The organism is Methylobacterium sp. Leaf104 (assembly GCF_001422885.1).
Lineage (GTDB): Bacteria > Pseudomonadota > Alphaproteobacteria > Rhizobiales > Beijerinckiaceae > Methylobacterium.
Genome location: NZ_LMMZ01000039.1, coordinates 109,329 through 197,389, shown reverse-complemented (window position 1 = coordinate 197,389; position 88,061 = coordinate 109,329). Strand labels below are relative to the sequence as shown.

General features: G+C 68.7%; 75 protein-coding genes, 3 tRNA genes and 2 pseudogenes (1 of these 80 only partly in view). 36 read left to right on the top strand and 44 right to left on the bottom strand.

Annotated features, from left to right (window positions below):
* The 7 genes and pseudogenes from ASF49_RS23340 to ASF49_RS20570 form a co-directional block, all read right to left on the bottom strand.
* Window positions 1–877: pseudogene (locus ASF49_RS23340) on the bottom strand (helix-turn-helix domain-containing protein); the annotation flags it as partial.
* Between the two features lie 158 nt (window positions 878–1,035).
* A complete protein-coding gene (locus ASF49_RS20600) occupies window positions 1,036–2,619 on the bottom strand; it encodes a PepSY-associated TM helix domain-containing protein (RefSeq protein WP_056477516.1) in 1,584 nt (527 codons plus the stop codon).
* 96 nt (window positions 2,620–2,715) lie between these two features.
* Window positions 2,716–5,265, bottom strand: a complete 2,550-nt coding sequence (locus ASF49_RS20595; protein WP_056477514.1) for a TonB-dependent receptor — start codon at window positions 5,263–5,265, stop codon at window positions 2,716–2,718.
* A 166-nt stretch (window positions 5,266–5,431) separates the two neighbouring features.
* Entirely contained in the window at window positions 5,432–6,385 is a 954-nt protein-coding gene (locus ASF49_RS20590) for a FecR family protein (RefSeq protein WP_056477512.1), read from the bottom strand.
* Between the two features lie 119 nt (window positions 6,386–6,504).
* On the bottom strand, window positions 6,505–7,026 hold the full coding sequence (locus tag ASF49_RS20585) for an RNA polymerase sigma factor (RefSeq protein WP_056477511.1): 522 nt from the start codon (window positions 7,024–7,026) through the stop codon (window positions 6,505–6,507).
* A 348-nt stretch (window positions 7,027–7,374) separates the two neighbouring features.
* Window positions 7,375–7,955 (bottom strand): annotated as a pseudogene (locus ASF49_RS23950) (transposase); the annotation flags it as partial.
* Between the two features lie 322 nt (window positions 7,956–8,277).
* Window positions 8,278–8,352, bottom strand: a tRNA-Gly gene (locus ASF49_RS20570).
* Window positions 8,353–8,608: 256 nt separating this feature from the next.
* Here ASF49_RS20570 and ASF49_RS20565 point away from each other — a divergent pair.
* The 4 genes from ASF49_RS20565 to ASF49_RS20550 all read left to right on the top strand — a co-directional run bounded on the left by ASF49_RS20565 (window position 8,609) and on the right by ASF49_RS20550 (window position 11,683).
* On the top strand, window positions 8,609–9,259 hold the full coding sequence (locus ASF49_RS20565) for a Maf-like protein (protein WP_200930093.1): 651 nt from the start codon (window positions 8,609–8,611) through the stop codon (window positions 9,257–9,259).
* Complete coding sequence (yacG, locus tag ASF49_RS20560; protein WP_056477504.1) at window positions 9,256–9,480, top strand: DNA gyrase inhibitor YacG; 225 nt, start codon at window positions 9,256–9,258, stop codon at window positions 9,478–9,480. Before ASF49_RS20565 ends, yacG begins: the two co-directional genes overlap by 4 nt.
* A 119-nt stretch (window positions 9,481–9,599) precedes the next feature.
* A tRNA-Phe gene (locus tag ASF49_RS20555) sits at window positions 9,600–9,675 on the top strand.
* Window positions 9,676–10,282: 607 nt separating this feature from the next.
* The gene (locus tag ASF49_RS20550) at window positions 10,283–11,683 is read left to right on the top strand and encodes an O-antigen ligase family protein (RefSeq protein ID WP_156653119.1); all 1,401 of its coding nucleotides are present in this window, start codon (window positions 10,283–10,285) and stop codon (window positions 11,681–11,683) included.
* Between the two features lie 164 nt (window positions 11,684–11,847).
* Here ASF49_RS20550 and ASF49_RS20545 read toward each other — a convergent pair whose 3' ends face one another.
* Window positions 11,848–12,396 carry a hypothetical protein gene (locus tag ASF49_RS20545; RefSeq protein ID WP_056477500.1) on the bottom strand — a complete coding sequence of 183 codons (549 nt, stop codon included), beginning with the start codon at window positions 12,394–12,396 and terminating at the stop codon, window positions 11,848–11,850.
* 307 nt (window positions 12,397–12,703) lie between these two features.
* Between ASF49_RS20545 and ASF49_RS20540 the strand changes: the two genes are divergently transcribed.
* Entirely contained in the window at window positions 12,704–12,946 is a 243-nt protein-coding gene (locus ASF49_RS20540) for a hypothetical protein (protein WP_056477498.1), read from the top strand.
* A gap of 429 nt (window positions 12,947–13,375) precedes the next feature.
* On the opposite strand, the gene ASF49_RS20535 is transcribed toward ASF49_RS20540, so the two are convergent.
* A complete protein-coding gene (locus ASF49_RS20535) occupies window positions 13,376–13,744 on the bottom strand; it encodes a hypothetical protein (RefSeq protein ID WP_156653118.1) in 369 nt (122 codons plus the stop codon).
* Between the two features lie 260 nt (window positions 13,745–14,004).
* Here ASF49_RS20535 and ASF49_RS20530 point away from each other — a divergent pair, with 260 nt between their 5' ends.
* Window positions 14,005–14,814, top strand: coding sequence for a hypothetical protein (locus ASF49_RS20530; RefSeq protein WP_156653117.1), 810 nt, complete (start codon window positions 14,005–14,007; stop codon window positions 14,812–14,814).
* A gap of 66 nt (window positions 14,815–14,880) precedes the next feature.
* Here the strand turns inward: ASF49_RS20530 and ASF49_RS20525 are convergent, their stop codons facing one another.
* The 4 genes from ASF49_RS20525 to ASF49_RS20510 form a co-directional block, all read right to left on the bottom strand.
* Window positions 14,881–15,525: a transglutaminase-like cysteine peptidase gene (locus ASF49_RS20525; protein ID WP_056477492.1), complete on the bottom strand. Its 645-nt coding sequence runs from the start codon at window positions 15,523–15,525 to the stop codon at window positions 14,881–14,883.
* A 237-nt stretch (window positions 15,526–15,762) separates the two neighbouring features.
* Entirely contained in the window at window positions 15,763–16,467 is a 705-nt protein-coding gene (locus tag ASF49_RS20520; protein ID WP_056477490.1) for an alpha/beta hydrolase, read from the bottom strand.
* A gap of 43 nt (window positions 16,468–16,510) precedes the next feature.
* A complete protein-coding gene (locus ASF49_RS20515; protein ID WP_056477489.1) occupies window positions 16,511–16,906 on the bottom strand; it encodes a YybH family protein in 396 nt (131 codons plus the stop codon).
* A gap of 31 nt (window positions 16,907–16,937) precedes the next feature.
* The gene (locus ASF49_RS20510) at window positions 16,938–17,381 is read right to left on the bottom strand and encodes an OsmC family protein (protein WP_056477487.1); all 444 of its coding nucleotides are present in this window, start codon (window positions 17,379–17,381) and stop codon (window positions 16,938–16,940) included.
* Window positions 17,382–17,714: 333 nt separating this feature from the next.
* On the opposite strand from ASF49_RS20510, the gene ASF49_RS20505 reads away from it, so the two are divergent.
* Both ASF49_RS20505 and frc (ASF49_RS20500) read left to right on the top strand, forming a co-directional pair.
* Window positions 17,715–18,143: a PAS domain-containing protein gene (locus ASF49_RS20505; protein WP_056477485.1), complete on the top strand. Its 429-nt coding sequence runs from the start codon at window positions 17,715–17,717 to the stop codon at window positions 18,141–18,143.
* A gap of 122 nt (window positions 18,144–18,265) precedes the next feature.
* The gene (frc, locus tag ASF49_RS20500) at window positions 18,266–19,516 is read left to right on the top strand and encodes a formyl-CoA transferase (protein ID WP_055957103.1); all 1,251 of its coding nucleotides are present in this window, start codon (window positions 18,266–18,268) and stop codon (window positions 19,514–19,516) included.
* Between the two features lie 253 nt (window positions 19,517–19,769).
* Here the strand turns inward: frc (ASF49_RS20500) and ASF49_RS24910 are convergent, their stop codons facing one another.
* Both ASF49_RS24910 and oxlT read right to left on the bottom strand, forming a co-directional pair.
* A complete protein-coding gene (locus ASF49_RS24910; protein ID WP_431739908.1) occupies window positions 19,770–19,988 on the bottom strand; it encodes a DUF2867 domain-containing protein in 219 nt (72 codons plus the stop codon).
* A gap of 837 nt (window positions 19,989–20,825) precedes the next feature.
* Window positions 20,826–22,142 carry an oxalate/formate MFS antiporter gene (oxlT, locus tag ASF49_RS20490; protein WP_056477483.1) on the bottom strand — a complete coding sequence of 439 codons (1,317 nt, stop codon included), beginning with the start codon at window positions 22,140–22,142 and terminating at the stop codon, window positions 20,826–20,828.
* A gap of 738 nt (window positions 22,143–22,880) precedes the next feature.
* Here oxlT and ASF49_RS20485 point away from each other — a divergent pair.
* The 4 genes from ASF49_RS20485 (at window position 22,881) to ASF49_RS23945 (ending at window position 26,025) form a co-directional block, all read left to right on the top strand.
* Complete coding sequence (locus ASF49_RS20485; RefSeq protein WP_056477481.1) at window positions 22,881–23,291, top strand: CBS domain-containing protein; 411 nt, start codon at window positions 22,881–22,883, stop codon at window positions 23,289–23,291.
* Between the two features lie 282 nt (window positions 23,292–23,573).
* The gene (locus tag ASF49_RS20480) at window positions 23,574–23,855 is read left to right on the top strand and encodes a hypothetical protein (protein ID WP_055957098.1); all 282 of its coding nucleotides are present in this window, start codon (window positions 23,574–23,576) and stop codon (window positions 23,853–23,855) included.
* Between the two features lie 74 nt (window positions 23,856–23,929).
* Window positions 23,930–25,756: a hypothetical protein gene (locus tag ASF49_RS20475; protein ID WP_056477479.1), complete on the top strand. Its 1,827-nt coding sequence runs from the start codon at window positions 23,930–23,932 to the stop codon at window positions 25,754–25,756.
* A 107-nt stretch (window positions 25,757–25,863) separates the two neighbouring features.
* The gene (locus ASF49_RS23945; RefSeq protein WP_156653116.1) at window positions 25,864–26,025 is read left to right on the top strand and encodes a hypothetical protein; all 162 of its coding nucleotides are present in this window, start codon (window positions 25,864–25,866) and stop codon (window positions 26,023–26,025) included.
* A gap of 102 nt (window positions 26,026–26,127) precedes the next feature.
* On the opposite strand, the gene frc (ASF49_RS20470) is transcribed toward ASF49_RS23945, so the two are convergent.
* Both frc (ASF49_RS20470) and oxc read right to left on the bottom strand, forming a co-directional pair.
* Window positions 26,128–27,402: a formyl-CoA transferase gene (gene frc, locus ASF49_RS20470; RefSeq protein ID WP_056477477.1), complete on the bottom strand. Its 1,275-nt coding sequence runs from the start codon at window positions 27,400–27,402 to the stop codon at window positions 26,128–26,130.
* 185 nt (window positions 27,403–27,587) lie between these two features.
* Window positions 27,588–29,369: an oxalyl-CoA decarboxylase gene (oxc, locus tag ASF49_RS20465; protein WP_056477475.1), complete on the bottom strand. Its 1,782-nt coding sequence runs from the start codon at window positions 29,367–29,369 to the stop codon at window positions 27,588–27,590.
* 634 nt (window positions 29,370–30,003) lie between these two features.
* Here oxc and ASF49_RS20460 point away from each other — a divergent pair.
* Complete coding sequence (locus ASF49_RS20460) at window positions 30,004–30,696, top strand: GntR family transcriptional regulator (protein WP_056477473.1); 693 nt, start codon at window positions 30,004–30,006, stop codon at window positions 30,694–30,696.
* Window positions 30,697–30,717: 21 nt separating this feature from the next.
* On the opposite strand, the gene ASF49_RS20455 is transcribed toward ASF49_RS20460, so the two are convergent.
* Both ASF49_RS20455 and ASF49_RS20450 read right to left on the bottom strand, forming a co-directional pair.
* Window positions 30,718–31,758 carry a sensor histidine kinase gene (locus tag ASF49_RS20455; protein WP_056477472.1) on the bottom strand — a complete coding sequence of 347 codons (1,041 nt, stop codon included), beginning with the start codon at window positions 31,756–31,758 and terminating at the stop codon, window positions 30,718–30,720.
* Window positions 31,745–33,292 carry an ATPase domain-containing protein gene (locus tag ASF49_RS20450; protein WP_056477470.1) on the bottom strand — a complete coding sequence of 516 codons (1,548 nt, stop codon included), beginning with the start codon at window positions 33,290–33,292 and terminating at the stop codon, window positions 31,745–31,747. Before ASF49_RS20450 ends, ASF49_RS20455 begins: the two co-directional genes overlap by 14 nt.
* A gap of 288 nt (window positions 33,293–33,580) precedes the next feature.
* Here ASF49_RS20450 and ASF49_RS20445 point away from each other — a divergent pair, with 288 nt between their 5' ends.
* The 5 genes from ASF49_RS20445 (at window position 33,581) to ASF49_RS20425 (ending at window position 38,691) form a co-directional block, all read left to right on the top strand.
* Window positions 33,581–34,675: an OpgC family protein gene (locus ASF49_RS20445; RefSeq protein ID WP_056477468.1), complete on the top strand. Its 1,095-nt coding sequence runs from the start codon at window positions 33,581–33,583 to the stop codon at window positions 34,673–34,675.
* Window positions 34,639–35,598: an SGNH/GDSL hydrolase family protein gene (locus ASF49_RS20440; RefSeq protein ID WP_056477466.1), complete on the top strand. Its 960-nt coding sequence runs from the start codon at window positions 34,639–34,641 to the stop codon at window positions 35,596–35,598. The genes ASF49_RS20445 and ASF49_RS20440 overlap by 37 nt, the downstream gene beginning before the upstream one ends.
* A gap of 133 nt (window positions 35,599–35,731) precedes the next feature.
* The gene (locus ASF49_RS20435) at window positions 35,732–37,039 is read left to right on the top strand and encodes a lipopolysaccharide biosynthesis protein (RefSeq protein WP_056477464.1); all 1,308 of its coding nucleotides are present in this window, start codon (window positions 35,732–35,734) and stop codon (window positions 37,037–37,039) included.
* Window positions 37,036–38,190, top strand: a complete 1,155-nt coding sequence (locus ASF49_RS20430) for a GNAT family N-acetyltransferase (RefSeq protein WP_056477462.1) — start codon at window positions 37,036–37,038, stop codon at window positions 38,188–38,190. The genes ASF49_RS20435 and ASF49_RS20430 overlap by 4 nt, the downstream gene beginning before the upstream one ends.
* A gap of 81 nt (window positions 38,191–38,271) precedes the next feature.
* Window positions 38,272–38,691 carry an FKBP-type peptidyl-prolyl cis-trans isomerase gene (locus ASF49_RS20425; protein WP_056477460.1) on the top strand — a complete coding sequence of 140 codons (420 nt, stop codon included), beginning with the start codon at window positions 38,272–38,274 and terminating at the stop codon, window positions 38,689–38,691.
* Window positions 38,692–38,743: 52 nt separating this feature from the next.
* Here the strand turns inward: ASF49_RS20425 and ASF49_RS20420 are convergent, their stop codons facing one another.
* Window positions 38,744–39,844, bottom strand: a complete 1,101-nt coding sequence (locus tag ASF49_RS20420; RefSeq protein ID WP_056477458.1) for a PAS domain-containing protein — start codon at window positions 39,842–39,844, stop codon at window positions 38,744–38,746.
* Between the two features lie 1,046 nt (window positions 39,845–40,890).
* Here ASF49_RS20420 and ASF49_RS20415 point away from each other — a divergent pair.
* Window positions 40,891–45,756 carry an NAD-glutamate dehydrogenase gene (locus ASF49_RS20415; RefSeq protein WP_056477543.1) on the top strand — a complete coding sequence of 1,622 codons (4,866 nt, stop codon included), beginning with the start codon at window positions 40,891–40,893 and terminating at the stop codon, window positions 45,754–45,756.
* Between the two features lie 19 nt (window positions 45,757–45,775).
* Here the strand turns inward: ASF49_RS20415 and ASF49_RS20410 are convergent, their stop codons facing one another.
* Window positions 45,776–47,257: a methyl-accepting chemotaxis protein gene (locus ASF49_RS20410; protein WP_056477456.1), complete on the bottom strand. Its 1,482-nt coding sequence runs from the start codon at window positions 47,255–47,257 to the stop codon at window positions 45,776–45,778.
* A gap of 532 nt (window positions 47,258–47,789) precedes the next feature.
* Here ASF49_RS20410 and rpsU point away from each other — a divergent pair.
* Window positions 47,790–48,104: a 30S ribosomal protein S21 gene (gene rpsU / locus ASF49_RS20405; RefSeq protein WP_055957071.1), complete on the top strand. Its 315-nt coding sequence runs from the start codon at window positions 47,790–47,792 to the stop codon at window positions 48,102–48,104.
* Window positions 48,105–48,236: 132 nt separating this feature from the next.
* Here the strand turns inward: rpsU and ASF49_RS20400 are convergent, their stop codons facing one another.
* Window positions 48,237–48,629, bottom strand: coding sequence for a response regulator (locus ASF49_RS20400; RefSeq protein ID WP_056477454.1), 393 nt, complete (start codon window positions 48,627–48,629; stop codon window positions 48,237–48,239).
* Window positions 48,630–49,099: 470 nt separating this feature from the next.
* On the opposite strand from ASF49_RS20400, the gene ASF49_RS20395 reads away from it, so the two are divergent.
* Both ASF49_RS20395 and ASF49_RS20390 read left to right on the top strand, forming a co-directional pair.
* Window positions 49,100–49,891: a class II glutamine amidotransferase gene (locus tag ASF49_RS20395; RefSeq protein WP_056477452.1), complete on the top strand. Its 792-nt coding sequence runs from the start codon at window positions 49,100–49,102 to the stop codon at window positions 49,889–49,891.
* 87 nt (window positions 49,892–49,978) lie between these two features.
* Window positions 49,979–51,421: an NAD-dependent succinate-semialdehyde dehydrogenase gene (locus ASF49_RS20390; RefSeq protein ID WP_056477541.1), complete on the top strand. Its 1,443-nt coding sequence runs from the start codon at window positions 49,979–49,981 to the stop codon at window positions 51,419–51,421.
* Window positions 51,422–51,575: 154 nt separating this feature from the next.
* On the opposite strand, the gene ASF49_RS20385 is transcribed toward ASF49_RS20390, so the two are convergent.
* From ASF49_RS20385 to ASF49_RS20370, 4 genes are read right to left on the bottom strand one after another with little or no spacing between them, the layout of a single operon-like run.
* On the bottom strand, window positions 51,576–51,785 hold the full coding sequence (locus tag ASF49_RS20385) for a SlyX family protein (RefSeq protein ID WP_056477449.1): 210 nt from the start codon (window positions 51,783–51,785) through the stop codon (window positions 51,576–51,578).
* Window positions 51,782–52,561 carry an oxygen-dependent tRNA uridine(34) hydroxylase TrhO gene (gene trhO, locus ASF49_RS20380; protein WP_056477447.1) on the bottom strand — a complete coding sequence of 260 codons (780 nt, stop codon included), beginning with the start codon at window positions 52,559–52,561 and terminating at the stop codon, window positions 51,782–51,784. Before trhO ends, ASF49_RS20385 begins: the two co-directional genes overlap by 4 nt.
* A 45-nt stretch (window positions 52,562–52,606) precedes the next feature.
* A complete protein-coding gene (locus ASF49_RS20375; protein WP_056477445.1) occupies window positions 52,607–53,518 on the bottom strand; it encodes an AprI/Inh family metalloprotease inhibitor in 912 nt (303 codons plus the stop codon).
* The gene (locus tag ASF49_RS20370; protein ID WP_056477443.1) at window positions 53,515–54,480 is read right to left on the bottom strand and encodes a 2-hydroxyacid dehydrogenase; all 966 of its coding nucleotides are present in this window, start codon (window positions 54,478–54,480) and stop codon (window positions 53,515–53,517) included. Before ASF49_RS20370 ends, ASF49_RS20375 begins: the two co-directional genes overlap by 4 nt.
* Window positions 54,481–54,721: 241 nt before the next feature.
* Here ASF49_RS20370 and leuC point away from each other — a divergent pair, with 241 nt between their 5' ends.
* The 3 genes from leuC (at window position 54,722) to ASF49_RS23940 (ending at window position 57,122) form a co-directional block, all read left to right on the top strand.
* A complete protein-coding gene (leuC, locus tag ASF49_RS20365) occupies window positions 54,722–56,137 on the top strand; it encodes a 3-isopropylmalate dehydratase large subunit (protein ID WP_056477440.1) in 1,416 nt (471 codons plus the stop codon).
* 106 nt (window positions 56,138–56,243) lie between these two features.
* Window positions 56,244–56,328 (top strand) — tRNA-Leu (locus tag ASF49_RS20360).
* 359 nt (window positions 56,329–56,687) lie between these two features.
* On the top strand, window positions 56,688–57,122 hold the full coding sequence (locus tag ASF49_RS23940) for a hypothetical protein (protein WP_156653115.1): 435 nt from the start codon (window positions 56,688–56,690) through the stop codon (window positions 57,120–57,122).
* Window positions 57,123–57,417: 295 nt separating this feature from the next.
* Here ASF49_RS23940 and ASF49_RS23935 read toward each other — a convergent pair whose 3' ends face one another.
* The 7 genes from ASF49_RS23935 to ASF49_RS20325 form a co-directional block, all read right to left on the bottom strand.
* Window positions 57,418–58,161 (bottom strand): hypothetical protein, encoded by a 744-nt coding sequence (locus ASF49_RS23935; protein WP_156653114.1) that lies wholly within the window; start codon window positions 58,159–58,161, stop codon window positions 57,418–57,420.
* A gap of 64 nt (window positions 58,162–58,225) precedes the next feature.
* Window positions 58,226–58,792, bottom strand: a complete 567-nt coding sequence (locus ASF49_RS23930) for a hypothetical protein (protein WP_156653113.1) — start codon at window positions 58,790–58,792, stop codon at window positions 58,226–58,228.
* 1,195 nt (window positions 58,793–59,987) lie between these two features.
* Entirely contained in the window at window positions 59,988–60,239 is a 252-nt protein-coding gene (locus ASF49_RS20345; protein ID WP_156653112.1) for a hypothetical protein, read from the bottom strand.
* A gap of 163 nt (window positions 60,240–60,402) precedes the next feature.
* The gene (locus ASF49_RS20340; protein WP_056477432.1) at window positions 60,403–61,221 is read right to left on the bottom strand and encodes an FkbM family methyltransferase; all 819 of its coding nucleotides are present in this window, start codon (window positions 61,219–61,221) and stop codon (window positions 60,403–60,405) included.
* Window positions 61,222–61,272: 51 nt separating this feature from the next.
* Window positions 61,273–61,539 (bottom strand): DUF6894 family protein, encoded by a 267-nt coding sequence (locus ASF49_RS20335; protein WP_056477430.1) that lies wholly within the window; start codon window positions 61,537–61,539, stop codon window positions 61,273–61,275.
* 80 nt (window positions 61,540–61,619) lie between these two features.
* Window positions 61,620–61,802 (bottom strand): DUF3606 domain-containing protein, encoded by a 183-nt coding sequence (locus ASF49_RS20330; RefSeq protein ID WP_003600567.1) that lies wholly within the window; start codon window positions 61,800–61,802, stop codon window positions 61,620–61,622.
* A 132-nt stretch (window positions 61,803–61,934) separates the two neighbouring features.
* Window positions 61,935–62,210 (bottom strand): hypothetical protein, encoded by a 276-nt coding sequence (locus ASF49_RS20325; protein ID WP_056477428.1) that lies wholly within the window; start codon window positions 62,208–62,210, stop codon window positions 61,935–61,937.
* 220 nt (window positions 62,211–62,430) lie between these two features.
* Between ASF49_RS20325 and ASF49_RS20320 the strand changes: the two genes are divergently transcribed.
* From ASF49_RS20320 to ASF49_RS20305, 4 genes are all read left to right on the top strand, one after another.
* Entirely contained in the window at window positions 62,431–63,219 is a 789-nt protein-coding gene (locus ASF49_RS20320) for a transporter substrate-binding domain-containing protein (RefSeq protein ID WP_431739909.1), read from the top strand.
* A gap of 70 nt (window positions 63,220–63,289) precedes the next feature.
* Complete coding sequence (locus ASF49_RS20315) at window positions 63,290–63,952, top strand: amino acid ABC transporter permease (protein WP_056477424.1); 663 nt, start codon at window positions 63,290–63,292, stop codon at window positions 63,950–63,952.
* 8 nt (window positions 63,953–63,960) lie between these two features.
* Window positions 63,961–64,617 carry an amino acid ABC transporter permease gene (locus ASF49_RS20310; RefSeq protein WP_056477422.1) on the top strand — a complete coding sequence of 219 codons (657 nt, stop codon included), beginning with the start codon at window positions 63,961–63,963 and terminating at the stop codon, window positions 64,615–64,617.
* On the top strand, window positions 64,614–65,408 hold the full coding sequence (locus tag ASF49_RS20305) for an amino acid ABC transporter ATP-binding protein (protein ID WP_056477420.1): 795 nt from the start codon (window positions 64,614–64,616) through the stop codon (window positions 65,406–65,408). Before ASF49_RS20310 ends, ASF49_RS20305 begins: the two co-directional genes overlap by 4 nt.
* A 12-nt stretch (window positions 65,409–65,420) precedes the next feature.
* Here the strand turns inward: ASF49_RS20305 and ASF49_RS20300 are convergent, their stop codons facing one another.
* Window positions 65,421–65,633 carry a hypothetical protein gene (locus tag ASF49_RS20300; protein WP_056477419.1) on the bottom strand — a complete coding sequence of 71 codons (213 nt, stop codon included), beginning with the start codon at window positions 65,631–65,633 and terminating at the stop codon, window positions 65,421–65,423.
* A 107-nt stretch (window positions 65,634–65,740) separates the two neighbouring features.
* On the bottom strand, window positions 65,741–68,593 hold the full coding sequence (locus tag ASF49_RS20295) for an ATP-binding protein (RefSeq protein WP_082511443.1): 2,853 nt from the start codon (window positions 68,591–68,593) through the stop codon (window positions 65,741–65,743).
* 503 nt (window positions 68,594–69,096) lie between these two features.
* Here ASF49_RS20295 and ASF49_RS20290 point away from each other — a divergent pair.
* Together ASF49_RS20290 and ASF49_RS20285 are read left to right on the top strand one after the other, a co-directional pair.
* On the top strand, window positions 69,097–69,591 hold the full coding sequence (locus ASF49_RS20290) for a TadE family protein (RefSeq protein WP_162240990.1): 495 nt from the start codon (window positions 69,097–69,099) through the stop codon (window positions 69,589–69,591).
* Window positions 69,592–69,594: 3 nt separating this feature from the next.
* Window positions 69,595–70,239, top strand: a complete 645-nt coding sequence (locus ASF49_RS20285; RefSeq protein WP_056477414.1) for a TadE/TadG family type IV pilus assembly protein — start codon at window positions 69,595–69,597, stop codon at window positions 70,237–70,239.
* A 55-nt stretch (window positions 70,240–70,294) separates the two neighbouring features.
* On the opposite strand, the gene ASF49_RS20280 is transcribed toward ASF49_RS20285, so the two are convergent.
* The 6 genes from ASF49_RS20280 to ASF49_RS20255 form a co-directional block, all read right to left on the bottom strand.
* The gene (locus ASF49_RS20280) at window positions 70,295–71,680 is read right to left on the bottom strand and encodes a Tad domain-containing protein (RefSeq protein ID WP_056477413.1); all 1,386 of its coding nucleotides are present in this window, start codon (window positions 71,678–71,680) and stop codon (window positions 70,295–70,297) included.
* A gap of 89 nt (window positions 71,681–71,769) precedes the next feature.
* Entirely contained in the window at window positions 71,770–72,843 is a 1,074-nt protein-coding gene (locus tag ASF49_RS20275; protein WP_056477411.1) for an HD domain-containing phosphohydrolase, read from the bottom strand.
* A 240-nt stretch (window positions 72,844–73,083) separates the two neighbouring features.
* Entirely contained in the window at window positions 73,084–76,050 is a 2,967-nt protein-coding gene (fdhF, locus tag ASF49_RS20270) for a formate dehydrogenase subunit alpha (protein WP_056477409.1), read from the bottom strand.
* A 104-nt stretch (window positions 76,051–76,154) separates the two neighbouring features.
* Window positions 76,155–77,873, bottom strand: coding sequence for an NAD(P)H-dependent oxidoreductase subunit E (locus ASF49_RS20265; RefSeq protein WP_056477407.1), 1,719 nt, complete (start codon window positions 77,871–77,873; stop codon window positions 76,155–76,157).
* A 110-nt stretch (window positions 77,874–77,983) separates the two neighbouring features.
* Window positions 77,984–78,307 carry a hypothetical protein gene (locus ASF49_RS20260; protein WP_056477405.1) on the bottom strand — a complete coding sequence of 108 codons (324 nt, stop codon included), beginning with the start codon at window positions 78,305–78,307 and terminating at the stop codon, window positions 77,984–77,986.
* Between the two features lie 63 nt (window positions 78,308–78,370).
* Window positions 78,371–79,309 (bottom strand): 2-hydroxyacid dehydrogenase, encoded by a 939-nt coding sequence (locus ASF49_RS20255; RefSeq protein ID WP_056477403.1) that lies wholly within the window; start codon window positions 79,307–79,309, stop codon window positions 78,371–78,373.
* A 135-nt stretch (window positions 79,310–79,444) separates the two neighbouring features.
* Here ASF49_RS20255 and ASF49_RS20250 point away from each other — a divergent pair, with 135 nt between their 5' ends.
* Window positions 79,445–81,034, top strand: a complete 1,590-nt coding sequence (locus ASF49_RS20250) for an amidase family protein (protein ID WP_082511442.1) — start codon at window positions 79,445–79,447, stop codon at window positions 81,032–81,034.
* On the opposite strand, the gene ASF49_RS20245 is transcribed toward ASF49_RS20250, so the two are convergent.
* The 3 genes from ASF49_RS20245 to ASF49_RS20235 all read right to left on the bottom strand — a co-directional run bounded on the left by ASF49_RS20245 (window position 81,035) and on the right by ASF49_RS20235 (window position 82,727).
* The gene (locus tag ASF49_RS20245; protein ID WP_056477401.1) at window positions 81,035–81,661 is read right to left on the bottom strand and encodes a DNA-3-methyladenine glycosylase family protein; all 627 of its coding nucleotides are present in this window, start codon (window positions 81,659–81,661) and stop codon (window positions 81,035–81,037) included.
* Between the two features lie 62 nt (window positions 81,662–81,723).
* Window positions 81,724–81,996, bottom strand: a complete 273-nt coding sequence (locus tag ASF49_RS20240) for a hypothetical protein (RefSeq protein WP_056477399.1) — start codon at window positions 81,994–81,996, stop codon at window positions 81,724–81,726.
* A 353-nt stretch (window positions 81,997–82,349) separates the two neighbouring features.
* The gene (locus tag ASF49_RS20235; RefSeq protein ID WP_056477397.1) at window positions 82,350–82,727 is read right to left on the bottom strand and encodes a winged helix-turn-helix transcriptional regulator; all 378 of its coding nucleotides are present in this window, start codon (window positions 82,725–82,727) and stop codon (window positions 82,350–82,352) included.
* A gap of 97 nt (window positions 82,728–82,824) precedes the next feature.
* Here ASF49_RS20235 and ASF49_RS20230 point away from each other — a divergent pair, with 97 nt between their 5' ends.
* The 4 genes from ASF49_RS20230 to ASF49_RS20215 all read left to right on the top strand — a co-directional run.
* Window positions 82,825–83,889 carry an SDR family oxidoreductase gene (locus tag ASF49_RS20230; RefSeq protein ID WP_056477395.1) on the top strand — a complete coding sequence of 355 codons (1,065 nt, stop codon included), beginning with the start codon at window positions 82,825–82,827 and terminating at the stop codon, window positions 83,887–83,889.
* Window positions 83,890–84,067: 178 nt separating this feature from the next.
* Entirely contained in the window at window positions 84,068–85,687 is a 1,620-nt protein-coding gene (locus ASF49_RS20225; protein ID WP_056477393.1) for a gamma-glutamyltransferase family protein, read from the top strand.
* A gap of 136 nt (window positions 85,688–85,823) precedes the next feature.
* Window positions 85,824–87,329 carry an ABC transporter substrate-binding protein gene (locus ASF49_RS20220; RefSeq protein ID WP_056477390.1) on the top strand — a complete coding sequence of 502 codons (1,506 nt, stop codon included), beginning with the start codon at window positions 85,824–85,826 and terminating at the stop codon, window positions 87,327–87,329.
* 16 nt (window positions 87,330–87,345) lie between these two features.
* On the top strand, window positions 87,346–88,061 hold the 5' portion of the coding sequence (locus tag ASF49_RS20215; protein ID WP_055957014.1) for an ABC transporter permease. Its footprint extends 229 nt past the window's final position; 716 of the gene's 945 nt are visible here — the first part of the coding sequence; its start codon is at window positions 87,346–87,348; the stop codon falls past the right edge of the window.

Here is an 88,061-nt window from a genome sequence, read left to right as displayed (position 1 = left end):
ACGATGTAGCGTGAGAAGTCGTCCAGGACCGTCGACAGGTAGTACCAGCCCCAGCCAACGACCTTCAGGTAGGTGAAGTCCGTCTGCCAAAGCTGGTTGGGCGCAGTGGTCTTATCGCGGAACTCGTCGGCGGCCCTGATGACGATATAGGCCGGGCTGGTGATCAGGTCCTGAGCCTTGAGCAACCGGTAGACGGTCGCTTCCGAGACGAAGTAACGGCGCTCGTCGGTGAAGCGCACCGCCAGCTCACGCGGGCTGAGTTCAGGCTSCTCCARGGCCAGGGCAACGATCTGCTCGCGGATCTCCGCGGGTAGACGGTTCCAGACCCGGCTCGGCTGCGAAGGATGGTCGCTCAACGCCTCGGGGCCGCCGCGCTGGTAGGCGTCGTACCAGCGRTAAAACGTCGAGCGCGTGATGCCGAGCTTGTCCAGGGTGGCACGCACCGGCAGGTGGGATTGCTCGACGAGCCGGATGATCTCCAGCTTCTCAGAGGCCGGGTACCTCATGCCTCGTCGCCCCCAACCCCGCTCATGCTTTTTTTGAGCAGACGGTTCTCCAGGACGAGATCCGCTATGACCTCCTTCAGCGCCCCCGCCTCGCGCCGCAGATCCCGCACCTCGTCCGTGGTGGCCGCACGMGMCGTGTCGCCGGACAGGCGCTTCTTGCCCGCCTCCAGGAACTCCTTGGACCAGCCGTAGTACATCRAGGCGGCGATCCCCTCGCGTCGGCACAACTCGGCGATGCTGTCCTCGCCACGCAAGCCTTCCAGCACCACGCGGATCTTCTCCTCGGAGGAGAACTGCCGACGTGTGGCCCGACGGATGTCCTTGATCACCGCCTCTGCCGGTTTCTTGGCCGGYCCGGATGTCTGCTTCATCTTCGCTCCTCAGGGGCTACGATGAACCAGCCATCCTCCGTTCGTGAAGACTCTCAATCTGTCCCACAGGTGCTGACGTCGGACAGTTACGGTGCGTAGGCGTTGTTCTCTTTTCGCTGACGGACCACGTTGCCCCGATCCGGAGCCGCCCCCACCGCTCACAGGCCATGGGGGCGTGCGGCGACCGGAAAAGCGGTTGGCGACCCGCCGGTTTTCCTCCGGCGCGGCGCGGAAACTTTGTAGCGAACCACCTTGCGGGCAGCGACGGCGAACAGAACCGCGAGCGCCAGCATCGCGACGTCGAACCACAGGTACAGGGGATCGCCCCCGAGGCGGCGCAGGGGGTGCTGCGGCAAGGTGAGGATGTCGGCCGTTGCGACGGCGCAGGAGAGGAGTGCGACGGCGGCGAACCCTTCGCTCCAGGCGCGGCGGTGCGGGCGAACGAAGGAGAGCAGGAGCACAGCTATCCAGGTGCCGAAGAATGCGCGGATCTCCCACTCGGCCCGGCCGTCGAGATCGACGGGCAGGAGCCGGTTGGCGATGAAGTAGACCGCCACCGCCGCCGGCAGGCCAGCGACGGCCCCGACATTGAGCGCCTGGACGAGGCGAAGGCCCGGGAAGGGTCGTTCGCCCGCGCGCGGCAGGCGCGCGAGGGACCACAGGATGATCCCCGTGGCGATGGTGACGCTGCCCATCACGCCGCAGAGGAAGAACAGCAGGCGCAAGGCCGGCGCTGCGAACTGCGCTTCGTGCAGGCCCGTCAAGACCGCGAAGGTCCGGGCCGCGGGCTTGAGGTCCAGCCCCCGTGCCTCCAGAACAGCGCCGCTCACGCCGTCGAAGGCGAGCTGCGGCTGACGGCGGGCGATGCCGCGCGGCTCCTCGAACACCGCGACGACAGTGGCGTTCGCGTCGCCCGGATTGACGACAGTCAGGCGCTGCAGGGGTTCGGCGACCAGCGCGACCGCGCGCTCGACCACGGGGGCGACCGGCGTCCCGATGGCGGGGCGGTTCGCCGGGCGGCGCGGGGTCGTGATCCAGGCCGCGTCGGCGAAGAAGGCGGGGGCGTTTCCGCGATACGCAGCCGTCACGCCCCAGGGCATGTAGAAGGTCGCCAGGGCGACCACCCCCGTATAGGTGATCATGAGGTGGAACGGCAGCGCGAGGACGCCGCCGACGTTGTGCGCGTCGAGGACGCTGCGCCGAAGCGCCTTGTCCCGCCGGAATGTGAAGAGGTCGGCGAAGAAGCGCCGGTGGGTGACGATGCCTGAGATCAGCGCCACCAGCATGACGATGGCGCAGATGCCCACGATCCAGCGTCCCCACAGGGGCGCCATGTGAAGTTCGAAGTGGAACCGGTAGAGGAAGTCGCCCCCCTCGGTATCGCGGACCCGAGCCTCGCGTCCCGTCGCGGGGTCGAGGTGCATATGGCCCGGGGGCTCCCCCGGCCCGGTGCGCCAGAACAGGTCCAGGACCGGCTTGTCGGGCCCCGGCATGCCGATGAACCAACTGCGCGCCTTCGGAGCATGGATGGTGAGGTACGCCGTGGCGCGTTCGGCCGCTGCCCCGAGTTCCACGCCGGTCAGCGGCTTGATCTGGCTGAGTTCGGGCCGCATCCAACGCGAGATGTCCGCGCGGTAATAGCTCGCGGTCCCGGTGACGAAGATCGCGAGCAGCACCCAACCGACGACGAGACCGGACCAGGTGTGCAGCCATGCCATGGACTGGCGGAAGCTTCCCATCATGGCACGCTCTCCAAGCCGATGGCGGGAGGTAGGCCGCGACGGCTAGGGGCGCGTCTTCCGCCCCTGTTCCCTCGCGCTTCGGCCTGCCTCGACACCTCAGAAGTCAACGGTGGCTGAGAGGATCACCGTCCGGGGAGCGCCGACGGCGAGGTAGCCGCGGGCGGCCGAGGCCCAGTAGGAGTCGTCGAGTATGTTCTGCACCGTGGCGCGCATCACCACGGGCTTTCCGTTCACACCCTCGAACGTGTAGCGCAAGCCCGCGTCGAACCGCGTCCAGTCCGGCACCGACTGGGTGTTTGCCTGGTTGTAGAACATGCTGCTCGTGTAGATCGCCCGCCCCGTGAGGGTGAGGCCGGGCGCCAGCCACGGAGGCAGATCGACTTCGCCGTAGAGGTTGAACGCCGTGTCGGGCACGCCGGGCGCGGCACGTCCGTCGTTTGTCCCGCCGACCGTGCTCACGAGCTTGGCGTCGATGAGGGTGACGCCGCCAAGCAACCGCACACCCGGAACGAACTCGCCGAACACGTTGACCTCGACGCCACGGTTGCGCTGCAGGCCACTCACCGAGAAGATGCGTGTTCCCGGATCGGTAAAGGCGTTGGGTTGCTCGATCTCGAACAGCGAAGTCGTCAGCGAGACCGTCCCGAAATCGTATTTCGCGCCGACTTCCTTCTGCCGGCTCACCACAGGGGCGAAGATCTGACTGTTGTTGATCGCCGTGACTGGCGCCGACGGCCCGGCATCAAGGGACTCGATGTAGTTGCCGTAGAATGACAGGTTCTCGAAAGGCCGCACCACGAGGGCGATGGCCGGGCTGAACCGGCTCTCGACGTAGCTCGATGCCACGGTGCCCCGGGTCGCGCCGGGCCGGGTGTTGAAGCTCTGGAGGTCGATCTCCTGGAATCGGCCGCCGAGGGTGAGCAGGAAGCGGTCGTCTCCGAGCGAGAGCGTGTCGGCGATGGCCACGCTGCGGGCGTACAGTTCCGTGAACAGGGGCTGCTGGTTCGAGCGGGGAAGGCTGGCGGTGGCCACCGACCCGAACGGCAGGTCGACCGGGTTGTAGATGTTGGTCAGGTAGCTCGGCAGGGCGAAGGGCGTGAAGCCGCGCGAGCGATTCTTGTTGATGGCCTCCACGGCCGCGACGGTGAATTGATGCCCGATGAAGCCGGTTTGGAAGCCAGACCGGAATCCGACCTCGCCCGTGAATCCCTCGAGTTCCAGGGGCTGGATCGCCAGGGAGTTCAGGGCCTGGCCGTTGGGGTTTCGCACGAGGTAGTTCGAGGTCAGGAAGTCCTCGTTGTAGCGGCTGAGGCCACCGGCGGCGTAGATCGTGGTGTCGGGTTGGATGTCGTATTCAACCCGCCCGGCGGCCATGTTGTATCGGCTGTCATTGAATTCGAAGGCGTTCGCCGTGTTGCGCCGGGCGTTCGGAGCCCGAGGAACCGGGATGCCCGGCGCCACTGCGTTAAACAGAGAGGTCGGCGCCGTGACGTTCTGGGTGGAGTGATTGAGATCCACCGAGGCACGGAAGCCGTCGCCGCGATAATCGAGACCGAGCGCGGCCACACCGACCTCGATGGCGTTCTTGTCGAGCGGGGTGTCGCCGTTGCGATAGGCGCCGTTGAAGCGGACGCCCCACTCCTTCTGGGTGCCGAAACGGCGGCCGAAATCGAGGTGCGTCCCGAACTGGCTGTCGCTGAAATAGCTCGTGGTCACCCGCGTCAGCGGCTCGTCGAAGGCGCGCTTCGGCACGAGGTTGATCGTACCGCCGACGCGGCCGGTGCCGCCGCTGAGGAGCGCCGTCGGCCCCAGCAGGACCTCGACGCGCTCGAGCCCCTCGGTGAAGCTGCGGCGTGGGTTGGCGATGTAGAACAGGCCGTCGAAGGCGGTGTCGAGGTTGGTCACCGAGAAGCCGCGAATGAAGTACGAATCACGCTCGCTGAAGGGGGGGGCGTCGCTGCGAACGGAGGGATTGTTCAGCACGACGTCCCCGACGGAGCGCGCCTGCTGATCCTCGATGAGCTTCTCAGTATAGCCCGTGACGTTGAAGGGCGTCTTCAGGACGGAGCGGTTGCCCAGGAGGCCGACCCGCGTGCCGGTGCCGACTTGGCCGCCAGCATAGGGGACGGGCGGCTGGCCCACGGTGCCGGAGCGGGGCGGCAGGCCCGCGACGATCCCGGGGGCCTGCGCTTGCCCGGCCACGTGCAACTCCTCCAGAGCCACCGTGCCATCGGTCGCCGCGCCGAGCTGGACGTAGCGTGGATTGACCAGGGTGATGGTGGAGGTCCCCGCTGTGCGGAACCCCAGACCAGTTCCGGCGAGAATCCGTTCGAGGCCGTCGCGGGGCTCGAACGCCCCCGCGACGCCGGCCGTGGTCAGCCGTGCCGTGAGGTCGGTGGCATAGACGAGCTTGACGCCGGCCTGTTCGGTGAAGGCGACGAGAGCCGCTTCGAGGGATCCCGCGGGGATCGCCAGGGCGACGCGCTCCCCCGCCCCCGTGGCCGACGCGTCGAGGGCGAGGATGTTCGCCGTCCGCTCCACGACCGTCCGGCTGCCGCGCACCGGCTGACCCTGCGATTCGCGAGCCTGCGCGGCGACCGGGACCATGGCCAGCATCGACACGCCGGCCAGGGCCGATCCGGCCAACCGTTCACATCCAAATCCCTGCCCACGCGCCGTCATACCGAGTCCTGTCCATCTCGCGCGCAAGGAAGACCCTTTCGCGGGAGGACGGCCTGCATCGCGCCGGCTCGTCCTCAGCGATTGAGATCAACGGGCCCGTGATCTCCTGACGTCCCCGGCCGAACTTTCTTCAGGAATTTCGGCGCGGCGACCCGACGAGGATGAGGAGGGGCGACAGGCGGGTGATGCTTACGCCCATACTGGAGGCGATGGCGTCGAGGGCCTCGTCCGTGTCCGTTGCATCGAACGACCCGGTGACGCGCCGTTCGCCAGCCGCAGCATCCAGGAGCACGATGGCCCCACGGCGATAACGGTCGAGTTCGGCCAGGACCGTGGACAGGCGCTCGCCGGTGAAGACGAGGCGTCCCGCCCGCCACGCCGTCGCCCGGTCCACGTCGGCCCGCACGACGGATAGGGGGGCACCGTTCGCATGGATGAGCGCCTCGCCCGCCGACACCCGCACCGGCCGTCCCGAAGCCGTCACGTCGACGCTCCCCTCGACGACGCCTGCAGGTTTATCCGTTCCTCCGGCCCTGACGAAGAAGCGTGTTCCCACGGCACGGACGCTCAATTCATCACCGTGAACGACGAACGGACGGCGCGGATCGGGGACGACGTCGAAGAACGCCTCTCCGCGCAGGAGCTCGATCCCGCGTTCGGTTTCGCTGAAATGAAGGGCGATGGCCGTATCGGTGTTGAGGTCGATGCGGCTGCCGTCGGCCAGGGTCGCATGGGTGATGTCGCCGACGCCGCTCCACAGATCGCACCGCAGGCGATCGACGAGACCGAGTTGAACGGCCAGGGCGGCGCAAAGGACCATTGCGACGGCAACGCCCGCCAGCCCTTTGGGCAGCGAGCGCCGGTGCCGGCGATCGGGAACGTGGCCGAGCGTTTGCCACAGGGCTTCCATCTCGGCATAGGCCTCGGCATGGGCTGGATCGGCGGCGTGCCACGCCTCGAAGGCGCCCCGATCCGCTTCCGTCGCATCGGGCGAGGAGAGGCGCGCGACCCAGCCCGCGGCCGCTTCGTAGACCGGGTCTTCGCGCTCAACCTCGCGCGCATCGATGCCGTCGCCGCTGGCCACGCCTTCTGCTCCATCCGGGCTCACCAAGCCCTAATGGCCCAGTTTCATGCTCCTACACCTTTAGATCCGTCACCCGGGAAAATCCTGACGTCCGGACCTCGAGGGAATCGCGCAATCCCTCACGCGTCCCTGAGGTTGGTGGCCTGAGGTTGGCGGCGACAGTGCAGCAGCGCCCGGATGAGGTGTTTCTCGACCATGTTGCGGCTGATGCCCAAACGGGCGGCGGCCTCGCCGTTCGACAGGTTCTCGAAGCGAACGAGCAGGAAGACCTCGCGGCACCGGGGCGGCAACGCATCGATGGCGACTGCGAGTCGCCTGAGTTCCTGGCGCGCGATCACCTGCCGTTCCGGCATGGCGTATCCATCCGCGATCCGCGCGAGGTCGAGATCGGTCACGGGCTGGAACAGCGTGCCTTCGAGGCTCCGCCTGTTTCGCATCCGCAACGCCACGTTGTTGGCGATCTGGAACAGGAATGCGGAGGGATGTTCGACGGTCGTGCGGGACAGGGCGCCGAGCATCCGCAGATAGGTTTCCTGATGGGCGTCGGCAGCCGCATCGGCGCTTCCAAGGAGACGCAGAAGGAACCGCCGAAGCTTGACGCCCTCGTTCCGATGCAGCGTTTCGATCAATGTCGGCTGCATGGCCTCCTCCCATAACCCCGGATGCTCGCATCATTGCTCGATCTCGATGAGCCCAGGAAGCAGCTAGAGGAGAATTATGCAAGCCAATCAATAGTTTATACGAACTCTAAACAAGGCCGATCCAGGCGTTGCAAGACTTTGTATCTCCGGCGAAACATACGCATCAGCAGCTCGGGGCTCCCCGGAGATCGGGCTTTAAAGCCATATGAATAAAGCCGACTGTGGCGCTCTGGGCACGTTGCGCAGCGTCGTGGCGAGATCGACCTGACTTCCTTGCCGGATTGGCTGCCGACGTAGGCCGACTACGGCCGGGTCCTCCGTCTTCTGCGATGAGGTGGACAAGCCAAGGTACCGCCAGGACCGTCTGCGTTTGGGCAGCTTGGACCGGATCGTCAGCCCTTCGTCGCGGTAGATCCGGTAGGTGCGCTTGTGATTCACCTCCCAGCCCTCACGCCGCAACAGGATGTGCAACCGCCGATAACCGTAGCGCACACGCGCGGCGGCCAGCTCCTTCAGCCGCATGCGCAGCGCGACCTGAGGATCCGAGCGCTTCCTGTAGCGCTGCGACGAACGGCCAAAGCCGGTGGCCTGACAGGCCCGACGCTCGCTGACGTCGTAGGCCACCTGCAGGTGACCAGCGACCTCGCGGCGAACGGCGGGCCTTACCACTTTCGCTTCAGAACATCCTGCAGCATTGAGCGGTCCAGCGTCAGGTCGGCCACCAGCCGCTGGAGCTTGCCGTTCTCGTCCTCCAGTTGCTTGAGCCGTCGGATCTCCGGCACGCCCATGCCGACGAACTGCTTCTTCCGGCTGTAGAATGTCGGCTCAGAGACGCCCATCCTCCGACAGACCTCGTCAACCGTCACACCGTTCTCCGCCTGCCGCAGGGCAAAGGCGATCTGTTCATTCGTGAAGCGTTTGCGAGGCATGGCATCCACCCTCCTTCAGGGTTCAGGATGCCCGAAAAACTTGCGCTCAGTGCGGACCAGTTTGCTGGGTCAAGGTCATTTACGGAGGCGAGTTCCATCCCTTCGACAAGCAGCAGCGAGATGAAGGAATGATTCGCAAATGGACGAATCCCTACCTTCGACCATCGCTTCGGTCCGCGCGCTCGTGGCACGGATTATCGCAGCATCTGGGCAGGTCAGCCCGCTCGCCCTGTTGTACCAAGGTTGTACAGAGCGAAATGGCATTAAGGCCTAGGCGACCGCGACACAAAGCCTAACTGTTTGATACTGATGGATGATTTGTTGGAGCGGGCGATCGGGATCGAACCGACGACATTCAGCTTGGGAAGCTGACGTTCTACCACTGAACTACGCCCGCGCCGCGCGGACCGGTAGGCCGCTGCGGTGACCCTGTCGGCCACGAACGCGACCATATCAGACCCGCACCCGTTGTCCACGGGGCCGGGCCGAAACCGGACCTTGCCGCGGAGGCGCGTTCACAAGGTTCGGGGTTTCCGCTAGGTTCCGGTCGCCTCGTCGGCGTGGATGGCGCGCTTTTCCGATGCGCGGCCTCAGCCGGCTGTGTCCACCCGCCCCCCTCACAGGATGCCAACCTCGCGCATGACGGCCCGCACGTGACGACGATCGACGACACCTTGGTTTCGGGCCGAAGCGCCCGTCTCATCCTGGCCTCCGCCTCACCCCGGCGCCTCGCGCTCCTGCAGCAGGTCGGCATCGAGCCCGACGCGCTGCTTGCGGCGGATATCGACGAGACCCCGCGCAAGTCTGAGACACCGCGCGAACTCGCCCGGCGCCTCGCGCGCGAGAAGCTTGCGGCCGCCGGGGCCGCGGCGCGGCGGCGGGACGACTTGCGCGACGCCTATCTCATCGCGGCGGACACGGTCGTGGCCGTGGGCCGCCGGGTGCTCCCCAAGGCCGAGTTGCCCGACGAGGCGGCCGATTGCCTGCGTCTCCTCTCAGGGCGCCAGCACCGGGTCTACACGGCCGTCTGCCTGCTCTCGCCGCAGGACGTGCGCCGCGAGCGGGTGGTCGAGACCCGCGTCCGGTTCAAGCGCCTGTCCTCCCGGGAGATCGATGCCTACCTCGCTTCCGACGAATGGCGCGGCAAGGCCGGTGGCTATGCCATCCAGGGACTGGCGAGTGCCTTCGTGGTGAAACTCGTGGGCTCGCACAGTGCCGTGATTGGGTTGCCGCTCTACGAGACCGTCAGCCTGCTGGAGGGAGAGGGCTTTCCGGTTCGCGCCACCTGGGGGGAACCCGCATGAGGGATGTCGAACCAGGCCGCCGTCGCGCGGGGCCGTCCAAGCCCGACCCGTGCCCGATCTGCGGGAAGCCGCCGGAGGCCGCCTTCGTGCCGTTCTGCTCCGCCCGCTGCGCCGACATCGACCTCGGGCGCTGGCTCACCGACCGCTACGTCATCCCGACCGCGGAGGACGAGGACGAGGATGCCGACGGCGTCGGTTCCCGATCGGACCGAAACGGCTGAGGGCGTCGATCCGTCGGCGAAATCGACCGAAAAAATCTCTTCGGATCGAGGCTGGACAGCCTGCAATCCACCCCCTATACCCCCGCTCCAGCCGGTGCCGCTTGCGCGAACCGGCCGAGGCCCAGGTAGCTCAGTTGGTAGAGCATGCGACTGAAAATCGCAGTGTCGGCGGTTCGATTCCGTCCCTGGGCACCATCGATTTTCCGAACTGATTTTCCAATCCAGCGCGTCGGTTAGGGTCTGCCCTCGCCGTTGTCTCACGCGGGTTCGAACATCGGCGCGACCTTGACGGGTTCCACTGCGGCGAGGGCCGCAGGCGGATGATTTTCCGTGGGCCGATCGTCTACAAAGAGCCTCCCTAAGACTGGGAGCCGTCACCTTCACCCGCCCGGAGCAACCTGGGCGGGATTTTTTCGTCTGTTGCCGTTTTGTTGCTGCGAATCGATCACAGATGGTGTGGGGTTCACGGGTTGAGGTCGACGCCCGATCAACCGTTAGGTCTCACAACCACGCCCGCCCGGCTTCGGCCGCGGCGGGCTTCTTCGATTTCGCGGGCTTGGCCGAGAGCACGGGCGCTCAGTTGGGTACGCCAGAGGGCGCTCACCCCTTGGTCCGCGAAGGATCGCCGCAATCCGGTCCTCCTTCTCGATCTCGGGCATCGGGACCGGCTTCCCGTCGGGTTGACAGAATTCGATCCGATCGCGCCAGTGCAGGGCACCCGCACGGATCCGGTGCCGGACGCCGAGGTCACGTGATGGGACTTCGCCTCGCTGCACCGGGTGCCGCAACCAGGACCTGACAGGTGTTGAAGGCGCTCGACCGAGGATCTCAGGGCCTTCTGTTCGTCGTCGTCGGAACTGCGCCTCTCCCGTTCGGCTCGATCGAGCCGTTCTGGACCCATCTGTTCCTCGTTCTGATCGCGGTGAGTTGCCTGACTGCGCCATGGGGCCGGATGCCGGATTCCCTCCATCGATCGGCGGGCCGGATCGTCCTGGCGATCCTGGTCGTCGGCGTGGTCACTCTGCTGCAGTTCCTGCCCGACCCGTGGTGGACGGTGCCGGATCCGATCTGGCGTACCGTCGCGCCGCAGATCGACCGAATTCTACGTCCGCGAGCCTCGAGCATCGCTTCCCCGCCGTGGGAAACCCTTGGCCCCTCGTTCCTGTTCGCCCTCACCGCGCTGCGGGCGCTGCCGATCGGAGCCGACCGCGAAGCCGCCAAACGGCTGCTCCACGTCGTCGCCTGGTCCGGCCTTTTCTACGCAGGCTTCGGCATTCTCCTACTCGAGATCGAGCCGGATCGGGTGCTGTGGGTGAAGAAGGTCGCGTATGTGGGGAACCTGACGGGTCCCTTCGTCAACAGGAATACGGCCGCGACCTATTTCGGCAGTGTCGCGGTCATCTGGCTCATCCTGGCGCTCCGCGCCTGGTTCGGCTCGATGCGGCACCGTCGGCGCCTCTGGCGCGCAGCCACCCTGGCCGGATGCCTCACCTGCTTCGCGGCGGTGACACTCACCGGCTCGCGCGCCGGCCTCCTGCTCACCGTCGCCGCCCTACTGTTTACCCTCTTTCGTCTCCTTCCGAGCTACGTCACCCTCCGGCGCTATCGAAAGCGTGCCGCGCTCGTCGGCATGGCCGCCTGTCTCGCCCTGGTCGAGATCTGGGGCGGCCAGGTCGGTCTTCGCATCCAAGCCCATGGCTTCGCCGATCCGGGCCGGCTGGAGATGTATCGGATCGCTCTCGAGATGGTGCGGGAACGGCCCTGGCTCGGCCATGGAGCCGGGTCGTTCGAGGCGGCGTTTCCCGCCTATCGCAGCGATGTCCTCGGTATGTTCGGCGTCTGGGACATCGCCCACAGCACGCCCCTGGAGATTGCCGTCGAGTGGGGTGTGCCGGTCCTGGCCGTCCTCTGCGCGCTCTGGATCTGGGCCGCCCTCACGATCTGGCGCGCCGGCCGCATCAGGGGGCGCGATCGGTCCGTCGTCGTTGCGGCGCTCGCCGTCGGAGGCCTCGGCACCCTGCATTCGATGGTCGATTTCTCCCTCCAGATCCCGGGCTACGCGGTGGTTTTCGCCGCCCTCGTCGGTTGCGGGTTGGGACGTTCCAGGCTGCTGACGGCATCGCGACCGGATGGGGATGCACGAAGGGCCCTCACGCCGGACGGGTTCGAAGCCGCTGCGACTCCCGTGGCAGGCACTCGGTGATGCGAGGCAGTCGCGCACACAGGGAGATCGCGATCGGGACGATGGCCTCGACGGCATGACGCGCGACGGGGGCCGAACCGATCGGGCGGGCGACCGTTCCGTGAGAGACTTTGGTAAGGACGAGCACGCGTCTCAAGGCAGCGGGTCCGGCCTGCCGTCCGGGATCAGACCGGGCGGTCTCGGTCCTTGGTTCGGCCCCAATCCCGGAGCGGCGCCGAGGTCCCGAGCCGTTCGGATCGCCGCGGTTCGCTGGTGGATCCGAGGCGCGGTGCGTTGGCGTTGCCGCGCACGACGTCCCCTTGGACGATCGCGTGCCCGGACGCCACGGCCAGGATCAGCTGGGTCGCGTAGGCGCGTGGACCGCTTCCCTTCAGCGACATCCCGGGTCCGCCCGGACGAAGCTTGCTGCCGAGGAGGCCCCAGGGTGGAGGGACCACGAGCCTCCGGATCCCGAGGCCACGGTCGATCAGGGCCGCCGCTTCCTCGACCTGTCCATCGAGGAGGAGGAGACCGGGCCGCGTGATGCGGAACGCGTAATTGCCGTCGTCGTCCACCTCCACGAGGGATACGAGCTTCAAGGACAGGGCTTGGCAGGCGGTCTCGACATTCTCACGGGTAAACTCGGCCTCGAGGGCCAGGGCTCCGAGAGGCGCCCCGGACGCCCGGCAGGAAACCCGTTCCAGGAACAGGCGGCGTTTCGACGTCTGAACCATGTCCCTCGCTGCCCGATCGCTCGCCCCGGGCCGATCTTCGGCCGGGCAGCTTGGCGCCGCGGAGGTTTCAGACTCGTTGCGACGCGGCCGGACTCTCCTCGGCGGGCGCAGCTCAAGACCGGGCAGCCGCCGCGCCGTGGCCGAAGGACCAGCACGCCCGTCGCTCGGTTGACGGCCTGTATGGTCGACCCCGACCTGGGCAGGCTATCGAGCCAGCCGAGACCGACTTCACGGCTGCGGATCCGCTCCCTTGCTCTTTGCCGGGATTGCCCTCTGTGAGGAGGCAGGATCGCTCCGGGAGACCACGATGACGAAGCTGTTCATTGCCAAGATCAGGTCCGCCGCAGGGACCAAGCCGCTGGTGACCGTGCGGGCCGCGGCAGAGGGCGAGGCGCGGCTCTTCCTCGAGGCCGCCTATCCGGAGGACGAGATCGTCGAGGTCGCGGAGCCGAGCGACTGGGCGAGCGACGCCGACACCGGCAGCCTGCCGGGCGACATCCGCGAGCATGCCGGTGTCGAGTGGCAGGCTCCGTCGAGCCACGCGGAATAGTGGCCGGGAACGTCGCGCGATTCATCCACCCGATGGTCGCAACCCCTGGCCTGATCCGACGCAAGCGCGCGCGGACCCCATGCGCCGTCTCCCGTCGGTCCGATCCGCAGGTTGGCCGCAATCCCGGTACCGGGCACTGGGGGAACCGCGGCGACTCGTAGGCGCGACGGCCCCGGCACGCTCGGATTTGATGATATGGGGGACGGAGCGCACGACGCGGGTGGCTCCGGCGACGGCGCTCATACTCTCGGATGAGATCGGTTGCCGTCCGCTGGCACCACCAAAGGGTGCCCGATCGCTCGAAACCTTGCGCCAGGCGTCGACGACCTCGGCTCGAGAGGCGGGGCTGGTCGCCGGATGCGGGCTTCCACGGGCGATCGATTTACCGCTCCACAGCCATCCATCCCGGGGTTCGAGCGGTGTCCTGCCTCAAGTCGACGGGCTTGGCATGCCTCTCAGCACGGCTTCGTGCAGGATCCTGAGCCAGTGAATGGCCTCTTTGGCCTTGGCCTCCGCGATCTCCGCTCGCCGCTCGGCGTCTGCCACGAGGGCCTTGCTGGCGTTACTGGCATCGACGATCGCCTCGATGTTGGCCAGCGTGATCGACCAATCGAACTCATCGGTTTCCGCCTTGGCAGCGGGCTCCGCGCGTCGAGCCAGGGTATCGGTGAAGTTCTCCGGGATCAGACGGTTCAGATCTTCGCTCGAATGCGGAAACGAGGTGCTGAAAATGCTTCGGATCCGATCCGCCTCCTTGTCGAGCGAGTCCATCGGAACAGGCTTTTCGGCGGCTTCCATCACGCATGCACCCCACGCAGGACCGGGTTAGACTGCCTTCATAGAAACGATGTGCCGTAAAGATCTGATTAAAGGGCAGGACATCAGCCGCCTGCGGAGATCGTTGCAGCATGCCTCGCTGGACTCTCGAGGTCGAGGCGAGTTCATGACGATCCGGCCTCACGCCGCCCCTCGGATGCGGCCGAGCGAACGGGACATTGCCTGTTCGTCGCCCGAAACCGTGAAGATCTCCCCCGATCGTGTGTCGAGGTGCGATCAGCTTGATGCCCTTCGCCCGGTCGACTACCGATTGCATGATGGACCGGGCGCACCGTCGAATCATGATCTCCGGTGCCACGCTCGCTGCACTCATTCGCTGCCTCAGCCTCATCGCGGTCGCGGTGGCCCTGTTTCAGCTTCGAGCCATCTCGATCGCCCCGGACAACGCCGCCTCGGCGGCGATGTCGATCGTGCGCGGGCATCATTTCGACGTCGAAGCGCTCAGGGCGCAGGCGAACCGGCGTGACAAGGCCTCGCCCTCCTGCGCGCGGCGGCGGATGCGGCATTGGCTGATCGTCCGCTCCCAACTGGCGAGTGCGCTCATGCAGCGGGCGGACCTCGACGCGATGGATGCGGCGATGGACGAACTCGACCTGCGCAGTCGGAATCTGTTGGCCTGCTATCCGCGCGATGGGCTCGGCTGGCTGACTCTGGCCTGGGTCGAGCTCAATCGCACCGGCGTCAGCGAGGACACGTACCGGAAGCTGCGCAATTCCTATGCGTTTGCACCTCGGGAAGGATGGCTCGCTGCACAGCGCAACCGTCTCATCCTGCAACGTTTCAGCCTGATGCCCCCCGATCTTCGCGACCGCGCCCTCGTCGAATTCGCCGATCTCATGGAGGGGCGCTTCATCGACGAAACCGTGGCCACGTTCATGTCGGTGAAGCCGGCGCTGCAGGCCGAGCTCATCGGCCGGACGAAGGGCGTATCGGTTCTGTGGCAGACGAAGTTTCAGCAGGCGTTGAAGCGGTTCGGCATCGAGGTCCGCATGCCGGGCATCGCCGAGAAGCCCGATCGACCCTGGCTCTGAAGGCGCATTGAGGGACGGCCGGGAACCCGGAGATGCATCCGCACGCGGCCGACCCGGGAGTCGCCGTCACTCGGCACGCGCATCGGCGACCCGTCCGCGCGCCGGCCCGAGAGCCATCCGCCGGGCCGATGCCGGGATGTCGAGCCAGAGATCCGGGTTTCCAGCCGCCTGGATCTTGCTCCAATGATAGTTCGTCTGCGTCCAGGCGCGGATGTCCGGGTGCAGGTTGTCGAGGACGAGGTCTGCGGATGCCTGCCGGACGACGAGGACGAGGTGTCCGACGCCCTCCGGCGTCACGACCACGGCCAGGGACAAGGCCCCGATCGGCCAGCCGCGCGCGAGGAGTTCGTGCCTCTTCTGCAGGGCGTAGGTGTTGCAGTTCCCTTGTCGGGCGGTCAGGGACCACGCGCCGGCCTCCGGCAAGCCCGCTCTGGGAGCGATGCGCCGATTCACAGTCTCGTTGACGAGGGCAAGTTCCTTCAGCCGCGTCGGCGTGAGTTCGAGCGGTTCGTCCCGTCCATCCGGGGCGCAGTCCAGCGGCGCCCTTTGGCAGAAGCGGAGGTAGGCGAACGGAGCGAAGGCCGGCCCGCCGGCGAGGATCGGCCCCGATGGGTTGCGACGGTCGCTGGAACTGTCCGGACGTTTCGAATTGGCGGAGGCTTTACCGGCGTCGATCACCGCGAAGCTCGCAAGGACCAGTGCGGCCGACATCCGCCTCGCAACGATCCGCCGAGTCGAGCTGCCACACCGTACCAAGCTCGAACCTCCACCGATCGCGCAACGACGCGGGGCGTGAAGGTCGATCCACACGCCCCGTAAGAGGGATCAGCGTAGGTCGGGACCGTTAAGAATCTTCGGTGTCGATGCCCGTGTCCGGGGCCTCGGACCGCCGTGGACCGTCCCGGAGAGGTAGTTTCGGGGCGCCTTCCGCCTTCGGTGGTTCGTTGCTCAGTCGGCCGAGTCGGGTGGGTCGGTCTCGGCCAGGACGAAGTCCACACCCCGTGCCACGACCGCCGGATCGTAGGCGTGCGGGCCGTCGTACTCGACTGCGGTGACCGCGTAGCCGGCCTCCCGCAACTGGGCGACGTGGACCCGCGCACTTCGGTCGATCGGAATCTGTTCGTCGCGGGTGCCGTGAGAGAGGAAGATGCGCGGCGCGCCCGATTGCAGATGAACGGACAGGAATCCGGCCGAGGAGACAAGGAGATGGGTGACCACGTGTCCGTTGGCGAGGCCGAGAGAGAGCGTGTAGCTGCCGCCATCGGAATGGCCCGCGAAGACCAGTCGCGTCGGATCGAGGAGATAGCGGGTGCTGACCTCGGCCAGCGCTTCGTCGACACGCTCCCGGTCGGGCCCGTGCCCGCCGATCACGAGGTCCCAGGTCGGAAACAACGATTGGGGTGCGAGCAGCAGGAAGCCCCGCGCCCGGGCATGCGCCTCCAGCATCGGGAGGATCTTCTCCGCGCTGCCGCCTCCGCCGTGGAACAGAACCACGAGGGGTGTCGGCCGGCGCGGTTCGATCCCCTCCGGCACCACGAGGATCGCGTCGCGCTGAGCGAACAGGCCGAGGGCGTGTCGGCCTGAGGACAGGGGTTCCCGCGTGGGGAGCCGGTGCGCGAAGGCGAGCCGGCCGGCGAGTCGCGGATCTATCATGCGGAATTCTGCTTATTAGGAGTTTTCAAAGGGTGGCCGGCCGTCAGTCGACCTTGTCCGCCTGAAGCGGCTTGATCTTCAATTGGTCGATCAGCCAGCGCCATCCGCCGTCGGCCTGGCGCCGTGCGGTCTCCGCCGAGATCGTCCCGTTCGGCAATCGTGCGAAGGTCATGGCGAGATCACCGCTCCGGATCGCCGGAAGGGTCTCGGCGGCCGGAAAATCGGATTTGCGCGCCAGGAGATCCGCATAGAATTGCCGGATCTCGGCGTGCCCCGTGGCCACGACCTTGCCGGCGGCCAGCACCGCGTCACGTTCGTAGAGGGCAACCAACCCCTCCACATCCCCTGCGTTGGCGCGTTCGTTGAAGAGGCGGGCAAGGTCTTCCGGCTCGTGCGCGAGGGGTGCGTGGTGGCCGGACGCTTCGGGCGTTGTCGTCATGGCAGATCCTTCCTTGAACGAGATGGGAGGCTCAGGTCAGAAGCGTGCCGGCGCCGTCGCGGACCGAGACCGCGATGGGAATGCCGGCCTGCACACTCTCGGAGACGGTACAGAAGCGCTGGAACTGCTCCAGCACCCGGTCAATGCGTGGCACGGCGTCGGCGGTCGCCCCGAGGCTGATGGAGATTGCGATGCCCGTAATGCGCAGCCGGTTCTCGGCGTTGCGCGTGACCTCGCAATGCGCCTCGGCCCGGATGCCGCCGGCTTCCTGCTTGTACTTGCCGAGGGCGAAGACGAGACTGGCGCACAGGCAGTTCGTCACCGCCGAGACGAGAAGCTGTTCGGGAAACGGGCCTTCGCCTTTGCCGATCGGAACGGCTTCGTCGACGACCAGATGAGGGAGGATCCCGCCAAAATCGATCGCGAACTTATAGCCTTCGATCTGCGTGATCGTGATGCTCGGGCCTGGACCCATTGTGCCTCCCGCTGCCGGTTCTCGTTTATCCGCGACGTGCCGGTCTGATTCGAGAACGCCGTCACCCGGGCTCAAGCTCCCTTCGCCGGTTGATGATGGCACCGCGAGTTGACACCTCACAGTCGTTGGCATACCAAATACCAACGACTGTGACACCGAAAAAACCAAGTCCTCGCGACGCCACCGACAGGCTCCGGCCTGACCGACAAGGAGAGGAATGTTCCATGCCGGTGGATGAGCATCATCCGACTCCAGCTTCGAGCCCACCCGGTCGATGAAGCGGGCAGCGGAGACGACATCCGCGGCACGGGCAGGGAGATTAAGGGTCAGCGCATGACGAGCCCGATCGATTTTGGCGCCCTCGTGGCGGCGGCCGGCGATGCCGTCGTGGTGTCGGACCCCAACGGTGCGATCACCGTGTGGAATCCCGCCGCGACGCGGATCTTCGGCTACACGGCGGCGGAGGCGATCGGGCAGTCTCTCGACCTCATCACGCCGGAGCGGCAGCGCCGGCGCCACTGGGATGGTTATGCCAAGACCATGCAGACGGGAGTGACCAAGTATGGCGCCGACGTCCTGAGGGTGCCGGCCATTCACAAGGACGGCCACACGCTCTCCATCGCTTTCACGGTCGGGCTGATCCACGGCCCTGACGACGCCGTCACGGGCATCGCCGCGATCATCCGCGACGAAACCCAGCGCTGGAACGACGAGCGCGACATGCGCCGCCGTCTGGCGGACCTCGAATCCCGCGTCGCCTGAGGGCGACGCGCGACACGCCGCCGGAATCTCGCTCGACGGGACCTCGGCCAACCCAGAACCCGGACCGACCGGGCAAGCCTCGAACTTCGACAATCGTCTAAGCCAACAGGGAGAACGCCACGATGAGCAAGCCGCTCGAGGGTATCAAGATCATCGATTTCACCCACGTCCAGGCAGGCCCGGCCTGCACGCAGCTCCTGGCCTGGTTCGGCGCTGACGTGATCAAGGTGGAGCGCCCTGGGGCCGGCGACGTGACGCGTACGCAGCTTCGCCACGTCGAGGACGCCGACGCGCTCTACTTCACCATGCTCAATTCCAATAAGCGCTCCCTGACGCTCGACACCAAGACCCCCGAGGGCAAGGAAGTCCTCGAGAACCTGATCAAGCAGTCTGACGTCATGGTCGAGAATTTCGGCCCCGGCGCCCTCGACCGTATGGGCTTCTCCTGGTCGCGCATCCAGGAACTCAATCCGGGCATGATCCTCGCCTCGGTGAAGGGCTTCTCGGACGGCCACCACTACGAGGATCTGAAGGTCTACGAGAACGTCGCGCAGTGCGCGGGCGGTGCGGCCTCGACCACCGGCTTCTGGGACGGCCCGCCCACCGTCAGTGCCGCCGCGCTCGGCGACTCGAACACCGGCATGCATCTCGCCATCGGCATCCTCACGGCGCTTCACCAGAAGAACAAGACCGGCAAGGGCCAGAAAGTCGCCGTCTCGATGCAGGATTCGGTGCTCAACCTCTGTCGCGTCAAGCTTCGGGATCAGCAGCGCCTTGATGCTCTCGGCTACCTCGAGGAATACCCCCAGTACCCGCACGGCGAGTTCTCGGACGTGGTGCCGCGCGGCGGCAACGCGGGCGGCGGCGGCCAGCCGGGCTGGGTGCTGAAGTGCAAGGGCTGGGAGACCGACCCGAACGCCTACATCTACTTCACGATCCAGGGCCATGCCTGGGCCCCGATCTGCAAGGCGATCGGCAAGCCAGAATGGGAGAACGACCCGGCCTACAGCACCGCCCGTGCGCGCCAGGACAAGATTATGGACATCTTCGGCACGATCGAGGCTTGGCTCGCCGACAAGACCAAGTTCGAGGCCGTGGACATCCTGCGCAAGTTCGACATCCCGTGCTCGCCGGTGCTGTCGATGAAGGAGATCGCCAACGACCCGTCGCTGCGCGCCAGCGGCACCGTCGTCGAGGTTCCGCACCCGAAGCTCGGCTCGTACCTGACTGTCGGCAGCCCGATCAAGTTCTCCGACATGCAGGTCGAGGTGAAGGCCTCGCCGCTGCTCGGTGAGCACACCGACGAGGTCCTTCTCGATCTCGGCTACACCCAGCAGCAGATCGAGCAACTGCATCAGGCTCGCGCCGTCTGAGGTGCCAAGTGAGGCGGTCCGTCCTCGGACGGGCCGAGACGAAAACCATGACGGCGCGCCGCGAGGCGCGCCGTTTCTCGTTGGATCAGGCCTGCATCTTCGGTCGGATCACGATTCACGCCCGAACGCGGGGGTGGCCGTACGCTGACCTGGGACGACGGGGTGGCGGCGTAGGAGCCTCGATCGGCGAACCGCCCTATGCCATCACGCTCGCTCGGCGGCAGGGGCTTTTCAAACTGTGCCCGGTGAAGGGCTACCCGCTGGAACGAACTCCGCGAGGCTCGAGAGACATCCCCAAACGCCGCAATCCTGTATCGATGATCAGGCGATGGATCAGCCCGACCGGCGCCAGATAGGCTCGACCGAAAGCATTGTGGACGACGACCGACGAGGTGACCGTGAGGCGGTGACCGGAGGTCGCCGGACAGATCATGACGTCGAGGCGGCGATCCCGCTCAGTCAGGACCAGCATGTCCAGAGCGCTGTGTTCCACGAGGAAGAATCCAGCCGGTCTCCGTCCTGAATATAGACCCGCTATTTTCTGGAAAAGCCACCGATGGCCTTCAAGCCAAAGCGCGTCGCAATCGCATTCCTGATGTGAAAAGCGAAGTTCAGGAGCGGTCTCCGCTCCACGGTGATGAAATTCCAGGCCTGAATTGGGTAATCGCCGATGCAAGTACGATCGACCGCGTATCGCAATGATCGAGCTACTCGCGCGGGCGCAGAATGCGAACGGATAGGATAGCGGCCAAGCTCTCGGTCCCCTCTAGACCGACGGCTCCGCACGAGCATGATTCTGCTGTGATGCCTCGGGTTCGCTCCCGCGTCGAGCGATGAACGGCTCAGCCCTCGCTACGTTGATGGCGGAAAATCATCTGATTTGGTCGTTTCATCCCTCGAGGGGGCGGCCCGGAATCGCGGCCCTGCAGCGCGAAAAGATTCGGGAAGGCCGCAAAGCGAATCGTCCATCGGCGCCGTGCCTATCTCCTTCACCACGAGCATTTCGTAGGGCAACCAACCGCTGAAGGGCTCCAGGGCGTCCGGCTCGGCCGGACGGTACCAGCGCCAGACTTGGCGCGCCGCGCTCGGGGCGTACCAGCGTCCGGGTCGGCCCTCCGCCAGGATCGGTCCGAGGGTCACGTGGTTGAGCCAGATTCGGGCGACGGATCGCGGGGCCGTGTGCATCGGGCGCCAGGTCGGTGGCATCGGAGGTCTCCTGCGAGGCGATCGGGCGAGGCTGAAACGGGCGCGGGGGCCAGGACTTGGCGTCCGGCCCCCGCGGGTCTTCTTCGATCGCTTCGTTAGGCCGTCAGGCCGCGACGATGCGGGGGGCCGGCTTAGTCTCGTCGGAGACGGCAAGCGCCTGCGCCACGACGCGCTTGCGCCAGGGCTTCAGCACCGCGATGGCGAGGAGCGAGGCGAGGATGTTTGCGCCGGCGGCCACCAGGAAGACGCCATCCCAGCTGTTGGTCGCCTGCTGCAGGTAGTTCGCGACTGGGACCAGAAGCGCGGCGGTGCCCTTGGCAGTGTAGAGCAGGCCCGCATTGGTCGCGGCGAACTTGGTGCCGAAGGTATCCGTGCAGGTCGAGGGGAAGAGAGAGTAGATCTCGCCCCATGCAAAGAACACGAAGCCCGAGAGCAGCACGAACCACAGCGGATCATGACCCCAGAGGTAGAGCATGTAGATGCCGAAGCCTTCCATCGCGAAGGCGACGAACATGGTGTTCTCACGACCGATCTTGTCCGAGACCCAGCCGAAGAACGGGCGGGTCAGACCGTTGAGCACGCGATCGATGGTGGCCGCGAAGGTGATGGCGACCATGGTGATGCCCATGATCGTGACGGGCACCTTGTCGACACCAATATCGGCAGCGATGGGCTTCAGGTTGGCGGTGATCATCAGGCCGCCGGCGCCCACGATGACGAACATGAAGTACATCAGCCAGAAGATCGGCTGCCGGGCAACCTCACCGGGAGTGTAGTTGCGCCGGGTCTGGATGATGTTCGTGTTGGCGGCAGCCTCCGGAACCTGCCCCTTCTTCGGCGAGGTGAAGAAGAACGCCAGTGCGCAGACAACGAGACCCTGACCGATGCCGAAGTTGAAGAACGCGGCCTGGAAGCCGTGATCGGCGATCATCCACTGGATCGGTGCGACGGTGAGGGCCGAGCCGGCGCCGAAGCCGGCCGCGATGATGCCGGCCGCCAGCCCGCGCTTGTCGGGAAACCATTTCAGGGCGCTGCCGACGCAAGTGCCGTAGACCGCACCCGCACCGATACCGGCGATGACTTGGCCAAGATAGAACATGTTCAACGAGGTGGCGTAAGAGTTGACCACCCAGCCGATGCCGCACAGCAGGCCGCCGAACAGCACCACCACCCGCGGGCCGTACTTGTCGACGAACCAGCCCTCGACGGGAACGAGCCAGGTCTCGAACAGAACGAACAGGGTGAAGGCCCATTGGATCGCCGCGCGATCGAAGCCGAATTTCTTTTGGATGTCAGGGACGAAGAACGTCCATCCGTATTGCAGATTGGCGATCATCACCATGCAGATGACGCCGATGACGAGCTGTCCCCATCGATAACTGTCGGATACGCGCTCGGTTGTGGTTTCCGCCCTCGACATGGCTTTTCCTCCGTTAGGCTCTTGCTGAAATGAGTGCGCGATCGGCTCTGCGTCCGATGCTGCGCACAGGGGCCGTTGGCCGCCGGACTTGTCGCCGGCTTGGTATGTGGAATACCAGCCTCTCTTGCGTCGAACCGATCGTCAAGAGTTGGTTCCCAATAAATCGATCCCGCAATGCAGCGTAGCCACCAGATTTCGACGCAGTCTCCAGCCCTGGCCGGCCGTTCTTCAGCTATTCTGCAAGTCATACGGCTCGATTGCAGCGCCACCTCCCGATGAGGTGCGAAGGATTCGCCGAGCCGGTGACCGATCTGCGCCGGGCGGTGATCTGGTCCTTTCGTCTATTGGCCTGGGAGAAGGCCGCGCGTGAATTCCCGCTTGTCCGCCATGAATTTGACCGTCCCTGCCCGTCGGGGAGGTGCGCGATAATGCCGATCGGCAAAGATGGTGTGGCGCACGAGCTTGATGCGTCGCAAAGGTGGGCGAACGGTAGGGCTATGGGTCCAGGAGCGTCGATTATAGAATTTCTTGCTGTGACGCAGCATGCCCGCCGATGAAATATGTGGTCGGCCCGCCTCGGTCGTCGTCGCTGAGCCGCTTTGAGGTGGGAGGCGTGAACGACAAATCAGCGGATCTGTCGCGTGTTTCTGCACGATATTTCAATGAGCGCGTTGACAGCTGAAATTCTGTATACCAGGCTTTCTTCGCAAGACGTCACGAGTTCGGAGGATCGGCGCTATGAGCGCGAGCCAGAAGCCTGGCAGTCAAGCCTCGCGCGTGCGCCACATCCGTATGGACCGGTCCGTGCGCGAAGCGATGCGCCTCCTCTCGGCACCGGACGTCGATGCTTTGATCGTCGTGGACGGAGCCTGCGACGAGACTGCCTCCTTCATCGGAATACTCACGGAGCGGGAAATCTTCCGCTCCATGTCCGACAAGGGGCTGGAGACTCTCGACAGTTTGGTCTGGATGCTGACCACGCCGGAATTCGTCACTGCCGACGTGCGAACCCCGCCGGCGGACCGGCTGCAACTTTTCTGCGCGCACAAGACCAACCACATCGCCATCATGGACGGCCTCTGCCTGCACTCGATCCAGAGTATCTGGGATTGTGTTGCCGAAGCTCCACACGCATCGACCGCCCCATGACAGACCTTGGTTGAGATCGGAACCGTCATCGATCGGCGAAGTTCGTGTAGAAACGTTCGACGCTCGGATTCTGCACTGCGAAGGAGTCCTGTGGTTTTGAGCCGGAATCTTTTGCGGTGCCCAAATCTTGACGCGGAATGCGTTTGAACTCAGATTTTTTAGCCTCGCTCGACGGTGGGTGGGGCAGAGCAAAGCTGGCTCAAGAGAGCTGGCACCAATGATCGTTCGCGGCTTCGGCAAGGTGCCGTCATCCGCGATGAGGGAGTTGAAGGAGTGATCCCCATGCGTTTCCTGGCAATCCTCGACTGCCCGGTGATCTTCAGCGGCGAGAATAGCTATGGGATGACCAGCATCGACATGTGCCCGTCGACCGGGATCACGAGCGGGCTGATCAGTCGGCACGTGAAAGTGGTCGACGGTCGCCTGATCGCGGTCTGCATCTGGACCAGCGAGTTCTGCTGCCGCAAGTACTTCGATGCGGCTTGGTACGGCAAGGCAGCCGACCTCTGGGGCGACCAGTATCAACTTCGTCTCGAGGCGATCGAGGAACCCCAGGCCGCCTGAGTATACGCGCCTCAGAGACATCCGGGCGAGGATTTCAGGCGGTCCGGCCCACGCGGACAGCGGAGTGCTTCGGCATGACCAGCCATGCCCTGGCCAACCCGCCGCAGGTCGTCGATGCCGACGTCCACGGCCCCTGGAATCCCGGCATCGAATCGAGCTTGCCACGTTCGATCCTTCCATTGGCCACCGTCTTCCGCGCCGAGAACGTCGAGACTCATCTCGCCGACGCCTATGAGATGAGCGATGTCAGCGGGCTACCGCTGACTCAGGTCGTCCGTTTCCGCCCCGAGCGACTGGTGGTCCACGAGGTCCTGATCCGGGTAATGGCGGATCTCTCCGTTCCGATGGGACAGACCTACGGCGATCTCGGCGTGAATTTCCGCGCGATCGTCTCGACCATCCTGCGCGAGGGCATCTCGGATCATGCCCGGGAGATCGCCGCCCGCCATGCGGAGATTTGCTCCACCGCCGCCGCGCTCTTGGACAGCGAGATTGCCGCGATGCTGGACGAGCGTCATCTCTGTGCCAAGGTCACGGAGCCGGCGTCTTGGCTTCGCTTCTGGCGCCTGCGCGATCGGAGGACGAACCCTCACGTGCAGGAGAGATGGGACCCGGCGAGCCGGGCCGAGCACCATCTCGAGGCTTGGCAGGCTCGGGCGATCGCAACCGGCGATTCCCTCTCAGCAGCGGCCTGTGCAGCGCTTCGCTGCGTGGTCGCAAGTCTCATCGGCCGCCGTGGCTTCCTGATTCGCGACCGGGTGCTCCTCGGCAGGCTGGCCGGCACCCTCGTGTCGAACGGCTATGGTAGCCGCGCCCTGGGCGAGATGATCGAGCCCTGGATCCAGGAGATCGTGGCGCGCCATGGCTACGTCCGCCTGGAGGCACAGCCGACCCCGGTGATCCTCAACGTCAAGGGCTCCTCCGCATCTGGCAAGAGCACGATCCGGCCCTACCAGCGGGCACTGGTCGAGGCCCTGGGGCTCGACTGGCTGGACTTCGCGCTGATCACCCCCGACGTCTGGCGCAAGTTCCTGCTCGACTACGACAGTCTGGGTCCGGCGCGACGCTACGCCGGACCGCTCACCGGCCACGAGGTCGAGATCGTCGACCGCAAGCTCGACGGCTACATGGCGCGCAAGGCGGATGCCGGGCGCATCTCCCACCTCCTGATCGACCGCTTCCGCTTCGACAGCTTCGCGGTCAATCCCGGCACCGAGATGGGGAGCCAACTCCTCACCCGCTTCGGACATCAGGTTTACATGCAATTCATGATCACGCCGCCGGACGCCACGGTGGAGCGAGCCTGGAAGCGCGGCGAGCAGTTCGGCCGCTACAAGGCGGTGGAGGACCTGCTGGCGCACAATGTTGAGGCCTATACGGGCATGCCGCGGCTCTTCTTCACCTGGGTGCTGCGGCCCGACAAGGAGGTCCATTTCGAGTTCCTCGACAACAGTGTGCCAGAGGGCCAGCGGCCCCGCACTGTCGCGTTCGGGACGAACGGGATCATGAACATTCTCGACGTTCAGGTCCTGCTGGACATCGACCGTTATCAAGCGATCAACATCCAGGCTCGGGATCCGGAGGCGGTCTATGTCGGCGTTCCTCCCCCTGAAACGCTCGGGGCGATGCGCTTCCTGCGGGATTGCCTGCGCCGGATGACCATCATCCGCTTCGCCGATCACGCGACCGGGCGGGTGCTCGCGCATCTCGAGAACGGGCGCCTCGCCAGTCTCGCGCCGATGCTCGCCGAGGCGGACCCGATCGTGCATCGGGTGCTGACCGCCCTGGATGTGCTCTCGTCGGCGGGGGCGACCGTGGACACCGGCGAGGCCCTCCGGATCAACGGGGCATGCACCCTGGGTGCCTGGGGCGAGGACGCAGCGCCTGAACCACCGACCTGACCGCGTTCACAAAGGCGCGGCGTCAAGGAAAATTACTGGCGGCCACCTGTTCATTTGCAGTGCAGCATGAGAAAACTGCACCGCAATATGCCGTCAGGAGGCCGCCCGTGCTCGCATCCATCCTCGTAACGACCTTCGCCCTCATCGCCCTGCAGGTCGTGCTGGTGATCAAGCTCGCCGATTGGCAGTCGCAGGACAGCGGGTCCGTCGAGGGCCACAACGAGATCGTTGCGGGTGCCGGCCACGGCCGCTTCGCCGGCATCGCCTGAGTCGTTCGACCGTTCCGAGGAGCAGTCCTCCCAAAAGGAAGCGCGGCGTCGAGGGATCGAGGCCGCGCGAGTTGGGAGGAGAAACCGGGTTGAAGGACGGGACTACTCGGCGGCGATCTTCCGGACTGAGCCGATGGCACCGGACTCGGCGATCTTGAGGCGCTCGGCTTCCGAGTAGCCGAGGACCTCGGAAAGGATTTCCTCGGTGTGCTCGCCGAGCAGGGGCGACCGGGTGATTTCGGTCTCGCTCGCCGAGAGGCGGATGGGATTGCCCACCGTCAGGTACTTGCCGCGGGTGGGGTGATCGACTTCCACCACGGTGCCGGACTTGCGTAGGGATTCGTCCTCCGCGATCTCCTTCATGGAGAGGATCGGGCCGCACGGCACGTGCAGAGCGTTGAGGATCTCCATCGCCTCGAACTTGGTCTTCGACATCGTCCAGGATTCGATGCGGGTGAAGATCTCGTTCAGGTGCGGCAGGCGAGCCTTCGGTGTGGCGTAGTCGGGATGGGTCGCCCAAGCGGGTTCGCCAATGACGTCGCAGATCTGCGGCCACACAGCTCCCTGCGTGATGAAGTAGATGTAGGCGTTCGGGTCGGTCTCCCAGCCCTTGCACTTGAGGATACGGCCCGGCTGGCCACCCCCGGAATCATTGCCGGCGCGCGGCACCGAATCGCCGAACGGGATACCCTCGCCGAACTGGCTGTATTCCGGCAAGGGACCGCGCTCGAGGCGCTGCTGGTCGCGCAGCTTGACGCGGCACAGGTTGAGCACCCCGTCCTGCATGGCGCAGTCGACGCGCTGGCCGAGGCCGGTCTGAGTCCGGTGGTACAGGGCTGTGACGATGCCCAGCGCCAGATGGAGGCCGGTGCCGGAGTCGCCGATCTGGGCCCCCGTCACCATCGGGATATCGGTGCGGAACCCCGTGGTGGAGGCAGCACCGCCGACGCATTGCGCCACGTTCTCGTAGACCTTGCAGTTCTCGTAGGCGCCCGGGCCGAATCCCTTCACCGACGCGAGGATCATGCGCGGGTTGGCGACGTGGATCGCCTCCCAGGTCAGGCCCATCCGAGCGAGGGCACCGGGGGCGAAGTTCTCGACGAGGACGTCGCACTCGCCGATCAGGCGCCACAGTACCTCAATGCCCTTCGGATTCTTGGTGTCGAGGGTGATCGAGCGCTTGTTGTGGTTCAGCATCGTGAAATACAGGCTGTCCACATCGGGGATGTCCTGCAACTGCTGACGCGTGGCATCGCCCACACCCGGCCGCTCGACCTTGATCACGTCCGCGCCGAACCAGGCCAGCAGCTGCGTGCAGGTCGGGCCCGACTGGACGTGCGTGAAGTCGAGGATCTTGACGCCTTCGAGGGCTTTCATGGCACAGGCTCACCTATCCGGGAGACTTCAGCGCGGGCATTCGGCGAAACGACGATAGCGGGAGGAGGCCCTCCCGCGCGGCGTTGACGGCGCCCCCCTGGCCGGAGCGTGCGGAGCCCCCAGGGTAGGCCGCGCCGTGCCTCCGGAGACGAAGCCGATCTCCGGAGGTGCCGCTTTCCGTCAGATCAGGGGGTCTTCTTGCGAACCACTGTGCTCGTCGGGTTCAGGCTGCCGATGTTGCCACTCTCGGTGCCGGCGGCGGGGTCGATCACGGCGTTAATCAGGGTGGGCTTGCCCGAATCCATCGCCGCGTTGACCGCCTGGGAGAGCTCGTCCGGCGTCGTGACGTGGACGCCGACGCCGCCGAAGGCCTCCATCATCTTGTCGTAGCGCGAGTCCTTCACGAACACCGTGGTGCCGGGATCGCGGCCGGTGGGATCGGTGTCGGTGCCGCGATAGATGCCGTTGTTGTTGAAGACCACGATGCAGACCGGCAGATCGTACCGGCAGATCGTCTCGACCTCCATACCGGAGAAGCCGAAGGCCGAGTCGCCTTCCACTGCGAGGACCGCCTTACCGGTCTCGACGGCAGCCGCCACCGCGAAGCCCATGCCGATGCCCATGATGCCCCAGGTGCCGACATCCAGGCGCTTGCGCGGCTGGTACATGTCGATGATGCCGCGGGCGAGGTCGAGGGTATTGGCGCCCTCGTTGACGAGGATTGCGTCGGGCCGCTCCTTGATGATGGTCCGGAGTGCGCCCAGCGCTCCGTGGAAGTCCATCGGAGCCGAGTTCTTCTTCAGCTTCGAGGCCATTTTGGCGAGGTTCTCCTCCTTCTTGGTCCGGATCGCATCGGTCCAGGCCGCGGGGGGCGCCTGCCAGTTCTGGCCCATGCCGTCGAGGAGAGCGGTGACGCAGGAGCCGATGTCGCCGACCACCGGAGCGACAATCTCGACGTTCGAGTCCATTTCCTTCGGCTCAATGTCGATCTGGATGAACTTCTTCGAGCCGGGGGCGCCCCAAGTCTTGCCCTTGCCATGCGAGAGCAGCCAGTTCAGGCGCGCACCGACCAGAAGGACGACGTCCGCCTCCTTCAGGACGAGGGAGCGGGCCGCGCCGGCCGATTGCGGATGGGTGTCGGGGAGGAGGCCCTTGGCCATGCTCATCGGCACGTAGGGGATACCGCTGCGTTCGACGAGGTTGCGGACCTCCTCGTCGGCCTGGGCGTAGGCTGCACCCTTACCGAGGACGATGAGCGGACGCTTGGCGCCCTTGAGCACGTCGAGCGCACGGGTGATGGCACTCGGGGCCGGCAGCTGCGCGGGAGCAGCGTCGATCACCTTGACCAAGGACTTGGCGCCGGCCTCGGCGTCCATGACCTGGGAGAACAGCTTGGCGGGCAGGTCGAGATAGACGCCGCCTGGGCGACCTGAGACGGCGGCGCGGATGGCGCGGGCAACGGCGATGCCGATGTCAGCGGCGTGCAGCACGCGGAAGGCGGCCTTGCACAGCGGCTTGGCGATGGCGAGTTGGTCCATCTCCTCGTAGTCGCCCTGCTGGAGATCGACGATCTCGCGCTCGGAGGAGCCCGAGATCAGGATCATCGGGAAGCAGTTGGTGGTGGCGTTGGCCAGCGCCGTCAAACCGTTGAGGAAGCCGGGCGCGGAGACGGTCAGGCAGATGCCGGGCTTCTTGGTGAGGAAGCCCGCGATCGCGGCGGCGTTGCCGGCGTGCTGCTCGTGGCGGAAGGAGATGACGCGCATGCCGGCGGCCTGCGCGAGGCGGCCGAGATCGGTGATCGGAATGCCGGGCACGCCGTAGATGTTGTCGATGCCGTTGAGCTTCAGCGCGTCGATGACGAGGTGGAAGCCGTCGATCTGCTCACCCGCATGATCGGACGTGACACCGACGCCGGTCGCGACGTCGTGGACGGCCTGCGTGGATTCGGAGCCAGCGGTTCTATCCATGGTGTTTCCTCCAGTTTCGGCGCTTCTCGTTGGATGGAGCGCCATTCTTGGTCGTGTTCGAGCGTGACGGGCAGGGTTGGACGCGGGCGCGTTCCGGAACGTCCCGAGAGTGGAGCAGGGGCGTCGACCTGTGTTTTAGAAATCCTGACACTCAGTTCTGGTGGGCTCAGGTTTCCAGCCGGCCTCGGCCGAGAGATGCCGTACGATAACAGTCTTCGCCGGATCGATCACTCGGCGCTCCATGTGCGTTGCGAGATGAACCGGTCCGAGGATTGTGTTGGATGCAGTGCTGCCAGTCCCGACCGCCCGGTTGCCAGTTCAAGAATGGTGGCATACCAAATACCAAGTGTCAAACCGGATCTGGTCGAAGCGCGTAAGCCCGCGCCAGGCTTCGCCTTCGGGCGGGTCGTTGGCTGGAAGCGAGCGAAAGCGGCTGGTGCCGCGTGAGAGGAGCGGTCGGCTCGACGTCACAGCTTAGTGAGTCGACGCAGCTATGTTGTTGTTGCAGGGGGGATACTCAAATCTTGTCCCGGCTCAATCGCTCAGCTTTCCTTGTGTTCCGGGAGCGGGTTCGGCATGTTCCAGGCCAAATTGGCGGTGCGTCAGCGTCCTAGCGATCGTTCCAGGTGTAAGCATGGTTGAGTCCACGACCTTTCAGATCAAGCCGCTCGCCGCGACGTCGAGCTTGCGTGCGCTCGCCTATGATGCGCTGAAAGAAGCCATCACCAACATGAACATCTACAGCCAGCGCGACGAGGTCAGACTCGACGAGCGGAAGCTGTCGCAGGATCTGGGCGTTAGCCGTACGCCCGTCCGTGAAGCCCTTACGGTGCTTGAGCAGGAGGGCTTCGTCCGGTTCGAGGCCCGCCGCGGCGTCTTCGTCATCAAGAAGTCGAAGAAGGAAATCGTCGCCATGATCCAGGCCTGGTCGGCGCTGGAGAGCATGGCCGCGCGGCTCGCCTGCGAGCATGCCACCGACGAACAACTCGGCTGTCTGCGGGTGCACTTCCCCGAATTCTACGAGGGGCGTCCCACCGATCATATGGACGAGTACTCCGACGCCAACATCCGCTTCCACCAGAAGATCATCTCCCTGGGCGGCTGTGACGTGATCAAGGACATCACCAGCAACCTGCTCATGCATGTCCGCGGCATCCGCAACACCGCCCTGCGTCAGGGCGATCGGGCTGCGAACTCGATCAAGGAGCATGTCGAGATCATCCAGGCCCTTGAAGCGCGGGATGCGGAGCGCGCCGAGCGCCTGGTGCGCGAGCACGGCCTGGGCCTTGCCCGTCACGTCGAGAAGTACGGCGACTATCTCGACTGAGGGCGTCCGGACGGCGATCCCTCAGTAGGTCGGGACGAGCCGCTCCTCGGGCAAGGGCGCCTCCATGTGGAAGTGCAGGCCGCTCTGCGCATAGTCGATCGCCACGGTGGCATTGCACTGCTGGGCCAGAACGCGCTGCAGCAGGGTGGAGCCGAAACCCTTGCGCTTCGGAGGGGACACTGCAGGCCCACCGGATTCCGTCCAGTCGAGGGTCAGACGCCGCCCGGTCTCGCCGGGCACGACGTTCCAGACGATGGCAATCCGGCCGCCTGGCGCGGAGAGAGCCCCGTGCTTCGCCGCATTGGTGGTCAGTTCATGGAAGGCCATCCCGGTCGGGACGGCCAAGTCGGCCGCCAGCTCGATGACCGGTCCGTCGAGGTGGATGCGCTGACCCTGAGCGTCGTTGTAAGGGCTGAGCTCGTTCTCCAGCAGTTCGTGCAGCGGCGCGGTCTGCCAGTAATCCTCGGTCAGCAGCGTGTGCGTCTTACCCAGGGAGACGATCCGGTTCGAGAAGGACTGGTAGAAGGTCTCGACGTCGTGGGTCGAGCGCGCGGTGGCGCCGAGAAGCCCCTGCACCGTCGCCAGCGTGTTCTTCACCCGGTGATGCAATTCGCGAATCAGCAGGGCCTGGCGCTCGTGAGTCTTCTGGCGCTCGTCGAGATGGGCCGCCACCTCCCATTGACGCCGTCGGGCTCGCAGGGCCGAGCGGACGGCATTGGCGAGCACCGCCGGGTGGAACGGCCGCTCCAGCAGAGTGACGTTGCCGAGAAGTCCGCTCAAGCGCTCGTCGGGCGAGGCGCCGCGATGATTGAGCAGGATGAAGGGGAAGTCGGACCAGGGGGGCTGGCGCTCGGACCATTCGGCGATCGCCCGGCGGTCGGAATGCAGGAGCGCCTCCTCGGTGATCACCGCGCAGGCGGCCGCGTCGAGGTCCGCCACGAGGTCGGCCAAGCTGATTTTGATCCGCGAAGCGATGCCGACCTCTGCCAGGATCGCCGCGGCAACCCGCGCATCGCGACCGCCAGGGGCCAGGATCAGGGCGAAAGGCTCAGGCTGCGCCATGGGATCCCGACGGGCTGCCGGTGATCTGCGTGGCTGCCGGCGGCCGATCGTCGAGGAGTTCGGCGCGGCTGCCCTCGAATGTCGGCACGCCGGTGAGCACGCCGCGGAAATCCTTCAGGACCGCTCCGACCCGCAGTCCCCGGGAGTCGATCCGGAACTCACGGATCGTGTCCTCGTGGGGGCCGGTACGCTTCTTCAGAACCGAGAGGGCACGGCGCACATGGCCGCCTGCCTCGAAGAAGCGCAGCATCACCACGGTGTCACTGACGTAAGTGAGGTCGACCGGTGCCTCCATCCGCCCCACCATGCCGTGTTGGGCGAGCACAAGAATCGTCACCACGCCCTGCTGGTTCAGGTAGGTGGTCATCTCGTGCATCTGCAGCACGAGGTGCGGCTGCCCTGTCATGGCGCTCATGTAGCCGGTGAGACTGTCGATGATCACGACGCGCGCCTGGTCGGTCTCGACCGCGTCACGGATGCGCCCGGCGAAGTCGCCCGCCGAGATGTCGGCCGGGTCCATCTGCTCGATCCTCAGGCGGCCGGACGCGATATGAGGGCCGATCGCGAAGCCGATCCCAGTGGCGCGCCGTTGCAGGATGCCGACGGTCTCGTCGAAGCTGATGATGAGCCCGTGCTCGCCGCGGTCGAGCGCAGCCATGAGGTAGCCGAGTGCCAGGGTGGATTTGCCGGCGCCCGAAGGGCCGATGATGAGGCTCGTAGTACCTCGATCGAGGCCGCCCCCGAGGACCGCGTCGAGCTCCGGCACACCGCAGGCGACCGTCTCGGCCTCGAACGTGGCATGGTGGTCCGCCGCGACGAGTCGGGGGAAGATGCGCACGCCGCCGCGCTTGAGCACGAAGTCGTGGTAGCCGCTCTCGTAGGGCGTACCCCGCATCTTGATGACGTGGAGCCGGCGGCGCCCGGCCCCGTAGGTCGGCGTCACTTGCTCCAGCCGCAGCACCGCGTGGCTGATCGAGTGCAGGTTGAGGTCGTCGTCTTCGGAGCTGAGGTCGTCGAGCATCAGTACGGTGGCGTCGTTGAGCAGGAAATAGCTCTTCAGCGCCAGCACCTGTCGCCGGTAGCGCAGGGAACCCTGCGACAGAAGGCGAATCTCCGACAGGCTGTCGAACACCACTCGGACCGGATTCACGCGCTCGATCTCGGCCAGGGCCATCCGGACCGTCTCGCCGAGTTCGAGGTCGGAGGAATGGATGAGGCTCTGCTGCTGCTCGGAATCCAGGCTGAGTTCGGGCGGCACCAACTCGTATATCTCGATGCCGTCCAGGGACCAGCCATGGCGCTCGGCGACGGACAGGAGCTCGCGCCGGCTCTCCGAGAGCGTGATGTACAGGCCACGCTCGCCCCGCTTCAGGCCGTCGAGGAGGAACTGCAGTCCGAGTGTGGTCTTGCCGCTGCCTGGCCGCCCCTCGATGAGGTGGGCGCGTTGGGCCGCGTAGCCGCCGTGAAGGATCTCGTCGAGGCCCGGCACTCCGGTCGGGATCGGCGCGGCGTCGCCGGCGACGGGGGTCTGCATGGATGATTCCGCAACGTATCGAACGAGGCCCACCATAGGTCCGAGGCCCCGCGACGTCGCCGGTATTTATGCCACACCGCCCGTGCGATGCGACCCGGCCGCCCGGCGTGGCGCGCGACGCGCCGCGACCTGGCCGACGGCATCGTCGGACCTCAGGCTCGATCTCGGCGAAGGTTGCCCTTTGCAGAACCGCGAGGGCGCCGTATCAGGACCGGCCCTTGCAGCGCGGCCGCGACGTCCAGCGCGCCCAACGCCTGTCCTTTCGAGCTGCCGGAGTGCGGAGACCCGATGCGCGAACCGAACGCGGTGGATTTCTGGCGGGGTCTCGCCCTCGTCACGATCTTCGTGAACCACATCCCCGGCAACACCTTCGAGCGCTACACCTATTCACAGTACGGCATCTCGGATGCGGCCGAGCTGTTCGTGTTCCTGGCCGGCTGGTCGATCGGGATCGCCACGCGCAACCGCGACGGCAGCCCGGAGCCGCGCCTGAAGACCGTGCTGCGACTGATGTCGCGCACCATCGAGGTGTACCGTGCTCAGATCACCACGATGGCTCTCGCCCTCGGCATGATCGCCGGCACCGCCCTGGTGCTCGACAACCCCCTGCTCCTCGAGTGGCACAATGCCGGTGGATTCTTCGCCGATCCGATCCAGACCATGGTCGGCTTCGTCCTGCTGACGCACCAGCTCGGCTTCTTCAATATCCTGCCGCTCTACGTGGTGCTCCTCGGCATCGCGCCGGTCTTCGTGCTGATCGGGCGGGTCAGCCGCCTCGCCGCGCTGCTCCTGTCCTTCTCGCTCTATGCAGCGAGCCTCGTCTTCGAGTGGAACCTGCCATCCTGGCCGGGGGAGGGGGATTGGTTCTTCGATCCCTTCTGCTGGCAGCTCCTCCTCGTCCTCGGCTTCACCATGCAGGACTTCAGCCGGACCTCGTCCTGGCTGAAGCGCTGGTCGCGCCGCTTCGTCCCCCTGGGCGTGGTGATCGTGCTTACCGGCATCGTCCTGTCGGTCCTCGAGTTGCGGCCCGATCCACTTCTCGTGCCGGATCCGCGCCTCGTCTTCACCTTCGACAAGACCTACCTGTCGCCGGCGCGCGTCATCCATTTCCTCGGCGTGCTCCTCGCCTTCCAGACCCTCTATGCCTTCCTCGCACCGCGCCTGGGCTGGATCACGGCCTTCCTGGCCAGCCTCGGACGCAATTCGCTGGCGGTCTTCTCCATCGGCTCACTGCTTAGCCTGGCCGCGCAGCTTGTGCGCTTCTGGACCGGCGGCGGTGTCGTTGTGGACGTTTTCGTCGTAGGGTTCGGCCTGTTCGCACTGGGTTTCACCGCATGGTTCGTCGAATGGCGCTCCCGCAAGCCGCGGCTCTCCTCACCCTGAGCCTCGCTCTCCTCTGCCACCTGGGCGGGGGAGGAGTCTGTGCGCAGGAGCCGGCGGCACACCAGGATCCCGCCAAGGTCGGGTCTCCTCCGCCGACGGTCGTCTCCCCGCCCAGCGTCGCGGTGGCCGGCCAGGGCGCGGATGCGGAGGCCGTCGACGTGACCCTGTCGCCCGAATGCCGGGTGCCCGGCTCGAAGCTCTACACTCTGGCCCGTCTCGGCGCGGTCAAGGCCGCTCTCAAGGAGAAGCGCCCGGTCCGCGTCCTGGCCATCGGCGCCTCGACGATGGGGCTCGGCTCCTCCGCCACGTACCCGGTGAAGCTGGAGACGGCTCTGGAGCGGTCCCTGCCGGACGTCGACGTGGTTGTGGAGAGTCGGGGTCTGCAGGGCGAGATCGCATCCGGCGCTGGCGAGAGGCTGCGCAGCATGGTGGCCGAACTGGAGCCCGACCTCGTCATCTGGCAGGTCGGCTCCCACGACGCCCTCGCACGGGTCGATCTCGACGCCTTCGGCACGGCCCTCGACGAGACCGTGCAGTGGATCAAGGGACACGAGATCGACGTCGTGCTCGTGAGCCCGGTCTACACCGCAAGTCTCGCTGCGGACGATTATTATACGAGCCTCGTGCGCAAGGTGCAGGAGGTCGCCCTGCGGGAGGGCGTGCCGCTGGTCCAGCGCTACGAGGCCATGCGCTATCTCGCCCGCCGCAACGACAAGGGCGAGGGGCATCTGCTCGGCAGCCAGTTTCGCCTGAACGATCTTGGGCTGCGCTGCATGGCAGAGCATGTCACCCGAGCCATCACGCTGTCGCTTCTCCAGCCCGACCCGGCCTCGACGGGCAGTGCCGGTCGCCCCGCACTAACCCTGGCACCGCCGAAGGATTCGGCCGGGGCCAAGGCCGCGCCGGCACCCGCCGGGCCGTGAGCGCAAAGTCTTAACCGATCGGCTTAACTGCTCCGCAACGGCGCGGAGCCTATACCTGCCCGGATCGGGCGGGGGCCATTCGGTGAACACAGCGACGGACAGGATCGGAGCCGCCGGGCTGTGGAGCGGCCTGATGCGCCTGCGTACCGGTGCAGCCGGAGCGGCGATCCACGTCTTCGCGATCCGTATCGGTGCGGCCGGCTTCGCCTATGTCGGGCAGGTCCTGATGGCGCGCCTCATGGGCGGCACCGAGTACGGGATCTTCGCCGCCATCTGGGTCTGGATCGCGATCCTCGGGCATTCGGCCACCCTCGGCCTCTCGCAGGGCGCCTGCCGCTTCATGCCGGCCGATCAGGCTCGTGGCGACCTCGCCGCCGTCCGTGCCTATCTCGTCGGCGGGGGGATCGTGACCCTGGCGAGTGCCATCGTCATCGCGCTCGGCGGCCTCGCCTTGATCTGGGTCGAAGGGTCCCTGCTGGAGGGACCCTTTGCGGCCCCGCTCCTGGTCGCGGCGCTCGTCCTGCCGCTCTTCGCCCTTCAGGATTACTGCGAGGGCGTCGCCCGCGGCCAGAACTGGGCCGTACTCGCCATCGCGCCGCCCTACCTCCTGCGCCAGGGCCTGATCATGATCGCGATGCTCGCGGCGGTAGGGTTTGGGGCTCCGGCGGAAGCCCGCATCGCGGTTCTCTGCACCCTCGTGGCAACGGGCGTCGCCGTCGCGGTCCAGGCGACCCTGCTGCTCCGGAGCCTGCGAGCTGTCCTACCTGCAGGACCGCGCCGCTACGCTTGGCGACGCTGGTTTCGCGCCTGCCTTCCGATCGCCGCCAGCGATCTCGCCAGTGCTGCTTCCAGCTTCATCGACGTCGTCGTGCTGAGCCTGCTCGTCTCACCGGCGACGGTCGGGCTCTACTTCGCGGCGACCCGGATCCAGCAATTCGTGGTCTTCGTGCATTTCGCCGCCACCGCCGCCACCGCACAGCGCTTCGCTGCGGCCCATGCCGCCGGCGACCGGGTGCGCCTGGCCGATCTCGTCACCCTGCAGGCGCGCCTGACGCTGGTCGCCACCGCCCTCATCGGGATCGCAGTGATGGCGGCCGCGCCCCTCCTGCTCGGCCTGTTCGGGCCGGAATTCCGGGACAGCCTGCCCATCCTCGCCGTCCTCGTCGCCGGCAGCATCGCCGCCAGCGCCTTCGGTCCCGGCGAGGATCTGCTCAACATGCTCGGCGGCGAGCGCTTGGCCGCCGGTATCGCCCTGGGAATGCTCGTCCTCGCCGGTGGGCTCTGCTTCGCGCTGGTCCCGGCGCTCGGCGTGATCGGGGCGGCGCTGGCGATGGCGATGGCCACCGTCGTGCGCGCCGTCGCCATGGCCTGGGCGGCCCATGCCGTCCACGGCCTGGTCACTCCGGTCCGGATCCACCTGTTCGGAAAGCCGGGCCGATGAGCGCCGGCCACGCCCGGCGGATTGCGGCGCCGGCCTACACGCACGCGATCACCACGCTGGCATCCCTCGGATGCGAAGCGGCGGCCTGGGACGACCTCTCGGCCCGCTCCGGTGACGGGCATCCGTTCTTCGGCCGGCACGCGATGCAGGCCCATCTGGCGAGTGGTCTTTCAGCGCCGGACCTGCGGGTGGTCGTCGTGCACGGGCCGGATCGTCTGGAAGCGGTGCTGCCGTTTCGCAGGTCCTACGATATCTGCGGCGTCGGTCGGCCGGTGGCGCTGCCGTTCGTATCCCCCTTCATCACCGCGACCGCGCCCCTGGTCGCCGCAGGTCCCGACCGGCCCGCGATCCTGGCCGCACTCGTCGAGGGCCTCGCCGCTGCGTCGGGCGGACGCGCTTGGCGCTGGCCGCTCCTCTCGGTCGCGGCGCCGCTGGGCCGCGACCTGGTTTCGGCGATGAAGGCGGCCGGCTGGGATCTCGGCGAGGTCGCGCGGTTCGAGCGCCCGGTCCTGGAGCGGCGCGCCGACCACGGCGCTTTCCTCGCCGGGCACCCGCATCCCTCACGGCTCAAGGATCTGCGCCGCCGGCAGCGCCGCCTCGCCGAGAGCGGCGCCGTGAGGCTGGAGACCGCGACGCGGGGCCCTGCCCTGGCGCGGGCGGTGGAGGATTTCCTCGGGGTCGAGGCTGCGGGCTGGAAGGGCGCGGCGGGCAGCGCCATGGCCTGCCGGCCGGCGCATGCGGCCTTCGCCCGGGCGCTGTTCCGGGCGGAGGGCGGTCCCGTCGGCATCCGGACCGACACGCTGATGCGGGACGGGACGGCCTTGGCCGTCAGTCTGGCCCTGGTGGCGAACGGGACCGCCTATCTCCTGAAGACCGCCTACGACGAGACCGCTCGCGCCTTCGCGCCGGGTCTCGTTCTGGAGGCCGAGATCGTGCGGGCGCTGCACGCGGAGGGCTTCGCCGACCGGCTCGATTCCGCCACCCTGGCGGGGTCCGCCCTGGAGAGCCTGTATCGGGAACGCGACACCGTCGCGGAGATCATCGCGGTGCCCGAGGGCGCGCGCGGTCTGATCGGCCTGGAGCGGCGCCTCCGGCTCGCCCGCTTCGAGGAGACGGCGCGGGACGAGGTCCGGCGCCTCCTGCGGCGCTGAGGGCGTTCCCGGCATGGGGCCTGTGACGTGCTCCCCAGTCCGTGCTACTGCGCCGCCTCGGCATGCCAGACAGGACTTTCCATGCGCCGTCCCCTCTATGCCCTCACCGGAGCCTTGATCCTCGCCATGACTGCATCCGCATCCGCCGAGACCATCACCACCCCCTCGGGCCTCCAGTATCGTGACGAGGTCGTGGGCACCGGCCCCGAGCCGAAGGCCGGGCAGAAGGTCAGCGTCCACTACACCGGCTGGCTCGACGAGGGCGGCAAGCCCGGCAAGAAGTTCGATTCCTCGCGGGATCGCGGCACCCCGTTCACCTTCACCCTGGGCGCCGGCCAGGTGATCGCCGGTTGGGACACGGGCGTGGCCACCATGAAGGTCGGCGGCAAGCGCACCCTGATCATCCCGCCCGACCAGGGCTACGGCCCGCGCGGCGCCGGCGGCGTGATCCCGCCCAACGCCACCCTGATCTTCGACGTCGAGCTTCTCGGCGCGCGCTAGTATACCACGCCGGTCGCGTCGAGGTCGCGCGACCGGCGACCCTCCAGACGCGTCACACCCCGGCGGGTGGCGCGGATCGGGTGGCGGACGGCCGGTGGACCAGGCCGACCTCGCCGGACAGGCGGGCGACGAAGGTGATCCCGGCGGCCTCCAGGGCCTGCCGGATGGCGGCGCGGGTCCGTGGCCGCAGGGCGGCGCCCCCGCTCTCCTCGAAGCGCTTGATGCTCGAGCCGGAGACCTCGGCGGCGGCCGCGAGGTCCGGGATCGACCAGTTCAGCATCGCTCGGGCGCTCCGGATCAGCGCACCGGAGACGTCGGTCAGGGCGACATCGTCGGGCTGGGTCATCACGCTGGCGGTGCTCGTCATGTCGATGACGAGGCCGATCCATTCCCGCACCGACCGGTCGGGGTTGCGGACCGGGACCGCCCGGCTGCTGACCCAGCGGTAGTTTCCGTCGGCCCGGCGCAGGCGGTAGTTGGCCTCGTAGGGTTCGCTGCGGCCGAAGGCCGTCGCCCAGGCCTGGGCGGCGCGCTGGCGGTCGTCGGGATGGATCGCCGAGACCCAGCCGCCGGCATGCCACTCCTCCGGGGTCTGGCCCGTCAGCGCGCACCAACTCGGCGACGGCCGGCGCACCCCGTCCGGCGTCATCAGCCAGACGACCGCGGCGATCGCCTGGACCAGGCCCTCGTAGCGGGCCTGGTTGCGCAGGACCGCCTGCGTGGTCTCGTGGCGTCCGGTGACGTCGAGGAGGATGCCGTCGGCCCGCACCGGGCAGGCATCGGGTCCCAGGACCACGTTCCCCTTGAACTCGACCCAGCGGACCGTGCGGTCGAGGCGAACGATGCGGAAGCCGCGATCGACGGGAATCCCGGTCCGCAGGGCGGCCGCGACCTCCTCGAAGACCTCGCCGTCCTCGGGATGGACGAGATCGCGCAGCGCATCCATGCGGGTGGTCTGCGGGGACAGGCCCGTCAGGCGCGCGATGCCGTCCGAGATGGTGAAGGCGCCCGATCGGACGTCGAAGGACCAGAGCCCGATCTGCGCGAGTTCCTCCAGCAGCCGGAGGACCTGGGCGTGCGAGGCCTGAACGGGCTGGCGCGAATCCTCCCTCGACAGCGACAGTCCGGACCGGATGACGCGCGCGGAAAGCAAGGGATCATCTCTCATGACAGGCTGTGGGCACGCATGACCTATTCGTACTTTAGTCCAATGGGATCGGATGTCGATGCTTGTCCAGGTGCAGGCAAGATGTACGGATAAACGTCATCGAAAATGTCGCTTTATGTTTATCGTCCTAGGTCAGACCGAGCGGGCATCGGTATCGACACGGCACGAGAAACATCGACGAGATCCTATGGTCTCGGACGACTGGCCTTCATGGTTGGCTTCAACCTCAGGTATTCGGGCCTTCTGAGCCTCGGGATGGAAGTCCCGAAGGGGTCTGGATCCGGTCGGATCGGCGCGCAGGACAAGCGCCCGCCGAGGATGTATTGAACGGGGTTCTCCGATCGCGATCCGAACGGCGAGTCGGGCCCACGAAGACCTCACGGCAACTTGGCGTCCCGTGTTCGGGTGTTTCGCGGCGGCGATTCAACGAGGAAGAAGGACTACGGTCCTGGTCCGAGGGTGGGGCGGCGACGATCGAAGCCGCGGCGGATGAAGTCTTACAGCGGGTATTTGCCGTCGGGGTGCAAGCATCAGGCGCCAAAAATTCTCGTGAAACGTCCGTATGGCCTTCAATCTTCCGTGATAAATGCTTGCGAATGCAGTGCAGGCGCCGCTTTCTATGCGACCTGTCGGTGATTCATGAATGCGAATACAACGCATCGTGTGCGGCCTCGGCGACCGTGCCGGGCCGCGCCATCCGGGTCGCGACGCGGCCCGATCCGTCCGCCCTCCGGTCCCGCGCCGAACCGAAGGCTGACATCGGGCGCCGGTCGTAGCCGCCCGCGTCCGATTCGGTCTTCCGGCCCTGGAAAGACGCGGGCGCCGGTGCTCAAGTGCCCGCGAGGTGGCGTGCACCGCGAGCGAGTCGCGGGCAGGCAGGGGATCGGCCACGGGGATCGGCGACCGAGCGATGCGATCCAGCCACCGACACGCCGCCGCCATCCGCCCGCAGGGTCGTCCCGTCCCGGTCGCCGTGGCCCGCCCGGCCCCGGCCCGGTCGCGCTGACGCCCGTCGCAAGGACACGATGACCATGGCTCTGGAACGGAATGCCGCGCTCTCCAGCCCCGAGGCCCGGGGCGCCCGCACGGACCTCCTCGGCGCCGCGGCCGACCGGGTCGCCGGGCAGGGCGGTCCCGCCGGCTTCGTCGCCGACCTGTTCGGGCGCGTCCCCCCCGAGGACCTGGCGCCCTACACCGCCCAGGATCTCGCCGACCTCGCGCTGGCGGCCCGGGCGCATCTCGCCGAGCCCCGGCGCCCCGGTGCCCCGGCCAACCTGTCGGTGAGCGACCGCGCCGTGATGCGCGACGGCCGCACGCGCGACCTGACCATCGTCGAGATCGTCAACGACAACCGCCCGTTCCTCCTCGATTCCGCCCTGGCCGAGCTGACGGAGCAGGGGCTGGCGCCGCACCTCGTCGCCCACCCGATCCTCGGCGTCGAGCGCGACGGGGCCGGCGCCCTGGTCCGGGTGGTCGGCGAGACCACGGCCGACACGCATGCCGAGTTCGCTCGCGAGAGCTTCATCCACATCCACCTGGACCGGCTCGATGCCGGCGAGGCCCGCACACGCCTGGTCGAGGGCCTGGCCCGCGTCTTCCGCGACGTCGCCCTGGCCACCGACGACCACGACGCCATGACGGCCCGCCTCGCCGGCCTGGCCGAGGGCTACGCCCATGCGCCGCCGCCCCTGCCGGAGGCCGAGGTGGCCGAGGCCCGGGCCTTCCTCGCCTGGCTCGCCGATGGGCACTTCACCCTGCTCGGCCTGCGCGAGCACAGCCTGTCCGGGGGAGAGCACGCCCTGGTGGAGGGCTCGGGGCTCGGGCTCCTGCGCGATCCCGCCGTGGCGGTGCTCAGGCGCGGCGGCGCCCTCGTCGACATGACGCCCGAGATCCGCGCCTTCCTCGAAGGCCCGCAGGCGCTCATCATCACCAAGGCCAGCGTGAAGTCCCGGGTCCACCGGGCCGCCCATCTCGACTACATCGCCTGCAAGCTGTTCGGCGCCGACGGCAGCCTCACCGGGGAGGTCGGCATCGTCGGCCTGTTGAACCCGAGCGCCTATACGCTGCCGACCCGCGAGATCCCCTACCTGCGCGAGAAGGTGGCGCAGGTGGCGCTGCGCGCCGGTCTCGATCCGACCAGCCATGCGGGGCGCGGCCTCCTCGACGTGCTCGAGACCTATCCGCGCGACGACCTGTTCCAGATCGACGCCGACCGGCTCTACCGGTTCAGCCTCGCCATCGCCCATCTCGCCGACCGGCCGCGCCTGCGGGTGCTGTCCCGGCCCGACCGTTTCGGTCGCTTCGTCTCGCTCCTCGTCTACGTGCCGAAGGACCGCTACGATTCCACCGTCCGGGCGCGGATCGGCGCCTACCTCGCCAGCGAGTATGGCGGCCGGCTCTCCGCCGCCTACCCGTACTTCCCCGACGGGCCGCTCGCCCGCACCCACTTCATCATCGGCCTGCCCGAATCCGGCGCGCCCGAGCGCGATCCGGCCGCCCTGGAGGCGGGCATCGCCGCCCTGGTCCGCACCTGGGGCGACGAATTGCGGGCGGCCCTGGCCGAGACCCTCGACGGTCCGGAGGCCCGCGCCCTGGCGACCCGCTACGGCGAGGCCTTCTCGGCGGCCTACCGCGAGAGCTTCGCCCCGCGGGTCGCCATCGCCGACATCATGACCCTGGAGCGCCTGAGCCCGGAGCGGCCGCGAGCGGCCGATATCGGCCGGCGCGTCACCGACCCGGACTCCCAGATCCGCCTCAAGGTCTTCTCGCGCGGCGCGTCGCTCTCCCTGTCCGAGCGGGTGCCGGTGCTGGAGAATCTCGGGTTTCGCGTCGTCAACGAGCGGACCTACCGCATCCTGCCCCCCGGCACCGACGAGGCCGCCCGGGTCTGGCTGCACGACATGCTGCTCGAGCGCGCCACCGGCGCGGCCATCGACCTGGGCCGGCTCGAGACCCTGCTGGAGGACGCCCTGCTGGCGCTGGGTACGGGGCTGGCCGAATCCGACGGCTACAACCGTCTCGTGCTGGAGGCCGAGTTGCCCTGGCGCGAGGTCGCCCTCCTGCGCGGCCTCGGCCGCTACCTGCGCCAGCTCCGCATCCGCTACGGCCAGGACTACCTCGCCGCCACCCTGAGCGCCCATCCGGGCGTCGCCCGCGCCCTGGTCGCCCTGTTCCAGGCCCGGTTCGACCCGGCCGCCGGCGGCGACCGCGAGGCGGCCCAGGCGGAGATCCGCGCCGGGATCGAGGCAGACCTCGCGGCCGTCACCAGCCTCGACGAGGACCGCATCCTGCGCCGCTTCGTCAACCTGATCGAGGCCGCTTTGCGGACCAACTTCTTCCAGGTCGCGCCGGGGGGCGGGCGCCGGGAGGCCATCGCCTTCAAGTTCGCCTGCGCCAAGGTCAGCGGCATGCCGCTGCCGCGCCCGTTCTTCGAGATCTTCGTCTACGCGCCGCGCGTCGAGGGCGTGCACCTGCGCTTCGGCTACGTCGCCCGCGGCGGCCTGCGCTGGTCCGACCGGCCGGAGGATTTCCGCACCGAGGTGCTCGGCCTCGTCAAGGCGCAGCAGGTGAAGAACGCCGTCATCGTGCCGGTGGGCGCCAAGGGCGGCTTCTTCCCCAAGCGCCTGCCGCCGGCCTCCGACCGCCAGGCCTGGATGGCCGAGGGGACCGAGAGCTACCGGATCTTCATCCGCACGCTGCTCGAACTCACCGACAACATCGTCGGCGACGCCATCGAACCGCCCGCCGACACGGTGCGGCACGACCCCGACGACGCCTACCTCGTGGTGGCGGCCGACAAGGGCACCGCCACCTTCTCGGACATCGCCAACGCCCTCTCGGCGGAGCGCGGCCACTGGCTCGGCGACGCCTTCGCCTCGGGCGGCAGCCAGGGCTACGACCACAAGGGCATGGGCATCACCGCCCGGGGCGCCTGGGAGGCGGTGAAGCGCCACTTCCTGGAGATGGACATCGACACCCAGAGCGACCCGATCACGGTGGCGGGCGTGGGCGACATGTCCGGCGACGTCTTCGGCAACGGCATGCTGCTGTCGCGCTCGCTGCGCCTCGTGGCCGCCTTCGACCACCGCGACATCTTCCTCGACCCGAACCCCGACGCGGCCACGAGCTTTTCCGAGCGCAAGCGCCTGTTCGACCTGGGGCGCTCCTCCTGGCGCGACTACGAGACCGGCCTGATCTCGCCCGGCGGCGGCGTCTATGCCCGCAGCCTCAAGACCATCCCGCTCTCCCCCGAGATCCAGGCCGTGCTCGGCATCGCGCAGGATGCGGCGACCCCGGCGGAGCTGATGCAGGCGATCCTCACGGCGCCGGTGGACCTGCTCTGGTTCGGCGGCATCGGCACCTATATCCGCGCCACCTCCGAATCCGACGAGGAGGCCGGCGACCGGGCCAACGACGCGGTGCGCATCACCGGGGCGATGCTGCGGGCCAAGGTCATCGGCGAGGGCGCCAATCTCGGCGCCACCCAGCGCGGGCGCATCGAGGCGGCCCGCAACGGGGTCCGCCTCAACACCGACGCCATCGACAATTCGGCCGGGGTGAACACCTCCGACGTCGAGGTGAACATCAAGATCGCGCTGATGACCCCGGAGCGCGACGGCCGCCTCGACGGGCAAGCCCGCAACGCCCTCCTGGTGGCGATGACCGACGAGGTCGCCGCCCTGGTGCTGCGCAACAACCAGCTGCAGACCCTGGCGCTCTCGCTGGCCCAGCACCGGGGCCTGCCCGAGACGGGCTTCGCCATGCGGACGATGCAGGCCCTGGAGGCGGAGGGGCGCCTCGACCGCGGCGTGGAGCTGCTGCCGGACGATGCCGCCATCGCCGAGCGCATGCGCAAGGGGGAGGGGCTGACGCGGCCGGAATACGCGGTGCTCCTCGCCTACGCCAAGCTCGCGCTCTACGACGCGCTGCTGGCGAGCGCCGCTCCCAACGACCCTTATTTCGACCGGGAGCTGCAGCGCTACTTCCCCGCCGCCCTGCGCCAGCAATTCCCCGACGCGGTGAACGGGCACCGGCTGCGCCGGGAGATCATCAGCACCGCGCTCTCGAACATCATCGTCAACCGGGGCGGACCCTCCCTCGTCACCCGCCTCGTCGAGGAGACCGGCGCCGATGCGAGCGCCATCGCCAAGGCCTACGCGATCACCCGCGACGCCTACGGCCTGATGGAGCTGAACCTGGCCATCGACGGCCTGGCCGGCGCGATCGGCGGGCAGGCGCAGATCGCCCTCTACGCCGAGGTGCAGGACCTCCTCGTCGGCCGGATCGTCTGGTTCCTGCGCAACCTCGACCTCTCGGGCAGCGTCGCGCCCATCGTGGCCCGCTACCGGGAGGGCATCAGCGCCCTGCAGGCGGCCCTGCCGGAGGTGATGGGGGAGGCGGTGAACCGGCAGCTCGCCGCGCGCGAGGCCGAGCTCGTCGGCCTCGGCATGGCCCCGGCGCCCGCCCGGCGGCTCTCGGCCCTGACCGCCCTGACCTCGGCGCCCGACATCGTCCGGATCGCCGAGACCGGCGGGGGCGCGATGCCCGACATCGCCGCGACCCACTTCGCCCTGGACCGGGCGCTCCAGCTCTCCGAACTCGCCGCGGCCGCGCGGGAGGTCGCCACCGGCGACACCTACGACCGCATCGCCCTGGAGCGGGCCGTCTCCAACATCGCCACGGCGCACCGCCAGCTCACCGCCGAGATCGTCGGCACGGTGGGGCCCGGCCCCGACGCGGTGGCGGCCTGGAGCCGCAGCCGCGGTGCGGCCCTCGACCATGCCCGCGCCACCCTGGAGGCGGTGACCGCCTCCGGGCTCACGGTCTCGAAGGCCACGGTGGCGGCGAGCCTCCTGGCGGACCTCGCGCGGCCGAAGGGGGCGCCGGCCCAGGGCTGAGCGCCGGCCGGGCGGGCGCCTACCGGGCGAGGACCCGGGCGGCGTCCTTCGTGGTCTCGACCGCGCGCGAGACCTGGCCGATGGAGTGGCCGATCGCCTGGATGTTCTGCGAGATCGCCGCGACGGCGGTCGCGGCATGCTGCATGTTGCCCGACATGTCCTGGGTGACGACGCTCTGCTCCTCGACCGCCGCCGCCGTGCTGATGGCGTAGTCGCGCATCTGCTCCACCGAGGTCTGGATGGTCTGGAGCGACTCGCCGACCTGCTTCGAGACCGCCTGCACGTTGTCGATCTCGCCGGTGATCTGCTCGGTGGCCCGCGCCGCCTGGTTGGCGAGGTTCTTCACCTCCTGCGCCACCACCGCGAAGCCGCGGCCCGCCTCGCCGGCCCGGGCCGATTCGATGGTCGCGTTGAGCGCCAGCAGGTTGATCTGGCCGGCGATGCTCTGGATCAGGCCGACGATGCCGCTCATCGCGCTGGCGGCCTGGGTCAGCTTGTGGGTCGCCTCGGCGGCGGCGACCACCTGGCCCTGCGCCGCCTCGGTGGCGACCCGCGAATGCGCCATGCTCTGCGAGATCTCGGCCACGGAGGCGGCGAGTTCCTCGGAGGCGGCCGCCATGGTCTGGACGTTGTTCGAGGTGGTGCTCGCGGCGGCGTCGGCCTCGCGCGTCTGGGTGTTGGAGAGCAGCACCGCGCCGTCGATCTCGCCGAAGTTCTGGGCGATCAGCCGGCGCAGGTCGTCGAGGAGCGTCACCTGCGCGGTGATGTCGGTGGCGAACTTGACGACCTTGTAGGGGCGCCCACCGGCATCGAGGATCGGGTTGTAGGAGGCCTCGATCCAGACTTCGCGCCCGCCCTTGGCGAGGCGCTTGTACTGGGCGGCCTGGTAGGTGCCCTGGCGCAGCCGGGCCCAGAACTCGGCATAGGCGGCGCTGTCGCGCTCCTCCCGCTCCACGAACATCCGGTGATGCTGGCCGACGATCTCGGGCAGGGTGTAGCCGACGGCGGCCAGGAAGTTCGCGTTGGCGTCCAGCACGGTGCCGTCGAGGGCGAAGGAGATCACCGCCTGGGCCTTGTGCAGGGCGGCGAGCTGGCCCTGGACGTCGGCGTCCTGCATCTTCTGCTGCGTGATGTCGGTGGCGAACTTGACCACCTTGTAGGGCTTGCCGGCCGAATCGAGGATCGGGTTGTAGGAGGCCTCGATCCAGATCTCGCGCCCGCCCTTGGCGAGGCGCTTGTACTGGGCGGCCTCGTACTCGCCCCGGCGCAGCTTGGCCCAGAACGCGGCGTAGGCGGCGCTGTCCCGCTGGGTGGGGTCGACGAAGAGGCTGTGGTGCTGGCCGCGGATCTCCGCGAGCCCGTAGCCGATCACGGCGAGGAAGTTCGCGTTGGCGGTGATCACCGTTCCGTCGAGGTTGAACTCGATGATGCCCTGCGACTTGTCGAGGGCCGCAAGCTTCGCGGCCGTTTCGGCCGACGCCCTGTTCCTCAGACCCAACATCGATCGCCCCAGAGTCGGAACCCGGACGGGTTCAGGTCGCAACCACCGATCATCGCCCCGGATGATCGCTCGTGCTGCGCAGTGAATCTCGGATACAAAAATTAATTATCCGAAAATTTGCAGGGTTCGCGCGGCGCTTGGGTGACCATTCAGCCTGCCTGGAGCCCAGATTTTCTCGGCGAAAGCTCTGGATCAGGCGGCACATCTTCGATTTTGCCTGCCGCTTCCGAATAGGTCGTCGTCGACCACTTCGAAATCATTGAGGCGTCCGGCCGATGACGGGGCGCGCGGTTTGTTCCCCGGCACCGGGATAATGCGCACCGGCCGCGGCGAGGCGTGTTGGAACTCGCGGGCGGTTGGTGTATGAGCCTGCCCCAAGTGCAGTTTCTGCGCCGATTCGAGGCCGTCTGACCGACGTCCCGCCCGGGAGAGATCTCGGGTCCGGGACGTTTTGCAGTTCGCGTCGCGGGGCTCCGGGCGGGTCTCAGGGTCGGTGCCGTCCAACAAACATCGTTTCAGAGGATTGAAACCGTTGCAGGTACTCGTTCGCGACAACAACGTCGACCAAGCCCTCCGCGTCCTGAAGAAGAAGATGCAGCGCGAGGGCATCTTCCGCGAGATGAAGCAGCGCAAGGCCTACGAGAAGCCTTCCGTCCGCAAGGCTCGTGAGAAGGCCGAGGCCGTGCGCCGCGCCCGCAAGCAGGCCCGCAAGACCGCGATCCGCGAGGGTCTGATCGCCGCCCCGAAGCCGAAGCCCCGTTTCGGCGCCGGTGCGCCGCGTCGTCCGGGCGGTTCGCCGTTCGCGCCGACCGCGCCGACCGTGCTGCCGCCCGCCGGCAACGCCTGAGGCCAGGCAGGGCCTCTGCCACGAGGCCCGCGACGGCCGCGGGACGAGCCGCGCCGGCCGTCGCGGCGACGTCGAAATTCGGAACAGCCCGGTCGCTCGGCGGCCGGGCTTTTTCGCGTCCGAGCCGAGGCGTCAGGCGGCCCGGGCCGCCACGGTCGCGCGCTCGGCCTGGACCAGCACGTCGAGGGCGCGCCACGGCTTCTGCATGTAGACCGCCTGGGCCGGCATGGCCTCGACGGCGCGGGCATCGCCCCCGGAGGTGAGGACGACGCGGACGTCCGGCCAGCGCCGCTCGACGGCGCTCGCCAAGGCGATGCCGTCCATGCCGGCGCCCAGGCGCACGTCGGCGAAGAGCAGGGCCACGTTGCCGCCGGAGCGCTCCAGCACCGAGATCGCGGCCTCGGCCGAGTCGCAGGCGATGACGTCGAGGTCGCTCTCTTCCAGGACGGCGGTGGCGAGGTTGCGGACATCGGCATCGTCCTCGACCACGAGGGCGATCGGGCAGGGGGCGTGTGAGCGATCCATGAAGTCTCCTCGTCGGGCGTCTGGCGTGGCGAACGCGCGGAATGAAAGGCGGGACGCGATACGCGGGGCACGGGGCGACCGCACGCGGCCCGGCCTGATCCAATGGGATTACTGATTCTCGCCCGGTGATGCTGCGCCGCCACGGTGCGGTGGGCAAGAGTCCGAATCGATGATCCGGCTATGCGGTTCCCGCATCGATGATCGCTTCGTCCGCCGCATTCCCGCCGGGCTCGCATGATGAGTGCCCCGCGGGTCGCCGTTCACCGGGAACAGCCGGGTCCGGTCCGGTGCGCCTCTTGCATCGTCGGCTCGGCAAGAGGTCGGGCTCGTGGCGCGCGTTAACCACTCGTTCACCGCGATAGCCCGAACTTCACCGTCGTGCGGGTCGCAGAGGTTGCAGGAGACGGACGTCGCCCCAGGGCGGCGACCGGTCGGGTCGCGTCGTTGAGATCAGGGGGTGTTTGTCCGTCATGTGCCGCTTTCTCGCCTATTCCGGTGAGCCGGTCTTCCTGACCGACCTCGTCTGCGCACCGACGCACTCGCTGGTCCACCAGTCGCTCCACGCGGCCGAGGCGAAGACGGAAACCAACGGCGACGGCTTCGGCATCGGCTGGTACGGCGAGCGGGTCGAGCCGGGTCTGTACCGCGACGTCTGCCCGGCCTGGTCGGACGAGAACCTCGTCAACCTCTGCCAGCAGGTCCGGGCGCGGATGTTCTTCGCCCATGTGCGGGCCTCCACGGGCACCGCCACCACCCGGGCGAACTGCCACCCCTTCGCCCATGGCCGGCACCTGTTCATGCATAACGGCCAGATCGGCGGCTATCACCGCATCAAGCGCCGCCTCGAGGCGCTGATCCCCGACGCCCTCTACGACGACCGGCGCGGCACCACGGATTCCGAGGCGATCTTCCTCCTGGCGCTCGCCAACGGCCTCGCCGAGGACCCGGTCGGCGCCATGCACAAGACGCTTGCGACGGTGCGCGAGCTGATGCGGGCGGCCGAGGCCAGCGAGCCCCTGCGCTTCACCGCCGTCGTGACCGACGGCGAGACCCTCACGGCCTTCCGCTGGGCCTGCGACAGCAGCCCGCCCAGCCTCTATTACCGGCAGACCGAGACCGGCCTCGTCGTCGTCTCCGAGCCGATCGATGGCTGCCGGGACGGCTGGAAGGTCGTGCCCAAGGGCGGCACGCTCCAGGCTCGCCGCGGCGGGTCGGTGATCGTCACCGGTCCCGACGCCGCGGCCGCGCGCATCGCCGCCTGAGCGCGCGACCCTGGCATCCCGGATAAGGGTTGCGGCCCGCGCCTGAAGGGCGGACAACCCGGGGCCATGGCCATGCGGGAGCCGCCGATGACGTATCCGAACGTGACGCTGCACATCGCCGGAGCCTGGACCGACGGGTCCGGCTCGGAGACCCTGCCGGTGCTCAACCCGGCCACCGGCGAGACCCTGGGCACCCTGGCGGTGGCGACGCGGGCCGATCTCGACCGGGCGCTGGCGGCGGCCGAGCGGGGCTTCGCCGCCTGGCGCAAGGTCTCGGCCTACGAGCGCTCGAAGGTGCTGCGCCGGGCCGCCGAACTCCTGCGCGAGCGGGTGGAGGACATCGCCCGCCTCATGACCCTGGAGCAGGGCAAGCCGCTGGCCGAGGCGCGGGTGGAGATCCTGGCCGGCGCCGACGTCACCGATTGGTTCGCCGAGGAGGGCCGCCGTGCCTATGGCCGGATCATCCCGGCCCGCGCCGACGGGGTCGTCCAGATGGTGCTGCGCGAGCCGGTCGGCCCCGTGGCGGCGTTCACGCCCTGGAACTTCCCGATCAACCAGGCGGTGCGCAAGGTGGCGGCCGCCCTCTGCGCGGGCTGTTCGGTCATCCTGAAGGGGCCGGAGGACACCCCGGCGAGCTGCGCGGCGATGATCCGGGCCTTCCTCAATGCCGGTGTGCCGGGGGACGTGCTCTCCCTGGTGTTCGGCGACCCGGCCGCGATCTCGGGCTACCTCATCCCGCACCCGGTCATCGCCAAGATGTCGTTCACGGGCTCTACCCCGGTGGGCAAGGAGCTCGCGGCGCTCGCGGGCCGGCACATGAAGCGGGCGACGATGGAGCTCGGCGGCCACGCGCCCGCGATCGTGTTCGAGGATGCCGACGTCGACACCGCCGTGGCGGTGCTCGGCGCCAACAAGTTCCGCAATGCCGGCCAGGTCTGCGTCGCCCCGACCCGGATGCTGGTGCACGAGGCGGTCTACGACCGGTTCCGCGACGGCTTCGTCGCCTTCGCGGAGGGACGCCGGGTCGGCGACGGGCTCGACCCCGAGACCACCATGGGGCCGCTCATCCACGCCCGGCGCCTGGAGGCGATGGAGACGCTCTGCGCCGACGCGGTGGCGCAGGGCGCCGAACTGCGCACCGGCGGCAAGCGCATCGGCAATCGCGGCAACTTCTTCGAGCCGACCGTGCTCTGCGACGTGCCGGTGAACGCCCGCATCATGAACGAGGAGCCCTTCGGCCCGGTCGCCCTGATCCAGCGTTTCTCCGACGACGCGGCGGCCTATGCCGAGGCCAACCGGCTGCCCTACGGTCTGGCTGCCTACGCCTATACCCGCTCGGCCTCCCGCGCCGTCGAGGTCGCGGCCCGGGTCCAGAGCGGCATGGTCGGCATCAACCACCACGGCCTGGCCTTTCCCGAGACGCCCTTCGGCGGCGTCAAGGATTCCGGCTACGGCAGCGAGGGCGGCTCGGAGGCCCTGGAGGCCTACCTGACCACCAAGTTCGTCAGCCAGGCGAGCGTCGGCGGGTAGGGGCTTCCTCTCCTCCCTGTGGGGAGAGGTCGGGAGTGGGGGGCTGGGTGACCCTCAGCCGGCCGAGGCCGGCGGAGCCACCCCCACCTCCAACTCCTCCCCGCAAGGGGGAGGAGGGCCCATGAGGGGGGAGCAGGGCTCTGCGCCCACCCCGTCAATAATGCGGCGGCGGCGGTTCCGGGGCGCCGGAGGCCGGGCTGCTGGCGGCGGCCTCCACCTCCTCGACGAGCTTGGCCATCTGCCGGGTGAGGGCGTCGATCTGGCGCCACTGGGCCGTGATCGTCGCGTTGAGGTCGTCGATCACCACGTCCTGCTCGGTGAGGCGCATCTCCAGGGCATCGATGCGGGCGGAGAGGTCGGTCATCGCGGGGCCTCGAACGTCGGGGGTTCGGACATCAGGGTCTCCGGCGCATGGTCGGACCGCTCCACCAGGGCGGGGCCGAGCGCGATGCGGCCGTCGAAGACGAAGCAGTCGCCGGTCCAGCGGGTCTCGGCCTCCGGCACCGTCTCCAGGTAGCGCAGGATGCCGCCTTCGAGGTGGCGCACGTCGGCGAAGCCCTTCGCGCGCATGTAGGCGCCCGCCTTCTCGCAGCGGATGCCGCCGGTGCAGAACATCGCCACGGTGGCGTGGGCTGCCGGGTCGAGGCCGTCGACCCAGGCGCGGAACGCGCTGAACCGGGTGATGCCCGGATCGACCGCGCCGGGGAAGCTGCCGAGCGCCACCTCGAAGGCGTTGCGGGTGTCGATCAGGAGGAGGTCCGGCGTGTCGAGGAGGGCGTTCCAGGCCTCGGGCGCCACGGGGGTGCCGGCCGCGGTCGCATCGGTGGCGCCGTCGTCGAAGGTGACGATCTCGCGCTTCACCCGGACCTTGAGCTGCCGGAACGGCGGCGCCTCGGCCTGCGAGAGCTTGCAGTCGAGCCCGGCGAGCCGGCCGCCGAAGAGCGGGCCGGTCCGCAGCGCCGTCAGGAAGGCGTCGATGGCCGCGGCCGGTCCCGCCACCGTGCCGTTGAGCCCCTCGGGTGCCAGCAGCAGCGTACCCGTGAGTCCGAGCTCCGTGCACAGGGCCTGCAGCGGGGTCTGCAGGGCGGCGACGTCCGGCAGGGCGACGAACTGGTACAGGGCGGCGACGGTGAACGGCATCGGGGGCAATCGGCAGGGCGGGGCGGGGCGCGGCGGGGACGGGGTTCAGGGGGCGGCGGGATCGACCCGGCGCAGCACGAACGTGGTGCCCACCTCCGGGTCGCGGCGCCAGCGCCCGTCGCCGGTGGCGACGAGATTCACCGTGTGGCCGCGGCGGGCATTGAGGGTGAGGCGTCCGTCGGCGAAGCGCCAGGTGACCGGATCGAACACCGTCAGGCCGCCGTCGCGGCAATTGTCGAGGATGCGCACGGGGGCCGGGGCGGTGCCGGGCGCCAGCTCGATGCGGCAGACGTCCTGTTCTCGGTAGCGGTCGAGGGCGTAGGTGCCCGGCGCCGGGCCTTCGCCCGGGGGCGCGGCCTCGGGTGCCGGGGCGCTGCGCGCATCCGGGGCGGCACTGCCCGCACCGGGGCTGGTGGGGACCGCGTCGGTGGGCGGCACCATGGCGACGATCTGGAGCGGCACCAGGCTGAAATGCTCGTCGCCCGCCGCGGCCACGAGGCTGCGGGCATCGACCCGGGCGGTGAATTGCAGCACCGGCCGGACGTCCTTGTCGACGAGGCGCAGGTTGCCGTCGGCGAAGAGCCAGCCGGCGATGTGGTTGAGGATCGGCAGGGCCCGGCGGCATCCGGCCGGGAAGGACAGGCGCCGGCCCGCCGGCCCGCTCGCGCCCGAGAGGGTCAGGACGCAGCGCCGGGTGCTGCCGTCCCGCGACAGGTCCCAGGTGCCCGGCACCCCGGCGATGTCGCGGGGCAGGCTCTCGACGAAGGGCTGCTCGGGCGTGCCCGCGGCCGGTGCGGGCGCGGCTTCCTGGCCCGGCGCGGGCGCCGCCTGCGGGGCCGGGGCGGTCTCCTGCGCCAGGACAGGCCCTGGCAGCGCGAGTCCTGCCAGCACGAAACCTGCCAGCGCGATTCCTGCCGGGCCGGAGGCGCGGGCGGCGATGAGGCGGGTGCGGATCATGCCTTGGCCGTCCAGGGCGTCTCCGCCACCGGCGTCAGCGGCCCGCGTCCGTCGAACCAGGCGACGAGGTTGTCCACCACCAGCCGGCCCATGGCCGCGCGGGTCTCCACCGAGGCCGAGCCCACATGCGGCAGCAGCACGACGTGGTCCATGGCCACGAGCTCGGGCGGCACGTGCGGCTCGCGGGCGAAGACGTCGAGGCCGGCGCCCAGGATCGTGCCGGCCTGGAGCGCCCGGATCAGCGCCGTTTCGTCGACGAGGCTGCCGCGGGCGACGTTGACGAGGAGGCCCTGCGGCCCCAGCGCCTCCAGCACCGCCGCATCGACGATCCCGTTGGTCTCCGGCCCGCCCGGCGCCACCACCAGCAGCACGTCGGAGGCCTCCGCGAGGCCGATCAGGGTCGGGTGGTAGGCGTAGGGCACGTCGTCCTGCGGCCGGCGGCCGTGATAGGCGATCGCGACGCCGAAGCCTTCGAGGCGCCGGGCGATGGCCCGTCCGATCCGCCCCAGCCCGAGGATGCCCACGTTGCGCCCGCGCAGCGTGGGGGTCAGCGGATAGGTCCGGCGCGGCCAGTGCCCGGCGCGCAGGTGGCGGTCGGCCTGGGGGATCTGGCGCACGGTGGCCAGCAGGAGGCCGAGGGCGAGGTCGGCGACCTCGTCGGTGAGCACGTCCGGGGTGTTGGTGACGACGACGCCCTGCGCGGCCGCTGCCGCCGTGTCGATGGTGTCGTAGCCGACGCCGAAGCTCGCGACGATCTCGAGGGCCGGCAGGCGCGCCAGCAGGACCCGGTCCACCGGCGCCTGCGCCCCCGTCGCCAGGCCGCGGATGCGCGGGCCGGTCTCGGCCAGGAACGCCTCCGGGTCGGGGGCGGTGTCGAGCCGGTGCAGGGTGAAGCGGCGCGCGACGGCGTCCATGACCTCGGGATGCATCGCCTTGAGCATCAGGATGTCGATGGGCTGCATGGGGATCTCGGCGGATATCGGGGTCGGCGCGGGGCCCGGCGGGGCCTGGATGGCGACAGCTTTAGGCTGCGGGTCCGGACCGGTCCAGTGACCCCGGAGCGGCATCCGACGCCCCATGCGGGCGCCTCCGGTCTGCCATCCGCCCGGCGCAGTCAGGCCCCCACTTCCGCCGGGCGCCTTGGAACACTACTAAAGGGTGACCCGAACCCGTTTCCCGACGAACAACCAGAACAGCCACGCCATGACCGCGCCGCGCACCCTCTACGACAAGATCTGGGACGACCACGTCGTCGATGTCGAGCCCGACGGCTCCACGCTCCTCTACATCGACCGCCACCTCGTCCACGAGGTCACGAGCCCCCAGGCCTTCGAGGGCCTGCGCGTGGCCGGGCGCAAGGTGCGCCATCCCGAGAAGACCCTCGCGGTGGTCGATCACAACGTGCAGACCTCGGACCGCCGCTTCGGCATCGAGGACCCGGAGAGCCGCATCCAGCTGGAGGCGCTGGCCGAGAACGTGCGCGACTTCGGCATCGAGTTCTACGACGCGCTGGACCAGCGCCAGGGCATCGTCCACGTGATCGGGCCGGAGCAGGGCTTCACCCTGCCGGGCCAGACCATCGTCTGCGGCGACAGCCACACCTCGACCCACGGCGCCTTCGGGGCGCTGGCCCACGGCATCGGCACCTCGGAGGTGGAGCACGTGCTCGCCACCCAGACGCTGCTGCAGAAGAAAGCCAAGAACATGCGCGTCAGCGTCGACGGCACCCTGCCGCCGGGCGTGACGGCCAAGGACATCATCCTGGCGATCATCGGCGAGATCGGCACGGCCGGCGGCACCGGCTACGTCATCGAGTACGCGGGCTCGGCGATCCGCGCCCTCTCGATGGAGGGCCGGATGACCATCTGCAACATGTCGATCGAGGGCGGCGCCCGCGCCGGCCTGGTGGCGCCGGACGCCACCACCTACGCCTATGTCGAGGGCCGGCCGAAGGCCCCCCGGGGCGAGGCCTTCGCCCGCGCCAAGGCCTATTGGGAAAGCCTCGTGACCGACGCGGGCGCCCATTTCGACCGCGAGGTGCGCCTCGACGCCGCCAACCTGCCGCCGATCGTCAGCTGGGGCACCAGCCCCGAGGACGTGGTCTCGATCTCCGGCGCCGTGCCCGATCCGTCGCGGATCGCGGACGAGAACAAGCGCCAGTCGAAGGAGAAGGCCCTGGACTACATGGGCCTGACGCCGGGCACCAAGATCACCGACATCACCCTCGACCGGGTGTTCATCGGCTCCTGCACCAACGGCCGCATCGAGGACCTGCGGGCGGTCGCCCGGATGGTCGAGGGCCGCAAGGTCCACGCCAACGTCTCCGCCATGGTGGTGCCGGGCTCCGGCCTCGTGAAGCAGCAGGCCGAGGCCGAGGGGCTCGACCGGATCCTCAAGGCGGCCGGGTTCGACTGGCGCGAGCCGGGCTGCTCGATGTGCCTCGGCATGAACGCCGACCGCCTGAGCCCGAACGAGCGCTGCGCCTCGACCTCGAACCGCAACTTCGAGGGCCGCCAGGGCCATCGCGGCCGCACCCACCTCGTCTCCCCCGCCATGGCGGCGGCGGCGGCGGTGGCCGGCCGCTTCGTCGACATCCGCGAGTGGCGCAGCGAGGCCTGAGCCTTGATCCCCGGGCCGGCCGAAAAATCCGCGCCGAGGCGGATTGACGACCGGCCCGGCCCCGCCTAAACGAAACCCCGTCGGCGCCGCAGAGCGGCCCCGGCGAGCCCAGGTGGCGGAATTGGTAGACGCGCTGGTTTCAGGTACCAGTCTTGCAAGAGGTGAAGGTTCGAGTCCTTTCCTGGGCACCAATGTTCTGAGAAGCGTCTACCCCTCAGAAACTTAAGCCGGATCAGGTAGTTGAGACAGGCAGACCGTGCCACAACGGTGTGCCACATGCTCCTCAGGCGCCCGTCCGATGAAGCGGTCAGACTCTTCCGTCCCGCAGTTCAAGCAGCGCATTCCTGCTGACGTTCGGCCCCTCGCCGTAGGCTGTACCTCTTCGGTGCCGCTGGGTTCCGAGACCACGGACATCATCATCACGCCGGGCATGGCTATCGTGCGCTTCTCACTGAATCCGAGGGGCGGCTAGGAGCGGGCATTGCGTGCTTGCTTCCGACCGCGCGGCGGCCTCAGGTAGGCGCCGTGCCTATCGAGAACTGGAGATAGAGTGGAAGACGAGAGCAAGTCTCAGCGCAGCCTCGCGGTCTTCATAGCCGACAAGGCGACGCCCATTGAGCGGAATGCCTTGAGCACCTGGGCGGAGCGACTTCTCAGCATTCGAGCCGGCGATGGTTCGAGCACCCTCAAAGCCCGAAAAGCATTGGCCCTCACCTTCGCCAGCAAGGCCGTCTGGCCTGTGGTCAAGATCATCGGCCGACAGACGAAGCGCGTGACCTGGGATGACCGGAGCACCACCGCACGGTTCGGCCTTGGTGGCGCGATCGCGGGCGCCGTCCTGTTCGGAGGACAGAGCGCCGGCATCGCGGCTCTTGGGACGGCGGTGGGTGTGCCGCTCTGGGTGGTGCTCGGTGCCGGCGCGTCATTCGCGAACGTGCTTCGGGAAGAACTGTCGCGAAAGGGTAAAGGCACTCCGGGCGACTGAGGCGAGCGGAGGCGCGGGAGCGGCTCCCAAGCGCGAGCACCGCAACGGGCGAAGCCCGCACATCGCTCGCAGGCATAACGGCGCCGCCTAATGGCGGACCCGATGGCGCATGAGGCGGTCTACCGGCAGGGCTTGAAGGCGCGGGCCGCGGTGGTCGCGAAGGACGGCGCCGCGGCTGGGAGGCAGGCTGGAACGCTGGGCCAGATCGGTGAGGCGTTCGGAGTGGACCTCGGAAACTTGCAATGAATAAAGAACGCAACCCAGGAGCTCCCCCCATGCGGCGTGCTCTTGGACCCTACTCAGGCCGCGGCTCAATCTTCGCTAAGGTTGCAAGCTCCGAAATGATCCGCCTAAACGCGAGCTTGATGTCGTCCACATCCCGTTGCGAAGTGATGTGGGTCCGACTGTGCGCAGCCGCATCCCCGAACAGCTTAATCTGCTCAAGCACGTCGGGCATTCCACGAGACAACTTAATGTGCTGGCCGGAACGAGCAACGCCGATTATGTCGTTCAGCCCAAGGTATTCCTTTCCCGCGCGTATCACAGAGCCGTGACCCTGAGCCTCAAACGCTTCGATCAGTAAGGTTTCCATCAAGCGACGGCATAACACAGCACAGCCATCGAAGAAACCATACTGGTATGTTCCATTCACTTGTCTAGCGAGTTCCTCCAGATACCTCCTGGTCCTGGTGAAGACTTCCTGCGGAACTATCAGCGGATCGACTTGCGCAATTGGAGCAGAGAGGTGGCGGCTATATGCGTCAACTAATTCAGCACGGTGGGTGAGCTTGATCTTACAAGTCCCGCTCTGTCGTCCTTTCACCACCCCTTTATGGGACGCGAGGTTGCGAGCTAGACGGGAGACATTCACTTCTCCACGCAAAGAAAGTTCCTGCATCAAAGTCGCAAGCCGTCTAGGTGTGACTTCGAGCTCATCCGTGATGCATGTGCAAAACCAAAGAATTGCGACTGCCGTATCAATTTCAGTCAGTGAGAGCGCGGCAATGTTATGGGCAAAGGCCTCGATGTCATTCGCCATCCGCTAAAAGCCACCTTTCGATCTCTGCCTTTGCACGCGCAGTGAGCACATATGTCACGTGGTTTCACCCCCTCGTGGAGGTAATGAAATGCCTTTTGTTATTTGATAATGCTGTCGAAATCCTTGGAAGGCCCACTCGCACATGAAGCGCTTCCAAAACTTTATGGACCTGACCAGAGCTCATCGGCTCATCTGCTTGTGAGATGATAAAAGCAGACCTATTATAAAAGTCGTTTTCAGCGTGAATCACCTTTTTCTCTACGGCTGAGAAATTTGGATGTTCTTTGATCTTGTTAGCTAGATCATTCGGATCCCACGCCGACGCGTTACTCTGCCCTGCCGAACTATTTGACCGCTTTGCAGCAGTTTTTTTCCGGGTAACAGGCTTCCTATCTGGAGGAATGATTGAAGGGGCTCCGATAGGAAGCTCGTCCCTTTTCGCGGCAGCCTCCTCCACGCCGTGGTCAGTGACGATCCACCAAGCAGCCAGCAATTCGTCTACATCGCTACGTGATGCCTCGATTTCTATCTCTCGCGATCCCGAGCGAAGCTTAATCTTAACCACGCCATCCGCCATCGAAGCCGCTTCCAGTGTCAGAGCAAACACAAACTGTCGGTGCGGGTGGCGCACCCGTCAATCCCATCTTCAATCTAGTACACAACTCTCAGAACCAACGCTGGTCACCCGGCGACATAAATGACAACGGCACCGGCAACACTTTGATTGCTTCCTAGCACCCATCGTCGGTCAACGGTGAGGAGGTCTCCAAAGCCGAAGGCTGCGGCCCGAAGGGCCAAGCGACTGTTCCGAGCAGAGCGAGACCGCTTATCCCTTCACGCCCCTGCACCCCATCCGCGTGTGGGCTGTGCCTCCTTTGCGTACTCTTTGGGACCCGCGTTCAGGGCTCCCAGGCCAGACCATCCAAAGCTGCCGGTGCTTTAATCCTAGCGATCTCCTCCGCCAGTGCCTTGAGCCCGAAGCCGCTTCGGTACCCCGGCCAACGCTGCCCCGCCACTGTGCCCCGTGAGGGCATCGTGCATCTCTTCGCCGAGTCGCGCGTCACTCACCCCGCGCTTGAAGCTGTGCCGCTGACTGCTTGACGTTCGCCGCTGGGATCGTGCTACAGGACCGTGCCACAAAGGTGCTCCGCCCCTCGCGCGGTCCCTTTTAAATCAGTAACTTAGCGGTCCACTTGTCCAATCCTTTCCTGGGCACCAATGTTCTGAGCAGCGTCTACGGCTCGGAAACTTAAAGACCGGATCCGGTGTCGAGATTAGCGGACAGCGCCACAGCGGCGTGTGACACGCGTCTTACCTTCCACCATCCGATGACGCCGTCAGACATCTCCAATCTGCGATCCAGGTCGCTCCGCGACGTCGAGAGCCGGCCCTTCGGTATTGGCCGGTCCCTTCCCGTGCATCGCCGCTTCGCGATCCTGTCGCCATGGGCCACGAGAACCTTTCCAGGTCCCTCCGCCGAGACGTCGCCGTTGTCGGCCGCCGCGACGTCCATCGCAGCCGGAAGGTCGCCCGAATGGCGCGGTGCCGCGGCTCCGTTCCGAGCGCCCGTCACGCATGGATCGGTTTGTGCATCGCGCACGTTTCCCATGGTGCGTCACAGCATGAGGATGCCGCGATGTCGTTGTTACGCGAAGCCGCCGAAGACTGGGATGCGATGGCGACGGCGGCGCGGGAGGCCATCGACCGGCGCCTGCAGGGCCTAGCCGGCGACGAGGCCGGGCGTTTCTGGTCCGCCGTGGCGAAGCTCTACGCCCGGGGCCTCCCGGAGATCGCGGCCGCCGCGCCGGTGGCGGTGATCCCGCTGATCAATCCGCGTCCAGACCGTACTCCGCCAGAAGCGCCGCCCGCCGGCCTCGCAGCGCCAGCGCCTTGATGGCGTGGTTGCGGCTCGTCGTGAGGATCGCGGCCGCCGTGCCATGCTGCGAGCCGCGCATCGTGTCGGCCAGGGCGGCGAGTTCCGAGGCGGCCGCTTCCTCCGTCGCGATGCCCGCCCGAAGGGTATCGAGCACGGCCTGCACCATGGGAATGACCTGAGGGTACCGAACGTCGTCTCTCATCCCCGGCCCCTATCTCCTTGCGCCCCGTCGCGCGCTCCGACCTGACCCGCCGCGCCCCTGCTCGCGCGCGATCCGCGACAGGGTAGCCTCCTGGGCTCAGGGAGCAAGCGGGTGCGCGCGGGCCCGGGCCCGGCCTCGGGTCGGGCGGAGACGGGGCGCGGCATCACCGCAGGCGGACAGCCTGGATGATCTCGGGCCTCGAGGCATGGACCGCGACGAAGTTCGGCGGCCCCTGAAAGGTCTCGTCGCGCGGGTCGTAGCTCCGGAAGGCGGCGCCCCGCGGCATGATCGGGCCGAGAACGAAGCCGTGGCCGGTCAGCACGCGCCAGAAATCCAGCAGCAGGAACTTCGCGTAGATGTTGATCATGCCGTATTCGAACTGGATGACCGAGATCCGCCCTTCGCTCAGCATCCGCGAGAAGCCCTCCAGAACCAGGTGTTCGGCGCCCTCGACGTCGATCTTGAGGAAGTCGATCCGCGCGATGCCGCGCTCCGCGCAGTAATCGTCGCCCCGGACGACCTCGACGCTGCGCTTGGTCCAGGTGCCCCTGTTGATGGCGGTGCCTTCGATCAGGGAGCTCAGGCCGTCCTTCCTGGGATTGACGTTGATCTCCACGGATCCCGGCGTGTCGGACAGGCCGAAATGGTTCGCGACCACCCGGTCGGAGCGCACGTTCGCGACGAACTTCGCGTAGGTCTCGGGAACGAGTTCGAAGGCGTGCAGCTCGGCGTCCCGGAACCGGGTCAGGCAGGCGTTGGCGTATTCGCCCTTGTTCGCGCCCACGTCGAAGACGGTCTTCGTCTCGAAGCGGGCGAGCCTGTCGAGGAGAGTGTACTCGCCGTTGGTCCGCATGTCGTAGTTCAGGTTGTTGTAGCTCTTCGCATACGCATTCGCCGCGTGATACGCGGCGGTCGAGAGCGGCCCGAAATTCTGCGAGAGCAGACGGTTCACCGTGCGGACGGCGCGATCGAGCAGGCTCATGCGGGGTGTCTCCGAAGGCAGGTCAGGTCGGCGGGGCCGGAACGGCTCGTCTCAGTGCCGCGTGCCGCCCGTCGGCTCGGGGGCCGGTGCGAGCGCCAGGGCCTCGGTCAGCGGGAATTCGAGCACGATCTCGCCGGCGGCGTCCTCCACGAACAGCACGGCCCGGAGGAGCTGCGGATCGCTGTCCGCGCCCTGGAGGAGCTGGCGGGCCAGGAGCCGGGCGGCGTCCCAGGCGGCGTCCGCGTTCGGCAGGTCGCGGCCGTCGGGATCGACCACCACGTCGTCGCCGATATGCGTGTGGAAGTAGTAGCGCTGCATGAGTGCCGATCCCCTTCTCCGCCGCCCGGTGCCGGCGCGTCCCGGGGAGATAGGCGCGCGCAGGGCCGCGGGGCAGGGGGTCAGCGCTTCTTGCCGAGTTCGGCCGCGATGTCCTTGGTCATGCGGCCGACCTTGCGGTGGGCGGCCGTGAGCTGGTCCTGGGTGACGCCCCAGCGCTTCATCCAGAACTCCACCGCCTTGCGCTCGGAGAGGTCGAGGCGGTCCTTGTCGATGAAGCCGCGCTTGTCCTTGAGGCCAGCCATGAGAGATCCCGTCCGGTCGGGCGCGGAGTGGCGCCGGACCGGGATATGGGACGCCGGGGCGGCCGGGGCGAGGCGGCGCGGGCCTGCACGCACCGCCTCGGCGGAATCCGCGGACGGCACCGGCGGGCGGAGCTAGCGCGTCGGCGCGCCGGTGCCCTTGCCGGCCGAGCCCGGCGAGGCGCCCGAGCCGGCATCGTTGGCGCCCGTGCTGTTGGCGGTGCCGGAGCGGCTCTTGTCGCCCGTGGAGGGTCCGCTGCCGGCGGCGCCCGGGGACGAGCCGGCGCCGGCGTCGTTCGGGCCGGTGGTGTTCATGGTCCCGGACTTGGTGGTGCCGGAGCCGCCTTCCGCCGCGAGGGCGGCCGATCCGAGGAGGAGGGTGCTGGCGAGCGCGGCTGCGAAGACCTTCATGGCGTTTCTCCCTGATGTTTGGCGTGAAGCACGCGGGAGGGTAACGCCACGCCGGCAGGGCATGTTCGGCCCGGGACCGGCCCGGGGCGCCTGCGCGGGATCGCCCGGATGGCGGCGACAAGGCCGGTCGCTGTGGATACCGCGCCGTCCGACTGGCGTGCTGCACAAAAATTGCACAGGCAGGACGGCACGCTTCAGGAAAGTCGATTCGCCGATGCCGCTGACCAAACGCCGCCTCCTCGTCGCCCTCGGTCTCGGCGCCGCCCTGCTGTCCTCCGCCGGTGCCCGGGCGCAGGACGCGCTGGCGGGGATCGCCAAGGCCAAGCTGGTCAGGATCGGCATCCCCACCGACTACCCGCCCTACGGCTTCGTCGGGATCGACCTGCAGCCCATGGGCCTCGACGTCGACGTCGCCAACCTCATCGGGGCGAAGCTCGGTGCCAAGGTCGAGCTGGTGCCGGTGGTGAGCGCCAACCGGATCCCCTACCTGCAGACGAAGAAGATCGACCTCATCGTCTCGACCCTCGGCAAGAACGAGGAGCGCCTGAAGATCATCGACTTCAGCGCCGCCTACGCGCCGTTCTACCAGGGCGTGTTCGCCCTCAAATCCACGAGCATCAGGAGCTTCGACGATCTCGCCGGCAAGTCCGTCGCGGTGACCCGCGGCGCCATGGAGGACGAGATGCTCGGCAAGGTCGCGCCGGCCTCGACCCAGATCCAGCGCTTCGAGGACCAGGCCGCGACCACCGCCGCCTTCGCGGCGGGCCAGACCCAGGTCATCGCCACCAGCGTCTCGAACATCGGCGTTCTGACCCGCAAGAACCCGAGCCTCGGGGTCGAGTATAAGCTCCTCCTGCGCGACAGCCCCTGCTTCGTCGGAATCGCCAAGGGCGAGGACGCCCTCCTGAAGCGGGTCAACGAGATCGTGCTGGCGGCCAAGGCGGACGGAACCCTGGAGGCCCTGTCCCAGAAGTGGCTCAAGCGCGGCACCGGCGAGCTGCCGCTCTGATCCGTCTCGCCCGCACGGTCCGCCCTGGTGGGGACCGTGCGACCGTCGCCCCCCGGATTCGTTCGCCACGATGCCGCTGCAGCTCGATTTCACGAGTATTCTCGTCCAGTGGCCCCTGCTCCTGCGCGGAGCGGCCTGGACCGTCGGGTTGACCGCGGTGGCGACGCTCCTCGGCGCCGCCCTGGCGATCGGCTGTGCCTGGGCGCGCTCCGGCGGCCCCCTCGCCTTGCGCTGGCTCGTGGGCGCCTATGTCGAGCTGATCCGCAACACGCCCTTCATCGTCCAGCTGTTCTTCGTCTTCTTCGGCCTGCCGGAGGCCGGCATCCGCCTGTCGCCGGCGACGGCCTCGGTCCTCGCCATGACGATCAACCTCGGTGCCTACGCCACCGAGATCCTGCGCGCGGGCATCGAGGCGACGCCGCGCGGGCAGATCGAGGCCGCCGAGAGCCTCGCGCTCACCCGCGCCCAGGTCTTCACCCGGGTGGTGCTGCCGCCGGCCCTGGGAAAGGTCTGGCCGGCGCTCGTCAGCCAGATCGTCATCGTCATGCTCGGCTCGGCCGTCTGCGGCCAGATCTCCACCGAGGAGCTGAGCTACGCCACCAACCTGATCCAGAGCCGCAACTTCCGCGCCTTCGAGACCTACATCGTCGGCACGCTGTCCTATCTCGGCCTCGCGATCCTGGTCCGGACCCTGCTCAACTGGGCCGGGCCGCGCTTCCTGTTCGGCCGGTAGGGGGCGCCATGCCGGACTTCACCCTCTGGGACATCCTGCGCAACCTCGCCCTCGCGGCGCGCTGGACCGTGGCCCTCTCCCTCGTGGCGTTCCTGGGCGGCGCCCTGGTCGGCCTCGTCCTGCTGCTCGTCCGGCTCGCCGGCGGCCCCTGGCTCGGCCGCGCGGTCGGCGCCTACGTCCAGCTGTTCCAGGGCACGCCGCTGCTGATGCAGCTGTTTCTGCTGTATTTCGGCCTCGCGGCGCTGGGCTTCGACACCTCCGCCTGGCTCGCCGCCTGCGTCGCCCTCACGCTCTACGCCTCGGCCTACCTCACGGAGATCTGGCGCGGCTGCGTCGCCGCCATTCCGCGCGGGCAATGGGAGGCCTCGGCGAGCCTCGCCCTCAGCTTCGGCCAGCAATTCCGCCACATCATCCTGCCCCAGGCCCTGCGGATCGCGGTGGCGCCCACGGTGGGCTTCCTCGTGCAGGTCGTGAAGGGCACGGCGCTCGCCTCCGTGATCGGCTTCGTCGAGCTGACCAAGGCCGGCGGCATGATCGCCAACGTCACCTACGAGCCGATGCTGACCTATGGCTGCGTCGCGCTGATGTACTTCGTCCTGTGCTTTCCCATCAGCCTCTGTGCCCGCCTCCTCGAAAGGAAACTCGCGATGAGGACCCTCGCATGAGCGCCGCCCCGAACGCGCCGCCTTCCGGTGCGGGCAAGCCCCACACCCAGGTCGGCGCGCCGATCCTGCGCATCACGGCCCTGCGCAAGTCCTACGGCGCGCACGAGGTGCTGCGGGGCATCGACCTCGACGTGGCGCGGGGCGAGGTGGTGGCGATCATCGGCAAGAGCGGCTCGGGCAAGAGCACGCTGCTGCGCTGCATCAACGGCCTGGAGGTCTTCCAGCACGGCTCGCTGATCGTCGACGGCCGGCACCTCCTTCACGACAACCCGAAGGCCATGCGCGAGCTGCGCCAGGGCGTCGGCATGATCTTCCAGAACTTCAACCTGTTCCCGCACCTCTCGGTGGGGCGCAACGTCATGCTGGCCCCCCACCTGGTGAAGCGGCGGCCGGGACCGGAGAACGCGGCGCGCGCCCGTCAGCTCCTCGCGCGGGTCGGCCTCGCGGAGAAGTTCGACGCGATGCCGGACAAGCTCTCCGGCGGGCAGCAGCAGCGGGTGGCGATCGCCCGGGCGCTGGCCATGGACCCGGCCATCATGCTCTGCGACGAGATCACCAGCGCCCTCGACCCGGAACTGGTGGGCGAGGTCCTGCGGGTCGTGGAGACCCTGGCCGAGGAGGGCATGACCCTGCTGATGGTCACCCACGAGATGAGCTTCGCCCGCAAGGTCGCCAACCGGGTGATCTTCATGCACCAGGGGCTCGTCCACGAGATCGGGACCCCGGCCGAGATCTTCGGAGCGCCGCGGACGCCGGAGCTGCGCCAGTTCCTGTCGTCGCTGCAGGATTAGGCGGGGTCCGGCTCAGGCCGCCTGGGCCGGCTCGATGTCGTCGCGGGAGGGCTCGTAGGCGCACCACTGGCAGTAGCCCTGGTCGGCGGCCTTCGGTGCGTTGCGCTGCGAGCAGCGGGGACAGATCAGCACGGACAGCTTCGTGCCGCGCAGACGGGCGTAGCCGCGGCCGCGGAAGGTGACGGCCACCGACTCTCCGGACTGGGAATCAGGGCTGGATGACATCGGATCTCCTCGTTCCGTGATCGATGGGGACCAACGGCCAACCTTCGCATCGGTTCAGGCCGATCCCCAGACAATGCCGCGCCGCCGCATTCGGATCTGGCGCCGTCTCAGGCCGGGCGCCGGGCCGCGCCGGTCTCCTCCGAGGCGGATGGCGGACCGAAACGGGCATCGACGGCCGCCATGGTCCGCGCCAAGAGCGGTGACAGGGCCGCGATCTCGGCCTCCGTCGTCGGCACCGAGCCGGAGCGGGCCTGGGCCTCGATCGCGCCCAGGGTCTCCGCCAGGGCGCGGCCGCCGATGTTCAGGCTCATCGACTTCAGGCTGTGCGCCGTCCGGGCCACCGCTTCGGCATCGGCGGAGTCCCAAGCGGCCTGCAGGTCCGCCAGGGCCCTCGGAGCGTGCTCCCGGTAGAGGCCGAGGATACGGGCGGCGAAATCGCCTCCGGCCCGGGCCGCCATGTCGACCAGGCCCGCGACCACGTCCGCGTCGAGGAGCCCGTCGGATTCCGATTCCGGCGCCGCGACGGGTGGGCTCGCCGGCTCGGCCGTGGTCCCGGCCACCGGCGGCAGGGCGGACTGCGTGTCGGGCACCAGGAAGCCCGCCAGCGTGTCGGCCAGGGCCGACAGGGTGAAGGGCTTGGCGAGCTTGGCGTCCATCCCGGCGTCGCGCCAGGCGTCGGCGCCCGCCCCGACCACGTGGGCGGTCAGGGCGACGATCGGCGTGCGGGCGCGGCCCTCGGCGCGCGCCTCGGCCCGGATGGCCTCGGCCGCCGCGTAGCCGTCGAGGACCGGCATGCTGCCGTCCATGAGGACGAGGTCGAAGGTCCGGTCGCGGCAGGCTTCCAGGGCCAGGCGTCCGTCCTCCACCAGGGTGACGGCCGTGACGCCGCAGCGGGCCAGGGCTTCGCGGGCGACCTCGCGGTTCACCGGGCTGTCGTCGGCCACGAGGATGCGGGCGGCGGGGAATTGCGGCAGGCGCGCGCGGGCGGCCGGGCCGGCCGCGCGCGCGGCGAACGGCGTGCCGCCGGCGAGCGCGGCCAGGGCCACGCGCCATTCCTCCTGCACCACCGGCCAGGCGAGGACGTGGTCGGCCCAGCCGGCCTCCAGGATCGGGGCCGCGGCCGGGTCGCCGAGGCGCGCCAGGGCCAGGACCCGGCCCGCGCCGGTCGGGCGATGCCCGAGGGCCAGGATCGTCGCCGCATCGGCGATCCAGTGGGCGGTGCCGGCCTCGGCGCTCGCCGCCGCCCGGGGGGCGAAGCCGGCCTCGGCGAGGCGGCGCGAGAGGCTGTCCCGGGTGGCCTGCCCCGGCACGGCGACGACGATCCCGGCCACGACCGCGTCCGCGCGCCGGATGGGGGCGGAGGCGTCGGTGTCGATCGCCTCCAGGGGCAGCTCCGCCCAGAAGGTCGAGCCCTCGCCGAGCACGCTGTCGACGCCCATGCGGCCGCCCATGGCGAGGGCGAGGCGATGGGCGATCGAGAGGCCGAGGCCGGTGCCGCCGAAGCGCCGCGTGGTCGACTGATCGACCTGCGAAAAGGCCGAGAACAGGGTTCCGACCTTGTCGGCCGGGATGCCGACGCCGGTGTCCCGCACGCTGAGCCGCAGCATCCCGCCGGCGCCGCGTTCCAGCCGCACCAGCACCGATCCGGAGGGCGTGAACTTCAGGGCGTTGTTGACGAAGTTCGAGAGGATCTGACCGAGGCGCACCGGGTCGCCGGTCACCCGGCGCGGCACGTCCGGGGCCACGGAGGCGGCGAGATCGAGACCGCTCTCGACGGCCTTCTCGGCGAACAGGGAGACCACGGTGTCGACGATCTCCGCGGGATCGACGGGGATGCGCTCCAGGTCGAGCTTGCCCGCCTCCACCTTCGCGAAGTCGAGGATGTCGTTGATGATCGCCAGCAGGCTCTGGCCGGAGCGCGCGACCACCTCGGCGTAGCGCTGCTGCCGCTGCGGCAGTTCGGAGGCCGCCAGGAGCTCGGCCATCACCAGCATGCCGTTCAGCGGCGTGCGGATCTCGTGGCTCATGGTGGCCAGGAAGGAGGACTTGGCGGCGTTGGCGGCCTCGGCCGCCTGCTTGGCCTCGTGGAGGTCGGCCGTGCGCTCGGCGACGTCGGCCTCCAGGCGCTGCATGTGCCGGGCGAGGCGCGCGTCGCGCTCGCGCACGGTCTCGAGGAGCGCGTTGAACGATCGCGCCAGGACCCCGACCTCGTCGTCGCGCACGATCGCGGCGGCCTGGTCGTAGTCCTGCTCGACGCGGACGCGGTCCATGGTGCCGGCGAGCGCGGCGATCGGCTGCGTGATCGCCCGCTGGATCGCGTAGGAGATCGCGAAGCCCAGGACCATGACGAGGCTCGAGATCAGGGCCGAGGTCCGGAGCAGGGCGAGCAGGCGACCGTTGAGGTCGGCGAGGTCGGAGACGAGGATGAGGCTGCCGACGATCCGCCCGGCCTCCGCGACGGGCACCGACACCAGGGCGGTCCGGCTCGTGAGCAGCGCCAGGGGCGACTGGCCCTTGCGCAGGTCGAAATCGTTGGCGAGGCGGGCCGTGAGCCCGCGATCCGCCAGGATCGACCCGTCCGGGCGCTCGATCGCGGCATAGACGAGCTCGGAGGCCATGCCTTCGCGGGCGTCGGCGCCGTCGGTCTCGGTCCCGGCGCCATCGAACTTGCCGATGGCGTTCAGGACGCGGCCTGCCCCCGCCGGATCCCCGGCCGCCGTGGCCTGGGCGCCCGACGCGGCGAGCACGTTGGCGATGGCGACGAGGGAGTCGCGCTTGTCGTCGGCGTAGCGGTTCACCTCCTGCCAGAGCGAGAGCAGCGTTCCGGCGAGGAAGGCGAGCGCCACGGAGGCGAACACCGCCAGGGCGAGGCGTCCGGCCAGGGTGCGCTGTCGGCGCGATTGGCGGGCGGACGGTCGAGGGTCGCCGGAGCGGTCGGGCGCGGGCCGTGGATCGGTCATGGTCGCGCAAGTTTACGCCGTGTTGGTTGGAAGGGTCTTAATCGCCCGCGGTCTGCGATCCGGGATGCCGGGCGAACGGGCCGCCAGGCTGGTGTCCGCGACGTCCGGTCCCCCATTTCGGGCGAATACCGGAAGACGAGGCGGCGATCAGGCGTCGAGGGCGCGACCCCGAGACCTGTGCGGATACGCAAGCCGCCGTCATGGAAGCCCTGCGGCGTCGGCCGGAGCGCAGGGAATCATTCATCAAGCCGGGTGGTCTTGCCCGATTTGCCGGAATCTTAAGCGCTCGCGCCTAGACCGGAGCCGGGCTTCCCGCGACCCGTCCCAACCGTGCCCCGGCAGGTCGCCCGATCCGAATTCCACCCCGTCCCATGTCCGATCCCGCCAGCCCCGATCGCGTCGTCGCGAGACACGGCCGCCCCGTCCGGGGCGGGGGCAGGTGGCTGCGCGCGGTCGTGGCCCGCGCCTCCGTGCGGCGCTTCCGGCAGGATCGGTCCGGCGCCATGGCGGTCGAGTTCGCCATGGTCCTGTTTCCCCTCTGCATCCTGATCTTCTTCGTCCTGGAGAACGCGCTGGTCTTCTGGGTGACGTCCGCCCTGGACAACGGGCTCGACGCCTCGATGCGGCAGTTCTACGTCCAGTCCGGCGCCTCGGCGACGTCGCTGCTGGACTCCGTGCGCGGCGAGGTCTGCCGCCAGGTCAATCCGTTCGTGCGTTGCGAGAACCTGAAGGTCGATATCGGCGTCTACGACAGCTTCACGCGGATCGACCGGAGCAGCCCCATCGACGCGGCCTCCGGAACCTGGCGGGCGGATTTCGGTGTCCAGCACGGCTGCCTCACCAAGGGAAGCGTGGTGGTGGTCCAGGCCGCCTTCGCCCAGCACACCTTCCAGAAGTTCGGCGTCGTGAAGAACCAGTTCCAGGACGGCAGCTGGCTCATCAACGCCACGGCCGTGCTGCAGCTCGAAGGCAACTCCACCGGCGGCAGCGGCTGTTGAGGCATGCCCGTCGCGCCTTCCCGCCCCGTGATCGCGATCCAGCGGATGAAGGAGGGCCTCGCCCTTCGCTTCGCCCGGGCCGAGGACGGCGTCGCGATCCTCGAATTCGCCCTGATCGTGCCGGTGCTGCTGCTGATCTACTTCGGCACGGTGGAGCTCACGAGCGTGATGCGCAACGTGCGCAAGGTCGACATCCTGTCCCGTACCATCGGCGATACACTGTCCCAGCGCACGATCCCGACGGCCGCCGAGGTCAACGACGTGTTCCAGGTGGCGCCCATCGTGCTCGCTCCCTTCGAGAGCAGCGGGGTGCAGATGACGGTGAGCGCGGTCGGGGTGGTCGGCGACGGCGAGACCGGCCCGCTCCAGGTCTGCTCCAGCGTGGCCGCAGCGGGATCGCCGGTCCGGGCCGCCGGGGCGCCGGCGCCCGTCGCCGAGGCCGACAGCATCCAGCCGAAGGGGACGCGCATGCTCCTCGTGGAGATCAGCGCCACCTACAAGCCGGTGGCCGGCACGGCCTTCTTCAAGGATGGCGCGGGCTTCGCCATCACCCGCAAGACCCTGTGGCCGGTCCGCTACGGCCGGCGCTACGCCAGCATGAGCCCGGAGGTCGTGCTCGGGAACGGCGCCTCCTGCCCGCCGCGCTGAGGGCAGCGGAACGGCCTCGCCGCTCGCGCGGCGCCGCCCGTCGGCCGACCCTGGCCTATTGCGTGAGCTGCGTGTCGGCGGAGCTCGGGCCGACGCCGGCCGGCACCGGCACGTCGGTGCTGCCGTAGCGGGCGTTCAGCATCAGGTTGGGGCCGTCGTAGAGGTTGATCGTCCGGGCGATGATCACCGTGTAGGCCGACTGATCCGCGACCGGCTTCTTGGAATCGATGATCAGGCGCCCGAGGGGCAGGTAGATCGTCCCCAGGAGCGTGCGGGCGTTGTCGCTGATGATCCGGTACTCGCGCAGGGCGACGAAGCCGCCCGGGGCGGGCTTGGCCTTGCCCTTTCCGCCGAGCGGCAGGGGCAGGATGGCGGGGATCGTGGCGTTGCGGTCCTCGAAGAACAGCAGTCCGGCCAGCAGGCCGTCCTTCGGCGCGGTGAGGCTGACGGTGCTCTTCTCGTCGAAGAGCAGGCCGCCGCGCACGCCGGTAAAGTAGAAACCGGTGTTGACGCCGCTCAGGCTACCGCCCTTGTCGACCACGAGGGGGCCGTCCTTGAGGATGTAGATCCCGGGCTGCAGCGTGACGACGGCGCCCTTGGTGACGTGAAGGCCGCCGCAATAGGTGCCGGGCTGCAGGGTCACCGTCCCGCTGACGACGTTGACGCCGTAGGTCGGGTCGTCGATGCCGTCGATGAACTTCTTCGGATCGACGAAGAAGCCGAGGCTGATGCACGAGCCCGGCGCAGGACCTTGCCGGTCGATCAGCGGATCGCGCAGGGCGGGGCAGCCGGTGGCGGGCGGCGGCGTGAAGTTCGCGCCCGAGCCGGAATAGCCGCCGGCCGAGCAGGTGGAGAGGGCGGTGGCCACCGCGGCGTTCTCGCCCTGGATGCCCTCGGGGTTGGCGGAGTTCGAATAGAGCGAGCAGTCGGTGGCGGTGATGCGGGCCGCGCTCTCCAGGTGGAAGGCGCCCATCGCCTGGCGGTCGAGGGCGAGCAGGCACAGCCGGGTGGTGCCGGCGAGCTTCGCCGTCGAGGAGACGCTGACCTCCAGGCTCGGGACGTTGAGGAGCTTGCCGAAGGACAGGGCGACCTGCTCGGTGAGCGTGAGGCGGACGCCGGAATGGTTGTTGAGGACTTCGGCCGTCACGGCCGGGGGCGCCGCGCTGCCGCTGCGGGCCTGGGCCAGGGCCATGGTCTTGGCCGTGCGGATCGCCGCCGCATCGTCGGCATTGGCGAGCTTGAACTGGTTGACGCCCGCGATGCTGCCGCTGTCGGCGGCGCGCTGGAGCTCCGCCCGCCGCTTCACCAGGGAGGCGTAGTCGATGGCCACGGCGCTCAGGCCGGTCAGGATCGGGAACATCAGCGCGACGATCACGAGGACGCCGCCGCTCCGGTCGCGCCTCAGCCGGTCGAGAAGGAGAAGAACGTTGCCGAATGTCATGGCGCCGTCATGTCTTGAGCCGGGTTTCCAAGGGCTGAAGCCGTTCGTCGCAAATCCCGCACAGCCCGCACGGAGCGGGGGACCGCGCGTCAGGATGCGCGCCGAACCGCGCCGGAAGCCCCGTTCCCGCCCGCCGCCGCGCCGGCCTGCAGGGACGGCTGGCCGTGCGCCCGGAGGAAGGCGTCGACGCAGCGCGGGTCGAAATGCGTGCCCGCCTGTTCCCGCAGGTAGGCGAAGGCCTCGCCTTGCGACCAGGCCTGCTTGTAGGGACGGTTCGAGGTCAGCGCATCGAACACGTCGGCGACGGCGACGATGCGGCCGCAGAGGGGGATCGCCTCGCCGCGCAGGCCCCAGGGATAGCCGGTGCCGTCCCAGCGCTCGTGGTGGGTGGCGGCGATCTCCGCCGCGACCTGCACGAGGTGGGACGAGCTGCCCTCGAGGATGCGGCGCCCGCGCTCGGCGTGCAGCTCCATCTCGCTGCGCTCCACCGGCGTGAGCGGGCCGGGCTTGAGCAGGATCGCGTCGGGGACGCTGATCTTGCCGACATCGTGCATGGTGGAGGCGAGGCTGAGTTCGCGGATCTCCGCCTCGGGGAGCCCGAGGGCCCGGGCCGTCAGGGTGACGTAGGCGGCCACCCGGGCGACGTGGTCGCCGGTCTCGGTGTCGCGGTGCTCGGCCGCCTTCATCAGCATCGTGACGATCTCGCGCTCCCGCGCCTCGATCACCGCGGTGGCGGCCTTGACCTCGCGGTCGAGCCAGGCGGCGCGGTCGCGCTGCTCCAGGCGCGCCCGGTTGAGGGCCAGGAGGTTGGTGACCCGCGCCCGGACCTCGGAGGCCTCGAAGGGCTTGCCGATGAAGTCGGTGACGCCGCGCTCGAGCGCCTCGCGGCGCAGTTCGCGCGCGTTCATGCTCGTCACCATGACGAAGGGCACGTGCGCGAAGCCCGGCACCGCCTGGGCGGCCTTCAGGAAGGCGAGGCCGTTCATCCCCGGCATGTCGAAATCCGAGATCGCGACCCCGATCGCCTCGGCCTGCGCGCGGACGAAGGCCAGGGCCTGAGCAGGCTCGGTGAATGCCACCGTCTCGCAGCCCGGCAGGCCGCGAATGGCTTCGCCCATCAGGACGTTGTTCAGCGGGTCGTCGTCGAGGATCAGAACATACATCAAAACTCAACCATCAGACGCGCGCCCTAACCTCGATTTATGGGGCATGCTTCTCTACAAAAGGTTGAGATGACCTTAGCACTGTATTGGGACCTGTGCCTTTCGCGGCTCCCTTGTGCCCTGTTCCATCTCTGCCTGTTCCTGGGATGCGCACCACAGGTCCGAATGGAAAGGGGCCGGATACGAGGCGCGTGCGCCCCGCATCCGGCCCCCAGGCCGTGTCACCGGGAACGGATCGCCCTACTCGGCGGCGATCTGGCTGGGCCGGACCGCCTCGACGCGGGCGGCGCAGAACTTGAACTCCGGGATCTTGCCCATGGGGTCGAGGGCCGGGTTGGTCAGGAGGTTGGCCGCCGCCTCGGCGTAGCAGAACGGCATGAAGATCATGCCCACCGGCACGTCGCGGTCGGACCGGACCTTGAGCTCCACCGCGCCGCGGCGGGTCTCCAGGCGCATGGTGTCGCCCGGTTCCAGGCCGAGGCGGTAGAGCTCCCGCGGCGCCATGAAGGCCACGGCCTCCGGCTCCAGGGCGTCGAGCACGCCCGAGCGCCGGGTCATCGATCCGGTGTGCCAGTGCTCCAGCACCCGCCCCGTCGACAGCACCATCGGAAACTCGGCGTCGGGCACCTCGTCCGGCGGCACGACGTTGGCCGGGACGATCTTGGCCCGCCCGCTCGCCGTCGGGAAGCCGGCATAGAAGATGATCTCGTTGCCGGGCTGGTCGGGACCGTCGACCGGGTAGGTCACGGCGCCCTCGCGCTCCAGCCGCTCCCAGGTGATGTTCTTCAGGGACGGCATCACCTGCGCCATCTCGGCGAAGATGTCGGCCGGGCCGGTATAGGTCCAGTCGAGCCCCAGGCGACGGGCGAGTTCCTGCAGGATCCACCAATCCTGGCGCGCGTCGCCGGGCGGCGGCACCACCGGCTTGGCGATCTGCACGCGCCGGTCGGTGTTGGTGAAGCTGCCCGCCTTCTCGGCGAAGGCCGAGGCCGGCAGCACCACGTCCGCGTGGAAGGCGGTCTCGGTCAGGAACAGGTCCTGCACCACGAGGTGGTCGAGCATCGCCAGGGCATGGCGGGCGTGGTTGAGGTCGGGGTCCGACATCGCCGGGTTCTCGCCCTCGACGAACATGCCCTTGATCTCGCCCGCATGGATGGCGCGCATGATCTCGACCACCGTGAGGCCGTTCTTCGGATCGAGGGACTGGCCCCAGAACGTCTCGAACAGGTCGCGGACGGTCTCGTTCTCCACCGACTGGTAGTCCGGATAGACCATCGGGATCAGGCCGGCATCGGAGGCGCCCTGGACGTTGTTCTGGCCGCGCAGCGGGTGCAGGCCGGTGCCGGGGCGGCCGATCTGGCCGGTGGTCAGCGCCAGTGCGATCAGGCAGCGCGAGTTGTCGGTGCCGTGCACGTGCTGGCTGACGCCCATGCCCCAGAAGATGATCGAGGCGCGGGAGCGCGCATAGAGCCGGGCGACCTCGCGCAGGGTCTCCGCGTCGATGCCGCAGACCGGGGCCATCTTCTCCGGCGTGAACTCGACGATGCGCTCCCTCAAGGCCTCGAAGTTCTCGGTGTACCCGGCGATGTACTGCTCGTCGTAGAGCTTCTCCGTCACGATGACGTTGAGCATCGCGTTGAGCATCGACACGTCGGAGCCGGGCTTGAAGGCGAGGTGCTTGTAGGCGTGCCGCGACAGGACCTGCCGGCGCGGATCCATGATGATCAGCTTGGCGCCGCGCTCCTTGACCGCGTTCTTGATGAAGGTCGCGGCCACGGGGTGGTTCACCGTCGGGTTGGCGCCGATGATGACGATGACCTCGGCGTCGAGGGCCGCCGCGAACGGGGCCGAGACCGCGCCCGAGTTCAGGCCCTCCATCAGGGCCGCCACGGAGGAGGCGTGGCAGAGCCGCGTGCAATGGTCGACGTTGTTCGAGCCGAAGCCGAGGCGCACCAGCTTCTGGAAGAGGTAGGCCTCCTCGTTCGAGCCCTTGGCCGAGCCGAAGCCCGCCAGGGCCTTGCGGCCGACGGTGTCGCGGATGTGCTTGAGGCCGCCGGCGGCGCGCTCCAGCGCCTCCTCCCAGGTCGCTTCGCGGAAATGGGTCCAGGGATTGGCCGGATCGACCTGGTCGTTGGCGTCCTTGGCCACGTTGTCGAGGCGGATCAGGGGCTTGGTCAGCCGGTGGGGGTGGTGGACGTAGTCGAAGCCGAAGCGGCCCTTCACGCAGAGGCGGTTCTGGTTGGCCGGCCCGTCACGCCCCTCGGCGTAGACGATCTTGTCGTCCTTGACCTTGTAGGAGACTTGGCAGCCGACGCCGCAATACGGGCAGAGGGAATCCACCTCGCGGTCGGGATAGACGGTGCGGGTCTGGCTGTCGTCGAGATAGGCCGCCGGCATCAGCGCGCCGGTCGGGCAGGCCTGGACGCACTCGCCGCAGGCGACGCAGGTCGACTGGCCCATCGGGTCGTCGAAGTCAAACACGGGCTTGGCGCTGGACGAGCGGTAGGCCATGCCGATGACGTCGTTCACCTGGACCTCGCGGCAGGCGCGGACGCAGAGGTTGCACTGGATGCAGGCATCGAGGTTCACCCGCATGGCCGGGTGGCTCCAGTCGCCCTCCCAGCGCTGGGCCGCCGGAAAGCGGCTCTCGGTGACCTCGACATGGTCGGCCTGCGCCCAGAAATGCGAGGTCGGATCGTGCGAGATCCCGCGGGCCGGCTGGTCGGCCACCAGGAGCTCCATCACCATGGCGCGCGCCTTGGTCGCGCGCTCCGAGGCCGACTTCACCTTCATGCCGACGCCCGGCACCCGCTTGCACGAGGCGGCGAGCACGCGCTCGCCCTCGATCTCGACCATGCAGGCGCGGCAATTGCCGTCCGGCCGGTAGCCCGGGGCGGGCTTGTGGCAGAGATGGGGGATGTGCGTGCCGAGGCGCTGGGCGACGGCCCAGATCGTCTCGCCGGGGGCGGCCTCGACCTGCTGCCCGTCGAACTCGAAGACGACGCCGGGGATGCCGGCCGGCATCTCCTTAAGGCCGAAGGTGCCGCTCGGGGCGGGGCCCGCCTGGCCGCCGGACTGGGCGCCCTCCGAATAGGTGCTCCCGGCGCCCGGGTTGGCGCCGTCCGCCTTGCCGCCCGCATCCTGCGGGCCGGTGGGCGTGGTGGCGTGGGCTCCGCCGAGCCCCGAGTTCTGTGTGCCGCTGCTCATGGTTCCGCTCCAGTCATGGTGCAGGAAAATCGGGGCGCCGGAAAACCGGGCTCGGTGCCGCCGCCGCCGGGGGCGGCCGCGCCGTCGGGTTCAGGATCGGATCGCTACTCGGCCGCGATCCGCTGCGGCGACGGGAAGAGGTCCGGGAAGTACTTGATTACGGTGGTGAGCGGGTTCGACGCCGCCTGGCCCAGGCCGCAGATCGAGGCGTCGCGCATGCATTGCGAGAGTTCACCGAGGAGATCGGTGTCCCACACGTCGTTCTCCATCATCACGCGCGCCTTCTGCGTGCCGGAGCGGCAGGGGGTGCACTGCCCGCAGGATTCGTCCTCGAAGAACCGCATCAGGTTCAGGGCCGCGCCGCGCACGTCGTCCTGGTCCGACAGCACGATGACCGCGGCCGAGCCGATGAAGCAGCCGTATTTCTCGAGCGTGCCGAAATCGAGGGGGATGTCGTCCATGCCGGCCGGCAGGATGCCGCCCGAGGCGCCGCCCGGCAGGTAGGCCGCGAAGCGGTGCCCGTCGCTGATGCCGCCGCAATATTCCTCGATCAGTTCGCGGATGGTGAGGCCGGCGGGGGCGAGCTTGACGCCCGGCTCCTTGACGCGCCCCGACACCGAATAGGAGCGCAGGCCGACCCGGCCGTTGCGGCCGTGGCCCTTCCACCAGTCGGCGCCCTTCTCGATCAGGTCCCTGACCCAGTAGAGCGTCTCGACGTTGTTGATCAGGGTCGGGCGGTTGAACAGGCCGACCTGGAACGGGAAGGGCGGCTTGTGCCGCGGCAGCCCGCGCTTGCCCTCCAGGGACTCGATCAGCGAGGATTCCTCGCCGCAGATATAGGCACCCGCACCCCGGCGCAGGTGGATGCGCGGGCCGCCGGCCGGGAGCTTCGCGATCTCGCGGGCCAGGATCTCGCGGGAGATCGGGTACTCGTCGCGCAGGTAGATGTAGACGTCGTCCGCCTCCACCACGTGGGCGCCGATCAGCATGCCCTCGAGGAAGCGGTGCGGATCGGCGTTGAGGTAGAGCTGGTCCTTGAAGGTGCCGGGCTCGCCCTCGTCGCCATTGACCGCCATGAGACGGGGGCCGGGCTCGCCGCGCACCGAGCGCCACTTGCGCCCCGTGGGGAAGCCGGCGCCGCCGAGCCCGCGCAGGCCGCCGTCGTCGAGCACTTGCAGGATCGCGTCGACGCTGAGCTCGCCCGAGCGCAGCCGGTCGAGGACCGCGTAGCCGCCGCCGGCCCGGTAGGCATCGTAGTCCGGATAGGCCGGCAGGTGGGCGTGGGTGTCGCCGGCCTCGACCGCCGCCTTGACGCTGGCGACGTCGGCCTTGTGCAGGAAGTTGTGGCCGACCTCGACCGCAGGGGCGTGGTCGCACAGGCCGACGCAGGGCGCGCGCACGACGCGGACGCCGCTGCCGAGGGTCTCGCGCAGGGCCTCCATCAGGGGCTCGGCGCCGAACATCGCGCAGGTGAGGCTGTCGCAGACGCGCACGGTGAGCGCCGGCAGGTCGGCCTCGCCGTCCTTCAGCACGTCGAAATGCGCGTAGAACGTCGCCGTCTCGAAGACCTCGGCGAAGGCCAGACCCATCTCGTCGGCCAGGGCCGCGAGATGGGCGGCGCTGATCTGCCCGTAGGTGTCCTGGACGAGGTGGAGGTGCTCGATCAGCAGGTCGCGCTGCCGCGACCGGTCGCCCAGCAGGCGCTCGATCTCGACCTTGGCCACGGGCTCGACCTGCCGTCCCTTGGGGACGGGCCGGGCCCGATTGCGTCCCTTGCCGGGATGGTCGAAGCGGCGAACCTCGCCGATGTCATGCGCGCTCATGCGATCATCCTACCCCTTTGGTATTCAAAATACCAGATTCTGCGCAGTGTTCTTATAGGCCTCCCCTTAGCAGCACATCATAAAAATTCGGAAGTGAATTTGGTCGCGCCTCACTGCCCGCCATAGGCGCGCAGCGGACGTCCCGCCTCCGAACGCTGGACGAAGGCCGGTCTTCCGTTCGCCGGCAGCTCCGCGAGTCTTGGACCGACCACGGCACCGAGCTCGAGTTCGAACGCATCGAGGCCTTCGTTGGCCCGTTTCACTGCGTCGGCATCGAGGGATGCTGCGTGCGGGCGGTCGAGGCCGGCTCGGCGTAACGTCTCGCGCACTGCGTCGAGCAGGTCCGGCGTCAGGGGCGGGGCCGCCTCGTCGGCGTAGCCGCGCGCCACCAGTTCGGCCCAGTCGGCCGGGGAAGAGGTCTGAGTTTCGGTCATCGATGCGGCTCCAAGTCGCGACTGTCGGAACACCAACGCGCGACGCGGCCTTTCCGCCGCGCGTCAGTAGCCGCGCATCCGGTCGAGGCCGGCGGGCGCCCGGCCCGTCCGCCGGAACTCGGCCACGGCGTCGGCGACGATGGCGGCGGCCGAGGCCATGTCCGTCGGTGCCGCGACGTGGGGCAGGATCGTGATCCCGGGATGCGCCCACAGGCGGTGTTCCGGCGGCAGGGGCTCTTCAGGGAAGACGTCGAGGATCGCGTGGCCGAGGGCGCCCGCTTCCAGGGCGGCGAGGAGGTCGTCCTCGACGAGGTGGGCGCCGCGCCCGAAATTCACCAGGGCCGCGCCGGGTGGCAGCCGCCGGAAGGTGTCCGCAGCGAGGATGCCGCGGGTGTCCGGCGTCAGGGGCAGCAGGTTGACCAGGATGTCCGCCGCCGCGAGGCTCCGCGCCAAGCCCTCGGGACCGCAGGCGACCGGGAGGGTTCCGTGCGGGGTCCCGGACCGGCTCCAGGCCCGGACGGGGAAGCCGATGGCGCGGAGCAGATCCGCCGCGGCGCGGCCCATCTCCCCGAGGCCGAGGATCGTCACGCAGCGCGCGCTCGCCGGGCGGACCGGGTGCTGGCGCCACATCCCCGTCCGCTGCTGCGCCGCGTAGCGCGGGAAATCGCGGTGGAGGGACAGCACCGCCGCCGCCACCGCCTCCGCCATGGCCCGCGCCAGGGTCGGGTCGACGAGGCGCCGCACCGGCACGTCGGGCAGCGTGTCGTCCAGGACGAGCCGGTCGACGCCGGCCCACAGGCTCTGGATCCAGCGCAGGTTGGAAAGGCCGGCGAGGGCTCCCAGCGGCGGGTTCGCCACGATGGCGACCTCCGCCTCGGAGGCCTCGGCGCCGTCCGAGATCGTGAGAATGCGCTCATCCGGCATGGCCGCGCCGAGGGCGTCGCGCCAGCCGGCTTCCTCCGCGGCGGGGAGGCTGGTCACGAGAAGCAGAGGGGCCGGCATGGGATGGGATCTCCTCGGGGTCATCGTGCCGCGACGGGATCACCCCGCGACCCGGCCGGCGTCAACGGAGCGGCTTGACCTCCCTGGTATGAAGCATGCCTGATTGCGCGCCTCACCGGTCAGCGTCAGGATCCCATGTCCAAGCCCGCGCTCGTCTCCAAGCCCGCGCTCCTCGTCGCCCTCGCGACCCTGCTCACCCAGGCCGTGCCCGCCTCGGCGCAGAGCCAGGCCGCAGCGCCGTTCCGTGTCGAGGAGGCGACGATCGCCGGACTCCGCGAGGCGCTCGTCGCCGGGCGCATCACCTGTCGAGGTCTCGTCCAGGGCTATCTCGACCGCATCGCCGCCTACGACCAGGCCGGCCCGAAGCTCGCGGCGGTCCGGGCGGTGAACCCTCAGGCCCTGGCGCAGGCCGAGGCCTACGATGCGGACCGCGCGGCGGGTGCGGCCAAGCCCCTCGGCTGCGTGCCGCTGCTGCTGAAGGACAACTACAACACCGCCGAGCTGCCGACGACCGGCGGCTCGGCGGCCCTGGCGGGGGCGCAGCCGGCGCGGGACGCCACGTCGGTGGCTCGCCTGCGCGGCGCCGGCGCCATCGTGCTGGCCAAGGCGAACATGCAGGAACTCGCCCTCGGCGGCGTCTCGGTCAGTTCCCTGGGCGGCCAGGTCCGCAATCCCTACGACCTGACCCGCACGCCGGGCGGTTCCAGCGGCGGCGTCGGCGCGGGCATCGCCGCCGGCTTCGCCCTCGGGGGCCTCGGCAGCGACACCGTGAATTCGATCCGCTCGCCGGCCTCGGCCAACAACCTCGTGGGCCTGCGCGTCACGCAGGGGTTGATCAGCCTCGCGGGCATCATGCCGGTCTCGAAGACGCAGGACGCGATCGGCCCGATCACCCGAACGGTGGCGGATGCGGCGGCCCTGCTGCAGGTCATGGCCGGAACCGACCCGGCCGATCCGCTCACCGCCGCGGCGGCCGGCAAGGTCGCGCAGACCTACGCCGATGCGCTGAAGCCCGACGCCTTGAAGGGGGCGCGGCTCGGCGTCGTCACCGCCTTGTTCGGGACCAAGCCGGAGCATGCGGAGGTCAATGCCGTGATGCAGAGGGCGCTCGACGCCCTGGAGGCGGCGGGCGCCACCCTGGTGCGGATCGACGATCCGATCTTCGAGGCCGACGCCCTCAACCGCGAGGACGACGTCCAGACCTACGAGTTCAAGGCGCTGATGAACGGGTATCTCGCCACGATTCCCGACGCGCCGCACAAGGATCTCGCCGGCATCCTGGCCTCGGGCCAGTTCCACCGCGCCGCCCTCGAAAAGTTCCTGACGGCGGCCGAGGCGCGCCAGGACGGCATGGCCGAGCCCGAGTACAAGGCCCGCCTCGCGCGGATCGCCGACCTGAAGGCGCATGTCGCCGAGGTCTTCGCGGCCCAGACCCTCGACGCCCTGGTCTATCCGCTGCAGAAGCGGCTCGTGGTGCCGATCGGCGAACTCAACCAGGCGGATCGCAACGGGATCGTCGCCGGGCTGACGGGCTTTCCGGCCATCGACGTCCCGGCCGGGTTCTCGGCGGCCACGGAGACGGCGCCCGAAGGTGTGCCGGTGGGGATGGACCTGCTCGGCCGGCCCTGGAGCGAGGCGAAGCTCCTCGGACTCGCCTACGCGTTCGAGCAGGCGACGAAGCTGCGCCGCCCGCCGGCCAGCACCCCGGCGCTCGGCGCGCGCTGATCAGGCCGCCAGGGTCGGGGTCGGCACGAGATCCCGTACCCGCCACATCGCCCGCGCGAGATACGAGCGATAGGGCGCGAAGGGCAGGGCGCAGGCCTGCGTGTCGGTGCATCCGGTCAGGCGCCGAAGACTGCCGACGGCGGCGACGTCGCCGGCCGGCCAGATGTCCGGATCGCCGTAGTGGAAGATGCCGATCATGTCGGCGGTCCACTGACCAACGCCCTTGATGCTCCGCAGGATCGTCGAGCGTTCCGGGTGAGCAAGCGTGGCGAGGGTGGGGCCGAACAGACCCGCCTCGTCCGCCGCGCGGATCGCCAGCACGGCGCGCACCTTAGCGCCGGACAGGCCGCAGCCGCGCAGGGTCTCGGCATGCGCTTCGACGAAGAGATCGCGGGGCGTGAGCTTCTGCAGGAGGGCCGCCGCCTCGACGCGGCCCCAGATCGCCGCAGCGGCGCGAATCGAGAGCTGCTGATTGACGACCTCGAGGGCGAGGCGGTCAGCAACATGGGCGTGGGTCGGCGGATCGACCGGCACCGGTCCGATGCGCATCAGGGCGTCATGCAGGGACGCGGACACCCCCCGGGCGATGCCCAAGAGGTGGGTGTGCAGATCGGGGTCGGGCGTCATGCGGTCCGGTGGGGCCGGGCATCGAAAGGCCTCGGCCCCGAAACGGGGCCGAGGCGGTCGGTTCAGCGGTCGCGGCGCTCGCGCGTGATGGTGGTGCGCTCCTCGCGACGCTCGATCCGGTCGTCGCGGCGATCCGGGTCGACGCCGAGGACGCCGCCGACGGTGCCGGTGGCCGCGCCGACGGCGCCGCCGACCACGCCGCCGATCGGGCCGGCCGCACGGTTGCCGTCCTCAACGCCGCGCTCGGCGCCCCGGACGGTGCCCTGGGCCTGGGCCGTGCCGGCAAGCGCCACGGGGGTGAGCAGGAGGGCGGTGGCGATGACGAATGACTTCATGAGAGGGACCTCGCTTCGGTGATTCGGAATGGCCGGTCACGGCGTCGCGACCGGTTCGGCATGACCCATCAACGGCCGAGACGCGGAAAGGTCACAGAATTCGTTGGATCGGGCGCGGCAGGAGGTTGGGTGAGGCCGAACTCCGGCGCCCCGCTCCTTGCCGTCTCCGTCCGCGTGGTGGCACGATCTGGACGGCACCGCGATGACGTCGAAGACGGTCCGCGTCTCCGGCGCCCGGTCGGGGATCGCGTCGGCCGCGAGGCGCCGACCGACGGCGATGGCGCCGCCTCCATCCCTGGTCCCGATGCGGCCGGCCGCCTTGCCGGAGGCCCGTCGGTTCGGGGCGCCTCCCGTCAGCGTCGGGAGGTCGGCCGGTGCTTCAGGTCGTCGAGGGCGTCGGCATTGGCCCGGCCCCAGGCGTAGAGAAGCTCCACCGGCTCGACGAAGCGGTCGCCGAGCGGCGTGAGCCGGTACTCCACCGCCGGCGGCACCGTGCCGGCCACGTGCCGGGTGAGCAATCCGCTCGCCTCCATGTCCCGTAGGGTCTGGGTGAGCATCTTATTCGAGATCCCGGGCAGGCTCCGCTGGAGGATTCCGGTACGCGCGCAGCCGGCATGGCGGGCGTGCAGGGTGTGCAGCACCATGCTGGTCCACTTCGTCGCGAACAGTTCGAGCACCCGGCGCGGCGCACAATCCTCGCGCCAATCCGCGTCCACGCTCAGCCTCTCCATCGTGGTTACCTTCAGGTGCCTATGACCCCAATCGGTGCCGTCTGGTCAGGGGCGGACTGTCTCCATAGGTCGGTTCGAGATCAAGACGGAGACTTTCATGACCAGGACGGCCCTCATCGCCGGCGTCAGCGGCATCGTCGGCAACAATCTCGCCCGCCACCTCGTCTCGGAGGGCTGGTCCGTGGCCGGTCTCGCCCGGCGCCCACCGGCCGACCTGCCCGGCGTGACGCCGGTGGCCGCCGACCTGCTCGATCCCGAGAGCCTGCGCGCCGCGCTGGCGGAGATCCGGCCCACCGACGTCTTCATCACGACCTGGCTGCGCCAGGAGACTGAGGCCGAGAACATCCGGGTCAACGGCGCGATGGTGCGCAACCTCCTGGACGCCCTCCGGCCGAACGGCGGTGTGGAGCATGTCGGGCTGGTCACCGGGCTCAAGCACTATCTCGGGCCCTTCGAGGCCTACGGGAAGGGCACGCTGCCGGCGACGCCGTTCCGCGAGGACCAGGGGCGCCTCGACGTCGAGAACTTCTACTATGCGCAGGAGGACGAGGTCTTCGCCGCCGCCGCGCGGGACGGCTTCGGCTGGAGCGTGCACCGGCCCCACACCATCATCGGCTACGCGCTCGGCAACGCCATGAACATGGGCGTGACGCTGGCGGTCTATGCCAGCCTCTGCCGCGAGACCGGCCGTCCGTTCCGCTTCCCCGGCTCGGCCGTGCAGTGGAACGGGCTCACCGACATGACCGACGCGCGCATCCTGGCGCGCCAGCTCGCCTGGGCCGCGACCACGCCGGCGGCGCGCAACGAGGCCTTCAACATCGTCGACGGCGACGTCTTCCGCTGGAGCTGGATGTGGGGCCGGATCGCCGACTGGTTCGGCGTCGCGCCGGCGCCCTTCGACGGAACGGTCCTCCCGCTCGAGCAGCAGATGGACGGGGCCGCCCCGCTCTGGGCCGAGCTCGCCGCGCGGCACGGCCTCAAGGAGGCCGATCTCGGGCGCCTCGCCTCGGCCTGGCACACCGATGCGGATCTCGGCCGCCCGATCGAGGTCGTCACCGACATGAGCAAGAGCCGGCGCCTCGGCTTCCTCGACTACCAGGCCACCGACGACGCGTTCTTCGACCTGTTCGCGCGCCTGCGGGCCGAGCGGGTCATCCCCTGACGCGCGCCTCGTGCCGGGCCGCGGGACATCTCGGGTGACCGCGACGCCCCGCGGCGGGTCCCGCGACTTGCGGGGCTTGCGACTTGCGGGTCTTGCGACTTGCGGGTCTTGCGACTTGGCGGCCCGGCCGTTCGCCTCCATCATCGCCAGAGCCCTTCGATCCCGGGACCCCGATCCGATGAAGCCGTTCGACTGGACCACCGGCTACCCCACCGTGCGGATGCCGATCTTCGGCCGCAACATGGTCTCGACCTCGCACGCGCTCGCGGCCCAGGCCGGCATCCGCATGCTCTGGCAGGGCGGCAACGCGGTGGACGCCGCCATCGCCACGGCGGCGGCCAAGACCATCACCGAGCCCTGCAGCAACGGGCTCGGCTCGGATGCCTTCTGCATCCTGTGGGACGGCCGGCAGCTGCACGGGCTCAATGCCTCCGGCGGGGCGCCGGCGGCCTGGACCCCCGACTACTTCACCCGGAAATACGGTGCGGCCGAGCGCCCGCCGATGCGGGGCTGGGATTCCGTCACGGTACCGGGCGCCGTCGCGGCCTGGGTGGCCCTGAGCGAGCGCTTCGGAAAGCTGCCCTTCGCCGACCTCCTGCAGCCCGCCATCGACATCGCCGAGCGCGGCTACCTCGCGCCGGTGGTGGTGCAGCAGAAATGGGCGGCGGCCGCCCGGGTCGCGGACCTCGTGCGCCAGCCCGGTTTCGCCGAGACCTTCCTGCCCCACGGCCGCGCCCCGCATGTGGGCGAGCGCGTCACCCTGCCGGGCATCGCCCGGGCACTTCGGGCGATCGCGCAGACGAAGGGGCGCGCCTTCTACGAGGGCGAGATCGCGGAGGCCATGGCCCGGCACGCCGCGGCCCATGGGGGCGCCATGACGGTGGCGGACCTTTCCGCCTTCCGGCCCGAATGGGTGACGCCGACGGCCAAGGACTACCGGGGCTACACGCTCCACGAGATCCCGCCGAACGGGCAGGGCATCGCCGCCCAGATCGCCCTCGGCATCCTCGAATCCTTTGACCTCGCCGGCCTGCCGGTGGATGGGCCGGACGCGCAGCACCTGCAGATCGAGGCGATGAAGCTCGCCTTCGCCGACACCTATCGCTACGTCGCCGACGCCCGCGCCATGGCGGTGACCCCGGAGGCGATGCTCGACCCGGCCTATCTGGCGGCGCGCGCCAAGCTGATCGACCCGCGCCGTGCCCAGGACTTCGGCGCCGGCAATCCGGTCCGGGGCGGCACGATCTACCTCACGGCGGCCGACGAATCCGGCATGATGGTGAGCTTCATCCAGTCGAACTTCATGGGCTTCGGCTCCGGCGTGGTGGTGCCCGAATGGGGCCTCTCGCTGCAGAACCGCGGCTACGGCTTCGTGCTGGACGAAGCGAGCCCCAACGTGGTGGCACCGGGCAAGCGGCCCTTCCACACCATCATCCCGGGCTTCCTCACGCAGGGCGGGGCGCCCGTGATGAGCTTCGGCGTGATGGGCGGCAACATGCAGCCCCAGGGACACCTGCAGACCCTGGTGCGGATGATCGACCACGGCCAGAACCCGCAGGCCGCCTGCGACGCGCCGCGCTGGCGCTTCAATGCCGGGCTGGAGATCAACGCCGAGGCGACGCTGCCGGCCGCGACCCTGCAGGGCCTGGTGGAGCGCGGCCACCGCGTCGACGTGATCGAGGACAGCTACCAGGATTTCGGCGCCGGCCAGTTCATCTGGCGCATGGGCGATCCCGGCACCGAGGGCTATGTCGGCGCCAGCGATCCCAGGCGGGACGGGCAGGTCTCGGTCTGGTGAGGCCGGGTCGTTGCCAACCGGTCCGCTGGCACAGATAATGTATACACTTTTGGACGTGCCGACCGGATCGAACCTGCCGCGCGTCCCGCGCGGACGAGCGCCGATCCCGAACGGTCCCTGACCCGAAGGACATTGGATGCTGCGCCTGTTCGCTGCCTGCCTCGCCGTGGGCGCTGTCTCGTTGTCACCGGCCCTCGATCACGCTGCCCAGGCTCAGACCCTGCGCTTCGGCCTGATGGAGGACCCGGACGCCCTCGACCCGACGCTCGCCCGCACCTTCACCAGCCGCATGGTCTTCGCCGCCCTCTGCGACAAGCTCGTGGATATCGGCCCCGACCTGAAGCCGGTGCCCCAGCTCGCCACCAGCTGGAGCCTGTCGGAGGATCAGAAGACGCTCACCATGACCCTGCGGCCGGGCGTGCTCTTCCACGACGGCGAGAAGCTCGACGCCGCGGCGGCGAAGTACAGCATCGAGCGCCACCTGAAGCTGCCCGGCTCGCAGCGGCGCGGCGAGATCGCGCCGATCGACCGGGTCGAGGTCGTCGACGACCTGACCTTCAGGATCTTCCTGAAGACCCCGTTCGCGCCGCTGATGGCGCAGTTCACCGATCGGGCCGGGATGATGGTCTCGCCCAAGGCCGCCGAGCGCCTGGGCGACAAGTTCTCCACCGCCCCCGTCTGCGCCGGGCCGTTCAAGTTCGTCGAGCGCGTGCCGCAGGACCGGATCGTGGTCGAGCGCTTCGACGAGTACTGGAACAAGGACCAGATCCACCTCAAGCGCATCGAGTTCCGGCCGATCCCCGATGGCACCGTGCGGTTGACCAACCTGCGGGCCGGCCAGCTCGAACTCCTGGAGCGCCTGACCCCCACGGACCTGCCGCAGGTGACCCGCGACCCGAAGCTCAAGGTCGGGTCGACCATCGAGCTCGGCTTCCAGTCCATCGTCTTCAACCCGAACAGGGCGGGCTCCGCCGTGGCCGATCCGCGCGTGCGCGCGGCCTTCGACCTCGCCATCGACCGCAACGCCCTGAACCAAGTGGTGTTCAGCGGCGAGTTCCTGCCCGGCAACCAGTGGGTCTCGCCCAAGCACCCGGCCTACGTGAAGGACTATCCCCTTCCCAAGCGGGACGTCGCCAAGGCCAAGGCCCTGCTGGCGGAGGCCGGCATCCCGAAGCCGTCCGTCACCCTCACGGTCTACGCCAACAACGAGGCGCCGCAGGTGGGGCAGGTGATCCAGGCGATGACCCGCGAGGCGGGCTTCGACGTGAAGCTCCAGGCCACCGACTTCACCACCGCGCTCGACGCCGCCGACAAGGGCAACTTCGACGCCTACCTCTACTCCTGGAGCGGCCGGCCCGACCCGGACGGCAACACCTTCAGCTTCCTGGCCTGCAAGACGCCCCTGAACTACGCCCGCTACTGCAACCCGGAGGCGGACGCGGCGCTCGCCGCCGAGCGCGCCACGGTGGACCCGGCCCAGCGCGCCGAGGCCTGGAAGCGGCTCGCCGACCGGGTCATGGCCGACAAGCCGCTGATCTACCTGTTCCACCGCAAGCTGTTCTGGGCCTACAGCGCCAAGCTCGCCGGATTCACGCCCTATCCCGACGGCCTCGTGCGCTTCAACGGCCTCACGCTGAACTGAGGGGGGAGCCCGGCCGATGCTGCGCTTCCTCGTCCAGCGCCTGGCACTCGCGATCCCCACCCTGGTGATCGCCTCGATGATCATCTTCACCCTGCAGCAATTGCTGCCGGGGGACACGGCGACCGCCCTGTCGGGCGAGGAGCGCGACCCCGAAGTCATCGCCTTCATCCGGCAGAAGTACCATCTCGATCAGCCGCTTCCCGTGCGCTACGCCCTCTGGGCCGGCGGCGTGCTCCAGGGAGATCTCGGCGAATCGATCCGTCTGCAGAAGCCGGTCATCGACCTCGTGATCGAGAAGCTGCCGGTCACCCTGGAGCTCGCCTGCCTCGCCATGCTGGTGGCCCTGGTCATCGGCGTGCCGATGGGCATCCTCTCGGCGGTCAAGCGCGGCACCGCCGCCGACACCCTGGCCAACGGGATCGCCCTCTGGGGTCTGTCGGTGCCGAACTTCTGGCTCGGCATCCTGATGATCCTGCTGTTCTCGGTCCAGCTCGGCTGGCTGCCGGCCTCCGGCTACGTCTCGCCCTTCGAGAGCCTGTCCGAGAACCTGCGCTCCATGGCGATGCCGGCCTTCGTGCTGGGCAACGCCATCGCGGCGGTGATGATGCGCCACACCCGCGCGGCGATGCTGGGCGTGCTCGGCTCGGACTACGTCCGCACCGCCCGGGCCAAGGGCGTCTCCCCCCTACGCCTGATCCTGCGCCACGCCCTGCCCAATGCCGCGATCCCGAT

Coding starts and splice junctions, on each gene's coding strand:
- ASF49_RS20600 (WP_056477516.1), bottom strand. CDS start 2,619: ATGATGGGAAGCTTCCGCCAGTCCATGGCATGGCTGCACACCTGGTCC.
- ASF49_RS20585 (WP_056477511.1), bottom strand. CDS start 7,026: ATGCAGCCGACATTGATCGAAACGCTGCATCGGAACGAGGGCGTCAAG.
- yacG (WP_056477504.1), top strand. CDS start 9,256: ATGAGGGATGTCGAACCAGGCCGCCGTCGCGCGGGGCCGTCCAAGCCC.
- ASF49_RS20545 (WP_056477500.1), bottom strand. CDS start 12,396: ATGGTTCAGACGTCGAAACGCCGCCTGTTCCTGGAACGGGTTTCCTGC.
- ASF49_RS20540 (WP_056477498.1), top strand. CDS start 12,704: ATGACGAAGCTGTTCATTGCCAAGATCAGGTCCGCCGCAGGGACCAAG.
- ASF49_RS20535 (WP_156653118.1), bottom strand. CDS start 13,744: ATGGAAGCCGCCGAAAAGCCTGTTCCGATGGACTCGCTCGACAAGGAG.
- ASF49_RS20525 (WP_056477492.1), bottom strand. CDS start 15,525: ATGTCGGCCGCACTGGTCCTTGCGAGCTTCGCGGTGATCGACGCCGGT.
- ASF49_RS20520 (WP_056477490.1), bottom strand. CDS start 16,467: ATGATAGATCCGCGACTCGCCGGCCGGCTCGCCTTCGCGCACCGGCTC.
- ASF49_RS20515 (WP_056477489.1), bottom strand. CDS start 16,906: ATGACGACAACGCCCGAAGCGTCCGGCCACCACGCACCCCTCGCGCAC.
- ASF49_RS20510 (WP_056477487.1), bottom strand. CDS start 17,381: ATGGGTCCAGGCCCGAGCATCACGATCACGCAGATCGAAGGCTATAAG.
- ASF49_RS20505 (WP_056477485.1), top strand. CDS start 17,715: ATGACGAGCCCGATCGATTTTGGCGCCCTCGTGGCGGCGGCCGGCGAT.
- frc (WP_055957103.1), top strand. CDS start 18,266: ATGAGCAAGCCGCTCGAGGGTATCAAGATCATCGATTTCACCCACGTC.
- ASF49_RS24910 (WP_431739908.1), bottom strand. CDS start 19,988: ATGCTGGTCCTGACTGAGCGGGATCGCCGCCTCGACGTCATGATCTGT.
- oxlT (WP_056477483.1), bottom strand. CDS start 22,142: ATGTCGAGGGCGGAAACCACAACCGAGCGCGTATCCGACAGTTATCGA.
- ASF49_RS20485 (WP_056477481.1), top strand. CDS start 22,881: ATGAGCGCGAGCCAGAAGCCTGGCAGTCAAGCCTCGCGCGTGCGCCAC.
- ASF49_RS20480 (WP_055957098.1), top strand. CDS start 23,574: ATGCGTTTCCTGGCAATCCTCGACTGCCCGGTGATCTTCAGCGGCGAG.
- ASF49_RS20475 (WP_056477479.1), top strand. CDS start 23,930: ATGACCAGCCATGCCCTGGCCAACCCGCCGCAGGTCGTCGATGCCGAC.
- frc (WP_056477477.1), bottom strand. CDS start 27,402: ATGAAAGCCCTCGAAGGCGTCAAGATCCTCGACTTCACGCACGTCCAG.
- oxc (WP_056477475.1), bottom strand. CDS start 29,369: ATGGATAGAACCGCTGGCTCCGAATCCACGCAGGCCGTCCACGACGTC.
- ASF49_RS20460 (WP_056477473.1), top strand. CDS start 30,004: ATGGTTGAGTCCACGACCTTTCAGATCAAGCCGCTCGCCGCGACGTCG.
- ASF49_RS20455 (WP_056477472.1), bottom strand. CDS start 31,758: ATGGCGCAGCCTGAGCCTTTCGCCCTGATCCTGGCCCCTGGCGGTCGC.
- ASF49_RS20450 (WP_056477470.1), bottom strand. CDS start 33,292: ATGCAGACCCCCGTCGCCGGCGACGCCGCGCCGATCCCGACCGGAGTG.
- ASF49_RS20445 (WP_056477468.1), top strand. CDS start 33,581: ATGCGCGAACCGAACGCGGTGGATTTCTGGCGGGGTCTCGCCCTCGTC.
- ASF49_RS20440 (WP_056477466.1), top strand. CDS start 34,639: ATGGCGCTCCCGCAAGCCGCGGCTCTCCTCACCCTGAGCCTCGCTCTC.
- ASF49_RS20435 (WP_056477464.1), top strand. CDS start 35,732: ATGCGCCTGCGTACCGGTGCAGCCGGAGCGGCGATCCACGTCTTCGCG.
- ASF49_RS20430 (WP_056477462.1), top strand. CDS start 37,036: ATGAGCGCCGGCCACGCCCGGCGGATTGCGGCGCCGGCCTACACGCAC.
- ASF49_RS20425 (WP_056477460.1), top strand. CDS start 38,272: ATGCGCCGTCCCCTCTATGCCCTCACCGGAGCCTTGATCCTCGCCATG.
- ASF49_RS20415 (WP_056477543.1), top strand. CDS start 40,891: ATGGCTCTGGAACGGAATGCCGCGCTCTCCAGCCCCGAGGCCCGGGGC.
- ASF49_RS20410 (WP_056477456.1), bottom strand. CDS start 47,257: ATGTTGGGTCTGAGGAACAGGGCGTCGGCCGAAACGGCCGCGAAGCTT.
- ASF49_RS20400 (WP_056477454.1), bottom strand. CDS start 48,629: ATGGATCGCTCACACGCCCCCTGCCCGATCGCCCTCGTGGTCGAGGAC.
- ASF49_RS20395 (WP_056477452.1), top strand. CDS start 49,100: ATGTGCCGCTTTCTCGCCTATTCCGGTGAGCCGGTCTTCCTGACCGAC.
- ASF49_RS20390 (WP_056477541.1), top strand. CDS start 49,979: ATGACGTATCCGAACGTGACGCTGCACATCGCCGGAGCCTGGACCGAC.
- ASF49_RS20385 (WP_056477449.1), bottom strand. CDS start 51,785: ATGACCGACCTCTCCGCCCGCATCGATGCCCTGGAGATGCGCCTCACC.
- trhO (WP_056477447.1), bottom strand. CDS start 52,561: ATGCCGTTCACCGTCGCCGCCCTGTACCAGTTCGTCGCCCTGCCGGAC.
- ASF49_RS20375 (WP_056477445.1), bottom strand. CDS start 53,518: ATGATCCGCACCCGCCTCATCGCCGCCCGCGCCTCCGGCCCGGCAGGA.
- ASF49_RS20370 (WP_056477443.1), bottom strand. CDS start 54,480: ATGCAGCCCATCGACATCCTGATGCTCAAGGCGATGCATCCCGAGGTC.
- leuC (WP_056477440.1), top strand. CDS start 54,722: ATGACCGCGCCGCGCACCCTCTACGACAAGATCTGGGACGACCACGTC.
- ASF49_RS23935 (WP_156653114.1), bottom strand. CDS start 58,161: ATGGCGAATGACATCGAGGCCTTTGCCCATAACATTGCCGCGCTCTCA.
- ASF49_RS20345 (WP_156653112.1), bottom strand. CDS start 60,239: ATGAGAGACGACGTTCGGTACCCTCAGGTCATTCCCATGGTGCAGGCC.
- ASF49_RS20340 (WP_056477432.1), bottom strand. CDS start 61,221: ATGAGCCTGCTCGATCGCGCCGTCCGCACGGTGAACCGTCTGCTCTCG.
- ASF49_RS20335 (WP_056477430.1), bottom strand. CDS start 61,539: ATGCAGCGCTACTACTTCCACACGCATATCGGCGACGACGTGGTGGTC.
- ASF49_RS20330 (WP_003600567.1), bottom strand. CDS start 61,802: ATGGCTGGCCTCAAGGACAAGCGCGGCTTCATCGACAAGGACCGCCTC.
- ASF49_RS20325 (WP_056477428.1), bottom strand. CDS start 62,210: ATGAAGGTCTTCGCAGCCGCGCTCGCCAGCACCCTCCTCCTCGGATCG.
- ASF49_RS20315 (WP_056477424.1), top strand. CDS start 63,290: ATGCCGCTGCAGCTCGATTTCACGAGTATTCTCGTCCAGTGGCCCCTG.
- ASF49_RS20310 (WP_056477422.1), top strand. CDS start 63,961: ATGCCGGACTTCACCCTCTGGGACATCCTGCGCAACCTCGCCCTCGCG.
- ASF49_RS20305 (WP_056477420.1), top strand. CDS start 64,614: ATGAGCGCCGCCCCGAACGCGCCGCCTTCCGGTGCGGGCAAGCCCCAC.
- ASF49_RS20300 (WP_056477419.1), bottom strand. CDS start 65,633: ATGTCATCCAGCCCTGATTCCCAGTCCGGAGAGTCGGTGGCCGTCACC.
- ASF49_RS20295 (WP_082511443.1), bottom strand. CDS start 68,593: ATGACCGATCCACGGCCCGCGCCCGACCGCTCCGGCGACCCTCGACCG.
- ASF49_RS20290 (WP_162240990.1), top strand. CDS start 69,097: ATGGCGGTCGAGTTCGCCATGGTCCTGTTTCCCCTCTGCATCCTGATC.
- ASF49_RS20285 (WP_056477414.1), top strand. CDS start 69,595: ATGCCCGTCGCGCCTTCCCGCCCCGTGATCGCGATCCAGCGGATGAAG.
- ASF49_RS20280 (WP_056477413.1), bottom strand. CDS start 71,680: ATGACATTCGGCAACGTTCTTCTCCTTCTCGACCGGCTGAGGCGCGAC.
- ASF49_RS20275 (WP_056477411.1), bottom strand. CDS start 72,843: ATGTATGTTCTGATCCTCGACGACGACCCGCTGAACAACGTCCTGATG.
- fdhF (WP_056477409.1), bottom strand. CDS start 76,050: ATGAGCAGCGGCACACAGAACTCGGGGCTCGGCGGAGCCCACGCCACC.
- ASF49_RS20265 (WP_056477407.1), bottom strand. CDS start 77,873: ATGAGCGCGCATGACATCGGCGAGGTTCGCCGCTTCGACCATCCCGGC.
- ASF49_RS20260 (WP_056477405.1), bottom strand. CDS start 78,307: ATGACCGAAACTCAGACCTCTTCCCCGGCCGACTGGGCCGAACTGGTG.
- ASF49_RS20255 (WP_056477403.1), bottom strand. CDS start 79,309: ATGCCGGCCCCTCTGCTTCTCGTGACCAGCCTCCCCGCCGCGGAGGAA.
- ASF49_RS20250 (WP_082511442.1), top strand. CDS start 79,445: ATGTCCAAGCCCGCGCTCGTCTCCAAGCCCGCGCTCCTCGTCGCCCTC.
- ASF49_RS20245 (WP_056477401.1), bottom strand. CDS start 81,661: ATGACGCCCGACCCCGATCTGCACACCCACCTCTTGGGCATCGCCCGG.
- ASF49_RS20240 (WP_056477399.1), bottom strand. CDS start 81,996: ATGAAGTCATTCGTCATCGCCACCGCCCTCCTGCTCACCCCCGTGGCG.
- ASF49_RS20235 (WP_056477397.1), bottom strand. CDS start 82,727: ATGGAGAGGCTGAGCGTGGACGCGGATTGGCGCGAGGATTGTGCGCCG.
- ASF49_RS20230 (WP_056477395.1), top strand. CDS start 82,825: ATGACCAGGACGGCCCTCATCGCCGGCGTCAGCGGCATCGTCGGCAAC.
- ASF49_RS20225 (WP_056477393.1), top strand. CDS start 84,068: ATGAAGCCGTTCGACTGGACCACCGGCTACCCCACCGTGCGGATGCCG.
- ASF49_RS20220 (WP_056477390.1), top strand. CDS start 85,824: ATGCTGCGCCTGTTCGCTGCCTGCCTCGCCGTGGGCGCTGTCTCGTTG.